This is a genomic window from Paraburkholderia sp. (assembly GCF_036488795.1).
Classification (GTDB): Bacteria; Pseudomonadota; Gammaproteobacteria; order Burkholderiales; family Burkholderiaceae; genus Paraburkholderia.
This window is the reverse complement of record NZ_DASXHA010000108.1, coordinates 1-115,343: the sequence shown is the minus strand read 5'-3', so window position 1 is coordinate 115,343 and position 115,343 is coordinate 1. Positions and strand designations below refer to the sequence as shown.

Annotated in this window: 86 protein-coding genes, 1 tRNA gene and 3 pseudogenes (1 of these 90 running past the window's edge); 56 read left to right on the top strand and 34 right to left on the bottom strand. The window is 63.5% G+C overall.

The genetic code is table 11. The features are described from left to right. The 13 genes from asd to VGH41_RS15990 all read left to right on the top strand — a co-directional run. On the top strand, positions 1–557 hold the final stretch of the coding sequence (gene asd / locus VGH41_RS16050) for an aspartate-semialdehyde dehydrogenase (RefSeq protein ID WP_331598460.1). It extends 565 nt beyond the left edge of the window; 557 of the gene's 1,122 nt are visible here — the last part of the coding sequence; its start codon lies off the left edge, out of view; the stop codon is at positions 555–557. Between the two features lie 192 nt (positions 558–749). Further along, the gene (locus VGH41_RS16045) at positions 750–3,323 is read left to right on the top strand and encodes a FimV/HubP family polar landmark protein (RefSeq protein ID WP_331598459.1); all 2,574 of its coding nucleotides are present in this window, start codon (positions 750–752) and stop codon (positions 3,321–3,323) included. Positions 3,324–3,331: 8 nt separating this feature from the next. Beyond that, complete coding sequence (truA, locus tag VGH41_RS16040; RefSeq protein ID WP_331598468.1) at positions 3,332–4,144, top strand: tRNA pseudouridine(38-40) synthase TruA; 813 nt, start codon at positions 3,332–3,334, stop codon at positions 4,142–4,144. Beyond that, the gene (locus tag VGH41_RS16035) at positions 4,141–4,863 is read left to right on the top strand and encodes a phosphoribosylanthranilate isomerase (protein ID WP_331598458.1); all 723 of its coding nucleotides are present in this window, start codon (positions 4,141–4,143) and stop codon (positions 4,861–4,863) included. The genes truA and VGH41_RS16035 overlap by 4 nt, the downstream gene beginning before the upstream one ends. Positions 4,864–4,919: 56 nt before the next feature. After that, a complete protein-coding gene (trpB, locus tag VGH41_RS16030) occupies positions 4,920–6,113 on the top strand; it encodes a tryptophan synthase subunit beta (protein WP_331598457.1) in 1,194 nt (397 codons plus the stop codon). A gap of 110 nt (positions 6,114–6,223) precedes the next feature. Next, the gene (locus VGH41_RS16025) at positions 6,224–7,078 is read left to right on the top strand and encodes a DNA-methyltransferase (protein WP_414696669.1); all 855 of its coding nucleotides are present in this window, start codon (positions 6,224–6,226) and stop codon (positions 7,076–7,078) included. Between the two features lie 73 nt (positions 7,079–7,151). Then, positions 7,152–7,967 carry a tryptophan synthase subunit alpha gene (gene trpA, locus VGH41_RS16020; protein ID WP_331598455.1) on the top strand — a complete coding sequence of 272 codons (816 nt, stop codon included), beginning with the start codon at positions 7,152–7,154 and terminating at the stop codon, positions 7,965–7,967. Between the two features lie 84 nt (positions 7,968–8,051). Then, positions 8,052–8,924 (top strand): acetyl-CoA carboxylase, carboxyltransferase subunit beta, encoded by an 873-nt coding sequence (accD, locus tag VGH41_RS16015; protein ID WP_331598453.1) that lies wholly within the window; start codon positions 8,052–8,054, stop codon positions 8,922–8,924. A 184-nt stretch (positions 8,925–9,108) separates the two neighbouring features. Further along, entirely contained in the window at positions 9,109–10,422 is a 1,314-nt protein-coding gene (gene folC, locus VGH41_RS16010) for a bifunctional tetrahydrofolate synthase/dihydrofolate synthase (RefSeq protein ID WP_331598452.1), read from the top strand. 29 nt (positions 10,423–10,451) lie between these two features. After that, entirely contained in the window at positions 10,452–11,390 is a 939-nt protein-coding gene (locus VGH41_RS16005) for an SPOR domain-containing protein (protein ID WP_331598451.1), read from the top strand. Between the two features lie 7 nt (positions 11,391–11,397). Continuing rightward, the gene (locus VGH41_RS16000; RefSeq protein WP_331598450.1) at positions 11,398–11,892 is read left to right on the top strand and encodes a CvpA family protein; all 495 of its coding nucleotides are present in this window, start codon (positions 11,398–11,400) and stop codon (positions 11,890–11,892) included. A 106-nt stretch (positions 11,893–11,998) separates the two neighbouring features. Continuing rightward, positions 11,999–13,546, top strand: a complete 1,548-nt coding sequence (gene purF, locus VGH41_RS15995; RefSeq protein ID WP_331598449.1) for an amidophosphoribosyltransferase — start codon at positions 11,999–12,001, stop codon at positions 13,544–13,546. A gap of 341 nt (positions 13,547–13,887) precedes the next feature. Next, on the top strand, positions 13,888–15,078 hold the full coding sequence (locus VGH41_RS15990; protein ID WP_331598448.1) for an O-succinylhomoserine sulfhydrylase: 1,191 nt from the start codon (positions 13,888–13,890) through the stop codon (positions 15,076–15,078). Between the two features lie 103 nt (positions 15,079–15,181). On the opposite strand, the gene VGH41_RS15985 is transcribed toward VGH41_RS15990, so the two are convergent. Together VGH41_RS15985 and VGH41_RS15980 are read right to left on the bottom strand one after the other, a co-directional pair. After that, the gene (locus tag VGH41_RS15985; RefSeq protein WP_331598447.1) at positions 15,182–15,973 is read right to left on the bottom strand and encodes an AraC family transcriptional regulator; all 792 of its coding nucleotides are present in this window, start codon (positions 15,971–15,973) and stop codon (positions 15,182–15,184) included. Between the two features lie 33 nt (positions 15,974–16,006). After that, entirely contained in the window at positions 16,007–16,348 is a 342-nt protein-coding gene (locus VGH41_RS15980) for an FKBP-type peptidyl-prolyl cis-trans isomerase (RefSeq protein WP_331598446.1), read from the bottom strand. A gap of 210 nt (positions 16,349–16,558) precedes the next feature. Between VGH41_RS15980 and VGH41_RS15975 the strand changes: the two genes are divergently transcribed. From VGH41_RS15975 to VGH41_RS15965, 3 genes are all read left to right on the top strand, one after another. After that, positions 16,559–17,353 carry a HAMP domain-containing sensor histidine kinase gene (locus VGH41_RS15975; RefSeq protein ID WP_331598445.1) on the top strand — a complete coding sequence of 265 codons (795 nt, stop codon included), beginning with the start codon at positions 16,559–16,561 and terminating at the stop codon, positions 17,351–17,353. Between the two features lie 97 nt (positions 17,354–17,450). Beyond that, a complete protein-coding gene (locus VGH41_RS15970; RefSeq protein ID WP_331598444.1) occupies positions 17,451–18,794 on the top strand; it encodes a hemolysin family protein in 1,344 nt (447 codons plus the stop codon). A 5-nt stretch (positions 18,795–18,799) separates the two neighbouring features. Next, positions 18,800–19,522, top strand: coding sequence for a sulfite exporter TauE/SafE family protein (locus VGH41_RS15965; RefSeq protein WP_331598467.1), 723 nt, complete (start codon positions 18,800–18,802; stop codon positions 19,520–19,522). A 34-nt stretch (positions 19,523–19,556) separates the two neighbouring features. On the opposite strand, the gene treY is transcribed toward VGH41_RS15965, so the two are convergent. From treY to VGH41_RS15925, 8 genes are all read right to left on the bottom strand, one after another. Beyond that, the gene (gene treY / locus VGH41_RS15960; protein ID WP_331598443.1) at positions 19,557–22,400 is read right to left on the bottom strand and encodes a malto-oligosyltrehalose synthase; all 2,844 of its coding nucleotides are present in this window, start codon (positions 22,398–22,400) and stop codon (positions 19,557–19,559) included. Continuing rightward, on the bottom strand, positions 22,397–24,586 hold the full coding sequence (gene malQ, locus VGH41_RS15955; protein WP_331598442.1) for a 4-alpha-glucanotransferase: 2,190 nt from the start codon (positions 24,584–24,586) through the stop codon (positions 22,397–22,399). Before malQ ends, treY begins: the two co-directional genes overlap by 4 nt. Beyond that, on the bottom strand, positions 24,583–26,493 hold the full coding sequence (treZ, locus tag VGH41_RS15950) for a malto-oligosyltrehalose trehalohydrolase (protein WP_331598441.1): 1,911 nt from the start codon (positions 26,491–26,493) through the stop codon (positions 24,583–24,585). Before treZ ends, malQ begins: the two co-directional genes overlap by 4 nt. Before the next feature lie 111 nt (positions 26,494–26,604). Next, a complete protein-coding gene (gene glgX, locus VGH41_RS15945) occupies positions 26,605–28,791 on the bottom strand; it encodes a glycogen debranching protein GlgX (protein ID WP_331598440.1) in 2,187 nt (728 codons plus the stop codon). Between the two features lie 189 nt (positions 28,792–28,980). Then, a complete protein-coding gene (gene glgB, locus VGH41_RS15940; RefSeq protein WP_331598439.1) occupies positions 28,981–31,194 on the bottom strand; it encodes a 1,4-alpha-glucan branching protein GlgB in 2,214 nt (737 codons plus the stop codon). Beyond that, on the bottom strand, positions 31,187–34,648 hold the full coding sequence (treS, locus tag VGH41_RS15935) for a maltose alpha-D-glucosyltransferase (RefSeq protein ID WP_331598438.1): 3,462 nt from the start codon (positions 34,646–34,648) through the stop codon (positions 31,187–31,189). The genes glgB and treS overlap by 8 nt, the downstream gene beginning before the upstream one ends. Further along, positions 34,648–38,091: a maltotransferase domain-containing protein gene (locus VGH41_RS15930; RefSeq protein ID WP_331598437.1), complete on the bottom strand. Its 3,444-nt coding sequence runs from the start codon at positions 38,089–38,091 to the stop codon at positions 34,648–34,650. Before VGH41_RS15930 ends, treS begins: the two co-directional genes overlap by 1 nt. A gap of 427 nt (positions 38,092–38,518) precedes the next feature. Then, complete coding sequence (locus VGH41_RS15925) at positions 38,519–39,181, bottom strand: DUF1345 domain-containing protein (protein ID WP_331598436.1); 663 nt, start codon at positions 39,179–39,181, stop codon at positions 38,519–38,521. Between the two features lie 306 nt (positions 39,182–39,487). On the opposite strand from VGH41_RS15925, the gene VGH41_RS15920 reads away from it, so the two are divergent. From VGH41_RS15920 to VGH41_RS15905, 4 genes are all read left to right on the top strand, one after another. Further along, a complete protein-coding gene (locus VGH41_RS15920; RefSeq protein ID WP_331598434.1) occupies positions 39,488–40,072 on the top strand; it encodes a sugar dehydrogenase complex small subunit in 585 nt (194 codons plus the stop codon). 123 nt (positions 40,073–40,195) lie between these two features. Then, complete coding sequence (locus tag VGH41_RS15915; protein WP_331598433.1) at positions 40,196–41,797, top strand: GMC family oxidoreductase; 1,602 nt, start codon at positions 40,196–40,198, stop codon at positions 41,795–41,797. 23 nt (positions 41,798–41,820) lie between these two features. Further along, positions 41,821–43,251: a c-type cytochrome gene (locus tag VGH41_RS15910; protein ID WP_414696666.1), complete on the top strand. Its 1,431-nt coding sequence runs from the start codon at positions 41,821–41,823 to the stop codon at positions 43,249–43,251. Positions 43,252–43,424: 173 nt separating this feature from the next. Beyond that, the gene (locus VGH41_RS15905; protein WP_331598432.1) at positions 43,425–44,162 is read left to right on the top strand and encodes a metallophosphoesterase; all 738 of its coding nucleotides are present in this window, start codon (positions 43,425–43,427) and stop codon (positions 44,160–44,162) included. Positions 44,163–44,176: 14 nt separating this feature from the next. On the opposite strand, the gene VGH41_RS15900 is transcribed toward VGH41_RS15905, so the two are convergent. Together VGH41_RS15900 and VGH41_RS15895 are read right to left on the bottom strand one after the other, a co-directional pair. Then, positions 44,177–44,878 carry an RES family NAD+ phosphorylase gene (locus VGH41_RS15900; RefSeq protein ID WP_331598431.1) on the bottom strand — a complete coding sequence of 234 codons (702 nt, stop codon included), beginning with the start codon at positions 44,876–44,878 and terminating at the stop codon, positions 44,177–44,179. Continuing rightward, a complete protein-coding gene (locus VGH41_RS15895) occupies positions 44,875–45,237 on the bottom strand; it encodes an MbcA/ParS/Xre antitoxin family protein (RefSeq protein WP_414696668.1) in 363 nt (120 codons plus the stop codon). Before VGH41_RS15895 ends, VGH41_RS15900 begins: the two co-directional genes overlap by 4 nt. A 139-nt stretch (positions 45,238–45,376) precedes the next feature. On the opposite strand from VGH41_RS15895, the gene VGH41_RS15890 reads away from it, so the two are divergent. After that, the gene (locus VGH41_RS15890; protein ID WP_331598428.1) at positions 45,377–45,916 is read left to right on the top strand and encodes a hypothetical protein; all 540 of its coding nucleotides are present in this window, start codon (positions 45,377–45,379) and stop codon (positions 45,914–45,916) included. Positions 45,917–45,992: 76 nt separating this feature from the next. Here VGH41_RS15890 and VGH41_RS15885 read toward each other — a convergent pair whose 3' ends face one another. After that, complete coding sequence (locus VGH41_RS15885; RefSeq protein WP_331598427.1) at positions 45,993–46,847, bottom strand: LysR family transcriptional regulator; 855 nt, start codon at positions 46,845–46,847, stop codon at positions 45,993–45,995. Between the two features lie 97 nt (positions 46,848–46,944). Between VGH41_RS15885 and VGH41_RS15880 the strand changes: the two genes are divergently transcribed. The 3 genes from VGH41_RS15880 (at position 46,945) to VGH41_RS15870 (ending at position 49,969) form a co-directional block, all read left to right on the top strand. Then, entirely contained in the window at positions 46,945–47,328 is a 384-nt protein-coding gene (locus tag VGH41_RS15880; RefSeq protein WP_331598426.1) for a tautomerase family protein, read from the top strand. 164 nt (positions 47,329–47,492) lie between these two features. Beyond that, on the top strand, positions 47,493–49,082 hold the full coding sequence (locus VGH41_RS15875; RefSeq protein WP_331598425.1) for a CHAD domain-containing protein: 1,590 nt from the start codon (positions 47,493–47,495) through the stop codon (positions 49,080–49,082). A gap of 50 nt (positions 49,083–49,132) precedes the next feature. Continuing rightward, positions 49,133–49,969 (top strand): TOBE domain-containing protein, encoded by an 837-nt coding sequence (locus VGH41_RS15870; RefSeq protein ID WP_331598424.1) that lies wholly within the window; start codon positions 49,133–49,135, stop codon positions 49,967–49,969. Between the two features lie 88 nt (positions 49,970–50,057). Here the strand turns inward: VGH41_RS15870 and VGH41_RS15865 are convergent, their stop codons facing one another. After that, the gene (locus VGH41_RS15865) at positions 50,058–50,777 is read right to left on the bottom strand and encodes a phosphatase PAP2 family protein (RefSeq protein ID WP_331598423.1); all 720 of its coding nucleotides are present in this window, start codon (positions 50,775–50,777) and stop codon (positions 50,058–50,060) included. A 391-nt stretch (positions 50,778–51,168) separates the two neighbouring features. Here VGH41_RS15865 and VGH41_RS15860 point away from each other — a divergent pair, with 391 nt between their 5' ends. Next, entirely contained in the window at positions 51,169–52,362 is a 1,194-nt protein-coding gene (locus VGH41_RS15860; protein ID WP_331598422.1) for a PHB depolymerase family esterase, read from the top strand. A 119-nt stretch (positions 52,363–52,481) separates the two neighbouring features. After that, a complete protein-coding gene (locus VGH41_RS15855; RefSeq protein WP_331598421.1) occupies positions 52,482–52,658 on the top strand; it encodes a DUF3563 family protein in 177 nt (58 codons plus the stop codon). Between the two features lie 90 nt (positions 52,659–52,748). Here the strand turns inward: VGH41_RS15855 and VGH41_RS15850 are convergent, their stop codons facing one another. From VGH41_RS15850 to VGH41_RS15825, 6 genes are all read right to left on the bottom strand, one after another. Then, positions 52,749–54,248, bottom strand: coding sequence for a deoxyribodipyrimidine photo-lyase (locus tag VGH41_RS15850; RefSeq protein ID WP_331598420.1), 1,500 nt, complete (start codon positions 54,246–54,248; stop codon positions 52,749–52,751). Positions 54,249–54,487: 239 nt separating this feature from the next. After that, positions 54,488–54,907 (bottom strand): organic hydroperoxide resistance protein, encoded by a 420-nt coding sequence (locus VGH41_RS15845; RefSeq protein WP_331598419.1) that lies wholly within the window; start codon positions 54,905–54,907, stop codon positions 54,488–54,490. Positions 54,908–55,056: 149 nt separating this feature from the next. Beyond that, positions 55,057–55,509, bottom strand: coding sequence for a MarR family transcriptional regulator (locus tag VGH41_RS15840; RefSeq protein WP_331598418.1), 453 nt, complete (start codon positions 55,507–55,509; stop codon positions 55,057–55,059). Between the two features lie 179 nt (positions 55,510–55,688). Continuing rightward, the gene (locus VGH41_RS15835) at positions 55,689–56,495 is read right to left on the bottom strand and encodes a BPSS1780 family membrane protein (RefSeq protein ID WP_331598417.1); all 807 of its coding nucleotides are present in this window, start codon (positions 56,493–56,495) and stop codon (positions 55,689–55,691) included. Then, on the bottom strand, positions 56,486–57,481 hold the full coding sequence (locus VGH41_RS15830) for a homoserine kinase (RefSeq protein ID WP_331598416.1): 996 nt from the start codon (positions 57,479–57,481) through the stop codon (positions 56,486–56,488). The genes VGH41_RS15835 and VGH41_RS15830 overlap by 10 nt, the downstream gene beginning before the upstream one ends. A gap of 155 nt (positions 57,482–57,636) precedes the next feature. Continuing rightward, on the bottom strand, positions 57,637–58,032 hold the full coding sequence (locus VGH41_RS15825) for a hypothetical protein (protein ID WP_331598415.1): 396 nt from the start codon (positions 58,030–58,032) through the stop codon (positions 57,637–57,639). A gap of 188 nt (positions 58,033–58,220) precedes the next feature. Here VGH41_RS15825 and VGH41_RS15820 point away from each other — a divergent pair, with 188 nt between their 5' ends. Further along, the gene (locus VGH41_RS15820) at positions 58,221–59,747 is read left to right on the top strand and encodes an AMP nucleosidase (protein WP_331598414.1); all 1,527 of its coding nucleotides are present in this window, start codon (positions 58,221–58,223) and stop codon (positions 59,745–59,747) included. Positions 59,748–59,757: 10 nt separating this feature from the next. On the opposite strand, the pseudogene VGH41_RS15815 reads toward VGH41_RS15820, so the two are convergent. The 3 genes and pseudogenes from VGH41_RS15815 to VGH41_RS15805 all read right to left on the bottom strand — a co-directional run bounded on the left by VGH41_RS15815 (position 59,758) and on the right by VGH41_RS15805 (position 61,772). Beyond that, positions 59,758–60,288, bottom strand: a pseudogene (locus VGH41_RS15815) (chromate transporter). Further along, positions 60,285–60,854: a chromate transporter gene (locus VGH41_RS15810; RefSeq protein ID WP_331598413.1), complete on the bottom strand. Its 570-nt coding sequence runs from the start codon at positions 60,852–60,854 to the stop codon at positions 60,285–60,287. The pseudogene VGH41_RS15815 and the gene VGH41_RS15810 overlap by 4 nt, the downstream one beginning before the upstream one ends. 174 nt (positions 60,855–61,028) lie before the next feature. Further along, positions 61,029–61,772, bottom strand: coding sequence for a TIGR00730 family Rossman fold protein (locus VGH41_RS15805; protein ID WP_331598412.1), 744 nt, complete (start codon positions 61,770–61,772; stop codon positions 61,029–61,031). A gap of 1 nt (position 61,773) precedes the next feature. Between VGH41_RS15805 and polA the strand changes: the two genes are divergently transcribed. The 3 genes from polA (at position 61,774) to VGH41_RS15790 (ending at position 67,114) form a co-directional block, all read left to right on the top strand. Beyond that, on the top strand, positions 61,774–64,527 hold the full coding sequence (polA, locus tag VGH41_RS15800) for a DNA polymerase I (protein WP_331598411.1): 2,754 nt from the start codon (positions 61,774–61,776) through the stop codon (positions 64,525–64,527). A gap of 164 nt (positions 64,528–64,691) precedes the next feature. Further along, on the top strand, positions 64,692–66,035 hold the full coding sequence (locus tag VGH41_RS15795; RefSeq protein WP_331598410.1) for an NAD(P)/FAD-dependent oxidoreductase: 1,344 nt from the start codon (positions 64,692–64,694) through the stop codon (positions 66,033–66,035). Positions 66,036–66,241: 206 nt separating this feature from the next. Then, positions 66,242–67,114: a dienelactone hydrolase family protein gene (locus VGH41_RS15790; protein ID WP_331598408.1), complete on the top strand. Its 873-nt coding sequence runs from the start codon at positions 66,242–66,244 to the stop codon at positions 67,112–67,114. Between the two features lie 72 nt (positions 67,115–67,186). Here the strand turns inward: VGH41_RS15790 and VGH41_RS15785 are convergent, their stop codons facing one another. Further along, the gene (locus tag VGH41_RS15785) at positions 67,187–68,056 is read right to left on the bottom strand and encodes a sulfurtransferase (protein WP_331598407.1); all 870 of its coding nucleotides are present in this window, start codon (positions 68,054–68,056) and stop codon (positions 67,187–67,189) included. 210 nt (positions 68,057–68,266) lie between these two features. After that, a complete protein-coding gene (locus VGH41_RS15780) occupies positions 68,267–69,373 on the bottom strand; it encodes an aromatic ring-hydroxylating dioxygenase subunit alpha (RefSeq protein ID WP_331598405.1) in 1,107 nt (368 codons plus the stop codon). Positions 69,374–69,660: 287 nt separating this feature from the next. Here VGH41_RS15780 and VGH41_RS15775 point away from each other — a divergent pair, with 287 nt between their 5' ends. The 4 genes from VGH41_RS15775 (at position 69,661) to folE2 (ending at position 73,849) form a co-directional block, all read left to right on the top strand. Continuing rightward, on the top strand, positions 69,661–69,969 hold the full coding sequence (locus tag VGH41_RS15775; RefSeq protein WP_331598404.1) for an exodeoxyribonuclease VII small subunit: 309 nt from the start codon (positions 69,661–69,663) through the stop codon (positions 69,967–69,969). Then, entirely contained in the window at positions 69,966–70,847 is an 882-nt protein-coding gene (locus VGH41_RS15770; RefSeq protein ID WP_331598403.1) for a farnesyl diphosphate synthase, read from the top strand. The genes VGH41_RS15775 and VGH41_RS15770 overlap by 4 nt, the downstream gene beginning before the upstream one ends. 85 nt (positions 70,848–70,932) lie before the next feature. After that, positions 70,933–72,840 carry a 1-deoxy-D-xylulose-5-phosphate synthase gene (gene dxs / locus VGH41_RS15765; protein WP_331598402.1) on the top strand — a complete coding sequence of 636 codons (1,908 nt, stop codon included), beginning with the start codon at positions 70,933–70,935 and terminating at the stop codon, positions 72,838–72,840. Between the two features lie 196 nt (positions 72,841–73,036). After that, positions 73,037–73,849 (top strand): GTP cyclohydrolase FolE2, encoded by an 813-nt coding sequence (gene folE2, locus VGH41_RS15760; RefSeq protein WP_331598401.1) that lies wholly within the window; start codon positions 73,037–73,039, stop codon positions 73,847–73,849. A 99-nt stretch (positions 73,850–73,948) separates the two neighbouring features. Here folE2 and tsaD read toward each other — a convergent pair whose 3' ends face one another. After that, entirely contained in the window at positions 73,949–74,977 is a 1,029-nt protein-coding gene (gene tsaD / locus VGH41_RS15755; RefSeq protein WP_331598400.1) for a tRNA (adenosine(37)-N6)-threonylcarbamoyltransferase complex transferase subunit TsaD, read from the bottom strand. A 156-nt stretch (positions 74,978–75,133) separates the two neighbouring features. Between tsaD and VGH41_RS15750 the strand changes: the two genes are divergently transcribed. The 14 genes and pseudogenes from VGH41_RS15750 (at position 75,134) to VGH41_RS15690 (ending at position 98,662) form a co-directional block, all read left to right on the top strand. Beyond that, on the top strand, positions 75,134–76,357 hold the full coding sequence (locus VGH41_RS15750; protein ID WP_414696665.1) for an NAD(P)/FAD-dependent oxidoreductase: 1,224 nt from the start codon (positions 75,134–75,136) through the stop codon (positions 76,355–76,357). Between the two features lie 68 nt (positions 76,358–76,425). Next, positions 76,426–76,638, top strand: a complete 213-nt coding sequence (gene rpsU, locus VGH41_RS15745; protein WP_074266548.1) for a 30S ribosomal protein S21 — start codon at positions 76,426–76,428, stop codon at positions 76,636–76,638. 222 nt (positions 76,639–76,860) lie between these two features. After that, a complete protein-coding gene (locus VGH41_RS15740; RefSeq protein WP_331598396.1) occupies positions 76,861–77,307 on the top strand; it encodes a GatB/YqeY domain-containing protein in 447 nt (148 codons plus the stop codon). 90 nt (positions 77,308–77,397) lie between these two features. Further along, the gene (gene dnaG / locus VGH41_RS15735; RefSeq protein WP_331598395.1) at positions 77,398–79,263 is read left to right on the top strand and encodes a DNA primase; all 1,866 of its coding nucleotides are present in this window, start codon (positions 77,398–77,400) and stop codon (positions 79,261–79,263) included. A gap of 83 nt (positions 79,264–79,346) precedes the next feature. After that, entirely contained in the window at positions 79,347–81,731 is a 2,385-nt protein-coding gene (gene rpoD / locus VGH41_RS15730; RefSeq protein WP_331598394.1) for an RNA polymerase sigma factor RpoD, read from the top strand. 157 nt (positions 81,732–81,888) lie between these two features. Then, positions 81,889–81,976, top strand: a tRNA-Ile gene (locus VGH41_RS15725). 403 nt (positions 81,977–82,379) lie between these two features. Beyond that, the gene (locus tag VGH41_RS26620; protein ID WP_414696667.1) at positions 82,380–82,583 is read left to right on the top strand and encodes a response regulator transcription factor; all 204 of its coding nucleotides are present in this window, start codon (positions 82,380–82,382) and stop codon (positions 82,581–82,583) included. Between the two features lie 303 nt (positions 82,584–82,886). Further along, complete coding sequence (locus tag VGH41_RS15720) at positions 82,887–84,005, top strand: DNA repair exonuclease (RefSeq protein ID WP_331598393.1); 1,119 nt, start codon at positions 82,887–82,889, stop codon at positions 84,003–84,005. Beyond that, positions 84,002–86,626, top strand: coding sequence for an AAA family ATPase (locus tag VGH41_RS15715; RefSeq protein WP_331598392.1), 2,625 nt, complete (start codon positions 84,002–84,004; stop codon positions 86,624–86,626). Before VGH41_RS15720 ends, VGH41_RS15715 begins: the two co-directional genes overlap by 4 nt. 173 nt (positions 86,627–86,799) lie before the next feature. After that, entirely contained in the window at positions 86,800–90,417 is a 3,618-nt protein-coding gene (gene recC / locus VGH41_RS15710; protein ID WP_331598391.1) for an exodeoxyribonuclease V subunit gamma, read from the top strand. Then, positions 90,414–94,301, top strand: a complete 3,888-nt coding sequence (gene recB / locus VGH41_RS15705; RefSeq protein WP_331598390.1) for an exodeoxyribonuclease V subunit beta — start codon at positions 90,414–90,416, stop codon at positions 94,299–94,301. Before recC ends, recB begins: the two co-directional genes overlap by 4 nt. After that, positions 94,298–96,469: an exodeoxyribonuclease V subunit alpha gene (gene recD / locus VGH41_RS15700; RefSeq protein ID WP_331598389.1), complete on the top strand. Its 2,172-nt coding sequence runs from the start codon at positions 94,298–94,300 to the stop codon at positions 96,467–96,469. Before recB ends, recD begins: the two co-directional genes overlap by 4 nt. 151 nt (positions 96,470–96,620) lie before the next feature. After that, positions 96,621–96,806: pseudogene (locus VGH41_RS15695) on the top strand (response regulator); the annotation flags it as partial. 176 nt (positions 96,807–96,982) lie between these two features. Beyond that, positions 96,983–98,662 (top strand): acyl-CoA synthetase, encoded by a 1,680-nt coding sequence (locus VGH41_RS15690; protein ID WP_331598388.1) that lies wholly within the window; start codon positions 96,983–96,985, stop codon positions 98,660–98,662. A gap of 21 nt (positions 98,663–98,683) precedes the next feature. Here VGH41_RS15690 and VGH41_RS15685 read toward each other — a convergent pair whose 3' ends face one another. From VGH41_RS15685 to VGH41_RS15675, 3 genes are all read right to left on the bottom strand, one after another. Then, positions 98,684–98,908 (bottom strand): hypothetical protein, encoded by a 225-nt coding sequence (locus VGH41_RS15685; RefSeq protein ID WP_331598387.1) that lies wholly within the window; start codon positions 98,906–98,908, stop codon positions 98,684–98,686. 236 nt (positions 98,909–99,144) lie between these two features. After that, positions 99,145–99,348: a cold-shock protein gene (locus VGH41_RS15680; protein ID WP_012428559.1), complete on the bottom strand. Its 204-nt coding sequence runs from the start codon at positions 99,346–99,348 to the stop codon at positions 99,145–99,147. A 331-nt stretch (positions 99,349–99,679) separates the two neighbouring features. After that, on the bottom strand, positions 99,680–100,318 hold the full coding sequence (locus tag VGH41_RS15675) for a LysE family translocator (RefSeq protein ID WP_331598385.1): 639 nt from the start codon (positions 100,316–100,318) through the stop codon (positions 99,680–99,682). A 374-nt stretch (positions 100,319–100,692) separates the two neighbouring features. Between VGH41_RS15675 and VGH41_RS15670 the strand changes: the two genes are divergently transcribed. The 3 genes and pseudogenes from VGH41_RS15670 to VGH41_RS15660 all read left to right on the top strand — a co-directional run bounded on the left by VGH41_RS15670 (position 100,693) and on the right by VGH41_RS15660 (position 103,739). Then, positions 100,693–100,953 (top strand): H-NS family nucleoid-associated regulatory protein, encoded by a 261-nt coding sequence (locus VGH41_RS15670; protein ID WP_331598384.1) that lies wholly within the window; start codon positions 100,693–100,695, stop codon positions 100,951–100,953. A 227-nt stretch (positions 100,954–101,180) separates the two neighbouring features. Beyond that, a pseudogene (locus tag VGH41_RS15665) lies at positions 101,181–102,666 on the top strand (sugar ABC transporter ATP-binding protein). Beyond that, positions 102,663–103,739 (top strand): ABC transporter permease, encoded by a 1,077-nt coding sequence (locus tag VGH41_RS15660; protein WP_331598383.1) that lies wholly within the window; start codon positions 102,663–102,665, stop codon positions 103,737–103,739. The pseudogene VGH41_RS15665 and the gene VGH41_RS15660 overlap by 4 nt, the downstream one beginning before the upstream one ends. Here VGH41_RS15660 and VGH41_RS15655 read toward each other — a convergent pair. The 4 genes from VGH41_RS15655 to VGH41_RS15640 are packed head-to-tail and all read right to left on the bottom strand — an operon-like array spanning position 103,730 to position 108,294. Further along, on the bottom strand, positions 103,730–104,689 hold the full coding sequence (locus VGH41_RS15655) for an ABC transporter permease (protein ID WP_331598465.1): 960 nt from the start codon (positions 104,687–104,689) through the stop codon (positions 103,730–103,732). The genes VGH41_RS15660 and VGH41_RS15655 overlap by 10 nt on opposite strands. Further along, positions 104,682–105,710, bottom strand: a complete 1,029-nt coding sequence (locus VGH41_RS15650; protein ID WP_331598382.1) for an ABC transporter permease — start codon at positions 105,708–105,710, stop codon at positions 104,682–104,684. The genes VGH41_RS15655 and VGH41_RS15650 overlap by 8 nt, the downstream gene beginning before the upstream one ends. After that, positions 105,707–107,260 (bottom strand): sugar ABC transporter ATP-binding protein, encoded by a 1,554-nt coding sequence (locus VGH41_RS15645; protein WP_331598381.1) that lies wholly within the window; start codon positions 107,258–107,260, stop codon positions 105,707–105,709. The genes VGH41_RS15650 and VGH41_RS15645 overlap by 4 nt, the downstream gene beginning before the upstream one ends. Continuing rightward, positions 107,257–108,294, bottom strand: coding sequence for a sugar ABC transporter substrate-binding protein (locus VGH41_RS15640; RefSeq protein WP_331598380.1), 1,038 nt, complete (start codon positions 108,292–108,294; stop codon positions 107,257–107,259). Before VGH41_RS15640 ends, VGH41_RS15645 begins: the two co-directional genes overlap by 4 nt. Positions 108,295–108,530: 236 nt before the next feature. Here VGH41_RS15640 and VGH41_RS15635 point away from each other — a divergent pair, with 236 nt between their 5' ends. The 5 genes from VGH41_RS15635 (at position 108,531) to VGH41_RS15615 (ending at position 114,223) form a co-directional block, all read left to right on the top strand. Next, the gene (locus VGH41_RS15635) at positions 108,531–109,769 is read left to right on the top strand and encodes an SfnB family sulfur acquisition oxidoreductase (RefSeq protein WP_331598379.1); all 1,239 of its coding nucleotides are present in this window, start codon (positions 108,531–108,533) and stop codon (positions 109,767–109,769) included. A gap of 4 nt (positions 109,770–109,773) precedes the next feature. Continuing rightward, entirely contained in the window at positions 109,774–110,994 is a 1,221-nt protein-coding gene (locus VGH41_RS15630) for an SfnB family sulfur acquisition oxidoreductase (RefSeq protein ID WP_331598378.1), read from the top strand. A 48-nt stretch (positions 110,995–111,042) separates the two neighbouring features. Next, positions 111,043–112,425 (top strand): LLM class flavin-dependent oxidoreductase, encoded by a 1,383-nt coding sequence (locus tag VGH41_RS15625; protein ID WP_331598377.1) that lies wholly within the window; start codon positions 111,043–111,045, stop codon positions 112,423–112,425. A gap of 49 nt (positions 112,426–112,474) precedes the next feature. Then, on the top strand, positions 112,475–113,551 hold the full coding sequence (locus VGH41_RS15620; RefSeq protein WP_331598376.1) for a substrate-binding domain-containing protein: 1,077 nt from the start codon (positions 112,475–112,477) through the stop codon (positions 113,549–113,551). 93 nt (positions 113,552–113,644) lie between these two features. Beyond that, a complete protein-coding gene (locus VGH41_RS15615) occupies positions 113,645–114,223 on the top strand; it encodes an NnrU family protein (protein ID WP_331598375.1) in 579 nt (192 codons plus the stop codon). Between the two features lie 218 nt (positions 114,224–114,441). Here VGH41_RS15615 and VGH41_RS15610 read toward each other — a convergent pair. Continuing rightward, positions 114,442–115,343 (bottom strand): RHS repeat-associated core domain-containing protein (locus VGH41_RS15610; RefSeq protein ID WP_331598374.1); only part of this gene is annotated, 902 nt, incomplete at its 5' end.

Genomic DNA, 115,343 nt, shown 5'->3' with positions numbered 1-115,343 from the left:
TGGCAGATCCGTCTTCGGCGATTCTGGACATCGACCGCCGCGTGTTGGCCGCAATGAACAGCGACCGCATGCCGACCGACAACTTCGGCGTGCCGCTCGCCGGCTCGCTGATTCCGTGGATCGACAAGGATCTCGGCAACGGCATGTCGAAGGAAGAGTGGAAGGGCGGCGCGGAAACCAACAAGATTCTCGGCAAGCCGGCCATGGGCACGCCGGGTTCGATCCCGGTGGACGGCTTGTGCGTGCGGATTGGCGCAATGCGCTGTCACTCGCAGGCGCTGACCATCAAGCTGAACAAGGACGTGCCGCTGGACGAAGTGAACAGCATCCTCGCCTCGGGCAACGACTGGGTGAAAGTCGTGCCGAACGAACGCGAAGCGTCGATCCGCGATCTGTCGCCGGCGGTGGTGACAGGTACGCTGACGGTGCCGGTCGGACGTCTGCGCAAGCTTGCGATGGGCGGCGAATATTTGTCCGCTTTCACGGTTGGCGACCAGTTGTTGTGGGGCGCTGCGGAACCATTGCGTCGGATGCTGCGCATTCTGCTCGACAAGTAAAGTAAACTACGCGCGTACCTGCTCTTTACGACGCGTAAAAACTCAAAAAGCGTCGCGTTTCTCGCGGCGCTTTTTTCATTGTGTGCTCCGAAAATCTTGTCTCAATCCAACCGCAAACAAGGGCTGCGCGCTGACGCACCTGGGGTCCCGATGACCGTTCGACTTTTTTCCCTTCATGGTATGACGCACCGTATGTTGAGCCAGCTCGCGGTAGCCGCGGCGGCGGCCTTCGTCCTGGCCGGCGCGCCCGCTGCGCAGGCCGCCACCGCTGCCGATGCGGCGAGCGCGCCAGCCGAGGCCCCGGCACCGCTCGCAGCTGGCAGCCAGTACACGATTCATCCGGGACAATCGCTCAATGATGTGGCGATCGCCGCCACCCAGTCGCACGACCGCGCGACCCTGGTGCGCGCTTCTCGCGCGCTGTTCGACGCGAACCCGAACGCGTTCATGCAGCACGACCCGAGCCGGTTGCGACTGGGTGCGGTGCTGACCATCCCGGCGCTCGATGCGACGGGCGCAGCGGCGGCGGCCTCGGATGCTTCGGTCGCTTCGGCTTCATCGGCGGCTTCTGCGGGTTCAGGCGCTTCGGCCTCCGCTGCAAGCGCCAATGGAAGCGGCACACAATCGGCTACGTCTCAAGGCGCTGCTGGCGTGGCGGCTTCCGCGAGCGCGCCGGCTCAGGCGAGCGCCGCGCTTGCCAGTCAGGCGAGCACGCCATCAGCAACGGCCACCTCACCGGCCACGCTCGCTTCGGGTGCACTCGGCGCGTCAGGTTCCGCTGCGGTCGGCGCATCGTCGGCCGCTGGCGCCGTTGCGTCGCCCGCCACGCAGGCAAGCGGCACGCACGAGTGGAGCGGCGCCATCCAGCCTTCCGCGAGCGCGTCTGCCGCAGGCGCGCTGTCCGGGGCTTCCGCCGCTGCGCCGGTGGCACAGGCGCCCACCCAGGTTTCGAGTTTGCAGCAGTTGCTCGCGCTCAAGAGCCGTGTGTTGATGGAGTTGCAGAAGCACGGCATCGGCGGTGGGGCACGGCCTTCGCCCGCGGGTAGCGCGCCGACCGCCACGGGTGCTCAGGCGCCGACAGGCGCGCCAGCCATTGCCGCGTCGGGCACGACAGCCAGGGGCGCGGCGGCCAACGCGCCGGTCGCGACGGCGGGCAATTTCGACCTGTCGCCGGTGAATCTAGGTTTCGCGGCAGCAATCGGGGCGGCGCTGGTCGCGTTGCTGGCTGCGTGGCGCCAGCGTCGGCGCAAGCGTGCGGCAAACGCGGCTGCCGCACAATCGCCGGTTCCTGTCACCCTTGATGTCTTTCCGCCAGTCGATTCCGACGAAGCCTACGACGTGACGATTGCGCACGATCGTGAATCGGCCGCCGAGGCCGAAGCGCGCGAGGCGACGGAGCGGGAAGCTGCGACACATGATGCGGCGCAGCGCGAGGAAGCCGCGCGCGAGGTCGCGGCACAAGAGGCCGCGACACGGGAAGAAACTGCCGCTCGCGAGACGGTGGAGCGGGAAGCAGCCCACGAGGAAGCACCCCACGAGGAAGCACCCCATGAGGAAGCAGCCCATGAGGAAGCAGCCCATGAGGAAGCAGCCCATGAGGAAGCAGCCCGCGTGGCCGGGGAAGCAGGGGCCCGCGAAACCGCTGCCGAGGAAGCAGCCGCGCGGGAAGCCGCAGCCCGCGATGCCGCGCTGCGAGGGGACGCAATACGGGCCGCTGAAGGTCCGCCAGACGTGCATGACGCGGAACTACCTCACCGCGACGCGCCCGAACACGCGGCGTCCGGGCCTGACACGACAGCCTCCGGAAGCACGCACGCTGCGGCGCCTCAGCCTCTGGACGCTGGCACGCCGGCCGCTCCCTTCGATCTGGCTACCGCACTAGCCACCGACACCTGGAAGTCGGGTCATGAGGAGTCAGCGCAGCCGCATCATCCGGATGCCGTTGCAGAAACGCCAGCGGCACATATCCCATTGGCGGAACCGGCGGAAAGCAGCGAGCTGCCGCAGCGGGAAAGCAACCTCGACGCGGCGCCGGCCGGGCAACCGGGCGAGCAGCCGGCCGAAACTCCGGCCGAGCCGGGCGAAGCGTCGTCGTTCGAATACACTCCGAACCTGCCCGTCATTCCGGTACCTGATCTGGAGGCGTCAGACGATTTCAATGGCTTCGACGAGCCCGTTCCGCACGCACAAGAGGCCTTGCACGATCTCGACCCGGTCGCCGGCGTCCCGTCGTACGTAGAGCCCTGGAACGAAACGCCTGCCGAACCGCCCGCGCCGGCCAAATTCCCGCACGACGCCGTCGCTGCGTTCAGCGGCCTCGATTTCGGCTTGCCGCCGCGCATGGAATCGCCAGCCGGGTTCACGCCGTCTTCGACGCAAGCCACGCAGCCGGTGGTCGAACCCGGCATCACCGCGCAGCAAGCGGTCCCTGTGCAACCGCCGGCCCCTGCCAACGTCGGTGAACAGATCGCAGCCGGTACGGCTGGCGCAGCAGCCGTCGCAGGCTTGGGCGCAGCGCGCTTCGGTGCACTGAATCTGGACTTCGACCTCGAACTGCCGCCGAATCCGGCCCAGCCGGTGCCATCGTTCACGCCACAAGACCTGGTGAGGATCGCCCGTAACAAGCTCGATCTGGCCTCCGAGTACATCGAACTCGGCGACCTGGCCGGCGCGCGGGCGCTGATTCAGGAAGTCATCGAAGCAAACGATGCCGGCACGCGCACCGAAGCGCGCGCGTTGCTGTCGACGCTGGCGCCGCTCTCGTGACGTCTGCCGTGAAGCGGATTGCGCTCGGCATCCAGTACGACGGTTCGGCCTTCTGCGGCTGGCAGTCGCAGCCGCATGGCAAGACGGTGCAGGACGAGCTGGAACGGGCGCTGCGCGAATTCGCGCAGACGCCGCTGCAGACGGTCGTAGCAGGCCGCACGGATACGGGCGTGCATGGTCTTGGCCAGGTGGTGCATTTCGACACCGAGCTCGACCGGACGGATTTCTCATGGGTGCGCGGCACCAACGCGTTTCTGCCCAAAACGGTCGCGGTGCAGTGGGCGAAGCCCATGCCGGACACCTTCCACGCCCGCTTTTCGGCGTTCGAGCGGACCTATTACTACGCGCTGTACGTCCATCCCGTCCGCTCACCGATGCTCACTTCCCGTGCCGGCTGGATTCACACCCCGCTCGATGTCGAGGCCATGCGCGCGGCCACCGCCTACCTGATAGGCGAACACGATTTTTCGGCGTTTCGCTCGTCGGAATGCCAGGCAAAGACGCCGGTCAAGCATCTGTATCAGATTGACGTGCGGCAGCAGGGCGACTTCATTCACTTCCGTTTTCGCGCCAACGCGTTCCTGCATCATATGGTGCGCAATCTGATGGGCTGTCTGGTCGCGATTGGCCGCGGACGTTATCCGGCTACATGGATGGCCGAGGTGCTCGCAAGCCGCGATCGCAATCAGGCCGCGCCGACTTTTATGCCTGACGGCCTGTATCTTGCGCAGGTGGGCTATCCTGAGGCATTCGCCGTGCCCGCCGCGCAGTCAGGCAGCGTGCCGTGGAGTACCGTTTGGACCGAATCAGCGCAATCATGAATTCAAGCCAGAACCAGCAGCCGGACGAAGCCGGCGTACAACCGGACGCAGCGACTGCTCGCGTGCCGCGTCGTACGCGCATCAAGCTGTGCGGGTTGTCGAAGCCGGAGAACGTGGCGCATGCCGTCGAGCTCGGCGCGGACGCGGTCGGACTCGTGTTCTATCCGCCCAGCCCACGCTCGGTGAGCGTCGCGCGGGCGCTGGAACTGGTGCGGGACATACCGCCGTTCGTATCGGTCGTGGGACTGTTCGTGAATGCTTCCGCGGACTGGATGAGCGAAGTGGTCAGCACCGTTCCCCTCACGATGCTGCAGTTTCACGGTGACGAGACGCCGGAGCATTGCGAATCGCTCGCCAATCTTGCGGGTTTGCCTTGGTTGCGCGCATTGCGTGTCGCAGCCGATACTCAGCCTGCCGATTTGGTAGAATCGGCGCTTAATTATTCAGCAGCTAGCGGCCTCCTGTTCGACACCCATGTCGAAGGCTATGGCGGCGGCGGGAAGGTTTTCGATTGGTCACTTATTCCAGCAGAGCTCGCGCGTCGGGCCGTTTTGAGTGGTGGGTTGAACGCGCAAAACGTCAGTGACGCGATCCATCGCGTGCGCCCGTACGCGGTCGATGTCTCGAGCGGCATCGAAGTAGCGGGCGCCAAGGGCGTCAAAGATCACGCCCGGATGGCGGCATTCGTACGCGCAGTACGCGCTGCGGACGCAGAGTGATTTAGCTGGCGCAGGCTTCGAGCGAAGCTGCCCGGCCCACTGAGAAGAGTGACACCATGTATAACTTGCCCGATGAACGAGGCCATTTCGGCCAATTTGGCGGCGTGTTCGTCGCTGAAACGCTGGTTCATGCACTCGACGAGTTGCGTGAAGCCTACGCGAAGTATCAAAAAGACCCGGAATTCGTCGCTGAATACGAGCGCGAGCTGAAGTATTTCGTCGGTCGTCCGTCCCCTATTTACCATGCCCAACGCTGGAGCGAACTGCTCGGCGGCGCCCAGGTGTTCCTCAAGCGCGAGGACCTGAACCACACCGGCGCGCACAAGGTGAACAACGTGATCGGCCAGGCCCTGCTGGCGAGGCGCATGGGCAAGCCGCGCGTGATCGCCGAAACCGGCGCGGGGCAACACGGCGTGGCAACCGCCACGATCGCCGCGCGCTTCGGCATGGAATGCGTGGTCTACATGGGCTCGGAGGACGTGCGCCGTCAGGCCGCCAACGTCTACCGGATGAAGCTGCTGGGCGCGACGGTCGTACCGGTCGAGTCAGGCTCCAAAACGCTGAAAGACGCGCTCAACGAAGCAATGCGCGACTGGGTCACCAACGTCGAAAACACGTTTTACATCATTGGCACGGTGGCCGGTCCGCACCCGTATCCGATGATGGTGCGTGATTTCCAGCGCGTGATCGGCGACGAGTGCAAGGTGCAGATGCCGGAACTGGTCGGCCGTCAGCCGGATGCGGTGATTGCGTGCGTGGGCGGTGGATCGAACGCGATGGGTATCTTTTATCCGTATATCGACGACAAAGCAGTGCAGTTGATCGGCGTTGAAGCAGCCGGCGACGGTATCGACACGGGCCGTCACGCGGCCTCGTTGATCGGCGGCAGTCCGGGCGTGCTGCATGGCAACCGCACATATCTGCTGCAGGACGAAAACGGCCAGATCATCGAGACGCATTCGGTGTCGGCGGGTCTCGACTATCCGGGTGTGGGTCCGGAGCACGCCTGGCTGAAAGAGAGCGGTCGCGCGCAATACGTCGGCATCACCGACGAGGAAGCGCTCAAGGCATTCCACGATTGCTGCCGGATCGAAGGCATCATCCCGGCACTCGAATCGAGCCATGCGCTGGCGTACGCGGCCAAACTCGCGCCCACGTTGCCGAAGGACAAGTACCTTCTGGTCAACCTGTCGGGACGCGGCGACAAGGACATGCACACGGTCGCCGAGCGATCGGGTATCACGTTCTGAGCGCCGCGACGATGCGCGACGAGTTCGATGAGCCGCAACCGGCAATAGACACCGATCAGCCCGAGGTCGCTGAAGCCCGCATGACAAAGGCCAGATTGGCCCAGGCCGAAATGGCCCAGGCCCAGATGGCCCAGGCGCCCGCGGCCGCTTTAGCAACGGTGCCTGCCGGTATCCAGCTGTTGAACCGCGATTTTCTGACCGATGCAGCGAACCTGCCTGACGGATCGATCGACCTGATACTGGCTGATCCCCCTTACGGGCTGGGCAAGGACTACGGCAACGACTCGGATATGCGTTCGGGCGACGATTTTCTCGCCTGGACGCGTGGCTGGCTCGAGCTGGCCATCCCGAAGCTGAAGCCCTCGGGCTCGCTGTACATCTTTTGCACGTGGCAGTACGCGCCGGAAATCTTCTGCTTTCTGAAAACGCATCTCACAATGGTCAACGAGATCATCTGGGACCGGCGCGTGCCGAGCATGGGGGGCACCACCCGCCGCTTTACGTCCGTGCACGACAACATCGGCTTTTTCGCGGTTTCGAAGGATTACTACTTCGATCTCGATCCCGTCCGCATCCCGTACGATGCCGTCACGAAGAAGGCGCGTTCGCGCAAGTTGTTCGAAGGCAGCAAGTGGCTGGAGCTTGGCTATAATCCGAAGGATGTCTGGTCGGTGTCCCGGCTGCATCGGCAACATGCCGAGCGGGTCGATCATCCGACCCAAAAACCTCTGGAAATCGTCGAGCGCATGGTGTTGGCGAGCTGTCCTCCGGGCGGTCGCGTGCTCGACCCGTTCATGGGCAGCGGCACCACGGCAGTTGCTTGCGCTCGTCAGCGGCGCGAATTCGTCGGCTATGAAATCAATGAAACTTACTGCGCGATAGCGCGCGAACGCGTCAGCGCGGCGACGCCGGTTACACCGGTCGAGCCGTTGGCGGCAGTCGCGCCGCTCGCCGCCGAAACCTGAACCAGTCGCAAGATGCGCTGAATGGCGGCGAACAGCGAATAACGCGCAGCTAACTATTTTCGAGAAAATTTCCATGTCCCGTATCAAGAATACATTTGCGGCTCTGGCCGCGCAGGGCAAGAAAGGGCTGATCCCGTTCATGACGGCGGGCGACCCGGATCCCAAGCGCACCGTCGAATTCATGCACGCGCTCGCCGCTGGCGGCGCGGACGTGATCGAACTGGGCGTACCGTTTTCAGACCCCATGGCTGACGGCCCGGTGATTCAGGCTTCGTCCGAGCGCGCTTTGACACACGGCATTTCGCTGCGTCACGTGCTGGCGGACGTGAAGCAATTCCGCGAACGCGACGACAAGACGCCGGTTGTATTGATGGGCTACGCCAATCCGATCGAACGGATGGGCGCCGAAGCCTTCGCCGCAGCCGCCCAGGACGCGGGCGTAGACGGCGTGCTGGTGGTCGACTATCCGCCCGAAGAGTGTGTTAATTTCGCGGAAAAGATGCGATCTGCCGGGATCGATCCGATTTTCCTGCTGGCACCCACATCGACCGACGAGCGTATCGCCGAAGTCGGCAAAATTGCCAGCGGTTACGTCTACTATGTGTCGCTGAAAGGGGTGACCGGAGCGGCAAATCTGGACGTTTCCAGCATCGCGAGTAAAATCCCGGCCATCAAGTCGCGCGTCCCCCTACCGGTGGGCGTCGGTTTCGGCATTCGTGACGCCCAATCGGCAGGGGCCGTCGCCGAAGTTTCCGATGCCGTCGTGATCGGCAGCCGGATCGTGCAATTGCTCGAAGAAGCCGCGCCTGATCAGGCCGCCGGGCAACTGACGGCGTTCGTCGCAGAGATTCGTGCTGCGCTGGATAGCATTGGCGCGACTGCCCGATAACACGTTACTTTTTGTCTGCTGTAGGCTTCGCGGCGGGGTTGATCCCCGCCGTTGTGCATACCGAAGACCCAGGAAGGAATCACCATGAGCTGGCTCGACAAGCTGCTGCCGCCCAAAATCAAGCAAACCGATCCGAAAAACCGCAAAGGTATTCCGGAAGGCCTGTGGATCAAGTGCCCGTCGTGCGAAGCGGTGCTGTACCGCAACGACGTGGAAGCGAATCTGCACGTTTGCCCGAAGTGCGACCATCACATGCGCATTGGCGCGCGTGAGCGGCTCGATGGCCTGCTCGATCCGGAAGGCCGCTACGAAATCGGCCAGGAAATCCTGCCAGTCGACGCGCTCAAGTTCAAGGACAGCCGCAAGTATCCGGATCGCCTGAAAGAGGCGATGGAAGAAACCGACGAAACCGACGCCATGGTCGTCATGGGCGGCGCGATCCACACGTTGCCGTGCGTGGTCGCCTGCTTCGAGTTCTCGTTCATGGGCGGCTCGATGGGCTCGGTGGTCGGTGAGCGCTTCGCGCGCGGCGCACAGAACGCGCTCGAGCAGAATGTGCCGTTCATCTGCTTCACCGCTTCGGGCGGCGCGCGCATGCAGGAAAGCCTGCTCTCGCTGATGCAGATGGCCAAAACCACGGCCATGCTGACCAAATTGTCCGACGCCAGGCTGCCGTTCATCTCGGTGCTGACCGACCCGACCATGGGCGGCGTGTCGGCAAGCTTCGCGTTTCTCGGCGACGTGGTGATCGCGGAACCGAAGGCGCTGATCGGCTTCGCCGGCCCGCGCGTGATCGAACAGACCGTGCGCGAAAAGCTGCCGGAAGGCTTCCAGCGTGCCGAATTCCTGCTGACGAAGGGCGCGATCGACATGATCGTCGACCGTCGCAAGCTGCGTGAAGAAATTGCCCGCCTGATGGCGCTGCTGTCGCGCCAGCCGGCAGATGCAGTGGCCTGAAGCGGGTTGAACCCACCGTCACTGATGCCTTGACGCCGCGTCTGCACGCGCGGCGAAACGAAAAAAACAGCGCGCCGCGAGAGGTCTCCAAGCGGCGCGTTGTTATTTCCGCGATAATCGCGTTCTCGCAGTTGTCCCACCGATCCGACCGCGCAACTCGCATTACTGCCATCCGACGTATTCGATGACCACCACTTTCCCCACTCTCGACGCGTGGCTCACGCACCTCGAATCCGCGCATCCGGTCGGCATCGACATGGGGCTGACGCGGATCGGCCAGGTGCGCGAGGCGCTGCAACTGTCGTTCGATTGCCCTGTGATCACGGTAGGCGGCACGAACGGCAAGGGTTCGACCTGCGCGATCCTCGAGTCGATCCTGCTGCGCGCGGGGTACAAGGTCGGCTGTCATACGTCCCCGCATCTCCTGACGTTCAACGAACGGGCGCGGGTGAACGGCGTGGTCGCGAGCGACGCGGATCTGTTGCCGCATTTCGAAGCCGTCGAGGCGGCGCGTCAGAGCCTGGCCAGTCCGGTCTCGCTGACGTATTTCGAATTCACGGCGCTGGCGATCATGCATCTGTTCGCATCGCGTGGGCTGGACGCGGTGATCTTCGAGGTGGGCCTCGGCGGCCGGCTCGACGCAATGAACATCCTCGATACCGATTGCGCGATTATCACGAGCATCGACATCGACCACACCGAATATCTTGGCGACACGCGCGAGAAGATCGCCTTCGAAAAGGCCGGCATCTTCCGTCCGGGCAAGCCGGCTATCTGCGCCGACCCGGTGCCGCCGCAGTCGCTGATCGATCATGCCGGGCAGATCGGCGCCGATCTGTGGCTCTTCGGCCGCGATTTCCGCTACGAGGGACAGGCCGGCAGCGAGCGTCAGCAGTGGAGCTATGTCGGCCGTACGCTGCGTCGCTCGGCGCTGGCCTACCCGGCGCTGCGCGGTGCCAATCAGCTGATCAACACCTCGGCGGCACTGGCCGGACTGGAAGCCTTGCGCGATCGTCTGCCGGTGTCGGCGCAGGACATACGTCTCGGTCTCGCGAACGTCGAATTGCCGGGCCGTTTCCAGGTGCTGCCGGGCAAGCCGTCGATCGTCCTCGATGTCGGCCACAATCCGCACGCTGCCGCTGTGTTGACGCAAAATCTCGGCAACATGGGTTACTTTCCGTACACTTACGCGGTTTTTGGTTCAATGCGCGATAAGGACATTGCCGGCGTGATCGAACACATGAAGGGCGAAATCGACCACTGGTGCGTAACCGATCTGGACAGCCCGCGCGCGGCGTCTGCGCAGCAACTGGAAGCGGCTCTGCGCGACGCCGGCGTGGCCGACGGCACCGACAGCAGCATCACGCGCTTTGCATCGCCGGCCGAGGCTTTTCAAGACGCGCTAAAACGCGCCACGGAGAATGATAGAATCGTGGTTTTCGGCAGTTTCTATACGGTAGCCGGCGTGATGGCGTACCGTAAATCGCAGCAACACTGAACGCGCGGCAGCCTCGAAATAAGCCATTCATGGGAATTTTCTCGTTCGGCAAGAAAGACGACGCGCCCACCCGGCGCGGCGCAAGTACCAGTTCCACCCGGGCCGCCCGTGGCGAGCGCGTGGAGCGGCGAACCCGCCGCACGGAACGGCCCGACGCCGACGCGATGCTGCTCGACCCCACGCTGCCCGAAAAGCAGCGCGCGCGCCGCCGCCTCGTCGGCGCCATTGCGATGGTGATTGCAGCGGTCGTGATCCTGCCCATGATCCTGGATTCGCATCCCAAGCCGGTCACGGACGATATCTCCATCGATATTCCCAACCGTCCCGCACCCAGACCAAGCGCGAACGACGAAGACACCCAGGCCGGCGTAGCGCCGGATAATCCTGCGCCGGACACGGCAGTTCCGGCCTCGGGCGTGGCGCCGGCCCCCACGGCGCCGGCCATGGCCAATGCGAACGGCAACAGCAGCAATAGCAGCAACAGCAGTAGCGGCAGCATCGCCACCAAGCCCGGCGCCGCATCGGCTCCGGTCGCGAAGTCCAGCAAAGCGCAAGCACCTGCAGTTGCCGCGAACACCGCGCCCGCGCCCGCTGCTACGAAAGCGGCGCCGTCAAAGTCGGTAAAAACAACTCCCGCACCCACGCAAAGCGTGGCCAACGCGGGCGCTGAGACGACCGACGCCGCCGCCGCGGAAGCCGACTCCGGCACGCCTGCATCGCCGCCGGGCAGCCGTTTTGCGGTGCAACTCGGCTCATTCCCGGACGACGCCAGCGCGAAAAGCTGGGCGGTCAAGTTGAAAGCGGCGGGCGTGCCCGCATATACCGAACGTCGGAAGCAGCCCGATGGCACGACCCGCACGCTCTTGCGCGCAGGTCCGTTTGCCGATCGCGCCGCCGCTACGGCCGCGATTGCAAAGGTTCGCGACGCCGGCCTGACGTCAGGCGCAAGCAACGGCGCGGCGCAGTAAGTCAGCGATGTTCACTGCCTTCGACTACGCTGTAATGGCGGTGATCGGTCTGTCAGCGCTGCGCGGCACGTGGCGCGGCTTCCTGTCCGAGGTTTTCGGGCTGGTCGGCTGGATCGTGGCGTTTTTTATTGCCTGCCGCTTCGTCGGCTATGTCGTGCCGTATATGCCGGCCCATTGGCCGGGCGGTGCGTTGACTCAGTGGCTGCTGGCCTTTGCCGTGCTGATGATCGCCGTGATGCTGATAGCCGGAGTGGCGAATGCGCTGCTGAGCCGGCTGGTGCAGGCAAGCGGCTTGAGCGGCGTGGACCGCTCGCTGGGTTTGATGTTCGGCCTCGCCCGCGGGGTCATTCTGGTGCTGATTCTGGTCGCCCTCGCAGGCCTGACCGAACTGCCCCAGCAGGAATTCTGGCGCAACGCCTTGCTGCGGCCCTATGCGGTCCAGGGCGTGCACGAACTGAAACCGCTGCTTCCTGAGACGCTCGCCGCATACGTCCGCGTGTGACGATCCGGCGTTGTAGTTCGACGAAGCATGCAGGACACCGGCGCGACCCGGATGCTTCCCCGGCACCGGCCGCCGTTACGAATTTCGTACCTTTGAAGGACATGCCATGTGCGGCATCGTAGGCGTAGTTTCCCAATCTCCGGTCAACCAGTTGATCTACGACAGCCTGCTGCTCCTGCAGCATCGCGGTCAGGACGCAGCCGGCATCGCGACGGCGAACGGCAGCAATTTCCACATGCATAAGGCCAACGGCATGGTGCGCGACGTATTCCGCACGCGCAACATGCGTAGCCTGCCCGGCACCACCGGCATTGGTCAGGTGCGTTACCCGACGGCCGGTTCGGCGTCGAGCGAAGAAGAAGCCCAACCGTTCTATGTGAACGCACCGTTCGGCATCATCCTCGCGCACAACGGCAATCTGACCAACTGGCAGCAACTGAAAGACGAGATGTTCCGCGTCGATCGCCGCCACATCAACACCAATTCCGATACTGAAGTGCTGCTCAACGTGCTCGCGCACGAATTGCAGCTTTCCAGCTCCGGCCTGCAACTCGATCCGAACGCCGTCTTCAAGGCGGTTTCGGGTGTGCATCGCCGCGTGCGGGGTTCCTATGCGATCGTCTCGCTGATCGCCGGGTACGGCCTGCTCGCTTTCCGCGACCCGTTCGGCATTCGTCCGCTGTGTCTTGGCAAGCAGGAAACGGCGCATGGCGTCGAGTGGATCGTGGCGTCGGAATCGGTGGCAATCGAAGGTATTGGCTTCGAATTCGTGCGCGACGTGGCGCCGGGTGAGGCGATTTTCATCGACATCGAAGGCAACCTGCACTCGCAGCAATGCGCGCCGAACGCCAGTCTCAACCCGTGCATTTTCGAACTGGTGTATCTCGCGCGTCCGGATTCGGTGCTGGACGGCGTGCCGGTCTACAACGTGCGTCTGCGCATGGGCGACTACCTCGCCGAGAAGATCAAGCGTGAATTGCCCGATGTCGCCATTGATGTGGTGATGCCGATTCCCGATTCGTCGCGTCCGGCTGCCATGCAGGTCGCCAAGAAGCTCGGCGTCGAGTACCGCGAAGGCTTCTTCAAGAACCGCTACGTGGGCCGCACCTTCATCATGCCGGGCCAGGCGGTGCGTAAAAAGTCGGTGCGCCAGAAACTCAACGCCATGGCGATCGAGTTCAAGGGCAAGAACGTGCTGATCGTCGACGATTCGATCGTGCGCGGCACCACGTCGCATGAAATCGTGCAGATGGCGCGCGACGCCGGCGCAAACAAGGTGATCTTCGCTTCCGCGGCGCCGCCGGTGAAATTTCCGAACGTCTACGGTATCGACATGCCGACGCGCGGCGAGCTCGTCGCGCACGGCCGCACGGACGATGAAGTCGCGCGCATGATCGGCGCGGATCACCTCGTGTATCAGGACGTCGATGCGCTGAAGCAGGCGGTTCGCGACACCAACCCGGCGCTGAAGGAATTCGAGGCGTCGTGCTTCGACGGTAACTACATCACCGGCGACATCACGACGGAATACCTCGACCGCATCGAAACCGCGCGTCTCGCGCCGTCCGCACAGTCGGACCGCGACGCCGCGAGCGAAGCAATGGAAGGTGGTGCAGCGCGTTCGCAACTGCACCTGCAGTTGTCCGTGGAGTAAGCACTAGACATGGCGCGCGGCGGCGAACCTGCACGCCGCGCGCCATGCGTGTTAGCATCATGGCTTGCGTCGATTTGATCTCAGCTTGCGGACGCGGGGCAACCCAAAACAGCTAAAGCGAACGGTGGAAAAAGCAGTCATCGTCCGCCGCCGCTCCAGCTTCCCCCGCACATGAAGCCCGCTTATGCCGACGCAAAGCGGGCTTTTTTGTTGCCGGCGCCACACCGTCACGCGTTGCACGGGGGGTGCCGCCGGCCTGGAAAAGTGACATCACGTGAGGCCCTCGTGACACAGCCTTCGCGGCACAGACGGCACACGTGCAAAACGGAACTAGAACCAACATGGACGACTCCCTGAACTTCGACACCCTCGCGGTCCGCTCGGGCACGCTGCGCAGCGACTTCAACGAGCATTCCGAAGCGCTGTTCCTCACGTCGAGCTTCGTATTCGCCAGCGCCGCGGACGCGGCCGAGCGCTTCAAGAATTCCGAAGAGAACTACACGTACTCGCGCTTCACGAATCCCACGGTCACGATGTTCCAGGACCGCCTGGCCGCGCTCGAAGGCGGTGAGGCGTGCATGGCGACGGCCTCGGGCATGGCGGCCATCATGTCGGTGGTGATGTCGCACCTGCAGGCAGGCGATCACCTCGTCAGCTCGCAGGCGCTGTTCGGTTCCACGCTCGGCATGTTCTCGCAGATCTTCAGCAAGTTCGGCATTACGACGACCTTCGTGGATGCAACCAGTCTGGATGCATGGAAAAACGCCGTGCGTCCCGAGACGAAGATGTTCTTCCTCGAAACACCGTCGAATCCGTTGACCGAAGTGGCCGACATTCAGGCCATCAGCAAGATCGCGAAGGCCGCAAACGCGCTGTTCGTGGTGGACAACTGCTTCTGCAGCCCGGCGCTGCAGCAGCCGCTCAAGCTCGGCGCGGATGTGGTCATGCACTCGGCCACCAAGTTCCTTGACGGTCAGGGCCGTGTGCTCGGCGGCGCGCTGGTGGGCTCGAAGCAGTTCATCATGGAAAAGGTGTTCCCGTTCGTGCGCAGTGCCGGGCCAACCTTGTCCGCCTTCAATGCCTGGGTCCTGCTCAAGGGCATGGAAACGCTCTCGCTGCGCGTCGAAAAGCAGTCGGCCAATGCCATGGAAATCGCGCGTTGGCTCGAAGCGCATCCGGCCGTGAGCCGCGTGTTCTATCCGGGGCTCGAATCGCATCCGCAGTTCGAGATTGCCAAACGTCAGCAGAAAATGGGTGGCGCGATTCTGTCGTTCGAGTTGAAGGGAGATACGCCTGAAGCGCAGCGTGCGAACGCGTGGCGCGTGATCGACAACACGAAGGTATGCTCCATCACCGGCAATCTCGGCGATACGCGCACGACCATCACACATCCGGCGACCACGACGCACGGTCGTTTGACGCCGGAAGCGCGCGCGGCGGCCGGCGTCACGGAGGGGCTGATCCGCCTCGCGGTTGGCCTCGAAAACGCGGGCGATATCCGCAACGATCTGGCGCGCGGGCTGGCGGGGTAAGGAAAACAGGCGGGAGTGGCCGGCAGCGGTTCATACCGGCTGCAAAACGCGCGGGCCTTTGGCTGAGGCAAATGTTGCAGCCGGCCCGCGTTCAATCATCGCATCAATGCCGCACGCTGCGCCATTGACCGGGCGCGAGTCCGAAACGCCGCGTGAACGCATGCGTGTAGGCGCTCTGATCGCCGAAGCCGACTTCGAGCGCGATGTCGGTCAGCGAGCGGCGCGGGTCGGCCAGCAGCGTGATGGAGATATCGAGCCGCAGACGCTGCAAATAGCGATTCGGCGTCTCGCCGAACGCCTCATTGAAGAGCTGGTGGAAACGCCGCATGCCGAAGCCGCAATGCGCGGCGAGATCGGCCACGCGCAGGGGTTCGGATAAATGCGCGCGCAGCCATCGGTCGATGCGCGCAAAGTCGAGACCAGCTCCGGGCACACCATCAAGCGTTGCGGAACGGGTCGTGGCGGCGTCCGAGAGCATGGCCGCGCACAAACGCGCAGCGGCATCCCAATGAAAACGCCGCGCGGCAAGTTGGTCGGCAGCCCGCATGCCGCCCGTCGCACGGGCCGCGATGGTGTGTACCAGCTGCGTGAGCGACGCATCCACCGTCACGGCACGGGCGCGCTCGAACAGGCGTTGCGGCACCGCGAGGGATGCCGCGGGCAAATCCAGTACCAGCTGACGATTCTCGCCGACGCCTGCATAGTCATGCCGGGCGCCGGCGGGAATCAGCCACGCCGAACCGGCGTCGATCTGCTGACCGACGCCGTCCACCGTCATCACCATCGCGCCGTCGAGGCCCAGCACGACCTGATGAAAGTCGTGCAGATCCGTCGCTTCGACCGCGCCATAACGGCGCAACGAAACGCTAGGGGCCGTGACGGCTGCGTGGCTCATGTCGGTAAAAACGTCCGCTGAATGGCTTTGCGCTTAAACGTCGAGCAGTTCGACTTCGAACACGAGCGTCGCATTCGGCGGAATCACGCCGCCTGCGCCGCGCACGCCGTAGCCGAGTTGCGGCGGAATGGTCAGCTTGCGCACGCCGCCAACCTTCATGCCCTGCACGCCTTCGTCCCAGCCCTTGATGACCATGCCGCCGCCCAGCACGAAAGCGAACGGGTCGTTACGGTCCTTGCTGGAGTCGAACTTCTGGCCATCGGTCAGCCAGCCGGTGTAATGCACGCTGACGGTCTGGCCAGCCTTCGCTTCCGCGCCGGTGCCTTCGGTCAGGTCTTCGTACTTGAGGCCGGAATCAGTAGTCACGGTCGGCATGTGTTACTCCTTAAGACAGACGTAAAAGACGACATTGTAGGCGCGTTGCTGGTGCCTCGCCCAGCTTGTCCCTACAAGCTTTCCTGACTCAGGAGACGGGCGCTGCGCGAATGCGTGCGTTGTGTCGGCGATGAGCCCTGGCGTGCGAGTGAGCGTGCCTATAATGAGGGCTCCGTTTATTCAGATGCACTGCCTGAGAGGGTTTCGATCGTGACAACGTCTTCCACTGGCGGCAACGACCAGCAGGCTGCTTCCAGCGTCCCCCGGTCCGAACGCACCGCGCATCGGTGCGCGGAGGCTGCGCTGTTCATGCGCGATCACGTGTTGTCGCTGGTATCGCACGACTTGCGCGGCCCGCTGAACGCGATCCATAGCTGGGCGTACGTGCTGGAGCGCAAGCTCGACGCCAACGACCCGGCGGCGCAGCGGGCCATCGGCGGCATCCGCAGTGGCGTGGACCAGCAGGTGAAGCTGCTGGAGACGATCGTCGATACGACCCGCGCCGGCACTCGCAACCTGGTGCTCGCGCGCGAGCCGTTCGCCTTGCAGGCGTTGCTGTCGGATTCAGCCGACGAGGTCCGCTCGGGCCTCGCGCGTTCGCGGGGCGTCTCGGTCGCCTTCGATTCGTCGCTTTCGACGGAGCAGTTCAGCGGCGACCGCGAGCGGCTCGCCGCCGCGCTGTGGTTGATGCTCACCTTCGCGGTGGAAGCGAGCGTGGACGGTGCGAAGGTCACGCTGACGTCGAAGGCCGACAGTAGCCAATGGCACGCCGCCGTCAGCTTCGATGCAACGCCTGCCGCGCTCGTCGACGCCGCCCTGCCGCATCTGCTCGAGCCGTTCGCTCGCACGCAGGCCGGTGCGCCGCGTGAAGCGGGCCGGATTGCATGGGTGCTGTCGCTGTGCAAGCGCGTGGCGGAAGCGCATGGCGGCACCTTCGAGCAGGGTGAAATGCAGGACGGCCAGCCGGCGCAGCTCGGTTTGCATATCCCGCTCGCCACGCCGTGAGCGCCTTCAACGCCAGACCACGCCAGATCGCGCAACAAACTTTCATTTAGCTTTCCGTCTCTATACTGACAACTTTTTGTTGCCGGAGCCCTTTCTCTTGATTCAGGTCGTCGCCCTTATTGGAGCGTTGTTGCTCGTTGCACTCAACGGGTTCTTTGTTGCGGCCGAATTCGGTCTGGTAAAACTGCGGCAGACGCGGGTACAGAGCCTCGCCGCCAGGCACGGTGTGCGTGGGCGTCTGCTGGCGAAAGTCCACGGCCAGCTGGATGTCTATCTGTCCGCCTGTCAGCTCGGCATCACGCTGGCTTCGCTGGGGCTTGGCTGGATCGGCGAACCGGCCTTCGCGGAGCTGCTGACGCCGGTGTTCCGCGTGCTGGGCGTGGAATCGGAGAAGCTGATTCACGGCGTCTCGCTGTTTTTCGCTTTCTCGTGCATTTCGTTTTTGCACATCGTGGTTGGCGAGCTGGCGCCGAAGTCGCTCGCCATCCGCGAAGCCGAGAAGATCTCGCTATGGACCGCCGCGCCGCTCTACGGCTTCTACTGGGCCATGTATCCGGCCATCTGGGTGCTCAACACCAGCGCAAATGCGGTGTTGCGTGTAGCCGGCCTTGCCGCGGAGCACGGCGGCGACACGCATTACTCGACGGAAGAACTGAAGCTGATCCTGCGCGGCCGCCGTCCCGGCGTGGCGGGCGGCATCGGCAGCGGCGAGGACGCCTACAGCCAGGATGAGTGGAACACCATCGCGCACTCGCTGGATTTCTCGCGCATGACCGTCTCGGATCTGATGCGCCCCGCGCATGAGATGGTGGGCCTGCGCCGGGACCTGCCGTTGCGCGACAACATGCAGGTGGTGGCGCGGCATCGCTTCAGCCGCTACCCGCTGTTCGAGGATGCATCGGGCGAACGCGTGGCCGGCATGATCCATCTGAAGGATCTGTTGCTGGCGCGTCAGGCGGGCAGCACGCTCGACGATCTGTCGAAGTACGTGCGGCCGGTTCAATACGTGAAGCCGCAGATGCCCGCGCTCGAACTGTTCCGCCGTTTTCGGAAGGGCGCGCCGCACATGGCGCTGGTCGGACACAAGAACTCGGCGCCGATCGGCTTCCTGACGCTCGACAATCTGCTGGGCGCGCTGGTGGGCCAGATTCACGACGAATTCCGCCAGGGCGACGCCGACTGGACCCGCATGGACGACGGCACGCTGATGGGCAAGGGTAGCTTGCCGGTGGTGTCGCTGGAGCGGGCGTTGGGTATCGATATCGACGAGGGGCGCGCGGAGTCGGTCGGCGGCCTCGTGATCCAGGCGCTCAACGATCTGCCGACGGAAGGTCAGCGCATCGACTTCGACCGCTTCGACATCGTCGTCAAAAAGATGAAGGGGCCGCGCATTCTGCTGGTGCGCGTCTATCCGAAGCTATTCGACGACGAGGGCGGTTGAGCGACATGGGATATCTGCTCGTGCTGTGCGTGGGTCTCCTGGCGGGCATGCTGAGCGGGGTGATCGGCACAGGCTCGTCCATGATGCTGATGCCCGTGCTCGTGATGTTGTTCGGGCCGCAACAGGCCGTGCCGATCATGGCGATTGCCGCGATCTTCGGCAATCTGGGCAAGATTCTCGCGTGGTGGCGTGAAGTCGACTGGCGCGCGTGCGCGGCCTATTGTTCGACGGCAGTGCCGGGCGCGGCGCTTGGCGTGCGTACGCTCCTCGCGCTGCCGCCGCACGCGGTCGAACTCGCATTAGGGGTTTTCTTTGTAGCGATGGTGCCCACCCGCCGTTGGCTTGCGCGCCGCGAAATCAGGTTCTCGCTGGTGCATCTCGCGCTGATCGGCGGCGTGGTGGGCTTTCTCACGGGCATCGTGGTGTCGACCGGGCCGATCACCGTGCCGGTGTTCATGTCCTATGGCCTCGTGAAAGGCGCGTTTCTCGCGACGGAGGCGGCTGGTTCGCTGGCGGTATACGGCACCAAGGTGGCCGTGTTCAAACACTTTGGCGCATTGCCGCTGCATGTCGTGTTCGATGGCTTGATTGTGGGCGCGTCGCTGATGGCCGGCTCGTTTTGCGCGCGTCATATCGTGGTGCGCATGAGTCCGGGCACGTTCAAACTGGTCGTCGACGGTCTGATGCTGTCCTCAGGACTTTCGCTGCTGTGGGCGGCCGGGCGCTAACCGCACGCTAACCACGCGCCGAGCCACCCCTCGCTCACACCCGCGGCACGCCGTCTTCCACCAGCACGGCCACCGGCAGCGACGCGAGAGCATCGCGCAGATACAGCACGCCGCTCTCGTCGACTTTGGGCGCGGCGGGACTCAGCCAGTCGAACAGCGAGCGCGAAGTCAGCTCAGCCGGCATCTCGATGGCCGTGTCGTCCCACTGAGCCGCATCGACGAGCGGCAGGTCGGTGCCCGGATCCAGCAAACCCGCTGCAAGATGCGTGACGATGATCACGGCCCACGCATTCGCATGCCTGCGCGCGAACGCCACCACGTGCGCGGCGTGTTTGCCCTGCACCGTCAACGGCAGATACGCGCCCTGGCTCAGCAGCTCCGGCAAATGCGCGCGCAGCGCCAGCACCCGCTGCACGAGCGCGAGCTTCACGCGGCCACTCCGCCATTCAGGCAAAAACTCGGACGGCGGTGTGTCGACGAGCCACGCCGCGCGCTGCGCAAAATCCACCGGACGACGGTTATCCGGATCAACCAGACTGAAATCCCATAGCTCGGTGCCCTGGTACAGATCCGGCACGCCGGGGGACGCCAGCCGCAGCACGGTCTGCTGCAAGCTGTTGATGGCACCCGCCTTGCCGAGGCGCGCGACCAGTGCCGACAACTCGCGCAGGAAGCCGTCGCGGCGCTGCGGCGCGAGGATGTCGAACAGGAAATCGCGGCAGGCATTCTCGTACGTTTCGTCGGGCGCGAACCATGACGTGCGCAGCTTCGCTTCGCGCAGCGCCTTCAACTGCCATTGCGCGACGCGTTCGGCAAGCGCCTTCACGCCCGCGTCGTCGTCGGGCGAAAGAGCGGGGGGCCAGCAACCCACCAGCGTCTGATACAGCATCGCTTCGGCGGCAGGGCCGGGCGCCCAGTCGTGTGCAACGCCATTTGCGCTGCCATCCAGCGCACGACGATGCGGTGTGTTCAAGGTCGACCACGCACGCAAGGTTGCGCTCCAGTCTTCCGCGATTTCGCTGAGCACGGCGAGCCGCGCGCGCACGTCTTCGCCACGCTTGTGATCATGCGTCGCGGTGCAAAGCATCGCATGCGGGAAGCGGCGCGCGCGTTCCGCGTTCGCCGCGTGAAACTGCTCGACCGACAACGCGAATTCACCGGGATCCGCGCCGACTTCATTGCGCGACAGCAGCCGGCCATAGCGATAACAGGCGGTATCTTCGACGGCTTTCGCCGCGACCGGCGCGGTGAGTTGTGAGAACAGCGTCTGCGCGGTGCGTCGTGACGAGCCCGCGTGATTGAACGGCGCGCCGTTCTGACCGGCTGGCGCGCCGGATGGGCGAGGCGAAGTGGCGTCGTCTGCGGCGCTCCCGCCCAGCCATGCGTTCGCCTGTTCGAGCACCGCATGATCCGCGCGCGGCAGCGCGTGTCTTGCACCGTCCAGCGCCCGATTGAAGTACACGTTGTCTGCTTCCGTGCGCAAGCCGTTTTGCGGATAGACGCGATACACCGGAAAATGCACGACCAGTTCGGTCAACACGCGCCGCAGCGCAGTGAAGGTGAAATCACGCGTGACGATGGAGTCGCGCGCAATCCGATGCAACGCACGCGCCGCCCGATCCAGTTCCGCGGACAGATTTTCCGCGAGAACCTTGCGCCGCGCGGCCATGGCTTCGTCGGCAAAGTTCGCGCTGCGTCCGCTCAGCTCGGCCCACGTCGCGGCGAGCGGTTCGGCGCCCGCCGGATCGTGCATCAGCGCGCCGACGTCGTTCATGAAGTCGTAGCCGGTGGTGCCGTTGACGGGCCAGTCATCGCGCAACGGCTCGCCGCGGCCGAGAATCTTTTCGACCACGAGATACGGCTCCCCCTCGCGCAATTCCGTGAGACGTTGCCGCAGGCGCTGGCAGTATTCGCGCGGCTCGGCGAGGCCATCCACGTGATCGATCCGCACGCCGTCGATCAGTCCTTCTGCATAGAGACGGAACGGCAACGCATGCACGGCTTCGAACACCTCCGGCCGCTCGACGCGCACGCCGGCCAGTGTGCTGATGTCGAAAAAGCGCCGCCAGTTCACTTCATCCGACGCCGTGCGCCACCAGGCCAGCCTGAAATGCTGGCGCTCGAGCAGGCGGTGGAGCTTGTCGCGAGTGACGGCGGCGCTGGGCGAGTAGGCTTCCAGCGCCGTCTCGATAGCCGACGTGCCGTTCTGCGCGGCGAACTCACGCAGCAACTCGCGTCCTTCGGCGGCGCGCGGCTGATCCGCGGGTTGGGTCGTCAGCCCGCTGAAGCGTTCGGCGAGTGCACTCAGGTCCGCGCGCCCGGCGCTTTGCAGGATCGCGGCGTAATCGATCGGGCACACGGGGCCGACATGCGGCCCATACGCAATATAGAAACGCCCGCTATCCGCCGCAAAGCGCAGGGCGATGCGGCCGGCGGCCAGTTCCTCGCCATACGCGGCGCCGAGGCATGGCATCAGCACCTTGCCGCGCAAGGCCGGGTCGGGCGAGTGCCAGTCAATGTCGAAATGCCGCGCGTAAGCGCTATGACGACCCCACTCGAGGATATCGAGCCACCACGCGTTGCTCGATCCACCCACGCCCATGTGATTCGGCACCACGTCGATGATCAGCCCCATGCCATGCTCGCGCAGCTTGTCGACGAGCCGTTTGAGGCCCGCTTCGCCGCCGCATTCGGCGCTTACCTGGCTGTAGTCGACCGTATCGTAGCCGTGCATCGAGCCGGGTTCGGCGGTACTCACCGGCGACGCATACAGATGGCTCACGCCGAGCGCAGCGAAGTACTCGACGTGCGCGAGCGCATCGTCGAATGTGAAGTCCTTGTGGAACTGGAGTCTGAGCGTAGAGCGCGGGACGGTCATGGCGTGTCGGGCCCCGTAGAAGCAGTCGTGGAAGCGGATGCGGCAACACTGCGCGCGCGATCGACGGCGAGCAGGCGGTCGTTGAAAGTGGGATCCGCGAACAGCTCGTCGACGGGCAGCGCGAGACGGCGCCGCCAGTTCGGATGCTCGTCGATCGAACCGGGCAGATTCGGCTGATCTTCCAGCCCGAGCAGATCTTCGAGCGGATACGTCACGAGCGGTGTGGGCGTGGCCGCGACGAAGGCCAGCGCTTCATCCACTGGCGCGCTTTCCGGCGGAGGCGCCGGCACATTCTTCGCGGCTACGCCGGCTTGCTGGAATGCGCTCCACAATGCGGCGCGATCTTCCGCGCGCTCGGCGTGCGCCAGTTTCACCGGGTCGCGGCCGTCGGCGCGCGGCATGGTCTGGCCGATCTGGTTGCGCCAGTCGATGTCCGCGCCGCGCCACCAGCCGGTGACGGTAGGCAGATCGTGGGTGGTGGTGGTCGCCACCGCGTTGCGATCCCACTTGCGCGGCGGCTTGAAACCTTTGCCGGCTTCGCTTCGTTCGAACCACAGTACGCGAATCCCTGCTATGCCGTGTTCGTCTAGCCGCTCGCGGAAACCCGGCGGCACGGTGCCGAGGTCTTCGCCAATCACGATCGCACGATGCCGCCACGATTCGAGCGCGATCAGCCGCAGCATGTCTTCGAGCGGATAGCGCAGATACGCGCCGTGGCGCGCGCTTTCGCCCTCTGGCACGAGCCACAGGCGGCGCAAGCCGAGAATGTGGTCGATCCGCACGCCGCCGGCGTGTGTGAACGCAGCGCGCAACATGTCGATGAAAGCTGAGAAGCCTTGAATGCGCATGGCGCGCGGCGAGAAGGTGGTGAGCCCCCACGCCTGGCCGGCCTGGTTGAACAGATCCGGCGGAGCCCCGACCGACACGCCTTGTAGCATATCGTCGCGATACGACCACGCGTGACTGCCGGCGCTGTCGCAACCCACCGCGAGGTCCGCGATCAAACCGACCGCCATGCCCGCGTCGCGCGCCGCATGCTGCGCGTGCGACAGCCCTTTGGCAGCGAGCCACTGCAGGAACAGATGGAACTCGACCTCGTGACGATGCGCGTTGGCAAACGTTTCGACTTCCGCACTGCGCGGATCGCGTAACGCTTCGGGCCAGTTGCGCCAGTGACCGTTGCCGTCGGGTTGTGCAAGCTGTGCGGCTTGCAGCGCTTCGAAGCGCGCGTGGTCTTCGAGCGCGCGGCCGCCTTTGACGCAGAATGCGTTGAATTCGAGCGCACGCGGCGAGTCCTGCGCGCGCTCATGAACGCAGAACGCCTCGAACAAGATGCGCAGCACCTTGAGCTTGAGCTGCACGGCTTGCGGCCAGTCAATCAGCAAAGGCCTTTCGAGTTGCGACCAGGTGTCGCCCGCTTTGGCCGCTTCGATGGCCGCGCGGGCGGCCTCCGCGCCGAACACGGCGGCCGGATCGATATGCGTGACGTTCAGCCACAGGCGCGACGAAGGGGAATACGGGCTGAAGCGCTGCGGCTCGGCGCTGAACATCGCATGGGTCGGACTGACGGCGAGCGCGTGCGCGCCGCGCTTCGCGCTTTCAATGGCGAGATGCGACAGCGCCGAATAGTCGCCAATGCCGCCATCGCCCGTACGGCGCAAACCGTATAGCTGGGCGGCGACACCCCACAGCGGCGGCGCAGGCGTTTCGCGCATGGCTTGCCACGCATCGGCTGCGGTATAGCAGCGAGCCGGCGCGATGGCGAGCGTAATGCGATGGTCGTTGATATGGAGCGTGTGGTAACCCGGCTCGTCGATCGGCGACAACAGCGCCTCTTCGCCTTTCGGCGCGGTGAAGCGGCCATCGATCTGCGAGCCGCCCTCAAGCTCGATACGGTAGTGGCTGGCCGACTTGAATGCCGCGGCCGGCAGTGCAATCGCGCGCTCGCTTTCGGCGGTCATCAGCGGCGGCAGCTTGCGGCCGGACAACTCGGCGTCGAGCGCGGCGGCGCTCTGGCGGATCTGCGCCGCGCTGCCGCACGGCAACCCCATGCGTTCGAGCAGCACTGCCAGCGTGCGCTCGGGCACGTGCTGCGTGACATGGTGCGCGTCTTCCCATTCGACTTCGAAGCCGGCGCGCGACGCGAGGCTGTCGATCGATTCGCCGGAGCGTTTGGCGGCGCTCATGCGTGCCCCTCCCGTTCGTCCACTATGCGGGCATCATGCGTGTTCGCGTACTCGCTGACGTCGCCGGTCAGCCACGCGATGAACGCGTGGCCTGGCAATTCGTGTGCACTGAGACGGTCACGCGCGCGGGCCGGCGTTTCGAAGATCACCCTGCCCGCCGGTGTGTCGGGAAGCGCGACCGGATGATCTGCGAGGTTCAGCGCGATCGACAAGGTCTCTCCATCATCGAGCCGCCAGCGCGCAATCACGGCGTTTGCATCGCCGCCTTGTGCGGAAGAAAGTACGGTGGCGTCGAGCGATTTCACATGCGCGAGGCGCGGTGTAATCAGTTTGGCGCGCACGGTAAGCGCGGATTTATAGAAGTGCATCCACTCGAGCCGATCTTCCACGGCAGGTTCTGCCGTCGGATCGGCTTGCGGCGACGACGCCGCGAACGTCCTGGGATCGTTCGGGTCGGGAATCTGCGCGCGGCGCGTTTCGTCGCTGAACGAAGCAAAGCGTGCGAATTCGCGGCGGCGTCCTTCTCGTACGGCATCGGCGAGATCGCCGCTGTAGTCGGTGAAAAACAGGAACGGTTGAGCGGAGCCGAATTCCTCATCCATGAACAGCAGCGGAATCTGTGGCGAGAGCAGCAACAGTCCCGTCGCGGCGCGCAATGCGTCGGCGGGACACAGCTTGCGCAGCCGCTCGCCAAACGCGCGGTTGCCGATCTGGTCGTGATTCTGCAAAAACATCACGAACGACGTGGGCCGCAAGTGGCCGCTCGGTTCGCCGCGCGGTTTGCCGTCGTGGATCGGCGACGGCTCGCCTTGATACGCAAAACCTTCCTTGAGCACACGCGCCAGCTTGCGGATCGGCTGGTCCGCGAACGCGTGATAGTAGCCTTCGGTTTCGCCGGTCAGCAGCACGTGCAACGTGTTGTGCGCGTCGTCGTTCCACTGCGCGTCGAAGTGCGTTTCCAGCAGGTTCGCGCTGTTGTGCTCGTTTTCGAGGACGAGATGCACATGTCGCCCGTGCTGTATCTTCGCGTGAATGTGGTCCGCGAGTTCGCGCAGCCATGCGTGATTGTCGATGGCATGGACGGCATCGAAACGCAGTCCGTCGAAGCGATATTCGTTGAGCCAGTACGTCGCGTTGTCGGTGAAAAAGTCGCTGACTTCCGTGCGCGCGAAATCAATTGCGGGACCCCACGGCGTGTGCGTGCCCGCTCGAAAGAACGGCTCGGCATACTGGTGCAGATAATTGCCGTCCGGACCGAAGTGGTTATAGACCACATCCAGAAACACATTGAGGCCGACACCGTGCGCCGCATCGATCAACGCCTTCAATTCTTCGGGACGCCCATACGTCGAATCCGGGGCGTACGGCAGCACGCCGTCGTAACCCCAGTTGCGTTTGCCCGGAAAATCGTTCAATGGCATCAGTTCGATCGCGGTCACGCCCAGTTCGACGAGCGCCGGCAAGCGCTTCAAGACACCCGCATAGCCGCCCAGCGCGCCGACGTGCAATTCGTACAACACGGTTTCTTCCCACGGCCGGCCGTGCCAATGCGTGTGCTGCCACGTATAGGCGCGCGGGTCGATCACTTCGCTCGGACCATGCACGTCCTGCGGCTGAAAGCGCGACGCCGGATCGGGCACCTGCAATGCGCCGTCGAGCCGGTAGCGGTAAAGCGTGCCGGCACCGCATTCGGCTTCGGTTTCGAACCAGCCGTTGCCGGTGGCTGTCATGCCGAGCGCAGCGGGCGTGCCCGGACCTTCGATCTCGACCTGCACTGCCTCGCACGACGGCGCCCAGAAGCGAAAGCGCGTGCGCGGCCGCGCGCTCGTCGCGCCGAGCAGCTGCGCGCCGAATGGCAAGCAATGCGCGTGATGACGCGCATGAGGATCAATCGGACTTTCGGACATGATTCGTCACCATTCAGTTTTGCTTCGCTACGCTGCGGCCCTGAAACAGCCGCGCTAGCAGCCATACCCCGGTGAAGCCCGTTACAGATGCGCTGGTTCGTCGGTGGGCGACTACGTGCCCGGGTCGGGCGGCAGGGCCGTCAGCAGACGGGGACCATGCTCCGCACCCGCTTTCCAGCCGGCTTGCCAATCGGCCTCGCCGACCGGCTGTGCCGCCAGCATGACGAGCGTATGACCGGCGACTTCCACCTCCGGCACCGAGAGCGGATGGGGCATCGCATCCGGGTCCGCAGTATCGAGCAGCACATGCCATTCCAGGTGCGGCGCGGGCGGGGTGAACCGCAAGGTGTCGTTCGACGCATTCAGCATCATCAACAATACTTCGGTTTTTCCGTCGAGTCCTGGGCCGGCGCGGCGCAAGGTCAGCGCGCGTCCCTCCGGGTCCTGCCAGGCTTCGATGGTGAGCGGATCGCCGCGCTCGTCGAACCAGCCGATGTCGTACAGCCCCGGCAAGATTTCGCGGTCGCCGAACAGAAACCGTGTCTCGCGCAACAGCGGATGCTGCCTGCGCAGAGCAACCACGCGGGCGACGAATTCGCTCATCTTGCGACCTTCCTCCGAAGCCGCGTATTCCCAGTCAATCCACGATGTTTCGTTGTCCTGGCAGTATGCGTTGTTATTGCCGGCCTGGGTACGCCAGAATTCGTCACCGGCGAGCATCATCGGCGTGCCGAGCGCGAGGAACAGCGTGGTGATCAGCGAGCGCCCGACGCGCGCGCGGGTCGTCAGTAAAGCCGGATCGTCAGTCGGACCTTCTACTCCCCAGTTCGAGCTGCAGTTTTCGTTGTGGCCGTCGTTGTTGTTCTCGCCGTTTGCTTCGTTGTGCTTGTGCTCGTAGGCAACCATGTCCGCGAGCGTGAAGCCGTCGTGCGAGGCGACGAAATTGACCGACGCCCACGGCTTGCGAAAGCGGCGATTGAACAGGTCCGCGGAGCCCGTCAGCCGCGCGGCCAGATCGGGGCGCAGGCCGGCATCGCCGCGCCAGAAGCGGCGCACGGTGTCGCGAAAGCGATCGTTCCACTCGCCAAAACCGGGTGGATGATTGCCCAGCTGATAACCGCCCGGGCCGATATCCCACGGCTCCGAAATCAGCTTGCGCTGCGACAGGATCGGATCTTGCCGGATCGCATCGAAGAAGCCGGAGCCCGCATCGAAGCCGTGTTGCTCGCGGCCCAGTGTCACGCCGAGATCGAAACGGAAGCCGTCGATATTGAACGCCGTCGACCAGTAGCGCAGCGAATCCATCACCATCTGCAGCACACGCGGATGCTGCAGATTCAGCGTATTGCCGCAGCCGGTGTCGTTGATATGGTGACGTTCGTCGCCCGGAATCAGACGATAGTAGCTGGCGTTGTCGAGACCGCGCCACGCCACGGTCGGGCCCATCTCATTGCCTTCGCAGGTATGGTTGTAGACCACGTCGAGAAACACTTCGATGCCCGCCGCGTGCAGCTGCCGCACGGCAATGCGCATTTCGTCGAGCCGGTGCGTACTCAGATACGACGGCTCCGGTGCAAAGAAGGCCGCGGTGTTGTAACCCCAGTAGTTGCGCAGACCGCGTTCCACCAGAAAGCGGTCGTTCAGGAACGCGTGCACCGGCAGCAATTCGACTGCGGTGACGCCGAGAGTTTGCAAATGCTCGATGAATTCCGGCGACGACAGCGCTGCAAACGTGCCGCGTTCGTGCATGCGCAAGTCGGGGCGCAGCATCGACGCGCCGCGCACATGCGCTTCGTAGACCACGGTTTCGCCCCACGGCAAGTTCGGACGCGTGTCGTGCGACCAGTCGAACGCTTCGTCGATCACCACGCACTTCGGCATGGCCGGCGCCGAATCGCGCCGGTCGATCGACAGATCGAGGCGGTTCGAATGCACGCGGTAGCTAAACAGGGCATCGGACCAGCGAAACTGGCCAACCAGCTTGCGCGCATAAGGGTCGAGCAACAGCTTGTGAGGATTGAAACGATGCCCATGCTGCGGCTGGTACGGACCGTGCGCGCGAAAGCCGTACGCGGTGCCCGGATGAGCATTGGGCAGATAGCCGTGCCAGATCTCGTCGGTGCATTCGGGCAACGTGTAGCGCCTGATTTCCTTGCGTCCGGTGGTGTCGAACAGGCACAACTCGATTTGCTGGGCGTTAGCGGAAAACACCGCGAAGTTCACGCCCAGTCCGTCCCATTTCGCGCCGAGCGGATAGGGCGAGCCCGGCAGCAGCCGATCGGGTAATGCGTGCGACATGGTTCCCGTCCTTGTTCTGATTGGTAGCGCAGCGCTCGCTCGTGCTCTCCGTTCGCTTCCGCGTTCGCCAGGATGTGGCGCGCTGTGGGTTCGCTCAGTCGTGCGGCCTGCACGAACCGGTGCGCCTGTCGGACCGCTCCGCGCCGGGCGAGTGGCGCACGCCGCGCGGCGCGGTACTGCAGTGGCTCGTCAGTCGGCTCGCAGCACGATCGTCGCCAGCGGCGGCAGGATCAGCGCTGCGGATTGCGGTTTGCCGTGGCTCGCGATCTCCTCGGTGTAAATCAGACCCGCGTTGCCGACGTTCGAGCCGCCGTACACGCTGGCATCCGTGTTGAGGACTTCGCTCCAGCGGCCGCCGCGCGGCATGCCGACGCGGTAGCCGAGGCGCGGCACCGGTGTGAAATTGCAGACGATCACCAGTTCGCGCCCCGCGCCGTCGACACGCCGGTACGCATACACGCTGTTATCCGCGTCGTCGCCGATCAGCCATTCAAAGCCGCCCGGTTCGCAGTCGAGCGTGTAGAGCGCCGGTTCGTCGCAGTACAGACGGTTGAGGTCGCGAACCAGCAGTTGCGCGCCGTGATGCAGAGGATCGTCGAGCAGATGCCAGTGCGGCGAGGCGTCGTGATTGAACTCCGCCATTTGCCCGAACTCACCGCCCATGAAGAGCAGCTTCTTGCCCGGATGGGTCCACATGAAGCCGAAATACGCGCGCAGGTTCGCAAAGCGTTGCCAGCGGTCGCCCGGCATCTTGCCGAGCAGTGAGCCCTTGCCGTGCACCACTTCGTCGTGCGAGAGCGGCAGCACGAAATTTTCCGAGTATGCGTAGACCATCCCGAAGGTCATGTTGTGGTGATGGTAGCGGCGATAAACCGGATCTTCCTCCATGTAATGCAGCGTGTCGTGCATCCAGCCCATGTTCCACTTGAACTCGAAGCCGAGGCCGCCTTCTTCCACCGGCGCCGTCACGCCCGGCCATGCAGTGGACTCTTCCGCAATTGTGATCGCGCCAGGCACGCCCGGGACATAGCCCACCTCGTGATTGAGCCGCTTCAGAAACGCGATGGATTCGAGATTCTCGCGCCCGCCGTAAATGTTCGGCACCCATTCGCCCGCGGCGCGGGAATAGTCGCGATACAGCATCGACGCCACCGCATCCACGCGCAATCCATCCACGTGATAGCGCTTCAGCCACGCCAGCGCCGACGCGACGAGGAACGCGCTCACCTCGTTGCGGCCGAGGTTGTAGATCATCGTGTTCCAGTCCTGGTGATAGCCTTCGCGCGGGTCGGCGTGCTCGTAGAGCGGCGTGCCGTCGAAGTCGATCAGGCCGTGCGCGTCGTTCGGGAAGTGCGCCGGCACCCAGTCGAGAAACACACCGAGTCCCGCTTCGTGTGCCCGGTTGACGAACTGCGCGAACTCCTCGGGCTTGCCAAAGCGCGCGGAGGGCGCGAACTGCGCCAGCGGCTGATAACCCCATGAACCGCCGAACGGATGCTCGGCAATCGGCATGAATTCGATGTGCGTGAAACCCATGCCTTGCGCGTAGGGGATCAGCCGCTCCGCGAGTTCGCTCCAGTTGAGGGCGCGTTGATCTTCTTCCGCGATCCGCAGCCACGATTCGGCATGCACCTCATAGACGGAGATCGGCGAGCGCGGTGTCTGGTTCGCGCCGCGTGACTGGATCCAGGCACTGTCGGTCCAGGGAAACTGCTCGATCTCATCGACGTGCGCAACGATCGACGCGGTGGCCGGCGGCTTCTCCGTCTGCATGGCGCACGGGTCGGCTTTCAGCGGCAGCGGGTGGCCGTCGCGTGCCAGCAGTTCATATTTGTAACGGGTGCCCGCGCCGACCCGCGGCACGAACAGTTCCCAGACGCCGGCCTGATGGCGCAGGCGCATCGGATGTCGCCGTCCGTCCCACGCATTGAAGTCGCCCACCACCGACGCGCGCCGCGCATTCGGCGCCCACACGGCAAAGCGCACGCCGGGTATGCCATCCACTTCGACCGGCCGCGAGCCGAGGCATTCCAGCACGGCATACGGGTCGCCGTGGGCGAGCCGTTGCAACGGCTCGTCGCCGAGCACCGGCCCGAACGAATAGGTGTCCTCGATCTCCTGCACCGGACCATGCCAATCGATGCGCAAACGGTACGGCACGGCTTCGCTGACGCGTCCGACGAAGAGTCCGCCCGGATGCACCTGCTGCAGTTCGCCGAGCGTCTTGCCATCGGCGCGCGCAACGACCGTGACGTGAGCCGCGTTCGGCAGCAGCGCGCGCACCACCGGCCCCGCGTCGGTGTGATGCATGCCCAGTTGCGAAAACGGATCGGGATGGCGCGCTTCGACAAGCGCGTCCAGATCGAGAGACTGGAGGCCGGCGGCCGGATCGTACTCACTCATAATCGCCCTCGGCCGGGTTAGGCGGTGCGGCGCTGGAGGAACCCGGCGCCGTTGCATCGTGATGGGGGGGCGTGCCTGTGTCGCCCAGCAGGCGCGCCGTGAGTGCGGCGAGGCCGCGCACCGGCAAGCTGAGCCACGTCGGACGATTGGCCGCTTCGTAGCGGATCTCGTACGCGGCCTTCTCGATCAGGAACAGATCGAGCAAGGCCTGTTCGGCAGCGGGGGAGACGAGCGGTTGCGGTGCATTGGCCACGGCAGCGCGATACTCCTGCAGAAAACTTTCCGTGGCGTAACCGCGGAAGCGGTCGAATAGCGCCCGCTTGCGGTCGGCAGTCTGTTGCGGCGCGCTCTCCGTGGTCGATTGCGCCGCCGCGCTTGCATACGACAGCGAGCGCAACAGACCCGCGACATCGCGCATCGGGCTGGATTTCTGGCGCCGCTCTTCGAGCGTGCGTGCCGGTTCGCCTTCGAAGTCGATCAGAAACGCGTCGCCCTGCGCGACCAGCACCTGACCCAGGTGGAAGTCGCCATGGATGCGTGTGCGTAGCGCGTCGGTATCGGACGACACCAGCTTCGCGACCGCTTCGGTCAGGGCGGCGCGGCGGTCGAGCAGACTCTGCGCGAGTTCTTTCGTGTCGTCGGTCAATTGATCGATGCGCTGCACGAGCAGATCGAGCGCGGTGTCGAGCAGAGCCAGCGTGCCGTCGGTCCAGGCCTGCACCTGTTCGGCGCTGGCCGGCTCCGGCGCGAAGGCCGGGTCGTCGGAAGGTGACGCCAGCGCAACGTGCAGTTCGCCGAGGCGTCGGCCGATGATGCCGGCCATCGTCCGGTAGCCTTCGATCGCTTCGGCTTCGGTGTCGCGATCGGGCGCGGCGTCCGTATCGACGGCGAGCGCAAGGTCGTCGATCTCGCGGCGCAGGTAATCGAGCGCCCAGTTCCACGCGTCGCCCTGGTTGTCGATATAGCCTTGCAAGATGCACAGCGTATGCGGCACGCCGGCCGGATCGACGCGCACCACTTCGCCGTACAGCGGCGCGGTGTTCGCATAGCCGATCCTCGTCAGATAGCGGCTGATTTCCGCTTCCGGATGAATGCCGGCCACGAGCCGGCGCACCAGCTTCAGCACCACTGCATCCGCGATGATCAGCGAACTGTTGCTTTGCTCGGCGGCGAGCCAACGGATTTCCGGCCGCTCGCCCAGATCGAGTTCGCTGAAACGGTCGGTCGGAATGAAGCGGATTTCGCTCTTCTGCACGGTCGGCACGACGGCGCGCTCACGCAGTTTGCGCAAGACGTTGTGCGCGAAGATCGGCAGCGCGAACGCGTCCGTCAGATGGCCGACGTTGCGGCCGCGCCGCACGCGCGCCAGCGCCAGTTGCATGAAGAGGGGTGTGGTGGTTTCGCCACCCCATGTGATGGCGATAGGCAGCACGTAGCGTTCGGTGTGATCGCCGACGTCGGCTTCGATTTCGGTGAAGGCGAAGCCGCCGTTCGGGATCGTCGTCAACGCGGCGAGCCGCACCGCGTTCAGCTTCAGATCCTTCGAGGCAAACCAGCGGCGCCGGCTGAGCCACGACGGCAACACCTCGGATTCGAGCAGCCGGACGTTTTCCGGCGTCGGGCCGGCCTGACCTTCGCGAATCACAATGGTGACGAATTCCGGCAACGGTTCCGATGACGCCTGGCTCCAGGTCGGACGCGCGCTGCCCGGGCACAACAGGAACCAGAGAAAACCATACGGTGGAAACGTCAGCAGATAGGTGAGCTGGCCAATCGCCGGAAACACGGAATCCGCGGTCATTTCAATCGGCACGGTGCCGTTGAATTCCGACAGATCCAGTTCGACCGCCTGCGGCGCGCGCGACAGGTTCGCCACGCACAGAATGGCCGGCTCGCCGGGCATCTCGCGCAGGTAAGCGAGAATCTTGCGATTGGCCGGCTTCAGGAAACGAATGGTGCCGCGCCCAAAGGTTTGTTTGGCGCGGCGCGTGGCGAGCATGCGGCGCGTCCAGTTCAGCAGCGAATGCGGATCGCGGCTTTGCGCTTCCACGTTGACCGCATCGAAGCCATACAGCGAACCCATCACCGGCGGCAGAACCAGTTGCTCGGGATCGGCGCGCGAAAAACCGCCGTTGCGGTCGGACGACCATTGCATCGGCGTGCGCACGCCGTCGCGGTCGCCCAGGTGAATGTTGTCGCCCATACCCAGCTCGTCGCCGTAGTAGATGACGGGTGTGCCTGGCATCGACAGCAGCAGCGAATTGATCAGTTCGATGCGCCTGCGGTCGCGCTCCATCAGCGGGGCAAGACGGCGCCGGATGCCGAGATTCAGCCGCGCGCGGCGATCGCTTGCATAGGTGTTCCACAGGTAATCGCGCTCCGAATCCGTGACCATTTCGAGCGTCAGTTCATCGTGATTGCGCAGGAAAATCGCCCACTGGTTGGTTTCGGCGAGATCCGGCGTTTGCCGCATGATGTCGGTGATCGGAAAGCGGTCTTCGCTGGCGATCGACATGTAGATGCGCGGCATCAGCGGGAAGTGGAACGCCATATGGCATTCGTCTTCGTCACCGAAATATTCCTTCACGTCCTCTGGCCACTGATTCGCTTCGGCGAGCAACATCCGGTTCGGATATTCGGCGTCGATCGTGGCGCGAATCTTCTTCAGAATGGCGTGCGTTTCCGGCAGGTTTTCGTTGTTGGTGCCTTCTCGTTCCACCAGATACGGCACGGCATCCAGACGCAGACCGTCAATGCCCATATCCAGCCAGAAGCGCATGACCTGCAGCACTTCTTTCAGCACGGCCGGATTGTCGAAATTCAGATCGGGCTGATGCGAATAGAAGCGGTGCCAGAAGTACGCGCCGGCGACCGGATCGTGAGTCCAGTTGGAGGGCTCGGAATCAATGAAGATGATGCGCGTCTCGGTGTACTTCTGATCCGTATCGGACCACACGTAGTAGTTGCGATGATTCGAGCCAGGTTTTGCGCGCCGCGCACGCTGAAACCACGGGTGCTGGTCCGACGTGTGGTTGATCACCAGTTCGCTGATCACACGAATACCGCGCGCGTGCGCTTCCTGAATGAAGTGCTTCACGTCGGTGAGCTGGCCGTAGTCCGGGTGGACGCTGCGGTAATCGGCAATGTCGTAGCCGTCGTCGCGGCGCGGCGAAGGATAGAACGGCAAGAGCCAGATCGCGTTCACGCCGAGTTCGGCGATGTAGTCGAGCTTTGCGATCAGCCCGGGAAAGTCGCCGACGCCGTCGTTGTTGCCGTCGAAGAACGACTTGATGTGCACCTGATAAATGATCGCGTCCTTGTACCAGAGCGGATCGTCGCTCAGCGTCGAGGCTTTGCCACGCCGCGACGGCTTCGCCTTCGCGGTGCGGCTGACGGTGCTGGCAGCGGTGGTGTGAGCTTGCGACGTGCTCTCTTGCGGGTCGTCACGTTTCATTACGCACCTTCGGTCGGGGTTGGGCTGCCAGCGTCTGCGTGGCTGCCGCTGTCGTCGTCTGCACTGGGAGGCTCGGGTGGCAAGCCGTCGGCTGGAGCGATGCGCCAGATCGCGAATGGCATGACGCCCGGATTGAGCCGCACGTGTTGCCAGCGTCCGTACCACTCGAAGCGCGCGCCGCTCATCTGGTCGACTACTTCGAGCGCGGCCTGATCGTGCAGCTTCCAGTGCGCGAACGTGCTCCACGAAAGCTCGACGTCCGCGCCCTGCTCGTTGAACGGATCGAGATTGATGGCGACGACGATCACGTTGTCGCGCGCCTCCGTGGCTTTCTCGAAGAACAGGATGTGATCATTGTGCGCCGGCAAAAACGTCAAGCCCAGATGTGTTTGCAGTGCCGGATTGGCGCGGCGAATCCGGTTCAGGGCGGTGATCTCGCCGACAATATTGCCTGGCCGGTGCCAGTCCCACGCACGCAACTGATACTTCTCGGAGTCGAGATATTCTTCGCTGTTCGGCAGCGCGGCGGCTTCGCACAACTCGAAACCGCTATACACGCCCCACAGGCCCGACAAGGTCGCGGCCAGCGCCGCGCGCATCACAAAGCCGGCACGTCCCGACGACTGCAAGTGCCGCGGATTGATGTCCGGCGTGTTGACGAAGAAATTCGGCCGGTAGTAATCGCGAATCGCGGTCTGCGTGAGGTCGGTCAGATACTCGGTGAAATCGCGCTTCGATTCGCGCCACGTGAAATACGTGTACGACTGCGAAAAGCCGATCTTGCCGAGCCGGTACATCATGCGTGGGCGTGTGAAGGCTTCGGCGAAAAAGATCACCTCCGGATGACGCGCGCGCACGTCGCCGATCATCCATTCCCAGAACGGCAGCGGTTTCGTATGCGGATTGTCGACTCGGAAAATCTTCACGCCGGCCTGCACCCAGAACAGGATCACGTCACGCAGCGCGAGCCACAGGTCGGGCTTGGCGTCGTGCGCATAGAAATCCGGGTTGACGATGTCCTGGTATTTCTTGGGCGGATTCTCGGCGTAGCGCAGCGTGCCGTCGGGACGCCACGCGAACCACGTGGGATGCTCCTTCAGCCAGGGGTGATCCGGCGAACACTGAATCGCGAAGTCGAGCGCAATCTCCAGACCATGCTCGTGGGCCGCGGCAAGCATCTGCCTGAAGTCGTCGAGCGTGCCCAGCTGCGGATGCACGGCGGTATGCCCGCCTTCCTGCGCGCCGATTGCATAGGGGCTGCCTACGTCGCCGGGCTGCGCATTCAGCGAATTGTTGCGGCCCTTGCGGTTGGCGAGACCGATCGGGTGGATCGGCGGAAAGTACAGCACGTCGAAACCCATGTCGCGGATGCGCGGCAGCTTCTTCGTCACGTCCGCGAAATTGCCGTGATGCGATTCGTCGTCGCTCATCGAACGCGGGAAGATCTCGTACCAGCTGGCAAACGAGGCGGCGGTGCGCTCGGCGTCGACCTTGTAGATGATGGGGTCGCGCGCGAGGAACGGACGGTGGCGGGCGGCGGCCATCGCTTTCGCGGTGGTCGGCGCGAGCAGCAACGCGAGGCGCGTCTCGTGATCCGCTTTCGTGAACACCTTGACGATATGTTCGAGCGGCTCGGTGATAGCGCCTTCCACCGTTTCAACTTCAGCCAGCACCAGCGCGAACAGATGGTTCGCTTCCTCGATCTCGAGTTCGACGGTCTGTCCGGCCTTCAGCTTCTTCTGCACGTGCTCGACCAGCGACGCAAAGTCGTCGCGCCACGCGATCACGGTGAATTCATGCCGCCCGACCCGTTCGAGCGGCACACGCGCATGCCACAGATCGAGACCGGCGGGCGGCGCGGGGAGCATCGGCGCCTCGTGCCAGGCGGTTTCGTCCGCGGCGCGCCAGATCACCGCGGCGGCAATCTTGTCGTGACCCTCGGCAAAAATCGCAGCGGCGATTTCAACCCGTTCGCCGACTCGCCGTTTGGCGGGGAAGCGGCCGTCATCGACCGACGGCGTCACGCTTTCGATCGCCACACGCGGCGCATTGAGCGCCTCCAGCACGGTCTTGCGGCCGCTGCGTTTGCTGCCGGCCTTGTCGATGGGCGGCGCGAGCCGGATGGGTTTATCCGCCACCGCGCCAAACAGACGGCACGCGCCCGCTTCCAGCGTGAACGGCGCAAGCGGCGCGGGTGTGCCCCGGGAAGCCGAATCGAGCGGCACGAAACGCGTGAAATTGCCCGGCACGCCGGCGAGAAAACGCACCGGATCGACCCGTACCGGCGTCCCGAGCTCCGGGTTGATGACAATCAGCGTGGCTTGCGTGCTATCGCGCAGATCGAGGTGGTCGCCACGCAGCAGCACGGCTGCAGGCGCAGCCGGCCCGCTGAGCGCGCGCAGTTCGCCGACGCTCTGCAGCCCTTCGCTTGCGCGCAGCACCGCGTTTGCATGCGTGATGGGCTCGGCCAGATCGAAGCGCGCGGTCTTGCACAGTTCGGCGAACTGGGCAGCCTCGCCGCGTGTGTACGACATGGGTTGTGCCACGCCGTATTCGAAGCCCATCGGCAGCATCCAGCCGGTGCCGGTGGCCGCGGCCGTCAGCAGCGCGCGCCGGTAAGCGCGTTCGAGAATGGTCGCGTCGTACACCTCGCTCAGATCGGCGGCAAGACGCGTCCCGTAGGGCGCTTCCGGAAACGCGATGGGCGCGCCAATGCGGGTCAGCGCCGCATGCTCTTCCGTGATCCAGCTGGCGCGGTAGTCCCACCAGCGCACTGACGAGAACACACTGTCAAAGCCGGCGCCTTCGAGCCTGATCTGATCGGCGCGCGCCAGCCCCGGCGTGGCCGCCAGGAAGCGCACGGCCGGATACTTTTCGCGCACGGCATCGCCTAGCTGACGCCAGAAGCCGGCCGGCACGCAATGCGGCGAGTCGAAGCGAAAGCCGCTCACGCCCGCTTCGGCGAGCAGTAGCAGTTCGCGCGTCCACCAGTCGAGCCACGCGGCGCGGCAGCCGTCGTTGCCGAAGTTCGCATAGGCCACGTTGTCTTCGCGATGCCCATGGCGCGGATCGAGCCGCGCTTCCGCCGATTCGAACGGGTGGAACCAGTCCGGATGATCGGCGAACAGGCCGCCGTCGGCGGCGACGCGGTCAATCACGATGTCGGCCAGCACGCTCACGCCATGCTGCCGCGCAGCCTCAGTCAGACTGCGCAATGCCGCTGGCGCGCTCTGCTGGGTCGCGAAGGCAGGATGCAAGCGCCGGTGATCGCTGACGATCTGCCCATGCCCAGCCCGCCCGGGCTGGAACAGCGCGCCGATCAGCACATGATCGAAGCCGAGCGCGGCGGCGTGCGCGAACTGCGCAGGCCAGGCGTCGAGCGGCCCGACGAGAAGTGAGTGGAGAAAATAGATCCGCGGCGCATACCTTTGTGGAGGTTCCATCGGTCGTTTCCAGATTCGTCCTGCCGCGATGTAGATGCATGGCTATGCGATTACACCGCTCATTGGGCTTCCAGAGCCGGATGCTGCGCGTCACGTGAATCGACGGGCGTACTGGTCAATGTAGTGCAAAGATCGACGGCCCGCCGGGCTGTAACGAACACTAGGCACGCGCACGCGCAGTCACGCGGTTCTGGACCAGTTAAATGCGCATGGAAGCAGCAAGCGTTGTGCCAGGCGAGGCAGGAAGGCTGGCAAGAGGGAGCAGGCGAGCAGGCGCAGGGGCGGGCCGGCCGCGCCCCGTCGTGGGGCATGGGTGGTCCGCCCGCGTGGACAGGTAAATCGGGTGCGCGTTGCCCGGCTTTTACACGTTTACGTGGAGAGCGCGAGAGGATTGCCGGCGTTGTCGCCGGCCCGCTTCAGGAGCCGATCAGGAGCCGAGCAGCCCTGCCGCGATATTGACGCACAGGCCGAGCACGGCCACGTTGAAATAGAACGACAGGATCGATTGCGCCAGCGCCGCGCGCCGCATGGTGCGCGACCTGAGCGCCACGTCCGAGGTTTGCGACGCGACCGCAATGGTGAACGAGAAGTACAGGAAGTCCCAGTAGTCCGGCTGCAGGTCTCGATCGGGAAACACCAGGGCGGTCTGGTTCGGATCCGAGCCGTAGTAGAGCCGTGCGTAGTGCAGCGTGAAGATGGTCGGAATCAGGAACCAGGCGCCGATCATCGTCAGGCCGGTCAACAGATAGTGTGCGAGCGAAGTCGCGCCGCCCAGGTTCTTCGCCGATGCCAGTTCGAGCACGATGGCGGCGATGCTCGCCACCGTCGCAATGCAGATCACGAACAACACGACGCCGGCGTTTTCATCCTCGCGTTGCGCGAACTCCCGGACCTGGTCCTGCTTCGCCGTGCACATATGCGCCCAGATCAGCGCGAGGTAGATCCAGATGGTGATGTCCCAGGCGCTCAGCACGCGCACCATCGGCCGCAAATGCCAGGGCAGCAGAAGCGCGACGACGATGCCGACCGCAAGGCCCGCCAGCATGCGCGGGCGGTTGCGTAGGACCTGCGGATAGAGATTGATTGGCATGGAAGGCAATGGAAAGGTGGCCGTGTATAGCACAGCACTGTTAAGCGGACTTGAGCGTCGCTGATTCTACCGTGCGCTTCGGGCACCATTTGTCGAACAGCCGCGCGGAAGTTATAGTCTTTCGCAGTGGCCTTGCGTGCGGCTTTCAGCGCGGTGCAACGGTAGATCATGGCCGTCAGGCACATCAGGAGACCGCTTAAGCGGCGTCGACCAGTTTTGGGGCGGACGACCGGAGCGAGCGCAATCGTTACACAGGTTGCGTCGCAGGGCACCGGTTGAAACTCACTCATCATCTGTGGAGCCCCCATGACAGATGCTTACGAGAACAACAAGAATGATGCGCGCCACGACGCGACGTATCCTGCTTCTTCTCACCGCCGGACGTGGCTGGTCGGTACATGTGCGGCTGCGGCTGCGGTCGCATTCACGAATGCCGTGCGTCCCGGCATGCGGTTCGACGTGTCGTCAGCGTGTGCTGCCGACGCTCCGGCGGGCGGCAATCTGGACGCCTTCCTCGTACTCTCGCAGCGTCTGACCGGCCGCACCAGTTTCGATCCCGTGCTCAGCAAGCGTGTCTATGACGCGCTCGCCCGCTCCGATTCCCAGTTCACACAGAATGTCGCCGCGCTCAACACGTGGCTGCAGGGCCATGGCGGCGTGCCGTCGGACACCGTCACACAAGCTTTGCAGTCCGGGCAGCCGCCGCTTGCGAAGGCGGTCAGCGCGATCATGCGCGGCTGGTATCTCGGTCTTGTCGGCGATGCGCCGCATGTCCAGGTCGTGGCCTATGAAAGCGCGCTGATGTTCGATCCCGTCAAGGACGTACTGACGATTCCGTCCTACTGCCGGGACGTGCCGTTTTACTGGACGCAAAAGCCCACCAACGCCTGAACGGCGCGCGCCGTGGTTCGGCCATGCCGTGCCTCGTGTAACGAATCACGCGGCATGCAGAGGCAGGCACCGGCAAGCAATGCAAGCAATGCAAGCAAAGATAAGCCAGCAGAAGAGGCAACAATGGCAAATTCCAGTTCCGCCGATATCGTCGTAGTCGGCTCGGGCGTGGCAGGCAGTCTGGTCGCGCATCAAATGGCGCTGGCAGGCGCGTCGGTGATCCTGCTGGAGGCCGGGCCGCGCATTCCGCGCTGGCAGATTGTCGAGAACTTCCGCAATTCGCCGGCCAAGTACGACTTCGGCGCACCTTATCCTTCGACACCCTACGCGCCGCATCCCGAGTACTCCCCCGCTAACGGCTACCTGATCCAGAAGGGCGACTATCCGTACAACTCGCAATACCTGCGGCTCGTCGGCGGCACGACCTGGCACTGGGCTGCGGCCGCATGGCGTCTGCTGCCAGCGGATTTTCAGTTGAACAAGCTGTATGGCGTGGGCCGCGACTGGCCGTATCCGTATGAAACGCTGGAGCCGTGGTACTTCGCTGCCGAGACCCAACTCGGCGTATCGGGCCCGGATCTGACGATCGATCTCGGCTCGCCGCGCTCGAAGCCTTATCCGATGAATCAGTTGCCGTTGTCGTACATGGATCAGCGCTTTAGCGACGTGCTCAACGCGCAAGGCTTCAAGGTCGTGCCCGAGCCGGTGGCGCGCAACAGCCGTCCGTACGATGCGCGGCCCACCTGCTGCGGCAACAACAACTGCATGCCGATCTGCCCGATTGCCGCAATGTACAACGGCGTCGTGCATGCAGAGAAGGCCGAGCAGGCCGGCGCGAAGCTGATTGCGCAAGCCGTGGTGTACCGCGTCGAAGCGGACAACAAGGGGCTGATTACCGCGGTGCATTACAAGGATCCGAATGGCAACAGCACACGCGTGAGCGGCAAGCTGTTCGTGCTGGCGGCGAACGGCATTGAGACGCCGAAGCTGATGCTGATGTCGACCTCCGACAAGTTTCCGCACGGCGTGGGCAATAGCTCCGATCAGGTGGGTCGCAATCTGATGGACCATCCGGGCACGGGCGTCACCTTCCTCGCCAATGAACCGCTCTGGCCAGGACGCGGGCCGATGGAAATGACCTCGATCGTCAACTTCCGTGACGGCGCATTCCGCTCGGATTACGCGGCCAAGAAGCTGCATCTGTCGAACGCGGTGCAGACGCTGTCCATCACCTCGGGTCTTCTCAAACACGGCCTCACTGGTGCCGAGCTGGACCGCCAGATTCGCAACCGCGCGGCGCGCACGGTGAACATCAACAGCTTTCACGAGCATCTGGCGGAGCCGCAGAATCGCATCGTGCCGTCGGCGGATCATCGCGATTCGCTCGGCATTCCGCAGCCGGAAATCTACTACTCGATCAACGACTACGTGAAGAAAAGCGCGGCGAATACACATGACCTCTATGCGCGGATTGCCGTGCTGTTCGGCGGCACCGAAGTCTGGTTCGACGATAGTTTCGCGCCGAACAATCACATTATGGGCACCACGATCATGGGGAACGACGCGGCGAATTCCGTCGTCGATGCGGATTGCCGCACGCACGATCATCCGAATCTGTTCATCGCGAGCAGCGGCGTGATGCCGACCGCCGCTTCGGTGAACTGCACGCTGACGATCGCAGCCTTGTCACTGAAGCTGGCCGACAAGCTGAAGCGCGAAATCTGACCGAGTCTCGACGGAGAGCCACCATGACGAATCAAACGTCTCGCGCGCGGCAGGCCGGATCGAGCGCGCAGATGCTGCGCAGCCGCTTTCTGCGGATCGGGACGCTCGCGGCCGCGTTTTCGCTGTTTGCACTGTACCTGGCATGGCACGCTGCCTACGATGAGCCGCTGGTGCGCCAGGAAGATGAATCGCCGATCGCCCAGGCGCGCGCCGACGACGCGGCGCAAGGCGCACAGGCCGTGCCGCTTGCCGCTGGCGCCGCCAGTTCGGATCTGGTGAAGCGCGGCGAATATCTCGCCCGCGCCGGCGATTGCATGGCGTGCCACACAGTCGACAAGAGCCGTCCGTTTGCAGGCGGCGTGCCGATCAACACACCGTTCGGCACGATCTATACGCCGAACCTCACGCCCGATCCGGATACCGGTATCGGCCAATGGAGCGACGCCGATTTTCAGCGCGCCATGCACGAGGGCATCGGCCGGGGCGGCGAGCGGCTTTATCCCGCGTTCCCGTATGCCGAGTACACCAGGGTCACGAGCACGGATGTACAGGCGATCCGCGCCTATCTGAACACATTGACGCCCATCCATTACACGCCGCCGCGCAACGAGATGAACTTCCCGTTTAACCAGCGCTGGCTGATGGTGTTCTGGAATCTGTTCAACTTCACCGAAGGACGCTTCGTTCCCGATCCGAAGCAGCGCCCGGAATGGAATCGCGGCGCGTATCTCGTCGAAGGTCTGGCGCATTGCGAGGAATGCCATACGCCGCGCAACATCCTGCAAGGCCTGAAGACCACGGACCGCTTCTCCGGCGCGACTCAGGCCGGCTGGCATGCCTTCAACATCACGCCGGACAGGAATAGCGGCGTGGGTAACTGGAGCGACGACGAACTGATGCGCTATCTGTCGACCGGCGTGGCGCCAGGCCGGGCCAATGCCGCAGGACCGATGGGTGAGGTCGTGGCGGACAGCACGCAATATCTGACGCCCGAAGATCTGCGCTCGATCGTCGTCTATCTGCGTTCGGTTGCGCCTGTGATCGGCGGCGAAACGCATCCGCGCGATCAGTGGGGCAAGCCCGCCTCCGACGTCACCGCATGGCGCGGCACCGCGATGACGGGCGTGAACGGTGCGCAACTGTTCGTCGCCAACTGCGCGAGCTGTCACACCTGGAGCGGACAGGGGGTGGGCGCGAGTGCACCGGGGGCGTATCCGTCGCTGATTCACAACACGACCGTGGGCGCGAGCGACGCGAGCAACCTGGCCATGGTGATTCTGCACGGCGTCCAACGTACGACGCAGCAGGCCGACGTGCTGATGCCCGCCTTTGCCGGCGAACTCAGCGACGATCAGGTGGCGGCCATCACCAACTACGTGACGAGGCAGTTCGGCAATCCGCAAGCAACGGTTTCCGTGGAGCAGGTGGCGAAGCTGCGGGCTCAGCAACAATGACCGTTCAAGACCGGTTGAGCCGGCCTGATGCGGCAGGCTTTTCCGGATTGCGCCGCACGCCTGACACTCCTCTGACAAAAGTTGAATGTCGAGCGCGCGTGCTTCCTGCATGTGCTTAAGAAAAGATAGAAACCGCGCATACGCGCTTTTGGTTGGCGTTCTATCATGCGTGCATGGCATCCACATCCGTCACCGCTGTTCACCATCATTCGGTCAACCGGGTCGGCCGCGATTTCGTCGTGGGCGACCTGCACGGCTGCGTCGACGCATTGCGCTATCTGCTGCGCGTAGTCCTGTTCAATCCAACCCGCGACCGGCTCTTTTCAGTGGGCGATCTGATCGATCGCGGCACGCAATCCGAAGAGGCGCTGGCGCTGCTCGACAAGCCGTGGTTCTACGCAGTCCTCGGCAATCACGAAGACACGTTATGCGCGGTCGCGGAAGGACGTTTGCGCCGGCAATGGTGGTATGGAATCGGCGGCACATGGGCCGCGCAATTGAGCGACGATAAACTGCATCACTATGCGCAGCGTCTGTCGCGCTTGCCGCTGGCGCGCGTGATCGGCAGCGGCAATGAGCGCTTCAATGTGTTGCATGGGGAATTCTTCGGCACCGATGCGGACCTCGACGCAGGCGAATTCACCGCCGACGAACGGCAGCAATTGCTATGGGGTCGCCAGCTCGCCATGGGCAACGGCGACCCGAGCCGGCAGCGCACGCTGTCGCTGACTTACTGCGGGCATACGCCGATGCGCGAAGTTCAGCAGATCGGCGCGCAGGTGTTCATCGACACCGGTGCATTTGGTCCAGGCGGCAAGCTCACGCTGGTCGAAGCGGGCCGCTCCCAGCGTTGGTCAGTGACCGTCGAGATGGCGCGCGCGGAAGGGGCGGCGGCACTCGCGCTGCCCTGATTACCGCCGGCTTGCTAGCCCACCTGATTCAACTCGAACACCACGTCGACGGCATGGCCGTTCCAGTTGTATTCCAGATACGCCGCGTGCCGGCAGTCGCGTAATAGCGTGGTTTTGAAGGCCGCAAGGCATTCGCCGCTCGCATCGCGCACTGACGGATAGGCGATGCCCGGCGCGCCCGCGGCACGCGCCGCGCGTCCCAGCGCTTGCCCCGCGAGATAGTCGCTGGGCGACAACACCGTGGGATCGAGCGTTGCGTCGTTGCGCAAGTCGACTACCTCGCCGCTCGCCAGCACGGTATAGAGGCGCATCTGTTGACGCATGGGTGCCTCGGCGGTGGCCGCGAGAAACTTGCCCGTGTGATAACGCGTTTCCGCTATGGCGGTGGCACGTGAGCGGGCGCAATAGAACACGCCATACGTGCCATCCGAAAAGCGGCTGCCAAGCGGATTCAGATGCGTGAATGCCGCCATGATCGGCCCGCAGCCGGGACCGAACAGCCGCTCTTCGCGCGGCACCAGATCGAGTTCGCCGACCTCCGTGCGCAGACGGTCATTGGTCATGGCTTCGAGCGCGTAAAGCGCCTCGAAGTCTTCGGGCGACGCGACGCGGTCAAACAGATTCACCGCGGGAAAGCGCGTTGGAATCACGCGATACGCGGGCGACCAGTCGAGCGGCGCAACGCGCCAGCGGTCCTGCCATTGCAATTCGGTCACGCCCAGCCGCCTCGCATTGCGTCGAGATACTGGCGCACCGCGACGAGGTCGCTGATGTTGCCGGCGAGCATGCGGTCGAGCGCGCGGCGGCCGCCGAATGGCGGCGCGCTGTTGGGGCGCCTGATCCAGCCATCTGCGGCGGCGGGTTGCGGCAACAGGATTTGCAGAGCCTTGTAAATGCCGAGCAGCAGCGAAAGCCGCTCGAGCGTGTCGCGGCCGAGGCGGGCGGTTTGCGGTTTGGCCTTCCAGTTGAAAAACGTCGAGCGGCTTGGCGAGCCGAGCAGGACGATCTGCTCGTCGGCGCTCAGGTCCCAGTCGCTCGCGATGCGGAAGAATGCGCGCAGACCCGCCGCCGACATCTCGGTCAGCGAGGGTTCCGCGACGGGCCGGCGCAGCGGCGACTCGTCAGGGGTGGCACGGGCGGCGTGGGACATGAATTAGGTCCTGATTTGTACTTGATCTCAATATTAGTCCAGATATGGATTATTGCAAGTGCCGATGGGTATAATCCTGCGCGAAACAGCAATCGATGATCAGGAGAAGCAGGCAATGTGGGTGCGAGCGGTAGCAATGGCGGTGGCAGTTTTTGGCTGGATGGCAGCGGCGCAGGCAGGTGAACGGTACACCGAAGTGTGGAATCCGCCCGAGGCGATGCACGCATCGAAGCGTGCAAAGGCGCAGGCGCCGGTGTCCCGGAAGGTCGCAGCGGCGAAGACGGGAAAGAGTAAGGGCACGGTTCAGAAGGTCGGGGCGAAGAAGGCTTCACCGCTGCATCTTGCCGGGAAAGCAAAATCCGCCAGATCAGCCCTGAAAGTGGCTGCGAAGCCGGCGCCCCGGCATGTCGAGGTGGCGCAGTCGCCGTCTCATTTCAAAGCCGGCGGAAATGGGAAGGCGTTGGCTCAGGCAAAAGTGGCGCATCCTAAGGCGCCCAAGTTGGCCGCGGCAAAACCAGCAGCATTGCAGGCGGCGCCGACGGTGGCGAGCGACACGTCGAAACCCCTCACCGATAGCGCAAACTTGCCGCCCATCCTGCACTGAACGGAGCGGCGCGTCCTGCTCAGCGAGTCCGTCTGTGTTTAGCGTTCAAGGCGTCATGTGTGTCTGAGGTCGAGTTTCATCCGCCACCCCCCAACCCACTCGCCATCAACCGCAACGTCTCGACCGAGCGTGGATCCCTCACACGCGTATGCAGCGTCACACGCGATTCCGGCAAGGCCGGCAAGCCGAGCCGCGTGCCCACGTCGATCAGTCCACGCGGTGCCACCCGCCGCGCGAGCGGCGAGACGGCCAGGCCGGCCGCTACCGCGGCGCCCACAGCCGCCACGCCGCCACCCACGAACACCTCCTGCCACGCCAGGCCCGCCTGATCGAGCGTGCGAATCGCGGCCGCGCGCACGTTGCACGGCGGCGCGAGCAGCGCCAGACGCAGCGGCTCGCCTTCGTGCGGCAACCAGTCCGGTGTGGCTAGCCAACCGAGTGGCTCGCTAAAGAGCACCGTTGCGTCGTCACGTGGTGCGTCATCCGGCTCATCGCGCACGAATACGGCGTCAAGCCGCCGCTCGTCGAATTGCGTCAGCAGCGCCGCTGACATGCCCAGATGCAATTCGACGACCAGCCCTGGATCGTACGCATTCAGCTTCGCGAGCAACTCCGGCAGGTCGCTGCCCGCGACGTGTTCGCTCAAGCCCAATGCAAGCCTGCGCCGCTCCACGGACAACGAGCCGAGCGCGCGTTCGTGCGCGTTCAGCAGATCGCGCGCAGCGCCGAGAAAGGCGTTGCCGTCCGCCGACAGCCGTACCACACGCGGCGTGCGCTCCAGCAACTGCTTGCCGAGGTGTGCCTCGAGGCGCTTGAGCTTCAGACTCACGGCTGATTGAGTGGTGTCGAGCGCGTCGGCGGCGCGCGTGAAACTGCGCAGATCGGCCACCAGTACGAAGGCGCGGACCGCATCGAGGTCGAGTACTTTCATTTCTATTGAAAATAGATGAAATCACTTTGAATATCTGTTAATTATGAATGATCCGGCCTAAGCTGTGTACTCGATCTACTCAAAAAGAGGTTTCACCATGCCGATCACCCGCATCGCAGTTCGCGCCGGCAAGCCGGCGGCTTACCGGAAAGCGCTCACGCAGGGCGTCCACCGCTCGTTGATGGAAGTGTTCAAAGTGCCGGAAGACGACATCTTCATGGTCGTCACCGAGCACGACGCGGACAATTTCTTCTACGGCAAGCACTACCTGGACATTCATCGCAGCGACGATCTCGTGATGATCCAGATCGTCGCCAACAACACGCGCACATCGGAACTGAAACAGGCGCTCTACAAGCGCATCGCCGAACACCTGGCCGAGAGTCCGGGCGTGCGGCCCGAGGACGTATTCGTGAACCTGATCGACGTGCCGAAAGAAAACTGGTCGTTTGGAAACGGGATCGCGCAGTACGCGACCTGACCCATACACCGGCGTGCGAGCGGCGCCACGCGCCGTTTAGATGCCGGGCATCCATGCTGATCAGGTCTTCCCACTCCGCTTTTTTTACCGGCCATGTACTATGAATGCAGGCTTCGCGAGTTCATCTTGCGCGCGGCCTGTTCCTCTCAGGTGATGAGGCATTCATGGTCCGTGTGCTTGAAGTTGTGCTGAGCGTTCCGCAGCCGACGGTGTGCGACCGCGCTGCGCATGGGCCGGGCGGCCATCAGCGGGTGGCAGAAGAGCGCATGGCCCGGGCGCCCGGCGAAGCGGTCGCCGGGTTGCCGCACGTCGTGCCCGCGCCGCGCGTCGCGAGACAGACGACAACCTGGTTCGATAGCAACGGCACGCTGGCACAAGCCGGTCTGCAGGTCCGGCTCAACGCGACCGCGGACGAACGGCGCATCGAAGTCTGGCGGCGAACCCAGTATTCACCGGGTGTCACCCTGCACGAAATGCTGTACGAGGCGACGCTGGAGGCGGACGCGCTTGTCAGTACGTCGCTCAATGGCGCGCCCGACGCGTTCAAGGAGACCCTCAGCCGCGCCGGTGACTTGCTGCCGGGCGTCACGCTGTCCCATGACCGCGAGTGCTGGCAACGCGTCACGCCGGAAGGCATCGCTGTCGGCATCACCTTCGACCGCTTCGCCATCGAGCAGGAAGACGAAGTATCAGCGCACCGCCAGCTACGCCTGACGACGCCATACCTGGAAGATGCGGTCAGCGCCGCGCTTGCCGCGCTGTTTGCGGTCGCAAACGAACTGGTTGCCGCGCTGGCGGCCTTTCCTGAGCTGCACGGCGCCTCGGATCGCGCACGGGAAGGCGACGCCGCAGCCGAACCTGTGCCCGCGCGCGCGGCACCCATCGACCTCAGCGGTGTTTCGACGCCGCACGGCGCCTTCATCGCGATCTGCAACAACCTCGCCGATCACTGGTTCGGCAACGACGCCGGCGTGCGCGACGCCCTCAGTCCGGAGTTCGTCCATCAGATGCGCGTGGCGCAGCGGCGCCTCAAAACGGCGATGCGGATCTTTCCTCACTGGCGGGACGATGCGTGGACCTCCCGGGTCGCGCCCGACCTCAAATGGCTAGGCTCCATGCTGGGTGAAGCGCGTGATCGGGACGTCTTCGTGGATTCGACACTGCCCACACTTGCGGCCGCGGACGCGCAAAGCGCCCGCTGGAACCCGACGCGCGAGGACGCCCATGCGCGGCGTCTCGAAGCACGCGGGCGCGCGCAGGTCGCACTCGGCTCAGCGCGCTATGCCCATCTTGCGCTTGCCTGGCTCGAATGGCTGAGCGCCTTGCCTTGCCGTGAACCGCCGGCCAAAGCCGCCGATACGTCGCTGCGCCGCTACGCCAACAAGCACATCCGCAAATACTACGAGCGCCTCGTCAGCGCGCCGAAGCTCACCACGCTCGACGACCATGCGCGTCACGAAGAGCGCATTCAGGCGAAATATTTGCGCTATGCCCTGGAGTTCTTCGACTCGATCGTCTCGCCGAAAACGCGCAATGAGAGCGCCAAAACCGTCTCGCGGATGCAGAGCGTTCTAGGCGACGGCAACGACGCGGCGGTCGCGCTGCGTGAGCTCGAGCAGATGGACGTCGAGCCGTATCAGCTCGGTTTCGCGCGCGGCTGGTGTGAGGCGTCGAAGCGCTATACCGCGCAGGAAGGCGAGCGCCTGTTACGCACGCTGCGTGCGCCGAAGATTACCGGTGGCGACGCGGATTGACGAAAGCCCCCGTCGCTATAATGAAACGCCTCTAATTTCCCCCTCCGACCATGCCAACCGATGATCGCGCAGTGCCTTCTCGCGAACCGCTCGAACTCGGCGGCTCAGTGTGGTTTCAGGCGGGCGAACACACGCTGGGCGGCGCCTCGCGGATTGCCCTGCTGGCGGCGATCGGCGCGACCGGCTCGATCACGGGCGCGGCGAAGGCGGTGGGTATGAGCTACAAGGCCGCGTGGGACGCCATCGACACCATGAACAACCTCGCGGGCGAGCCGCTCGTCGTCAGGGCGACCGGTGGCAAGGGTGGTGGCGGCACGTCGTTGACACCGCGCGCCGAACGCCTGATCGATACGTTTCGTGCAGTCGAACGCGAGCATCGTCATTTTCTTGAGCGGGCAGGCGCGGCTATCGAAGGCTTTGCGCACGACTGGGAGTTGATCGGGAGAATGGGCATGAAGACGAGCGCGCGCAATCAGTTGTACGGCAAGGTGGCGTCGATCAAACGTGGCGCGGTGAACGACGAAGTCTCATTGGCGTTGCCGGGTGGCCAGACCATTGTCTCCGTGCTCACGCATGAGAGCACGGAAACCCTCGGCCTCACGGAAGGCGCGGCGGCGGTTGCGCTGATCAAGGCGTCGTGGGTAATGCTGATCGTCGACGAGGGCGGCGCGCCGCTCAGGCTGTCCGCGCGCAATCAGTTGCGCGGAACCGTGCAGAGCATCAAGCGCGGTGCGGTCAATTCGGAGGTTGCGCTGACGCTCGATGGCGCAACGGTGGTCGTAGCAGTGATCACGAACGAAAGCGTCGACACGCTCGGTCTTGCGGAAGGTAAGCCTGCGATTGCAGCCTTCAAGGCGTCGAGCGTGATCCTCGGGGTGAACGCTTGACCTTGGGGCAGTCGCGCTTGCGCAGCGGACTAAGGTGACGTCCTGGTCGCGGCAAGCATCGGCGCGTCAGCGTGACGCACCAGACCGGTCAGACGTTTCGCTCGGTTCGCTCATTCGGCAAAACCGGCGCCGAAAGGGTGTTTTGTGTCTGCGAAAGCGGCGCGGCGTTGGCCCGGTTGTTATGACTCGCCTTCCAGCGGGCCCGGATAAACGGCCGTTCGTGGCCGGAGACCTTGAGCGCGATATGGGTGACCCAGCGCTGGGTCGGCAGATGGACACCGTGCAGCCCGACCGTCAGCATCATCAGGCTGACGGCGACCGGCACCGTGGAGAGCCGGCCGGGCGCCGCGTCCCATGACCAGCGCACGAACATCAGCGCCGTCACCGCGCCGACGATGCATCCCGTGATGGCTTCGGACGGCGAATGCGCGTCTATCACGACCCGTGAGAAAGACACGGTGATGCCCACGACCAGGCCGAGCGCCACGCCGCCCAGGCGAAAGGCCGGCCGCGCGGGCAACAACAGCAGAAACAGGGCAACTGGATAGACCGCCGTGGACAGCGCCGCGTGACCGCTCAGACCGGTGAAATCGAGTTCGCGTACGCCGACGCCCCAGCCGAGAAACGCCAGCTTCGTCAGCGTCACGACGCCAATCGCCGCACCGAGCAGCACCAGCCAGGCCGCGGCCATCCGCCACGTGTAGCCGAGCGCCAGCCACAACGCAATCGCAATGGCGAGCGGCAGCGTCAGCCCGGCGCCGCCGAAGCTGGTGATGGAATACCACAGGTGGGTGGGCAAGTCGTGCATAAAAAAAGCGCGCGCAGCGCCGCGTAAGCTCAGGACCGTGTTTCTATAACGCGCCAGCCAGACATCTGGCCGACAGGCATCGCGACAGGCGAGTCGCGTTCGATGTGCCTCACTGTCAGTATAGACGGGAGTGCCCGTCGGCATTTGCAGCGTGCCTGAATGGCCGCAATTTTGGCAGTGCGCGGCGAAGCAATGGCGCATCTGCCGATGTATCGAACGACCACGCAAAGACCATCCGGTTTGCCGATAATTCACCTCGCAACGATTGGCGCGGATGACGGCAGAGCGTTCAGCATCGCGTCGGGATTGATGTTATTGTGCAATGCACAACAACCGCCGTTCCGCAGTGATATGGGGCGGTAGCAGTCCCTTTTTGCGAGGTCATTATCCGATGGCAAAAAGTCTGACGAAACTCTGGTTAGGCGGCCTGAAGCGTCTGCTCTCGATTCAGGCACAACACGCGCGCGATTCCGTGAAGCGTCCCGCCGCGCGTCCGGCGCGGCCCACCGGCAAAGTAACCGCCAAGGTCAAACCCGCCAAGCCGGCCACCCGGCTTCGCTCGCCTGCCAAGCGTGAAGCGCCGCGGCCGGGGTCCCGGGAATCCCGGGTTCGTCCGCGCGCGGCCGCCTGGGCGAGCGGCTCGTGGACGCGCTCGTTCCACTCGGCGCCCGCCGCGCCGGGACGGCTCGTCAACCATCTCCAGTACGGTTTGTACGTGCCGCCCGGACCAGCCGCCGCGCCGCGGCCGCTCGTCGTGATGCTGCATGGCTGCAAGCAGTCCATCGACGAGTTCGCGGAGGGTACGCGCATGAATCTGCTCGCCGACCGCTATGGTTTTGCGGTGGTCTATCCGGAGCAGTCCAAGCACGTCCACGCGCACCGTTGCTGGCACTGGTACGACGCCAGCGAGACCGCCGGCGGCGCCGAGGCGCGCGCAGTCGTATCGCTGGTCGACGCGCTGGTGGCGGAGCACGGCTTCGACGGCGAACGGGTGTATGCGGCTGGACTGTCCGCGGGTGCGGGGCTCGCCACCTTGCTCGCCGTGCATCACCCGGAGCGCTTTGCCGCGGTCGCGATGCATTCGGGTCCGGCATTCGGCGAGGCCCGCTCGGGAATCGCCGCGATGGATGTGATGCGCCGGGGCACGCGGCACGATCCGGTGCTGCTGGTCGACGAAACCGTCGATGTCGCGGCTTACCCCGGCATGCCGGCTGTGATCATCCACGGCGACGCGGATCATGTCGTTGCACCCGCTAACGCGGAACAGCTGGCCACGCAGTTTCTGCGGCTAGATGGCCTGGTCGATGCCAGCGGCGAGCGCAAAGCCGGCGAACTACGTGAGGAACGCAAAGCCGGCGTCGTGACGCGCGACTATGTGCGCAGCGGCCGGCGCGTGGTGCGCCTGTGCCGGGTGCAGGCTCTGGGCCACGCCTGGAGCGGCGGCGACGACGCGGTGCCGTTCCACTCATCCAAAGGGCCGGATGCCAGCGCGCTAATCTGGGAGTTTTTCAAACACCAGCGACGCGCGCAAAAGGACGGGGCGGTTGAGCACGTCACGGCCAGAGCCACGTCCGGCGCGGCTTAGCGGCCGATGTCGCAGTAGAAGGACACCTCGGAAAAGATCGCTTGGCATGCCCTAGGGTTTTCCCTATAATACGGGTTATCCACTAGGCGAAAACCCTAGACACTTTTCTGAGGTTGACCATGTATCTCTTGAGCCGCTTGTTCCTGTTCCTGACGAAGTCCGCTGATGAAGTCGCTAAAGAGCGTAGCGACGCCTACCTGGCCGAAGCTACGGATCTGTACGATCTCGAATTCCGCATGCGCAAGCTCGACCGTGACGCAGCCGTTCGCCATCCGTCGTGGATGACCCAGCACTAAGCTGTCGGTTGTCAGCTGTTATTGACCGAACCGCCGGATTGCCGCGGTTCGTGTGGGTTGGTTTCAAATAATATCCGCGTTGCTTGCGGGTTATTTCCCAAACCGCGCCAAGGTGCGTTGTCGCGCCTGTGCATGATCGACAACCGGCTCCGGATAGTCCTTGCCGAGGGTCACGCCAAATTCGGCCAGCCGATCGGTGCCTGCCAGCCATGGCGCATGGATCCATTCCGGTGGCACGCCTGCCAGTTGCGGCAGGTAACGTTTGATGAAGCGCCCCTCTGGATCGAACCTCTCCGATTGCGTCACCGGATTGAAGATTCGGAAGTACGGCTGCGCGTCGCAGCCCGTCGAGGCTGCCCATTGCCAGCCACCGTTATTCGCCGAAAAATCGAAATCATTCAGCAACTCGGCAAAATAGCGTTCGCCCAGCCGCCAGTCAATTCCCAGATCCTTTACCAGAAAGCTCGCCGTCACCATGCGCAGACGGTTATGCATATAGCCAGTCTGGTTCAACTGCAGCATTGCAGCATCCACCAACGGGTAGCCGGTGCGGCCCTCGCACCACGCGGCAAACGCAGCATCCGCCTGCGGACCATGCTCCCAGCGCAAGTCGTCGTACTCAGCCTTGAAGGCCGCACCGCTAGCCAGCCTGGGATGGTGCGCCAGAATCATGAAGTAGAAATCCCGCCAGATGAGTTCCGATAGCCACGTGGCCGCACCCGCGCCGTCCGGCTGGAGTGACAGTTCGTGCGCGAGCCGGGCCAGCGTGCGGATCGAGACCGTGCCGAAACGCAGATGCATCGACAGATAGCTCGGTCCCTTGACGGCCGGGAAATCGCGGCGATCGCGGTAGCTGTCTATTCGGCTCATGAAGTCGTCCAGCAATTGCTGGGCGCCGCTCACTCCTGCGGGCAGCTTGAGCCCGGTGAGGTTGCTGGGCGCGAAACCGAGTTGCTGGAGCGTCGGCAGGCCGTGTGCGAGCTTCGCGGGCGGTGCCGCCAGGCTGGACACATACGACTCAACGGGATACGGCTTCAGATCGAAAGCGGTGAGCTGTTTCAGCCAGGCATTTTTGTACGGCGTGAACACGGTGAACGGTTTGCCTTGTCCCGTGCGAATTTCGTCCGTCTCAAAGATGACCTGATCCTTGAACGTGATGAACTCACGGTTCTGCGCCGCAAGTTGCTCTTGCACGGCCTGGTCGCGTTCGATTGCGGCCGGTTCGTAGTCGTGGTTCGTGAAGACCGCGTCGGCCTTCAGTTGCGCGGCCAGCTTCGGGATGGCTTCACGCGCGTCGTCGTGCAACACGATGAGCCCGCCGCCGTGTTGCTTCAACGTCTGATCCAGCTCCGCGAGCGCAGCGAGGATAAATTCGATGCGCCGGTCTTGCGCCATGTCATGCGGCCGGCGTGCATGCTGGATATCCAGAATGGGCTGCAGGATGGTCGTGTCGAATACGAACACACACCAGACCCGCTGGCAATGCTTGAGCGCGTAGTACAGCGCGGCCTGGTCAGTACTGCGCAGGTCGCGGCGAAACCAGATAAGGCCGGTCTCGTAGTGGGTGGTCAGGCGTCGGGGGCTCGTCATGTGAATCGGTCGGTGGGTTGTGCTTATCGCCTTGAGCGAGCCAGCACGGATTGTGCCGCTCGACGATACCATCGTCACATGGGATGTCCATCCGCCGGACGGCATAGGCAACACTGACCGGCGCGAAACAAACAAGGCGTCCGCGCCGTTTTCCAACGGAGTGCACGCCAATTGCGCGGGCCGCGCCGGGCTGGCCGCACGCGTCTCGATCTCACCAAACCGCGGCGTCTCTATTCCGTTCAGGCAACTTGCAAGCGCACGGCAACGTTGTTGCGCGTGGCGTTCGAGTACGGGCAGACCTGATGCGCTGCGTCGACCAGTTCTTGCGCCGCTTCTGTGGCGAGTCCCGGCAGGGCGACGCGCAGTTCGATATCCAGTGCAAAGCCGCCGTGGTCGTTCGGGCCGACGCCGACGTCCGCGGTGACCGTCGTTTCAGCGGGCAATGCCTGCTTGCGTTGACCGGCGACGAACTTCATCGCGCTCAGGAAACACGCGGAATAGCCTGCTGCGAACAGTTGCTCGGGGTTCGTGCCGACGCCGCCATTGCCGCCGAGTTCACGCGGCGCCGCCAGCTTCACGTCGAGGACCTGATCCGACGAAACTGCGCGGCCATCACGTCCACCGGTGCTGGTTGCCGTTGCTTTGTAGAGTACGTTCATTTTGTTGCTCCTTTGTCAGGGTTGGGATGTTTGCCGTGCTTCTGGGCGGTCGCCGTCGAACTGGCATGACGTAAAGATATCGCACTAATGATTAGTGTGCAAATGAATTTGCGTATAGATCTGATAGTGTGGATTTGCCGGTGCGCGATCTAGGTGTCGAGGTAGTCGTTCAGCGTGCCGCGCAGGCGGGTCAGATCGTCGCGCAGCCGGATCAGGAAGTCGGGCGTCTGCTGGGTGGCGCAGAGTATTTCCGCCGGCACTTCGCGTGCCGAACGTTTGAGTGCCGTGCCTGCCTTGGTGAGGCGGATAAAGACCAGCCGCTCATCTTCGACCCCGCGCACCCGCTCCACGTAGCCTTGCGCTTCGAGACGCTTGAGCAGCGGTGTGACCGTGGCCGAATCCAGATTCAGTCGCGCGGCGAGGTCCTTGACGGTCAAATCGTCGCGCTCCCACAGCACGAGCATCGCGAGGTACTGCGGATAGGTCAAGCCAAGATTCTCGAGCAGCGGCTTGTATGCCTTCGTCATCGCAAGGGACGTCGAATAAAGGGCGAAGCACAGTTGTTCGTCGAGGGTAAACGGGAGGGCAGGGCTTTGGGTCATGATGCGGCTCGCTCAATAGGCAGTGCGCAAATGGATCGCGCGCAAACTATTGTGCCGCAATCCAGCAGGAGTGGCGAGCGAGTGACCGGAAGTGGAAGCTTCGCGCGACGCTTTGCCGCGAGCTCGGACGGAGGGTCGCGTACCTACGGAGCGCGTCGCGCGCCCCGTAGGTACGGGAGTCAACTGGCCGACGTGGTAGGCAAATCCGGCGCATCCGGCGTTTGCACGCCGAAGCAGCCGCGATACGTCGCGTAGAACGAGCAGTACAGCATGGTCGTGACGATCATGGTGGCGGGCATCAACACGGCAATGGCGAAATCCGCTGCGCCGAGCGCCTGCATCAGCGCCGACAAGCCGAACGAGACGGTCACCGCCACCGCGAACCAGAGCGCGCCGAACACGATAAACGCGCCGCGATTGCGCCAGCAACTCACGAGGCTGAAGAACATTGCCTTGATGGGCGGCACGTCGTGCCACGCTGCAAGGACCGGCGAAAACCAGAACAGCATCGCGACCGGAATGTAAAACAGCAGCGCAGTGAGGACGGCCAGCATGATGTTGCTGTTGGCAATCGCCTCGGGTTCCAGGTTGGCGCCGCCCATCATCACTTTCAGCAGCAGGCCGCCGTCGGCCAGCGCCGAGCCCGCCAGCACGAGGGCCATGGCGACAATGTAGAGCAGGCCGAGCACAAGCAGCCGTTTTGCGACGACGCTGCCATAAGAACGGAAACCGTCGGCCAGAATAGTCGGAAATACCGGCTTTCCTGCAATGGTGTCGCGGCAGGCCGCCATGAAGCCGACTGCCACGCCCGGAATGAAGGCCAGCGGCAGCACGCCGCCCACCACTGGAATTTGCGCGACCAGCGTCATCACCAGCAGGTACGCGAAGAAGAGCGTCAGGAAGGCGAGCGGGTTCTTGCGAAACAGCCAGATGCCTTGCCGGAACCATACATAGCCGGTCTTCGCGGGAACTTCAATTAGTTGCATGAGGAATGGATGCCTGGAAGTGCTACGCCGGACAGGCGTTCGCGCAAGATGCGCTCGAAATGGCCCGGGTCGTGGGGTTTGAGCAGTTCGGCCGCTCGCGGCATATGAAAATCATACAGACGCGAGACCCAGAAGCGATAAGCGCCCGCGCGCAGCATATCGCCCCAATGCCGGTTTTCTTCGAGCGTGAAGGGGCGCACGGTTTGATAGGCGCGCAAGATTGCTTCCACGCGTGCGTCGTCGAGCTTGCCGGTGGCGAGATCGACGCACCAGTCGTTGACGGTGACCGCCACGTCGAACAGCCACTTGTCACAGCCGGCGAAATAAAAGTCGAAAAAGCCGCCGAGGCGCACCTCGTGGCCGCTATTGGGTTCGGCGTGGGCGAACAGCACGTTGTCGCGAAACAGATCGCAGTGGCATGGGCCTTCGGGTAACGCGGCGTAATCCGCGGAGGCAAAAAAAGCCTGCTGATGCGCGAGTTCGGAACTCAGCAACCTGCTTTGCGCTTCGCTGACAAGCGGCAGCACAGCCGGCACCGTTTCCTGCCACCACGGCAAGCTGCGCAGATTCGGTTGATGACGCGCGTAGTCGCGCCCGGCGAGGTGCATGCGCGCCAGCATCTGGCCGACTTCGATGCAATGTTCGACGCCCGGCGCCAGTTCCGCCTTGCCTTCGAGTTTCGTCACGATGGCCGCGGGCTTGCCGTGCAGCAGGCCGAACAGCGCGCCGTCTTCACGCGGCATGGGGTCGGGCACCGGCACACGGTGAGCGGCGAGGTGCTGCATCAGATCGAGGTAGAACGGCAGTTGCCCGGCCGTCAGCTTTTCGAAGATGGTGAGGACGTATTCGCCGCGCGTCGTCGTCAGAAAGAAGTTGCTGTTTTCAATACCGGACGGAATGCCGCGAAACTCGACGACGTCGCCGAGATCGTAATGCTGCATCCATTGTGCAAGTTGGGGTTCGGTAACAGCGGTGAAGACAGCCATGCGGGAAGCGTCGGATCAGGTGGTCGGGCTGGCGCAGTGCGGCCAGTGCGGCAAAGGTATGGGCAAGCAGGGCCAGCAGGTAGAAGGCCCGCGCGAAGCAGCGGGCGGCGCACAGCGCGAGCCGGGCGCACCGGCGCCCGGCCGCTGGATCAGGTTCAGTACGACAGGCTCACGGATGGCAAACGGTTGCTCGTATGGCCGTTGGTCGGGGCGGTGGGCGACGTGTCGAGCGGCGCGGTCATCTGATAGCGCGTGCCGAGATTCGAATGCACGTTGATTTCGACTGGCTTGCCTTTGTCGCGATATTCGGTGATTTCGGTGCCGTTCGGGCTTTTTTCGTAGAAGCTCGGCTCGCGCGGCTGGTTGATTTCGACCTTCGAGCTGACCTCGGCGGCGGGACGGTTGATCGCCTTCAGGTCCGGCAAACCGGCCCGTTCGTTGGCGGACATGGTCTGGTCGGCGGGCGGCGGTGCGTCCACTGGCTGGGCAGCCATCGCGGTGTTAGCGATGGCGAGCGCCAGCGCAACGGCGACGGGAAGGAGCGGCTTCATGGTGATTCTCCAATAAGGTGCCCAGATTCTAGCAAATCCAGCCTTGCCTACGGGGCGCGATAGCCTTATTTTGCGCCGGTTTCGCACGGCTTGCGCGCAAAGTTGTTGCAGTGCGTTTGGTCCGGCCCCACACATCAATCTAGCCGTGTTCCGTGGTAAGGTCGTCTCATCAAGCGAGGCGAATGACGATGAACAACAACACCAATCAGCGTGCGGTGCAGACTCCCGCCAATGACTTTCCGACCGAAGCATTCGACGACGCGACCGACGCCGTCACCCATCTGTCCGCCATCTATGAAGCGAACACGTCGTTTCTGCGCGACGCGTTTGCGCGTTACCGGCGTAACGAACCGTTCGATCGCCGCGTGCGCGCCTGTTACCCGTTTGTCAGGGTGTGCACCGAAGTCAACACGCACATCGATTCGCGCCGCTCGTACGGCTTCGTCGCGGGTCCAGGGGTGTTCGAGACGACCGTGACGCGGCCGGATCTGTTCGGCAACTACTATCGCGAGCAGCTTCGTCTGCTGGCGAAGAACCATCATGTGAAGATCGAGGTGGGGGTGTCGGACCAGCCCATTCCCATCCATTTCGCGTTCGCGGAAGGCATTCATCTGGAAGGCGACCTGGACCGCGAGCGCCTGTTCGGAATGCGCGACGTGTTCGACACGCCGGATCTGCGGCTGCTCGACGACCGGATCGTCAACGGCACCTACGAGCCGGGCCCCGGCGAACCGCATCCCCTGGCGCTGTTTACGGCCGCGCGGGTCGATTTCTCGCTGCACCGGCTCAAACACTACACGGCGACTTCTCCCACGCATTGCCAGAATTACGTGCTGTACACGAACTACCAGTTCTACATCGATGAGTTCGTCAAGCTGGGCCGCACCATGATGGCGCACACCGACGAGCCCGAACTGCGCGCGTATCGCAGCGAATACACGTCGTTTGTCGAGCCGGGCGACGTGATCACCTACAACGCCAATCTCGGCGAGCAGGACGACGAAGGCACGCCGCCGCCGCGCCTGCCGCAGATGCCCGCGTATCACCTGAAGCGCGCCGACGGCAGCGGTATCACGATGATCAACATCGGCGTCGGGCCGTCGAATGCGAAGACCATTACCGATCACATCGCCGTGCTGCGGCCGCATGCGTGGATCATGCTCGGCCACTGCGCCGGTCTGCGCAATACGCAGCGCCTCGGCGACTACGTGCTGGCGCACGGCTATGTACGCGAAGATCACGTGCTCGACGACGATCTGCCACTGTGGGTGCCGATTCCGGCGCTCGCCGAAGTGCAGGTTGCGCTGGAGCGTGCGGTGGCGCAGGTGACGCAGCTGGACGGCGCCGAGCTCAAGCGCGTGATGCGCACCGGTACGGTGGCGAGCGTCGATAACCGCAACTGGGAACTGCGCGATCATCGTGAGCCGGTGCAACGTCTGTCGCAAAGCCGCGCGATTGCGCTCGATATGGAAAGCGCGACGATTGCCGCGAACGGCTTCCGGTTCCGGGTGCCTTACGGCACCTTGCTTTGCGTGTCGGACAAGCCGCTGCACGGCGAATTGAAGCTGCCCGGCATGGCCGATCAGTTCTATCGCGCGCAGGTGGACCAGCATCTGCAGATCGGCGTCAAGGCAATGGAGCTGCTGCGCATGAACGGGCTGCATCGTTTGCATAGCCGCAAGCTGCGCAGCTTTGCCGAGGTGGCGTTTCAGTGAGCTTGTGCGGCTAGAACTGCCCGAAGCCGGTCAGCCCAATCAGGCTGCCGGCTGCGAGCAGCCACAGCGGATGAATCCGCGTCTTGATCGCGAGCACCGCGCAGACGGCCGTGGTGGCCCAGGCGATCATGGTCGTATCCGAGGCGTGCGCAATCAGCGCGGCGCTCGCGGCGACCAGACCCGCCGTCACCGGTACCAGACCGGCTTGCGCGTAGCGCCGCCACGGCCGGTCCTTGAAGCGCTCCCACGCTTGCAGCGCGAGGATCGTCACGATCGAGGACGGCCCGAACTTCGCCACCGACGTCACCAGCATCCCCGCCCATCCCGCCACGTGCCAACCCACCAGCGTGACGACCATCAGGTTCGGGCCGGGCGCGGCTTGCGCCAGCGCGAAGAGGGCGCTGAACTCGCTGGCCGGCATCCAATGATGCACTTCGACCACCTAGCGCTGCATCTCCGGCAGAATCGTATTGCCGCCACCGAAGGCGAGCAGCGACAGCTGGCTAAAGATGATGGCGAGGGAGATCAGGGTATCGTTCATCGCGCGGCCCTCGCGGCGAAGAAGATGCTAAGCGGCGTGAGCACCAGCATCGTAGGCAGCAGCGGGAAGCGCAGCAGGGCGATCGCCACAAAGCCAAGCGCGGCAATGCCCGCCGCGACCGGCTTGTGCCGCAGTGGCAGCAGGATCTTCACCGCCATCGAGATCAGCAGGCCGGCCGCGGCCGCAGCCAGTCCCGCAAACAGATGACGGATGTGCGGATCGTTTTGCGTGTGCTCATACAGCACACCCAGGCCGATGACGACCAGCGACGGCCCCGCGATCAGTCCCAGCAAACCGGCCAGCGCGCCCGGCAGCCCGCGAAAGCGCATGCCGATTGCCACCGACAGGTTGATCACATTACCGCCCGGCAGAAACTGGCAGAGTCCCAGCAGATCGGTGAAGTCCGAGGCGGAGAGCCAGCGGCGCTGTTCGACGATCGCCCGGCGCGCAAGCGGCAGCGCGCCGCCGAACGAGATCAGTCCAAGACCGAGAAAGCCGCTGAAAATGTCGACGACGCCCGGCGGTTCAGAAAGACCGGTCTCCGAGGAAGTGAGGTTTTGATTCATGTTGTGAGCCTGACTGTACATCCGGCGAGGTTAACGCCGATTCGCCTTCGCGCACAACGATTTCACGGGCGTTTTCCTGGTGATCCGCATTGACAGGCAGGGGCCGCACGCTTCGCCGGTTTCCGGCCGGCGAGCGTGACCAGGCCGGTTCAACTCACTTCACGTCGCATCGCATCACAGATAGAACATCCGGTCTTCGTCGGACTTCGCGGGATGCGGTTCTGTCTCTTCGCGGTCTTCGTAGAACTTCAGTACCGCTTCGAGGACCTGGTCCGGATCGTCGATCACCTGCATCAGGTTCATGTCATCCGGATTGATGAGGCCCATGGGCACCAGCGAATCCTTGAACCACGCAAGCAGACCCTGCCAGAACTCGCCGCCCACCAGAATGATGGGTACATGACGCGACTTCTTGGTTTGAATGAGCGTGAGCACTTCGGCAAGTTCATCTAGCGTGCCGAAACCGCCGGGCATCACGATGACCGCGTCCGAGTTCTTCACGAACGTGACCTTGCGCGTGAAGAAGTGGCGAAAGCGCAGTGAGATGTCCTGCCACTGGTTGCCCGATTGCTCGTGCGGCAGTTCGATGTTCAGACCCACTGACGGCGCCTTGCCCGCATGGGCGCCCTTGTTGGCCGCTTCCATGATGCCGGGGCCGCCGCCGGAGATCACTGCAAAGCCGGCATCGGAAAGCTTGCGTGCGATCTGCGTGGCCAGTTTGTAGTAAGGCGAATTCGGTTTCAGGCGTGCTGAACCATAGATGCTGACAGCCGGGCGAATCTCCGAGAGGTACTCGGTCGCCTCGATAAACTCTGCCATAATCGTGAACATCTGCCACGATGCGCGGGCCTTCTTGGCCGTTGCGCGCTCTTGATCTGCGAGCGATCGCAGACTCGGAATCACTTTTCTCTTGTTCATAATGCCTGAAGAACGAATCCTGGAAGCTGAGCTGGAAGGTAAGACCCTGCTACTGGTTGACGGTTCGAGTTATCTGTACCGGGCCTACCATGCGATGCCTGATCTGCGCGGACCTGACGGCGGACCTACGGGTGCGCTCTACGGAATCATCAACATGCTGCGGCGCATGCGCAAGGAAGTTACAGCAGAGTATAGCGCGTGCGTGTTCGACGCCAAGGGCAAAACGTTCCGCGACGACTGGTATCCCGACTACAAGGCGAACCGTCCTTCCATGCCGGAAGACCTCGCGCGTCAGATCGAACCCATCCATGTCGCGGTGCGCGCGCTGGGTTGGCCGCTGTTGATGATCGACGGCGTCGAGGCTGACGATGTGATCGGCACGCTCAGCGTCGGAGCCGAGAAGTACGGCATGAACGTGATCGTGTCGACCGGCGACAAGGATCTGGCGCAGCTCGTGACGGACCATGTCACCCTCATCAATACGATGACCAACGAGACGCTTGACCGCGCCGGCGTGCTGGCGAAATTCGGCGTGCCGCCGGAGCGCATCGTCGACTATCTGTCGTTGATCGGCGATACCGTCGACAACGTGCCCGGCGTCGAGAAGTGCGGCCCGAAAACGGCGCTCAAGTGGCTCACACAATACGAATCGCTTGATGGCATCGTCGCACATGCGGACGAGATCAAAGGTGCGGTAGGAGACAATCTGCGCCGTGCGCTGGATTTCCTGCCCATGGCGCGCAAGCTCGTCACCGTGGATACGCAGTGCGATCTGGCGGCCCAGGTCGTGTCGATCAAGGACAGTCTCGCCACGCGCTCCGAAGCACGCGACGAACTGCGCGATATTTTCGCGCGTCACGGCTTCAAGACATGGCTGCGTGAAGTCGAAGTGGCGGAAGTGGTGGAAGGCCCGGGCGCAGGTGAAGACGTTGCCCCGGTGATCGACGGCGAACGTCACTACGACACCGTGCAGACGTGGGAACAGTTCGACGCGTGGCTCGCGAAGATCAATGCCGCCGAACTGACCGCCTTCGATACCGAAACCACTTCGCTCGATCCGATGACGGCGCAACTGGTGGGCATTTCGCTGTCCGTCGAGCCGAACGCCGCTGCGTATATTCCGGTGGGGCATCGCGGCCCCGATCATCCGGTGCAGTTGCCGCGCGACGAAGTGCTCGCCAGACTCAAACCCTGGCTCGAAAGCGCCGACCACAAGAAGGTCGGTCAGCACGTCAAGTACGACGAACAGGTGCTCGCCAATTACGGCATCGAAATGAAGGGCATCGAGCACGACACGCTGCTGCAGTCGTACGTGGTCGAGTCGCATCGCACGCATGATATGGACAGCCTCGCGCTGCGCCATCTCGGCATCAAGACCATCAAGTACGAAGAGGTCGCGGGTAAGGGCGCGGGGCAGATCGGCTTCGACGAAGTCGCGCTCGAACAGGCCGCCGAGTACGCAGCGGAAGACGCGGACATCACGCTGCGTCTGCATCAGGCGTTGTATCCGCAAGTCGCTGCGGAAGAAGGCCTGAAGCGCGTCTATAGGGAAATCGAAGTTCCCACTTCGCGTGTGTTGCGCAAGATGGAACGCAACGGCGTGCTGATCGACGCTGAAAAGCTGCGCCGGCAAAGCAATGAAATCGCGGCACGGCTGATCGAGCTGGAAACCGAGGCGTATGTGTTGGCGGAGGGCGAATTCAACCTCGGCTCGCCGAAGCAGATCGGGCAAATATTCTTCGAGAAGCTGCAGTTGCCGGTGGTCAAGAAGACGCCAAGCGGCGCGCCGTCTACGGATGAAGAAGTGCTGCAGAAGCTGGCGGAAGACTATCCGCTGCCGAAGTTGCTGCTCGAACATCGCGGCTTGTCGAAACTGAAGTCCACGTACACCGACAAGCTGCCGCGTATGGTCAACGCGCAGACCGGCCGCGTGCACACCAACTACGCGCAGGCGGTGGCGGTGACGGGTCGGCTTGCCTCGAACGATCCGAACTTGCAGAACATTCCGGTGCGCACGGCTGAAGGGCGCCGCATTCGCGAGGCGTTCATTGCGCCGCCGGGTCACAAGCTTGTATCTGCCGACTATTCGCAGATCGAACTGCGCATCATGGCCCACATCTCCGGAGATGCCTCCTTGCTGCGCGCCTTCGCGCAAGGCGAGGACATTCACCGCGCGACCGCGGCGGAAATTTTCAGCGTGACGCCGCTGGAAGTGTCGAGCGATCAGCGGCGCGTGGCGAAGGTGATCAACTTCGGCCTGATCTACGGGATGAGCGCCTTTGGTCTGGCGGCAAATCTCGGTATCACGCGCGATGCGGCGAAGCTGTATATCGACCGGTACTTCGCGCGTTATCCCGGCGTCGCCAACTATATGGACGAGACCCGCGCCAGCGCCAAGGCGAAGGGTTACGTCGAAACCGCATTCGGGCGCCGTCTGTGGCTGCCGGAGATCAACGGCGGCAATGGACCGCGCCGCCAGGCAGCCGAGCGCGCTGCCATTAACGCGCCGATGCAAGGCACGGCAGCCGACCTGATCAAGATGTCGATGATCGCGGTGCAGGACTGGCTCGAGGCACAGAAAATCGGCACACGCATGATCATGCAGGTGCACGACGAACTGATCCTCGAAGTGCCGGACGAAGAGCTGTCCGAAGTGCGCAAGCGTTTACCCGAACTGATGTGCGGCGTCGCCGCGCTGAAAGTGCCGCTGGTCGCCGAAGTCGGAGCGGGGGCCAACTGGGAAGAGGCACATTGACGCAGACGTGATCCTTGGCCGATATCGTCGTACGCATGTCACACATGCCTACGGATCACTTGTTGTAACCCGCATTGCTCACGGACAATCTCTGACAGACGGACCGACGCAACTGACGTAGGCCGTCTTGACGCACAAGCAGTCGTCAAACACGGAGAGCTACGATGCATCGTTTTATCATCGTTGGTGGTGGTGCGGGTGGATTGGAGCTGGCAACGCGTCTCGGCGATCGCTATGCGCCGCACAAGAACAAGGGCGGCGTGCAGGCGCAGGTCACACTGGTCGACCGTTATCCAACCCATATCTGGAAGCCGCTGCTGCATGAGGTAGCCGCGGGCAGCATGGATCCCTTCACGCAGGAGCTCGCTTACGCGGCTCAGGCGCGCTGGCATGGTTTCGAGTTCCAGCAGGGTGAGCTGGCCGGACTCGACCGGGCCGCGAAGCGCATTACCCTCGCGCCGGTCGCCGACGACGACGGCGCGGAACTCTTGCCGCAGCGTGAGCTGGAATACGACACGCTGGTGATTGCCATCGGCAGCACCACGCATTTCTTTGGCGTCAAAGGCGCACCGGAAAACTCCCTTGCACTGGACACGGTCGGCCAGGCCGAGCGCTTTCGCAAGCGTCTGATCGCGGCTTGCATGCGCGCGGAGCATCAGGCGCACGAACCCGTCGAGACCACGCCGGGTGCTCCTAAAGAGCCGCGAATTCAGGTGGCGATTGTCGGCGGCGGCGCGACGGGCGTTGAGCTTTCCGCTGAACTGCGCAATACCGCGCAGGTGTTGTCGGCTTACGGCCTGCATAAGCTCGATCCGCGCCACGACGTGGGCATTGTGCTGATCGAGGCGGGTCCGCGCATCTTGCCGGCGTTGCAGGAGCGGGTCTCGACGGCGACGTCCGAACTGCTGACGAAGCTGGGTGTGACGCTAATGACTGGCGAGACGGTGGCTGAAGTGGCGCCGGGTGTGGTTCGCACCGCCAGCGGCAAAACCATCCGCGCGGACCTGACGGTCTGGGCCGCGGGCATCAAGGCGCCGGCTATTCTGAGCCAGCTCGACGGTCTGACGGTCAACCGTCTTGGCCAGCTGATCGTGCGTCCTACCTTGCAAACCGAAACCGACGACAACGTTTTTGCCCTCGGCGACTGCGCCGCATGCCCGTGGCCGGGTAACGAGCGCAATGTGCCGCCGCGCGCGCAGGCGGCGCATCAACAGGCGAGCTTCCTGCTGAAGGCTTTGAGCGCGCGGCTGGAAAACCGGCCGCTGCCGGAGTTCACCTACCGCGACTTCGGATCGCTCGTGTCCCTCGGCCATTTCAGCGCGGTCGGCAATCTGATGGGCGGCGTGATCGGCGGCAGCATGCTGATCGAAGGGCTGTTTGCGCGCTTCATGTACATGTCGCTCTATCGCCTGCATATTGCCGCACTGCACGGCTATGCGCGGATGGTGCTCGATACGTTCGCGCACTGGCTGCATCGTACGACGCTGCCGCGGGTCAAGCTGCACTGAGCTTCAGGTTGTGCCTGGGCGTGAGCCGGCTGGATGCGCGGCTCACGCGCCACTGCAACCGGGCAACGCGCGCGGCTGCGCGATGGCTATGCGGCGCGGTGAACCGGCCTTCTGCAAGAGGACACGCTTGAAGCGTATCCTGTGGCCTTTCCCATGGCCGTACTTTGCCATTGTCGCCGTTCACTGCCGCCTACAAGGAGCGCCGCATGCTGAAGCCTGAAATCGACAGCCTCGTCCCCCACGTTCCTTTCAATCGACGCACCTTCATCAAGGCCGCGCTCGGCTCCGGCTTTGCCGCCGCCGTGCTGCCGGTATCCGCACAAACCATCCACACGGATAGCGATGGACTCGAAGCCGGCGAGGTGGCCGTGCATTCAGGCGACACGCTCGTGCCGGCCTACCGCGCGCAACCGAAAGGCAAGACGCATCTGCCGGTGATCATCGTGGTACACGAGATTTTCGGGGTGCATGAGCATATCGCCGACGTCTGCCGACGCTTCGCCAAACAGGGTTATCTCGCGATCGCGCCGGATCTGTACGTACGTCAGGGCGATGCGTCGGCCTATCCGTCGATGCAGCAACTCAATGACCAACTGGTCAGCAAGGTGCCCGACGAGCAGGTTCTCGGCGATCTCGACGCCACAGTTGCCTGGGCCGGCGCCAATGGCGGCGATCTGAGCCGGCTGGGCGTGAATGGTTTCTGCTGGGGCGGACGCATTACATGGCTTTACGCAGAACACAACCCGCACGTGAAGGCGGCGGTGGCCTGGTATGGACGCGTCACCGGCGATCGCACGGCCATGAACCCGGCCAACCCGATCGACCTCGTGAGCGACCTGCACGCGCCGGTGCTGGGACTGTACGGCCGCCAGGATACGAGCATTCCGCAAGACACGCTCGAACAGATGAAGCAGGCCATTGCGCAGGGACCGGAGGCGGGACGCGGCTCACAGTTTGTCGTCTATGACGACGCCGGGCACGCGTTTTTTGCCGACTACCGGCCGAGCTACAAGAAGGCGGATGCGGAGGATGGCTGGCGCCGTGCGCTTGTCTGGTTCAAGCAGCACGGGGTGGCATAGCGGCGTGGGGCGCGGCCGCCGCGAGGCAGGCGTGACATACGGGCGGCGCGCCGCGAGTGACGACATTGCCCCTTACGGCTGCGCTCCTGTGGCGACCGGGCGCTTGCTGTCCGAACTCCATTCGCTCCACGATCCCGCGTAAAGCGCCGCGCCGTGCAGGCCGGCGACTTCCATTGCGAGGGCGTTGACGCAGGCCGTCACGCCTGAGCCGCACTGCAGCACCACGTGATCCGGCGCCACGCCCGGCAACAGCGTCTGAAACTCCTCACGCAGCGAGTGCGCAGGCTTGAAGCGGCCGTCGGCGGTCAGATTGTCCTTGTAGAAGCGGTTCAGCGCGCCCGGGATGTGGCCGCCCACGGGGTCCATGGTTTCGTTCTCGCCGCGATAGCGATCCGCGGCGCGTGCGTCGATCACCACCCGCTCGTGCGTTTTCAGATTGCGCTCTACGGCCTGAACATCGAACGTCACGGCAAGCGGCGCGCCCGCCTTGAAGTCGCCCGCGGTGGGCGGCGTCACGTCTTGCGTCAACGGTCGGCCTGTCGCTTCCCAGGCCTGCAACCCGCCGTCGAGCAGGGCCACGGCGTCGTGACCTAGCCAACGCAGCAACCACCAGGCGCGCGCGGCGTACATACCGCCTTGCGCGTCATAAGCGACGACCTGCTGACCTTGCCTGAGGCCGCGCGCGGCGAGCGTGGCGACCAGCTTCGCGCGGTCCGGCAGCGGATGGCGGCCATTCGTGCCCGTCTTCGGGCCCGACAGATCGTGATCCAGATTGAAGTACAGCGCGCCCGGCAGATGGCCGGCCGCATAGGCGGTTTCGCCGGCTTCGGGATCGGCCAGGTCGAAACGGCAATCCATGACGAACACGCTGCCCGGTGCGGCAGCGAGCCGTTCCGCGAGATTCGTGGCGGAGATCAGCGTGGTGTAGTGAGTGTGCGGCATGACGGCCCCATGCAAGATGGTTGCGAAACGTGCGGCGTTGACCTGGTTCGAGGCCGCGGTGGCAGGCAACAGGCTGCACCGCGTTCGAATGGCCCATCCGGGTGATATTGTTAGTCTAAACAAAAAAGACGGGCCGAAGCCCGTCTTTCCGTTGTTTGACCCCACTTCGCCAGGTCTGGCCGCCCTTGTGGCATGCTGCATGCACGTTGATCAGATCGTGCCAAGCTGGCGCCGCAGGAACTCGTGGAAGTGCTGCATGCCGTCTTCCATCGGGCTCTGATACGGGCCGACCTGTGACTCGCCACGCTCCATCAGTGCGCGGCGGCCGGCGTCCATGCGCTCGGCGATCTCGTCGTCTTCGCGAGCCGTTTCCATGTAAGCGGCCCGCTCGGCTTCGACGAACTCACGCTCGAACAGCGCGATTTCTTCTGGGTAATAGAACTCGACGACATTGGTGGTTTTCTGCGGACCGCGCGGAATCAGCCATGACACGACCAGCACGTGCGGATACCACTCGATCATGATGCCCGGGTAGTACACCATCCAGATCGCGCCGAACTCGGGCGCCTTGCCGTCGCGGAAACGCAGCACTTCGTCGTGCCACTTCCGATACGTGGGGCTGCCCGGCTGTTCCAGATCTTTATGGACACCCACCGTCTGCACGCTGTACCAGTCGCCGAACTCCCAGGTCAGATCGTCGCAATTGACGAAACTGCCGAGGCCCGGATGGAACGGCGCGACGTGGTAATCCTCCAGATAGACCTCAATGAAGGTCTTCCAGTTGTAGTTGCACTCATGGACCTCGACGTGATCGAACATGAAGTTCGAAAAGTCGAAATGCTGCTTGGTGCCCAGTTGCGCCAGATCTTTCGCGACGTTGCGGCCCTGCGCTTCGAACAGCAGCCCTTGCCAGTTCTGCAGCCGCGTGGCGCCGAGATTCAGGCAGGGATTGTCTGCGAAATGAGGTGCACCGAGAAGCTGGCCGTTCAGATCGTACGTCCAGCGGTGCAGGGGACAAACGATGTTCTCCGCCTGGCCGCGGCCGTTGAGCATGATGGCTTGCCGATGGCGGCACACGTTCGACAGCAGTTCGATTTGTGACTGCTGGTTACGGACGAGCACACGCCCTTCGCTCTCGCTGGGCAAAGCAAAATAATTCCCCACTTCCGGCACCATGAGTTCGTGCCCGACGTAGCGAGGACCTTTCTTGAAAAGGGTGTCGATTTCGCGCGTTAGAAGCGCTTCGTCAAAGTAAGCCGTGACTGGCAGCTGGCTGTGAACAGACCGCAACTGCAATGCATTGCTCAGATTGGACATTCCCACTCCCGATGAAGACGTGAAAGCAGTGAACAACCCAACCATCGAAGATTCGATTTAGGGAGCCCGCGATTATACCTGTTTCCCCCTCCTTGGGGCGACTAAGTCCCTGATTTGGGTCAAAATTGTCAAGCAAGTTCGTTGTTTTTGCGCGCACACAAAGGATTTTTTTCTGTCAGGCTCTGGGTGACATGTAAGGGAAGCGTGTAGGGCGGGGGGCTGGGATCGAATCGGTTTGGTCTCTTTTGCCGTAGAATGTCCGACTTGTTTTAATTCTGCGACCATTCATGGCGAAGACCGCATCGAAAGACACCGCTGCCACCCCCGCCGAAGGCGCCGACAGCACACCACTGCCCGAGAACTACGAAGCGGCGCTGGCGGAGCTGGAAGGGCTGGTTGGGCGGATGGAAGGCGGTAGTCTGAGCCTCGAGGAATCGTTGTCCGCGTATCGACGCGGCGCGGCCCTCGTGACGTTTTGCCAGCAACAGCTGGAAAAGGTCGAGCAGCAGGTGCGGGTCCTCGACGGCGAGACCCTCAAGCCGCTGCCCATGAGTGGCACGAACACAACCGCTACGGATAGCGGGGACGACCTATGACTTTCGAACAATGGATGCACTCGGTACTCGAGCGCGTCGAAACGGCACTGGAACACTATCTGCCGGCACCTTCCGTCGAACCGGCGCAGCTTCATGAAGCCATGCGCTATGCCGTGCTCGGCGGCGGCAAACGGGTGCGCCCGCTGCTGTGCCATGCCGCCGGGGAATTGACGGGCGCGCGCGTCGAAGGCCTGGATGCGGCAGCGGTGGCGCTGGAAATGATCCACGTCTACTCGCTGGTGCATGACGACATGCCATGTATGGACGACGACGCGCTGCGGCGCGGCAAGCCCACGGTACACGTTAAGTATGATGAACCGACCGCGCTGCTGGTCGGCGACGCGCTGCAATCGCAAGCTTTCATTGCGCTGACATCTGATGTATTGCCGCCGCAGCAGCAGGCCGCGCTCGTGCGCGAACTGGCTTTGGCGAGCGGCTCGATCGGCATGGCCGGCGGCCAGGCTATCGATCTGGCGAGCGTCGGCCATACGCTCACGCGCGCCCAGCTGGAAACGATGCATCGGATGAAAACCGGTGCGTTGCTGCGCGCCGCGGTGCGCATGGGCGCGCTGGCGGGCGAAGCGCCGGACGCGGACGCGATGCGCGCGCTTGACGCTTATTCGGCCGCCGTGGGTCTCGCGTTTCAGGTCGTCGACGACATTCTCGACGTCACGACCGATTCCGCGACGCTCGGCAAGACGGCAGGTAAAGACGCGAAGGACGGCAAGCCGACCTACGTGTCGATTATTGGGCTCGACGCGTCGCGTGCGCTCGCAGCGCAACTGCGCGCCGACGCCCACGCTGCAATCGCGCCGTTTGGCGCGCGCGCGCAGCGCCTTGCCGAACTGGCTGACCTGGTGGTAAACCGGATCAGCTGAACGCGAAAGCCCGCCGCCGCGTCTCCTACGCAATGGAGATGTGCATGAAGTGCGGGCGCGTAAGTTTTCCTACAATGGAACGACGATGTACGACTTGCTGAAAACCATCGACGACCCGGCCGACCTGCGCCGCCTCGATCGCCGCCAATTGCAACCGCTCGCAGACGAGTTGCGCGCCTATGTGCTCGACAGCGTCTCGAAGACGGGTGGGCATTTGTCGTCCAACCTTGGCACGGTCGAGCTGACGATTGCGCTGCACTACGTGTTCGACACGCCGCGCGACCGGATCGTCTGGGACGTCGGCCATCAGACCTATCCCCACAAGATCCTGACCGGGCGCCGCGACCAGATGCACACGCTGCGTCAGTACGGCGGCATTTCCGGCTTCCCGAAGCGCGACGAGTCGCAATACGACACATTCGGCACGGCGCACTCCAGCACGTCGATTTCCGCTGCGCTCGGCATGGCGGTCGCCAGCAAGCTGCAAGGCGAGAACCGCATGGGCATCGCCGTGATCGGCGACGGCGCGATGACGGCCGGCATGGCGTTCGAAGCAATGAACAACGCGGGCGTCGAAGACGACGTGCCGCTGCTCGTGATCCTGAACGACAACGACATGTCGATTTCGCCGCCGGTGGGCGCGTTGAATCGCCATCTGGCGCGTCTGATGTCGGGCCGCTTCTACGCGGCGGCGCGCGCGGGCGTCGAACGCGTGTTGCGGGTCGCACCGCCCATGCTCGACCTCGCCCGCAAGCTCGAAGAGCACGCGAAGGGCATGATCGTGCCGGCCACGCTGTTCGAAGAATTCGGCTTCAACTACATTGGGCCGATCGACGGCCACGACCTCGATTCGCTGATCCCGACGCTGCAGAACATCAAGGAACTGCGCGGTCCGCAATTCCTGCACGTGGTGACGAAAAAAGGCCAGGGCTACAAGCTGGCTGAGGCTGATCCGGTGCTGTACCACGGTCCGGGCAAGTTCAATCCGGCTGAAGGCATCAAGCCGGCCACCACGCCGTCGAAGAAGACCTACACGCAGGTGTTCGGAGAGTGGCTGTGCGACGCGGCGGAACTCGACGCGCGTGTCGTCGGCATTACGCCGGCCATGCGGGAAGGTTCGGGCATGGTGGAGTTCGAGAAGCGCTTCCCGGACCGTTACTTCGACGTCGGGATCGCCGAGCAGCACGCGGTGACGTTTGCCGGCGGTCTCGCGGCCGACGGCATGAAGCCGGTCGTGGCGATCTACTCGACCTTCCTGCAGCGCGCATATGACCAGCTGATCCACGACGTGGCCTTACAGAACCTGCCGGTGGTGTTTGCCATCGACCGCGCGGGTCTGGTTGGCGCCGACGGCGCGACGCACGCGGGCGCCTACGATCTGGCGTTCCTGCGTTGCATCCCGAACATGACGGTGATGGCCGCGTCTGACGAAAACGAATGCCGGCAGATGCTGTATACGGCATTGCAGCAGCCGAACCCGACGGCCGTGCGCTATCCGCGCGGCGCCGGTACAGGTGTCGCAACGGTCAAGCAAATGGCCGCACTGCCGCTCGGCAAGGGCGAAGTGCGTCGCGAGACCGGGCAGCCCGCCGGCCAGCGGATCGCGATTCTCGCGTTCGGCACGATGGTCGCGCCGTCGCTCGCGGCGGCCGAGCAACTGGATGCAACGGTGGCGAACATGCGCTTCGTGAAGCCGCTGGACGCCGATCTGGTCCGTCAGCTGGCCGAGACGCACGACTATCTCGTCACGGTGGAAGAGGGCTGCATCATGGGTGGCGCCGGTTCGGCCTGCGTCGAAGCCCTGCTCGCGAGTGGGGTTATGCGACCCGTATTACAATTGGGCCTCCCCGACCGTTTCATTGATCATGGGGATCCGGCCAAGCTGCTCGCGGAGTGCGGTCTGGACAGCGCGGGCATTGCCAGGTCGATCCGCGAACGCTTCCTGGATCACGCCACGGGCGCGGCAGGCAAGTCGGTCAAGCGCGTCGCTTAAGTCGCTTAAGCGGCTTCGTGAACGAGCCGGGCGCCTGAGGTTCTCAGGCGCTTGCGCGGCTCTATCATGGCTATAGCAATCTCCAACTTGAATCGATGGGCCCGCGGGCCCATCATGCAACGCCGGCATTTGCCGGCGTTCGCCGTTGCGTGCCCCCTTGCGTGTGCGCGTCAGTGCGGCTAGTGAGGACAAGAACATGAATCAGATGAATCCCGCCTTTGTGATGCCCGACGTGCAGAGCACGGTCGATACGCGTCAGATCCCCATTCAACGGGTCGGCGTGAAGGCTGTGCGCCATCCGTTGACGGTGCGCACGCAAGGCGGCGAAGTGCAGCCTACCGTCGGTATGTGGAACCTGGATGTCCATCTGCCGGCGGACCAGAAGGGCACGCACATGTCGCGTTTCGTCGCGCTGCTCGAAGAGCACAAGGCGCCGCTCGAGTCGGCCACCTTCCGTACCATGCTGGCGGCCATGCTCGAAAAGCTCGAGGCCAACGCGGGCCGCATCGAAGTTTCGTTCCCGTACTTCGTGAACAAGACCGCGCCGGTGTCGGGCGTGCAAAGTCTGCTGGACTACGAAGTGACGCTGACGGGCGACACGCGCAATGGCGTAACACGCATATTTCTGAAAGTGCTCGTGCCCGTGACCAGCCTGTGCCCGTGCTCGAAGAAGATCTCGCAATACGGCGCGCACAATCAGCGTTCGCACGTGACCATCAACGCCGAGTTGACGGAAGACGTGCCGGTGGAAGACCTGATTCGTATCGCCGAGGAAGAGGCGTCGTGCGAACTGTGGGGGCTGTTAAAGCGCCCGGACGAGAAGTTCGTCACTGAGCGCGCCTATGAGAATCCCAAGTTCGTGGAAGACCTGGTGCGCGACGTGGCGCAGCGTCTGAATGCGGATGCGCGGATCATTGCGTACGTGCTCGAAGCCGAGAACTTCGAGTCGATCCACAATCACAGCGCGTATGCCGTGATCGAGCAGGACAAGCGGACTGCAGCGCGTTAAGCGAAGGCGAGTTCGGTGTAACAATGAAGAAACGGCCGCTTGAGCGGCCGTTTTCTTTGGCGGCGGCACTTGCGCCGCTTCGTCATAAGATCAGATCGTTCAGCGCGCGAGCGAGGTCAGGTCCCAGCGCGGCTTGACCGTGAACGCATAGTCCTTGCCCGATTGCTCCGGCCAGCGTGTGAGGCGCAGCGCGCCGGCGAGCGCGATCATTGCGCCGTTGTCGGTGCACAGCGACAGGTCCGGATAGTGCACGTCGAAACCACGCTTCTTTGCGGCGGCTGAAAGGGCCTCGCGCAACTGGCGATTGGCGCCCACGCCACCTGCTACGACAAGGCGCTTGAGCCTGGTTTTCTTGAGTGCAGCGAGCGATTTGGCGGCCAGCACGTCGACGGCTGCATCCACGAAACCGCGCGCGAGGTCGGCTTTGGCCTGTTCGCAGATGTTCGCGCCGCCAAGCTTCTTTACGTGGGTCAGCACCGCTGTTTTCAACCCGCTGAAGCTGAAGTCGAGGTCGCCCGAATGCAGCATGGGCCGAGGCAGAACAACCGCGCCGGGCGTGCCGAATTCCGCTAGCCGCGAGACTTCCGGGCCACCCGGGTAACCGAGGCCGAGCAGTTTAGCGGTCTTGTCGAAGGCCTCGCCGGCCGCATCGTCCAGCGTCTCGCCGAGCGTTTCGTAGATGCCCACGTCCGTGACCCGCATCAGTTGAGTGTGGCCGCCCGAAACCAGCAGCGCGACGAACGGAAACGGCGGCGGTTGGTCGACCAGCAGCGGCGACAGCAAATGCCCTTCAAGATGATGGATGCCGATAGTCGGCTTGTCCCACGCCATAGCAAGTGCGTTGGCGATGCTCGCGCCAACCAGCAGCGCGCCAGCGAGCCCCGGGCCTTGCGTGTAGGCGATGGCGTCGATTTCCGTGCGCGCGGTGCCGGCCCGCTCCAGCACCTCTTCGAGCAGCGGCAACGCCCGCCGGATGTGGTCGCGCGACGCGAGTTCCGGCACCACGCCACCGTATTCCCGATGCATCGCGATCTGCGAATGCAATGCGTGCGCAAGCAGGCCGCGCTGCGTGTCGTAGAGCGCGAGACCGGTTTCGTCGCAGGAGCTTTCGATGCCGAGAACGAGCATGATTCGAGGACTGGCGGGCGCGGCCAACATGTCGCTGTACGGCAATCCCGCGGGTTTCCGCAGGTTCGCGCACGCACGTTTAGGCGCCCGAAAAGTGTGAAGGCAAGCTTCAAAGTATAGCAGTGCGGGGAAGGGGCCGCAGGTACAATGCGCGCCATGGAATCCTTCGATATCGCGGTCATCGGCGCAGGCGCAGCCGGCATGATGTGCGCGGCGGTCGCCGGGCAACTCGGCCGGCGCGTCGTGCTGATCGATCATGCGCCGCGTCTGGCGGAGAAAATCCGCATCTCCGGCGGTGGCCGCTGCAACTTCACGAACCTGTACGCGGGACCGGCGAATTACCTGTCGGCCAATCCGCATTTCTGCCGCTCGGCGCTCGCGCGCTACACGCCGCGCGATTTCATGGCGCTGCTCAAGCAATATCGCGTCACGTGGCACGAGAAGCACAAGGGCCAACTGTTCTGCGATCAGTCGAGCGACGCGGTCATCGACGTGCTCAAAAGCGAATGCGACGCTGGTGGCATTGCGTGGCGCCGGCCGCTCGCGGTCGAGCAGGTGCGGCATGACGCCGCCCAAGGTTTTACGCTGGACACGCAGGGCGGCCCGATCCATGCGCGCGCGTTGGTGGTCGCAACCGGCGGTCTGTCGATCCCGAAGATCGGCGCGACCGAGTTTGCCTATCGTCTGGCCAAGCAGTTCGGTCACAAGCTGATCGACACCCGGCCGGCGCTGGTGCCGCTAACGTTTGCGGCCGCCGATTGGGAGCCGTTCGCGGCGTTATCCGGTGTTTCGCTGGAGGTTCGGATCGCTACCGGTAACAGGAAGGCCGGCGCGGAGTTCGTCGAGGACCTGTTGCTCACGCATCGAGGCTTGTCGGGCCCCGGCGTGCTGCAAATCTCGAGCTACTGGCAGCCGGGCGAGCCGATTCACATCAATCTGCTGTCCGAACAGGATGCCACGACGGCGCTGCTCGAAGCGAAAACCAGCACCAGACGGCAGATTGCGAACCTCTTGTCGGAATGGGTGCCGACCCGGCTCGCGCACGTCTGGCTCGAGGCGCATCAGATCCCGGCCGATGCGCGGCTCGCCGATTTGCCGGACAAGACGCTACGCCGCATCGGCGAGGCGTTGTCTCGCTGGACGCTCACGCCGAACGGCACGGAAGGTTACCGTAAGGCCGAAGTGACGCGCGGCGGGATCGACACCCGCGAACTGTCGTCGGCCACGATGATGAGCGCGCGTGTGCCCGGTCTGTACTTCATCGGCGAGGCGGTCGACGTCACCGGTTGGCTGGGCGGCTACAATTTCCAGTGGGCGTGGGCATCGGGGGTGGCGGCCGGCCAGGCGGCCGCGGAGTATGTCAGGCCCGAGGGGGCTTGACGCGCGCGTGTCTTTGTGAGAAAGGTCTGCTATACTCCCCAACCTTTACGAAGTTCCGTTATTGCAAAATGACGATCATCCGCGTAAAAGAAAACGAGCCTTTTGAAGTCGCCATGCGCCGCTTCAAACGCACGATCGAGAAGAACGGTCTGCTGACTGAACTCCGGGCGCGCGAGTTTTACGAGAAGCCCACGGCTGAACGGAAGCGCAAGAAGGCATCGGCGGTGAAGCGCCACTTCAAACGCCTGCGCAGCCAGATGCTACCCAAGAAATTTTACTGATTCTGACGTCGCTGCGCTTCCCGGAGCGGCGGCACGCAACTGGTGGCGGCATCGAACGCCGTCTCTTGCGGAAAACCTGGCCGTCAAGGCCAACCCGGCCAGGCCGCCTCTACTCCGCGAATTCGCGCCAACCCGCTTGAGGATGCTGTCCCAAGCGGGTTTTCGTGTTGATGCACCGTGCATGGCCGGACCTATTTACATTCCAACGCATTCAGGTGAGTAATGAGTCTCAAGGATCGGATCAACGACGACATGAAGTCCGCCATGCGGGCGCGCGAAACCGAGCGTCTCGGCACCATCCGCCTGCTGCTCGCCGCCATCAAGCAGCGTGAAGTCGACGAGCGCGTGACGCTCGACGACACGGCCATCACTGGCGTCATCGACAAGATGATCAAGCAACGCAAAGACTCGATCAGCCAGTTCGAAGCCGCGGGCCGTACCGACCTGGTCGAGAAGGAAAGCGCCGAACTCACCATCCTGTCGGCCTATATGCCGGAGCAGCTGTCGGACGCCGATATTGCCGCTGAAGTCCAGGCGGCGGTTGCGCAAACCGGCGCTACCGGGCCGCAGGACATGGGCAAGGTGATGGGCGTTCTCAAGCCGAAGCTCGCGGGCCGCGCCGACATGACCGCCGTGTCCGGGCTGGTCAAGGCTGCACTCGCGAAGTAACTCCGTTTCCCAGGACTGCGCCGGTGAGTCGTTCGACCTCGTGTTCAACTCGCCGCGCAGCCTTCAGGCTTTCAAGGTAGCGCCCCCACTGTGATTCCGCATTCGTTCCTGCAGGATCTGCTTAACCGCGTCGATATCGTCGACGTGGTCGGCAAGTATGTGCAACTGAAAAAGGGCGGCGCGAACTTCATGGGGCTCTGTCCGTTTCACAACGAGAAGAGCCCTTCGTTTACGGTTAGTCCGACTAAGCAGTTTTACCATTGCTTCGGCTGCGGCGCGCATGGCACATCCATTGGTTTCCTGATGGAGCATGCCGGCCTGACCTTTCCGGAAGCCGTCAACGACCTCGCCCAGTCGGTGGGCCTGACCGTGCCACAAGAGCCGTCGCCGCAAGGCGGGGGCGGAGGCGGTGGTTATGCGCCGGGGGCATCGAAGGCGGTGACCACCGCGCTCTCCGATGTGATGCAAACCGCATGCGACTTTTATCGCAAGCAGTTGCGCGGCGCCCCCAACGCGATCCAGTACCTGAAAAAGCGTGGCTTGACGGGCGAAATCGCCGCCCGTTTTGGCCTGGGTTATTCGCCCGACGGCTGGCAGAACCTGGAGGCTGCATTCCCCAACTATCGGGACGATTCGCTGGTGGAATCCGGCCTCGTGATCGTCAGCGAAAAGTCGGACGCACAGGGGCAGAACCGCCGTTACGACCGCTTCCGCGAGCGGATCATGTTCCCGATCCGCAATGTCAAAGGTCAGGTGATCGGTTTCGGCGGCCGAGTGCTGGACGGCGGCGAGCCCAAGTATTTGAATTCGCCGGAAACGCCTCTATTTAACAAAGGCAGCGAGTTGTACGGGCTGTTCGAGGCCCGCCTGGCCATTCGTGAACAGCATTATGTGCTGGTAGTCGAAGGGTATATGGACGTGGTGGCGCTGGCCCAGCTAGGGTTTCAGAACGCGGTTGCCACGCTGGGCACAGCCTGTACGCCAGTCCATGTGCAAAAATTGCTACGCCAGACGGATACGGTAATTTTTAGCTTCGACGGCGATTCGGCCGGCCGGCGGGCGGCGCGCCGGGCGCTTGACGCCTGTTTGCCGCATGCCGCGGACAACCGCACCATCCGGTTCCTGTTTCTGCCGTCCGAGCATGACCCGGACAGCTACGTGCGGGAATTCGGCACGGAAGCATTTGCCGAACAGGTCGAGCGGGCCATGCCGTTGTCACAGTTCATGCTGAATGAAGTGCTGACCGGCAAGGAGCTGGACCAGCCGGAAGGCCGGGCGCGCGCGCTGTTCGACGCCAAGCCGCTGCTGCAGGCGTTGCCTGCCAATGCGCTGCGTGCACAGATCATGCATATGTTCGCCGACCGGCTCGACGTGCCGTTCGACGAGGTCGCCGCGTTGTGCGAGGTGGATTCCCGGATCGCCGCGGCGGCCAGACAGGCGCCGGCCCGCAAGGACCGGCGCAGCGTAACCGGGATCGAGGAAAAGACGCTGCGCAATCTGGTGATGTACCCGCGGACGGTGGCGGTGATCGACGAGGAGGCCGAGCAGGCCCTCCTGAGCGTCAGCCGTCACGGCGAACTCTTTGAAGAAGTGACGACCCACGCCCGTGCGCTGGGCGACGCGGCGGAGTTCCAGCTGCTCTCCGACCTCTTGCGAAATGGTGCAAATGCCCCGACTTTCGAGGAAATCTTTCGCAAAATTCTGGACTATGATGAAAACGTCCGGGATTTGTTGCTGAAGGATCCCGCGAATCCGGCCGTAATAGAGGAACGGCGCGAGCAGGAACGAATTGTCGGCGAGGAGCTGAAGGCTGCTATTGTGAAGATGCGATACGACGCTTATTGCGAGCGCCTGGATCAGCTTTCGCGGCAGTCAAGGCATACCGCCGAAGAGTTCGCGGAGCTGACAGATCTGAATCAGAAACGGGCTGACATGAAGCGCCAGCTCGGTCTGTAGCAGGGGAGGGGCTGAAACCGAGGTGCTATAATAAAAGGTTTTCAGCGGTTTGTTTTCCAGGCAAAAGGCGAAAGGCGATTGCAATGGCAAAGACTACAGGCGGAAAGAAAGTGGCAGGCACGGGCTCCGAGGAGCCGACCAGCAAGGTTACCGAGGCCAGGTTCGCTTCTTCCGCAGTAAAAGGGTCTGCCGCAAGCGCCACACCTTCTGCAGGGAGGAAATCCTCGACTTCTTCCGCTGCGAAAGCAGCGTCGGTAAGCGCGGTGAAAGCCGTCAAGCCGGTCACGAAGCGGCCGAGTACCAGAAGCGCAAGGGAAGCGGTTGCCGCCCAGGACGATGCGGTAGCGCGCGAGACTCCAGTATCCACGGTTCTACCGGCTGTTGTCCAGCAGCCGCGAGTCGAGACTACAGCCGGTACGGCGAACTCCATGACGAAAAAGCTGAACGAAGTATCCGTCGATGACGACGCAACCCCGAGCGAGGAAACTACTGCAGCTCCGGGCAAAGGCGAAAAGGCCAAGGCACGCGACCGCCGCGCGAAGGAAAAAGCGCTGCTGAAAGACGCCTTCGCGTCCACTCAACCTGGCACCGCTGAGGAACTGGAAGAGCGGCGTTCCAAGCTGCGAGCGCTGATCAAGCTCGGCAAGGAGCGCGGCTTCCTCACGTATGCCGAAATCAACGACCACCTCCCGGACAACTTTGCCGAAACTGAGGCGATCGAAGGCATCATCAGCACGTTCAACGACATGGGCGTGGCTGTCTACGAGCAGGCTCCCGACGCGGAAACGCTGCTGCTGAACGACAACGCGCCGGCGGCTTCGTCTGACGACGAAGTGGAAGAGGAAGCGGAAGTTGCGCTGTCCACGGTCGACTCCGAATTCGGCCGCACCACCGACCCGGTCCGCATGTACATGCGCGAAATGGGAACGGTCGAGCTGCTGACGCGCGAAGGCGAAATCGAAATTGCGAAGCGCATCGAAGATGGCCTGAAGCACATGGTGATGGCCATCTCCGCGTGCCCGACGACGATCGCCGACATTCTCGCCATGGCTGAGCGTGTCGCGAACGAAGAGATTCGTATCGACGAACTGGTCGACGGCCTGATCGACGCGAACGCGGAAGATGCCGACGGTTTCTCCGCGCAGGAAGCGGAAGCGATCGAAAGCGAAGAAGAGGAAGTCGAAGAGGACGAAACAGAGGACGAGGAAGAAGACGACGGCACCGCGCAAGCCACCGCCAATGCGGCGCAGATGGAAGCGCTCAAGCGTGCGTCGCTCGAGAAGTTCGCCCTCATCAGCGAATGGTTCGACAAGATGCGTCGCGCGTTCGAGAAGGAAGGCTACAAGTCGAAGGCGTACCTGAAGGCTCAGGAAACCATCCAGAACGAGCTGATGACCATCCGCTTCACGGCGCGTACGGTCGAGCGTCTGTGCGACACGCTGCGTGCCCAGGTCGATGAAGTGCGTCAGGTCGAGCGTCAGATTCTGCATACGGTGGTCGATAAGTGCGGTATGCCGCGTGCCGAGTTCATCGCGCGTTTCCCGGGCAGCGAAACGGATCTCGAATGGGCCGACAAGATCGTCGGCGAAGGCCACGGTTACAGCGCGATCCTCACGCGTAACATTCCGGCCATTCGCGAACAGCAGCAGCGTTTGCTGGACCTGCAAGCCCGCGTCGTGTTGCCGCTCAAGGACCTGAAGGAAACCAACCGCCAGATGGCGGCGGGGGAACTGAAGGCACGTCAGGCGAAGCGCGAAATGACCGAGGCGAACTTGCGTCTCGTGATCTCGATTGCGAAGAAGTACACGAACCGCGGCCTGCAGTTCCTCGACCTGATTCAGGAAGGCAATATCGGCCTGATGAAGGCGGTGGACAAGTTCGAATACCGTCGTGGCTACAAGTTCTCCACGTACGCTACATGGTGGATCCGTCAGGCCATCACGCGTTCGATTGCCGACCAGGCGCGGACCATCCGGATTCCGGTTCACATGATCGAAACGATCAACAAGATGAACCGTATTTCGCGGCAGATTTTGCAGGAAACCGGTCTCGAACCGGATCCGGCAACGCTGGCGGAAAAGATGGAAATGCCGGAAGACAAGATCCGCAAGATCATGAAGATCGCGAAAGAGCCGATTTCCATGGAAACGCCGATCGGTGACGACGACGATTCGCATCTGGGCGACTTCATCGAAGATACGAACACGGTGGCGCCGGCGGATGCAGCGTTGCATGCCAGCATGCGCGATGTGGTGAAGGACGTGCTCGACTCGCTGACGCCGCGCGAAGCAAAGGTGCTGCGTATGCGTTTCGGTATCGAAATGAGCACCGATCACACGCTGGAAGAAGTCGGCAAGCAGTTCGACGTCACGCGTGAGCGGATCCGTCAGATCGAGGCAAAGGCGCTGCGCAAGCTGCGTCACCCGAGCCGTTCGGACAAGCTGAAGTCGTTCCTCGAAGGCAACTGATCGAGGAACATCCGGCTGTCGATGCGGACCCAGGGGCTTCCCGCTCGTCTCGCTTACGCGAAGCGATCACGGAAGCCCCTTTTTCGTGTAGTATGTCGGCCAATCAATGACTAGGCCCGGCCTTCAGACCGGGTCTTTTTCTTGGTTTCGATTCTCAGGGCCGGACGCCGTGCTGGTTGCAGGCAGCGGACTCATAATCCGCCTCCGAAAGGACATCGTGGGTTCGACTCCCACCCGGCCCACCAACGGAACCTTATTGGCTTCCAGAGCATTCAGTAGCGACTTGCAGACCCGCGTAGAGCGGGTCTTTTGCTTTGTGCCGTTGTAGAAACGTGCGGCCCGATCCAATAACAACCGGCTGGTTACCGGGTCAATGAGCGCGGCGCCCGCCGTCGCCGCAATTTCACCCTTCTGTGCCCGATAAGTAATACGTGTCCTTCAATGATGGAGGCGGGTACTTTTACTGCCGCATATCATCAGGTATATGGTCCGCTACTGGACGGGGATACTCAACGCGAGCATAGAGGCGGGAGTGGACGATGGCCGAGAGCGACTCAACCGGGACTGTTGGCATTCCAGAACGTCATGTCGACTGGAAGCATGCGGGCCTCCATGTGCCGTGCCTCAGCATCTATCCGGTGATCATCCATTTCTCCATGCCCGTCGCGTCGAACGGCGCGGCGAGAGTTACAGATTGCGTCCGACCTGAATATCAGCGAATGGACCGTTTCCACGCATCTGCGGCGGATCTACTCCAAGCTCGGCATTCGCACCCGGGCGGCGCTCGCCTACCGCTGCGCGTTCCTGCTGACTGGCAGTGAAGACGGCGACACACCCGAACGGCGACCATGACCTGAGCTGCTGAGGGTCGCGGATCGGGCGCGTCATGCTCGTGACGCATATGCCAGCCGAGAGCCAGCCGAGACGGCGACCCAGGCGTTTGAATCATCCATTGGCGACAGTCCCGTACCACACACCCTGTGCGGCTCACGCAACGCGCTAAACGGCGTTGCGCCAGATCGGACGAGCGCCACGTCATCGACGAGGCCTTCGGCAAACGAGGCCGGCCCGGTAGCCGGCGCGTTGCCGGGTCACGCTCGCGGTTGTCCTGAACGCACGGTAACATCCCCCATTCATCAGCAAAACGGAGAGCCCATGCCCAGATTCCTGCACACCGCGGACTGGCAGATCGGCACGCAATTCGGTCAGTTCGACGCCGAAGAAGCCGCGCATCTGGCCGAAGCGCGTTTCGAAACGGTGCGCCGGATTGCCGGCGAAGCCACCACGCGCCGCGTCGACGCGGTGCTGGTCGCCGGCGACGTATTCGATCAGCAGACCGTCTCCGACACGGTCATTCGCCGCCTGTTCGGCGCGCTCGCAGGGTTCGCCGGCCCATGGATCATGTTGCCCGGCAACCACGACGCGGCGCTCGTCGAGAGCGTCTGGACCCGCGCGCAACGTCTGAACTGCATCCCGCCGAACGTGCGCGTCGTGCTGACGCCAGGCGTTGTGCTGCTGGAAGAGGTCCAATGCGCGCTGTTGTGCGCGCCGCTCACGCAGCGCATCACGTATGACGACACCACGGCAAGTTTCGATCAGACGGACACGCCGCCCGGTTATTTTCGCGTCGGCCTCGCGCACGGCAGCGTGAGCGGCATCTTGCAGGAAGGCATCGACTCAACGAACCCCATTGCGGCGACCCGTGCCGAAACGGCTCGCCTCGACTATCTGGCGCTGGGCGACTGGCACGGCCACTTCGCGGTGAACGACCGCACGTGGTACGCGGGCACGCACGAACAGGACCGCTTTCGCGCGAACGATCCCGGTTTCCTGCTCGACGTCACGCTTGCCGGGCGGGGCGCGACACCGTCTGTCGAGGCGGTGCCGGTGGGCAAGTACCGCTGGTTGCGCTGGGAGGAGCAGATCGTGGTGCCGAGCGACGTGGACGCGCTCAAAGCCCGTCTGCAAGCGCTCGGCCCCGCCGATGTGCTGAAGCTCAGCGTGCGCGGCTCGACCGATCTGGCATCCGCGCAAGCAGTCCGCCTCGCCGTCGACGAAACCCGCGCGCGGGTGCGCGCCTTGCGGGTCGAGATGACAGAATTGCAGGTGCAGCCCACTGCGGATGACCTCGCCGCCCTCGGCGCGCAAAGCGGCTATCTGGGCAAGGTGGTGGCGCGCCTGCGCGATCTGCAGGCCGACCCGCAGCAGGCGACGCTCGCAGCCGAAGCGCTGTTGCTGCTCGCCCAGTTCCAGCGCGAAGCGAGGCCCGCATGAAGCTACAAAGCATTGCGATCCAGGAATTCAAGCAGTTCAGCGGGCGCCTGTTCATTGACGACCTGCAACCAGGGCTCAACCTCTTCACCGGCCCGAACGAGGCCGGCAAGAGCACGATCGCGGAGGCCGTGCGCACGGTGTTTCTCGAACGCTACAAGGCCTCGCATCTGAAAGATCTGTTGCCGTGGGGCAAGGCGAGCGGCCAGCCTTCGGTCGAAGTCAGCTTCAGTCTCGACGGTGTCGCGTGCGTGCTCGCCAAGCAATTCGTCGCGCGTCAGCGGTGCGATCTGCGCATCGGGCAGCAGTCCTTCAGCGAAGACGAAGCCGAAGACCGGCTCGCCGCACTGCTCGGCTTCTCGCGCGCCACGCGCGGCGCCATGAAGGCCGAGCAGGCCGGCGTGCCGGGTCTGCTATGGGTGCAGCAAGGCGAAACGCACGATGTGCGCGACGCCAGCGGCCACGCGGCGCTGTATCTGCGTGACGCGCTCTCGCAACTGTCGGGCAGCACCGGTTCCACCGGCGAAGACGGCCTGATTTCGGCCGTGCAGCACGAGTTGCGGCAACTTCTGACCGCCCGCACGCAGCGCTCCACGGGCCCACTCGCGCAAGCCGAGGCGGCGCTCGCCGAGCTCATCGCCGAACGCGAAAGCCTGGGTGCACAGCAGCGCCAGTTCGAAGAAAACCTCACGCGTCTGGCGACCCAGCAGGAAGCGTTTGAGGACGCCCAACGCAAGCGTGCGTGGGAAGGTCACGAGCAGAAGGCACTGCAGGCGCAAGCGCGGGCCGACGCGGCCGCTGAACTGGAACGCACCGTGCAGAACCTTGGGCAGACGCTGCAGTTGCGTGAAGCGGAACTGACGCTGTCGTTGCAGCACGAACAGAACGCGGTCGACCTCGAGGCCGCACTGGCGGACGAGCGGCAGCAGCTCGCCCGCGCGAAAGCGGCGCTCGCCGGCGCCGAAACCGAGCACGCCCAGGCCGGCGCTGGCGTAGCGCGCTGCCAGCAGATCAACGATGCCGCGAGCCGCGCGCAGGAACTTGCCAACCTCGCCGTGATGGCGCAGGAACTGCACAACCAGGTAGCGCTGCATCGCGCCGATATCGCGCGCCTCGAAGCGTCGATCGCAGCCGCTGAGGCCGCGCATGCGGCCGTGCTCGAAGCCGCGCGCGCCTCGGCCTCGCTCGAGATCGACGCGAAGCAGTTGCAGCATCTGCAATCGCTCGAATCGCGCGCGAGCGTGCTGCGCGCCCGTAAAGAAGCGGCGATGACGCGCATCGATTATCGGCTGAGCGGCACGCTGCTCGTCGGCGCTCAAACGCTGACGGGCGAGGGCGTGCTGCGGCTCGACGACGAGCAGACCATCGAATTGCCGGGTCTCGGCGAGTTGCGCATCGTGCCGGGCGTCTCCGACCTGGCCGCGCTGCGCACCGAACTCGCCGGGCTCGAGGCGCAGCACGCGGAGCTGCTGCAGTCGCTCGGCGTAGCGTCGCTGGGCGACGCGCAGACGCGCCACGAGCAGTGGAAATCGCAAGTCGCGCAGTTGCAGAGCCAGCAGAAGATTCTCGCGGTGCATGCGCCGCACGGCATCGAGCCGTTGCGCGCCGCGCTGGCGAGCGCCGTGGCGAAGCGTCAAACCGCGGACGAGCGCCTCGCAGCGCTGCCGGATGTGTCGAACGCGCCGGCTGTCGACGACGCGCGCCGCGCCGCGGACGAGGCGCGTCAGGCGCTGGAGTCCGCCATGCGCGTGCTGGCCCAGGTCAGCGAGCGGCGCTCGAATGCGCTGGCCGCGAGTGGCTCATTGGCCGAGCAGGTGCAGCGCAAGGAAGCACAGTTGCAAGACGACGCGTTCCGCCAGCGCCGCGCGCAATGGCAGGCAAAGATCGTCGAACAGCGCGCCCACGTCGTGGCCTTGACGGCGCAGCGCGACGAGCGCACTCGCGAACTTGGCGCGGTGCGCAGTGACGATCCTGCGGCTGAGGCGAAACGCTATCGCACCTCGGCAGACCTGGCACGCGCCGAGCAGCACGAGCGTCAACTGCGGATTGCCGGGCTGCGCAGTCAGCTCGAGACGGTCGGCGCATCGGGGCTCGGTGAACGCCTCGCCACGGTGACTGCGTCGCTTGAACAGATGGAGCGGCGCAAGGACGAGCTGACCTCGCGGGCGAACGCGCTTAGCCTGCTCGACAAGGTGCTGGTCGAAGAACGCGACGCGGCGGTCGCACAATTGCGTGCGCCGCTGACGGAGCGTCTGGGGCACTACCTGAAGCGCATTTTTCCGCAATCGGCGTTTGAACTGGGCGACGATCTGAGTCCCGTGGCTTTGCAGCGCGAAGGCCGGATCGACACGCTCGAAGCGCTCAGTTTCGGCACGCGCGAACAGATGGGCATTCTCGCGCGCCTCGCTTACGCCGACCTGTTGAAGGCGTCAGGGCGCCCCACTTTGCTGATGCTCGACGACGCGGCGGTGCACACGGACGGCATGCGGCGTGACGCGCTCAAACGCGCGCTGCTCGACGCGGCCACGCGCCATCAGATTCTCCTGTTCACCTGTCATCCGGAGCTGTGGGACGACCTGGGCGTGAAACAGCGTGCCATTGACGATCTACGGGCCGCCGCATGAGTGCGCTGCCGCTGGATACGCCGCACAGTGTCCCGGCGCTGCGTTAGAGATAGACCGGATGGCCGATGGCGCGGCTCTCGCGCGATGCCGTAACATGTGGCAGTTGATGAATGACGCAGAGCCGCTGACGGTTCGTTCAGGCCATTCTCGTACGCTCATTGAGGGAGCCTCGTTTGACAGTAGATTCGATCCCCGCGGGCCTGATGCTGGTTCACGGCAACCAGCCGGAACGCTTGCGCGACCTGGTGGTGCAATGGATCAGGCAGCATCCGCTGGCGCCGCTCGAAAAGGAGGTCATTCTCGTCCAGAGCAACGGCATTGCGCAGTGGCTAAAACTCGCGCTCGCCGCCGATCCTGACGAAGGCGGCTGCGGCATCTCCGCCGCGCTCGACATGTCGCTGCCGGCAAGCTTTCTCTGGCAGGTCTATCGCGCCGTGCTCGGCGACGCGGCGGTGCCGGCCATCTCGCCGTTCGACAAGTCGCGCCTCGTGTGGCGCCTCACGCGGCTGTTACCCGAGTTGCTGGAATTGCCCGGTTACGCGCCGCTCAAGCGCTTCATGGCGCAGGACGGCGATCAGCGCAAGCGCTTCCAGCTCGCGCAGCGCGTGGCGGACCTGTTCGACCAGTATCAGGTGTACCGCGCGGACTGGCTGGCGGCATGGGCTGCGGGAGAAGACGTGCAGATCGACGCGCGCAACCACCGCACGCCGCTGCCGGATGAATACCGCTGGCAGGCGGCGCTGTGGCGCGCGCTGCTGGAAGACGTGGGCGCGCACGGGCCGGCTGGCGTCGATATGGCGAAGGCCGGGCGTGCCGCCGTGCATGAAGCCTTCATGCGCGAGGCCGCCGCCCGCCCGGAGCACGACCGGCCAGAGAACTTGCCGCGCCGTGTGATCATCTTCGGCGTGTCGAGTTTGCCGCGCCAGGCGGTGGAAGTGCTCGCCGCGCTCTCGCGCTGGACCCAGGTGCTGATGTGCGTCCACAACCCGTGCGCGCACTATTGGGCCGACATCGTCGCCGATCAGGATTTGCTGCGCGCGCAGCGCTCGCGTCAGCAGCGTCGTCAAGGTATGCCGGCTACGATGGACGAGGCGCAGTTGCATCTGCATGCGCAGCCGCTATTGGCGGCGTGGGGCAAGCAGGGCCGCGACTTTATCGGCTTGCTCGACGAATACGACAGCGCCGAGGCGCGCGAACGCTATACGCCGCAGTTCACGGGCATCGGCCAACGGATCGACCTGTTTGAAAGCGACGACGCGTCGACCCTGTTGCAGCAGCTCCAGGACGATATCCGCGATCTGCGGCCGCTCAAGGAAACGCGCGAATACTGGCCGGAAGTGGACCCCGAATTCGATACGTCGATTCGTTTTCACATCGCCCATAGCGCGCAACGCGAAGTCGAGATCTTGCATGACCAGCTGCTCGCCGCGTTTGCGGAGGATCCCACGCTGCGTCCGCGCGACGTGATCGTGATGGTGCCGGACATCGAGGTGTACACGCCGCACATCCAGGCGGTCTTCGGCTTGCTGGATCAGGACGACCCGCGGCACATTCCGTTTAGCGTCGCCGATCGCGGCCAGCGCGATTTCGATCCGCTGATCGGTGCGCTGGAGACGCTGCTCGCGCTGCCGCAGTCGCGGCTAACCGTGAGCGACGTGCTCGATCTGCTCGAAGTGCCCGCCTTGCGCGCGCGCTTCGAAATCAGCACGGACGATCTGCCGAAACTGCGTAGCTGGATCAGCGGCGCGAACATTCGCTGGGGCTTGCACGCGGAGCAGCGCGCGAGCCTCGGTCTGCCGCAGGCTGACGACGAAACCGCGCCGAATAGCTGGGCTTTCGGGCTGCGCCGGATGTTGCTCGGCTACGCGGCCGGCGACAAATCCGGCGCGTGGCGCGAGATCGAACCGTATGCGGAAATCGGCGGTCTGGATGCAGCACTGCTGGGGCCGCTGACGCGCCTCATCGACGCACTGGATGGCACATGGCAGACATTACGCAAACCGGCCACCGTCGAAGCATGGTGCACACGCTTGCGGGCAATGAAAGCCACCTTTTTTGCCGCCGACGACAGCGAAGACGCCTACACGCTCGAGCGCCTCGACGCCGCACTCGAAGCATGGCGCGACGCATGCGACGAAGCCGCGCTGACGGGCGAGCTGCCGCTTTCGATCGTGGGCGACTACTGGCTCTCGCAGTTCGAAGGCGGTGGCCTGTCGCAGCGCTTCTTTGCAGGCGCCGTGACGTTCGCCACGCTAATGCCGATGCGCGCGATTCCGTTTCGCCGCGTCTGCCTGCTCGGTATGAACGACGGGGACTATCCGCGCAACCGTATGCCGCTCGACTTCGACCTGATGCGCCGAAATTACCGGCCTGGCGACCGGTCGCGTCGCGAGGACGACCGCTATCTGTTTCTGGAGGCGCTGTTGTCGGCGCGCGAGCATCTGCATGTGTCGTGGGTCGGACGCAGCGTCAACGACAACACGCCGCGTCCGCCGTCGGTGCTGGTCGGCCAGTTGCGCGACCATCTGAAAGACGGCTGGCGGCTCGAAGGCGCGCCCGCTGACAAGCCGGAGACGTTGCTCGATGCGTTGACGGTGGATCATCGGCTGCAGCCATTCAGCGCGGCGTATTTTCCTGCACGGCCGGAGGCGTCGAAGCTCTTCACCTACGCCCGCGAGTGGCATCAGCCCGCGTCTTCGCCGAAGCAAAACCAGCGTGCCGCCGACGCCGAACTGCCGACGCTCGAACGCGACGAGCCGCTGTCGGTGCGCGAACTCGCGGACTTCCTTCGGGATCCGGTCAAGACCTTCTTCCGTCAGCGCTTGCGGGTCGCCTTCGAAACGGAAGATGTCGCCAGCGAAAATCACGAGCCATTCGAAGTCGATCAGCTCGAAGCATGGCAACTGCAAAACGAACTGATTCGCGCGCAAGCCGCGGCGTTGGAACGCGGCGAAGCGGATCTGCTGCCGGCGGCGGTCGAGCGCCTTGAACGCATGCATCGCAGCGGCGATCTGGCGGCGGGTGGCTTTGGCGAGGTAATCGGCGCGGAGTTGATGGAGCCGATGGCCGATCTGTTCGACCGCTATCGCGCGCAGCTCGCGCGCTGGCCGAAACTGCTCGACGAACAATTCGAATTGCGTGTCGAAGCCGTGGGCGCTGCCAATGCGCTGACAGTCGAAGACTGGCTTGGCGATTTACGTGCCGGTCCTGACGGTACACACGGTCGGGTCTTTCTGGACCCCGGCACGCTGATCAAGGACCACAAATACCGTGGCGATCGGCTCATCGGACCCTGGGTTGGCCATCTGGCCGCGCAGTTTGCCGTGGGCGCGGTGACGACCGTGATCGTCAGCAAGGTGGGCAGCGTGGAGTTCGCGCCGCTCGCACAGAGCGAAGCGCGCGCGCATCTGCTTACATTGGTGCGCAGGTGGGACGAAGGCACGCGTCGGCCATTGCCGCTCGCCGTAAAAGCCGCTTTTGCATGGCTCAGAAAGCGGCCGGGTTCATTCGACTTCGCAGCGCCGCGCGACTACAGCGGAGCAGAGTTTGCAGAAGCACGCGAGGCCGCGCGCCTGATTTACGAAGGTGCGGCACGTCAGCCCGGCGAGCGCGAGACCAACCCGTATTTGCGTCGCGCGTATCCGGATTTCAGCGCGCTCGCCGCAAGCGGCGAATTCGAAACGCTTGCGGTCGAACTGCTGTTGCCGTTACATCAGGCCATTCCTGCGTCTTCGTCGTCGAAGTCGAAAAGCAACGCCGCCAACGTCATCAACGCCGGAGACGCCCAATGAACGCGCCCCTCACACCCGCGCTCGAGGCGCCCAGGGAACTGCGTCCGCTGGCGTTTCCGCTGCACGGCAGCAGCCTGATCGAAGCCAGCGCGGGCACCGGCAAGACGTTCACGATTGCGATGCTCTACGTGCGGCTCGTGCTAGGGCACCGCGGCGAGGATGACACCGGTAATGACGCTCACGCGGTGCGGCCGTTGACGCCGCCGGAAATCCTCGTCGTCACGTTTACGGATGCCGCAACCAAGGAACTGCGCGAGCGTATCCGGGCACGGCTGATCGAAGCGGCCCAATATTTCCGCAAAGACCCGATCGAGGTCGAACCGTTGGCGGACGACGAAGAAGATCTGTTGCACGAGCTTCGCGAGGCCTATACCGAAGACCAGTGGCCAGCCTGCGCGCGCCGTCTGCAACTCGCCGCCGAATGGATGGACGAGGCCGCGGTCTCGACGATCCACGGCTGGTGTAACCGGATGCTGAGCGAGCACGCGTTCGACAGCGACAGCCTGTTTTCGCAGACGCTTGAAACGGACCAGAGCGAGTTGCGCGCGGAAGTCATGCGCGACTACTGGCGTACCTTTCTTGCGCCGCTGGACGCGCGGTCGGCCGCGGAAGTTCGCCAATGGTTCGCGAGTCCGGCCGCGTTGCAGGCGGATATTCGCGGCCTGATCGGGCACGCGGAGCTGCTGCCGGATGCCCCCGCGCCGCGCGAGGCTTTGACGGCATCGCGTGAGGAACAGCACAAGCATCTGGTGGCGCTGAAAGCGAACTGGCCGGCGTGGTGCGACGAGATTCAGACGTTGTTCGACGACGCGCGAGCGAAGAAGCAATTCAAGGCCACCAGCCTGAACGCGCCGAACTGCAAGAAGTGGATCGACAAGCTGCGCGACTGGGCAAATGATCCTGAGTTGCTCAGACCGGATTTCGACGACAAGGCCACCGTGTGGACGCGCTTCACGCCGGCCGGACTTGCGGAGATCTGGTTGCCTGGCGAACCGCCGGCGCATCCGGCGTTCCTTGCAATGGAAACGCTGCGCGAATGTCTGGCGGCGCGGCCGACGGCGCGACATGACCTGCTATGTCACGCGGCGCGCTGGGTCGCGCAGCGTTTCGCGGAGGAAGAGGCGCGCCGTTCGCAGATGGGCTTCGACGATCTGCTGACGCGCCTGAACGACGCCTTGCACAAGCCGAATGGCGAGCGGCTCGCGCAGATTATCCGGCAGCAGTATCCGGTCGCTTTGATCGACGAGTTTCAGGACACGGACCCGGTGCAATACCGGATTTTCGATGCCGTTTATCGGATTGCCGTGAACGATCCGCAGACGGCAATCATCCTGATCGGTGACCCGAAGCAGGCCATCTACGCGTTCCGCGGCGCGGACATCTACACCTACCTCGAAGCACGCCGCGCGTGCGCGGGCCGGCTCTTCACGCTGAAGAAAAACTTCCGCTCGACGGCTCAGATGGTCGCAGCCGTCAATCGTTGTTTCGACGCAGCGGAAGAGCGGCCGGCAGGCGAAGGCGCGTTCCTGTTCCGCAACCCCGACGGCGGCGACAATCCGTTGCCGTTTATCGCCGCGGACGCGAATGGCCGCAAAGACACACTGCAAGCCAGCGGCGGCAGTCTGCCCGCGCTGAATGCCTGGTGGCTGCCGCCCGTGGAAGAGGGCAAGGCGCTCAGCAAGGAGGCATATCTGCGCGGCATGGCCGCCAGCTGCGCGACCGAGATGGTGCGTCTGTTGAATCTTGGACAGGCAGGCGAGGCGGGCTTCGTTGGCGCGCGCGGCATGAAGCCGCTCAATCCCGCGGATATGGCCGTGCTCGTCAACAACGGCACGGAAGCGCGCGCAATCCGCCTGGCGTTGGCCGAACGCGGCGTGCGCAGCGTCTATCTGTCGGATCGTGACTCGGTGTTCCAGACGGAGCAGGCAACCGAATTGCGTCATTGGCTCGCCGCATGCGCCGACCCGGACGACGGACGCCTCGTGCGCAGCGCGCTGGCAACGGTGGCGCTGGGTCTGGATTGGGCTGCGCTCGACGAGTTCAACCGCGACGAAATCAAGTGGGAAGCGTGTGTGCTGCAGTTTCGCGGCTATCGCGATTGCTGGCGCAAAAGAGGCGTGCTGCCGATGCTGCGTCGTCTGCTCAACGACTTCCACGTACCGCAACGCCTGCTCGGTCAAACGGCGGGCGCCGCAGTGAACGGCGAGCGCGTGCTGACAAACCTGCTGCATCTGGCCGAATTGTTGCAGCAGGCGAGCGCGCAGCTCGACGGTGAACACGCGCTGATCCGCTACCTGGACGAGCAGTGTCAGGACGAGGGCGCAGGCGCGGGCGGCGACGCACGGCAATTGCGCCTCGAAAGCGATGCGGGGCTCGTCCAGGTGGTGACCGTGCACAAGTCGAAAGGGCTGGAGTATCCGCTGGTGTTCCTGCCGTTCGCCTGCACCTTCCGGCCGGTCAAGGCCGGCGACATGCCGCTCAAATGGCACGATGACGAGGGCCAGCTGCACGTCACGCTCAGTGACCCGGACGTGCTGCCGCGCGCGGACCGCGAGCGGCTCGGCGAAGACTTGCGCAAGCTGTATGTGGCGCTGACGCGGGCGCGCTACGCAACGTGGGTGGGCATTGCGCCAATCCAGAACATCGAGTTGAGCGCGTTGGGCTATCTGCTCAAGGGCGGCCGGCCGATCGAAGCGGCCGAACTCGGCGACTTGCTGGAGCAGCTGAGGGGCACGTGCGCGGAAATCCGCGTGGCCCAGGCGCCTGCGGCAACCGATGCGCCGTTCGTGCCGCTTGGCCAGCAGCAGATGCGTGGCGAGGCGCGCCATTTGTCGCGGCGAGTGCGCGAACATTGGTGGATCGCCAGCTATTCGAGCCTGAAGAAGATCAACGAGACGATCGGCAGCGGCACAGGTCTCGTGATCGAGGCGCCGGTGGCGGACGCGGGCGCGGGCGATTCGCGGCTTGCACCTGATACGCGTAGCGAAGACGTGTTCCACGAATTGCTGGAAGCCGAAGTGCTCGACGAGGATGAAGATCTGCTGCCGTTGACGCCGTCCACTGTGGCGGGCGCGGCTGCCATGGCATTACCGGCCGATCAGACCATGCACGGCTTTCAGCGCGGCGCGGACGCCGGCAGCTTTTTACACGACCTGATGGAATGGGCGGCCAACGAGGGCTTTGCAAAAGTCGCCGCGGACGAGCAACTGGTGCGCGATACGGTGGCGCGCCGCTGCAACCTGCGTGGCTGGGCGCGCTGGATCGAACCACTCGCGGACTGGCTGCTTTATCTGTTGCGCACGCCGCTCGCGCTGCCTGCGGTAGAAGGCGAGGCCGTTACGCCGGTCGTGTTGGCGAAGCTGACTTCCTACATGGCGGAAATGGAGTTCTGGCTGGCCGCGCACACGGTGGACACGCAAGCGCTCGATCAATGGGTGTCGAGTATGACGCTCGACGGCGCGGCGCGCCCCGCGCTCGAGCCCACGCAATTGAACGGCATGCTCAAGGGCTTTATCGATCTGGTATTCGAACATGACGGCCGCTATTACGTGGCGGATTACAAGTCGAACTGGCTCGGCCCGGATGACGCGTCATACACCCCGGCAAAGATGCGCGCGCAGATCCTGCATTCTCGCTATGAGTTGCAGTACGTGCTTTATCTGTTTGCGCTGCATCGTCTGTTGAAAGTGCGGTTGCCGGATTACGACTACGACCGCCATGTGGGCGGCGCAGTCTATCTGTTCTTGCGTGGCGGGCGGGCGCCGGGCCAGGGCTTGCACATCGAGCGGCCGCCGCGGAAACTGATCGAACAACTGGATGCGCTGTTTGCACAGCGTGCCGCGAACGACGAAGCCATGGAGTATGCGTTGAAGGATGTTGAATGACGACCCGCACCTCTGACTCCGTCGCCGCCCTGGGCACGTCCGGCGACACCGCGCGCATGCTTGGCGTACTCGACCAGTGGGTCGAACGCGGCTGGCTGCGCGCGCTGGATGCCGGCTTCGCGCGCTTCCTGTGGCTAGAAGAGCCGCACGCGCCGCCGCTACTGTTGCTCGCCGCTGCACTCGCGAGTCATCAGCTGGGTCGCGGACATGCTTGCCTGGACTTGCAGGCGACTCTCGACGATCCGGCTTTCGCGTTGTCGCTACCACCAGACGGACCGCAGGCGCTAGCCGCGCCGGAGCCGCCGCAGGCGCCGGCCGAGGTGCTGACGGGCGTGACTCTTGCACGCTGGCTGGCGGCGCTTGATCAGCCCGCACTGGTCGGCACGGCCGCAGGCAATTCGCCGCTTGTGCTGGTCGGTACGCGGCTCTATTTGCGCCGCTACTGGCAATATGAGCAGGACGTGCGTGCCGGCATCGAGCGCCGCCTTGCGGCTTCGGCGCAGATGGAGGCGTCATTGCAGGCCGAGTCCGCGCGCAGTGCACTCGACGTGCTGTTTCCGCCGCGCCCGGCGAATTCATCTGGCGCCGACTGGCAGAAGCTCGCTTGCGCGCTGGCGGCGCGCAGCGCGTTCAGCATCATCACCGGCGGTCCGGGTACCGGTAAGACCACCACCGTAGTGCGACTGCTGGCCTTGTTGCAAACCATCGCGCTGGGGAACGCAGCGAGTGTGGCTACTTCCGCGAACGGGCTGCGTTCCGCGCGGCCATTGCGAATCCGTCTGGCGGCGCCGACCGGGAAAGCGGCGGCGCGTCTGAACGAATCGATCGCGGGAGCGGTGGCGAACTTGCCGGTTGACAGGTTGCCGCACGGCGCTGCGGTACGCGATGCGATTCCGACTGTCGTGACCACGCTCCATCGCGTGCTGGGCACGCGCCCGGACAGCCGCCGTTTCCGTCACGATGCGAGCAATCCGTTGCCGGTGGATGTGCTGGTGATCGATGAAGCGTCGATGGTCGATCTGGAAATGATGGCCGCCGTGCTCGACGCCCTGCCGGCTTCGGCGCGACTGATTCTGCTCGGCGACAAGGACCAGCTGGCGTCGGTCGAAGCGGGCGCCGTGCTCGGCGAATTGTGCGAACGCGCAGGCGAGGGCCATTACACGCCCGCCACCCGCGACTGGCTGCAGGCAGCCACTGGCGAGCGGATCGGCGCGGCCATGCTCGACGAGCAGGGCACGGCGCTCGATCAGTCGGTGGCAATGCTGCGGCAGAGTCATCGGTTCTCGGCGGAAAGCGGCATCGGTCAACTGGCCGCGCTCGTCAATGCGGGCAACGCGGTGGGTGTCGCGGAGGTGTGGAAACACGGGCACGCAGACCTTGCCCTGCTGGTTTCGTCAGCGACTGAGGAAGCATCGTTCAAGGCGCTCGTCATCGACGGCGAAGGCGGTGCTGCGGCGTCCGCCCAGCTGTTTGGGGCAAACGGCGAGCCGGCGCGTCCGCGTCATGGCTACCGGCATTACCTCGAAACCATGCGCAATAGTCGGCCGGATCGCTACGCCGCGGCGGAGGACTTTGACGTGTGGGCCAGGCAAGTGCTGAAAGCTCACGGCGAGTTCCAGTTGCTGTGCGCGTTACGTCGCGGGCCGTGGGGCGTCGAAGGCCTCAACAAGCGGATTGTGCGTTTGCTGCAGGAAGCGGATTTGGTTGCCGTGCGCGGCGAATGGTATCCGGGACGGCCGGTGCTGGTCACGCGTAACGACTATGAGCTCGGTTTGATGAACGGCGACATTGGCATCACGCTGGAGCTGCCGGGCGCCACGGCAGACAGCTCGCTGCTGCGGGTCGCATTTCCGGCAGGCGATGGCGCGGACGGCATCAAGTGGGTATTGCCGAGCCGGTTGCAGGCGGTCGAAACCGTGTTCGCGCTGACGGTGCACAAGTCGCAAGGCTCGGAGTTCACGCACGCGGCGCTCGCGTTACCGGACACCTTCAGCCCGATCTTGACGCGTGAGCTGGTGTACACCGGCATCACACGAGCGCGGGCGTTTTTGACGCTGGTGGTGCCGCAGGGGAAACTCGTGCTCGAGCAGGCGGTGCGTGCGAGAGTGTTGCGGGCGAGTGGCCTGCTGGCGGGGTTTGGGAACGCGGAGCCCGTCAATCCGGCTTGAGGCTACAATTGGTTCGCGTCAATAGCGTTGGCAATAGCGTTGGCAATAGCGTTGTCAATAGCCGGTCAACAGCGCGGTCGACGCGAGGCTAGCCGCTCGCGCTTAAGAGCCCTCTTTCAAACACGGTCTGCGGACATCAATAGAGGCGAGTATGAGAATCGCAGTGCTCGATGACGATCCCGCTCAAACCCGTTTCGTCGAGGAGACGCTATCAGCGACGGGACACATTTGCTACAGGGTCTCCGCAGGCCGCGAACTCGTCAAGCAACTGCATCGCCAGACCTTCGACCTGTTGATCCTCGACTGGCTCGTGCCGGATCTATCGGGCGATATCGTCTGGAGCAGCTTGGCGACACGGTAACGGATGCGCGCGACTAGCGGGTTCGTCCGCCAGAAGGCTTTCATTCGAACGGCGGGCGGTGCACGATGGCGTAAGGCAGCCGGTCCGGCAGCTGCCTGATCATAAGAGACTTAAAACCAGCAGGAACTGAGTGCTTCCGAGGAGACGATCTCATGGCGCATATGTTCGAGGAAGGTCTCGGCCGTCGTGAAGCGAACTACGTACCGCTCACGCCAATCGACTTCATTGTGCGTGCGGCCGAAGTTTATGGCGACCGGCCGGCAATCGTCCACGGCGACACGCGCCGTAGCTGGCGCGAAACGTATGAGCGCAGCTTGCGCCTTGCCAGCGCGCTGCAGCGGGTGGGCATCTCGCGCGGCGATACCGTAGCGGTGCTGCTGCCCAACATTCCTCCGATGATAGAAGCCCACTTCGGCATACCGATGGCGGGCGCCGTGCTCAACACGCTGAACACGCGGCTCGACGCAGCGTCGATTCTGTACATGTTGCGGCATGGCGAGGCGAAGGCGCTCATCGTCGATACCGAGTTTGGCGAGCTCGCGCAGCGTGCTTCGCTTGAGTTTCCTGAGCTGCGCATTGTCAGCGTGAACGACGTAATGCCGGCCGACCCGCTCAAGTTTCCCCGTGCCACTGACTACGAAGCCTTCCTGCAAAGCGGCGACCCGCAGTTCGTCTGGCAGCCGCCCGCCGATGAGTGGGACGCGATTGCGTTGAACTATACGTCCGGCACCACGGGCCATCCGAAGGGCGTCGTCTACCATCATCGCGGTGCATACCTGAACGCCGTGAGCAACATCCTCGAATGGGATATGCCCAAACACGCGGTGTATCTGTGGACACTGCCGCTGTTTCACTGCAACGGCTGGTGTTTTCCGTGGACGGTCGCCGCGCGTGCGGGCGTCAATGTCTGCTTGCGCAAGTTCGACGCCAAAGCCGTTTTCGATCTGATTCGCAGCGAAGGCGTGACCCACTACTGCGGCGCGCCGATCGTGCAAAACGCTTTGGCAAATGCGCCGGCGCAGTGGCGCGAAGGAATCGACCACCGCGTGGCGACGATGGTGGCGGGCGCGGCACCTGCGCCTGCCGTCATTGCCAGGATGAAGGAGATCGGCTTCGATCTGACCCATGTGTACGGGCTGACCGAAGTGTATGGACCGGCTTCGGTATGCGCCAGACAGGATTGTTGGGAGAGTGTGAACGACGAGGAACTGGCAAGACTCAACGCGCGGCAGGGCGTGCGCTATCACCTGCAAGCGGCCGCGACGGTACTGAACCCGGACACGCTCGAAGCCGTGCCCAACGACGGCGAAACAATGGGCGAAGTCATGTTTCGCGGCAACATCTGCATGAAGGGGTATTTGAAGAACGAGCGCGCCACTGAAGAAGCCTTCAGAGGCGGCTGGTTTCACACTGGCGATCTGGGCGTGCTGATGCCGGACGGCTACATGCGTATCCGTGACCGCAGTAAGGACATCATCATTTCCGGCGGCGAAAATATTTCCAGTATCGAGGTGGAAGACACGTTGTATCGCCATCCTGCAGTGGCCGTTGCGGCCGTGGTGGCGATGCCGGATCCGAAGTGGGGCGAGGTGCCGTGCGCGTTCGTCGAACTCAAGGAAGGAGCGTCCGCCACAGCCGAGGCGATCATCGCGCACTGCCGTCGTTTTCTGGCCGGATTCAAGCTGCCGAAAGCAGTTTGCTTCGGGGAACTACCGAAAACGTCCACCGGGAAAATCCAGAAGTTCGAGCTGCGCGCCCGCGTAAAGTCAGGTAGCGCGATTGATGTGGTCGGCGCAGACGCAGATGCAGACGCACACAAGAGTCCGCGCTAGCCGACCACCTGAGCAACGGCCTCAGCCGCGCGTGTCGACCCAGTTACGCGCCCAGCGGCACGAGTGTTGCAATGCCTGCTCTTCATTGCTGAAGTAGTCGAGCGAATAGAATTGATAACGCGTTTCGGCGCGTGCATTGTCGTCGCGCTCAAGCAGCAGATTGGATGAGAATGAACCATCAGGCAAACGATGTGCTGATGGTTTGACGGCATAGCCGTTGTAATGCTGAATGTGTGTGTTTTGCATTTTATATTTCTAAATATTCGCACGCGTGCGGCGATCGGGACAAAGGAGTCCATGCCGGATTCAACGCGTAGCGGGAATGGCGCCAAGGCCAGAATGAAGCAGGGGAATGAGGGGGCAAGCGATGCGTTTGGCGCAACGAAACTGCCGATGCGGTTACGCCAACTGTGGGAGACGAAGCTCCGCGAGGATGTCGCTGCAGCCCGGTACCCGTTGCCGGATACCGGACCCGTCAAACTTTACAGCGGCTTGATGTTAGCCGCTTGCAGACCCTTCGGGCCTTGCTTCGTTTCGAAGCTCACTTTCTGGTTTTCAGCGAGCGTCTTGAAGCCGTCGCCGCTGATTTCGGAGAAGTGAGCGAACAGGTCGTCACCGCCCTTGTCCGGGGTGATGAAGCCGAAGCCCTTGCTGTCGTTGAACCACTTAACGGTACCGGTATCCATGAAGAATCCTTGAGGAAAAAATTGTGAATAGTCGCTCTGAAATGAGCACGCGAAGCGTCAAGGAGGGAGAGGACAACGAATACCGCTGAGGGAGCGAGCAATTGATGAACAGCAATCGAACTTCTTGAACTTCGAGGAACACAATATCTGGATGAGGCTGCTGGCGTCAAGGACTTTCTTGTAAAGCTTCGGGCGGTTCGCACTTCGTGCAGCGGGAATCGGTCAGGCCCCCTTAGGCGAGCGGCACGCTGTAATTGCGGTGTCTGCCATGCCTGACATGGCATTCAGAGCAACGCAGCGGAGCCGCTCAGGTCAGCATCATTGAACAGTCTTAAAGGCCGACACGGTGCGCAGTGAAAATCAGCCTGAGGCCCAACGCGGTGATGGCGCTCGCCGCCACCCGGTCCACCCAGGTCTTCGCCTTCAGATACAGTTCGCGCGGACGCCGGCTGGAAAAACACAAGGCCACCACGGTGTACCAGCCGGCTTCAATCGTGAAGATGGCCGGCGGTAGTGCGAAATAGCACCACAGCGGCGGATGTTGCGGAAGCAGGGCCGCAAATATGCTGCCGTAGTAAATGGCGGTTTTCGGATTACTGAGTTGCGTGCTTAAACCAATCCAGAACGATTTGCGCGGATTGCCGTTGAGGCCGGTTTGGGTCGCGTCGAAAGCGAGCGGGGAGGCCGCACCACGCCAGATCTTCGTGGCCAGATAGATCAGATACAGGCCACCTGCGACCTTCAGGCTCACGTATAGCCAGGTCACCGCGGCGAGCAGCGTATAGAGGCCGAGCAGTGCAATGCCGCTGAAGAACACGCCGCCAATCCCCATGCCGAGAGCAGTGGCGAGGCCGTCGCGGCGCGACAGGCCGATCGCGTTGCGGGCGACAATGACGAAACTCGGGCCCGGGCTCATTGCTCCGATCATCAGTGCAATGAGAATGGCGGTGATCGCGGCGGAAGCGGACATGGTTGCTTTTCCTCTGGCGTTTGGCGAAACAAACTCTGGATCGACAAAATAGCATGATGCTGGCCGCGCATCGAGCCTGCATTAACGCGTTGCCATATGCGACGGAAAATGGGTGCTAAAATCAGCTTATAGACGCTGAAGCGGCCTTTGTGGGTAAAGGGCCAGACGGGCGACGATTCGAGCCGCTTGCCGAACGGATTTCCTGAACAATAGATTTGTCGGGCATCATTTCCGGGGGCGCACGCACGTGCGAAAAGGCAACGTGGGTTCGAATGGCGCTCGGCCACTCGAATGCTGTATAGGCTTCGCGTTTAATTAGCGAAGCCTTTTATTTTTTCTAAACGCACGCTATTCAGCGGCGACATCGGTACGTTATGAAAGAGCAAGAACAACGGCTGCTCGACCTCGACGGGAATGCGCGCGAGCGCCTGGTCCTGTGGATACGTCGCCGCATGGAAGAGTACGGCATTACGCTGGAAGCCCTGGCCGAGTCTATGGAGGCAGACGCCGCCGCGACCAAGGCGGTGATGTATCGTGACGCATACGGGAATACATGGGACGGCCAGGGCGATAAGCCCGATTGGCTCGCGCGTGCCATTTACGCCGGCCAGAATATCGAGCATTTCCGTTGCTAGTTCATTGCTGAGTCACGGCTCAGCTCCGGCTTATCCAGCTTATCCGGCCGTTGGCGGCACGCTGGCGGCGTGCGCATGCACCACCCCTCGTAGTTTCGCTGTGTGCCTCGGTGAATTCTGCGCTCGCCACACTATCTATATGAGCAACGCTTCGTTGGCACGCTGAGATGCGCTAGCTAGCATGGTCGGTCATTCGCTACGAGCGCAGCCACGCTGCGTGCTCTTCGATGACCGCTCCTATTTTGACCGTCGCCGGCGTTTCCAGGCGTTTTGGCCCCACGCTCGCGCTCGATTGCATCGATTTTTCGATTCGCGCGGGCGAAGTCGTCGCGCTGATGGGCGCGAACGGCGCGGGCAAATCCACTCTGGTAAAAATCCTGAGCGGCGTGTATCGCGCCGACGGCGGCAGCCTGACGTTGCGCGGACAACCGTTCCAGCCCGCGTCACCGCATCACGCGAAACTGCTAGGCATTGCGACCGTCCATCAATCCATTGCGGATGCGGTCGTGCCGGCGCTTTCGATTGCCGACAACCTCCTGCTTGACCGCCTGTGCGATCCTGCGTCCCCGTGGCGCGCGCCGCCCGCGGCACGGGTTCGTGACGCCGCGCCGCTGGCTGCGAGGGTTGGACTGGAGGTTGATCTGAGCGCACCCTTGTCGTCGCTTTCGCTCGCTGCGCAGCAACTCGTGACGCTGGCCCGCGCGTTGGCCACGCGTCCCGCGCTGCTGATTCTCGACGAACCCACCGCCAGTCTTTCCGCGCCGGAGGCCGAGCGCCTCTTTGGCCTGCTCGAGCTTACGCGACGAAGGCGTCGCGATTCTGCTGGTGTCGCATCGGCTGGGCGATCTGCGCCGCATCGCGCAACGCGTGACGATTGTGCGCGACGGCCGAATCGTTGCTGACTGGGGCGCGCCGATTGATTTCGACGCCGCGGTCGAAACGATGATCGGACGCAAGCTGCGTAGCGAACGCTCGGCGATCGAAGGCATGGTGGCCTCGCATCACCCGTGTTTTAGCGTGCGCGATCTGCAACTGACGCCCGCCGGCGCTCCTTTCGATCTGGACGTGCAGCGCGGCGAGATCGTCGCGATTGCGGGCCCGGTCGGCGGTGGCAAATCGCGTTTTGCACGGGTCATTTTCGGTGCCACGCACGCTACCGCCGGCACGATGACGCTCGACGGTCAGCCGTGGCGCCCACGCTCACCTGCCGACGCAATCCGTGCAGGCGTTTTTCTTGCGGGCGAAGATCGTTGGCGCACGTCGCTATTCCCCGAGAGTGTGCCGTTCGCGTCGATTGCCGGCACGCTCAGCTTTCCGTTTCTCTCGCACTGGTTCAAGCGCGGCGTTGTGCGGCGTGCCCGCGAACAGCGCGCCACGGCTGATGCAATCGAACGTTTCGGCATCCGCTGCACCGGTCCTGATGATCGGCTCACGCGGCTATCCGGCGGCAATCAGCAGAAGGTCGTGCTCGCGCGCTGGCACGCGCAACCCGCGCGCCTGCTGTTGCTCGACGAACCTTTCCAGGGCGTCGATGCCGGCGCGCGCGCCGATATCGTCGATACGCTGCGGCGGCACGCCCGCGAACGCGCCACGCTCGTTTTCGTCAGCGATCTCGAAGAGGCCCTCGAGATTGCGGATCGCGTCGTGCGCTTCGATCGCGCGACGCTCGACCAGACCTCCCACTCCGATCTCAATCACTACGCTCACCCATGAAAACCAGCCCTTCGATTGCCTCTGAGCGTGCCCAGGAAAGCGCGCGTGCCGAGCTTGAACCCGTAGCTCGACGCGGCGCATTGCAGAGCCTGCGAGGCCATCTGGAACGAACCGGCATGCTGCTGGTACTCGCGCTACTGGTGGTGGTGTTTGCCGTCAACCAGCCAGCATTTCTGAATATCGACAACCTGTTCAGCATCTTGCAGGCGGTGTCGATTGTCGCGTTGCTCGGTATCGGGGTAACGGTGACGCTCGCGGCCGGCGGTTTTGATCTGTCGGTGGGTAGCGTGGCGGCGTCGGCGCAGATGGCGGCGAGCTATGTGCTGATCGTGTGGCACGGCAATGCCCTGGAAGCAGTCGCGGCGTGTCTCGTACTCGGTGTGGCAGCGGGTCTCTTCAACGGCCTGCTGATTACCCGTTTGCGCGTGCCGGATCAGCTTGCCACGCTCGGCACGCTGTTTCTGCTGGCCGGGCTACAACTGATTCCGACCGGCGGCCGCTCGCTCGCCACGGGCACGATTCTGCCCGACGGCACTGAAACGACGGGCGTGTTTCCCGATGCCTTCCTCGCACTCGGACGTATGCGTCTATTCGATGTCGTGCCACTGCCGGTAATCGTGCTGGTCGTGCTGACCGTGGTGGCGTGTGTCGTGATGGAGACCACCCGCTGGGGGCGCGTCATCTATGCGATTGGCGGCAACGAGACCGCTGCGCGTCTGGCGGGGGCGCCTACCGCGCGCTATCGGATCGCGGCTTATGTCGCCTCGGGCGCGATCGCTTCGTTGGGTGGCGTGCTGATTGCGGCACGCGTAGGCCGTGGCGATGTGAGCGCCGGTCATTCGATGCTGCTCGACGCCGTCGCTGCCGCACTGGTCGGCTATGCGGTCTGGGGCGCCAAGCGGCCGAACGTGTTCGGCACGGTCGTCGGCGCGGTGTTTGTCGGCGTGTTGCTAAACGGCCTGACCATGCTAAACGCACCGTACTACATGCAGGATTTCATCAAGGGCGTGCTGCTGGTGGGTGCATTGGCATTTACGTTTAGCGTGGGACGCAACACGGAATCTCACGCGTAACGCGTGCGCCGCTGCGCGAAGCTCACGGCAAGCACGGCGAAGATCAATGCGCCCGTCGCGACCTGTTGCCAGTAGAAATTCCAGCCGATCAGCAACAGTCCGTTCGCGACCAGGCTCAGCAGCAAAACGCCGAGCAAGGTGCCGACGACGCCTGGACGGCGCGTCGGCGACAGCGTGGTGCCGATGAACGTCGCGCCGATAGCGTTGAGCAGGTAACCATTGCCGGCCTGCGGAACGTAGGCTTTGACTGTTGATGAAAGCAGCAGACCGACGACGCCGTAAATCAGCGCGCTGCCGATAAACGTCACTGCGGTGAGCGTCGCCACCGGCAAGCCCGAGTAGCGCGCGACGCCAGGTTGCGCGCCGAGCGCGGTGAGCTGTCTGCCAAAGGCGGAACGTGACAGCGTCACCTGCACGGCGACGGCCAGCGCGGCGACGATCCACAAAGGCACGGGCAAGCCCGCCAGCGTGCCGTGCGCGAGTGCGCTAAACAGCGGCGGCAACGTGACGTTCAGCAGGTAGACGGGTTGACCGCCATCGGTCGCGAGCTGCTGAACGGTCTGGCCGATAAACAGCGTGCCGAGCGTCGCAAGAAACGGCGCGATGCCGAGCCACCCGATCAGTACGCCGTTGAACGCGCCAACCGCGCATGCGGCGGCGAGACCACCCAGTGCCGCCGGCCATACGCCAATGCCATGCGCGTTCAACAGGACGAACACGAGGCTGGCGACGTCGATCGACGTACCGAGCGACAGATCGATTGCGCCTAAAGACAACGCCAGGGTCATCCCCAGCGACGCGATCGCCAGCAACGCGAAGTTGTTCAGCAGCACGTCGGCAAGATTGCCGGCTCGCGCGAATCCGGGCGCGAACACTGCGAAGAAGGCAATGACAGCGAGCAACGCGCCGACCAGCGCGAAGCGCTGCAAGCGGCCGAGGGTTTCAATCATGAGCATGACCCCCCGCATGACGGCGGCGCACAAGCGCGGTGGTGGCGACGACGAAGAGGATCAACGCGCCTTCGACGCCGTTGACCCAATAGCTCGACACGTTGTCGAGCTGAAAGCCGTTGCTGATGACGCCAATAAACAGCACCGCGAGCAGCGTGCCTGGAATGGTCGGCACGAGACGGCGTGAAAACACCACGCCAAGCAAGGCCGCGGCAACGGTGGCAAGCAGATTTTCTCCCGCGCCGGGTGAACTGCCGCTAAGCAGTGCAGTGGATGCCAGCGCCGCGAAGGCTGCCGCAATGCCGCTCAATACATAGCTCGCGGCGATATAACGCGGCGCGCGGATACCCGCGGCTTGCGCGGCTTCACGATGTGCGCCGACGGCACGCAAGCGCAATCCAAAGGGTGTGTAGTGAATCAGCGCCGTGAACAACGCAGCGACGATCACCAGCGCATACGCAAGATGCGGTATACCGAATGCGTCGTTGTCGAGCAGGAAGCTCAGCAGCGCACCGCTCGCTGCCACTGACGTATTCTGCGTCAGCACGAGTTCGAAGCCGGCGCACAGGTTCATGGTTGTCAGCGTGGCGAGCAGCGGGAAGATGCGCAGCACGATCACGGCAAACGCGTTGAGCGCGCCAACCGCCGCGCCTGCGGCAAGTGTCAATGCAAACGCATTGATGGGCGCCAGGCCCTCGCGGAGCGTCACGGCATAAACGGCCGCGCAGAGTCCGAGATTGGCCGCTACTGACAGGTCGAGCCCTCCTCTGATGGGATCCGCGCCGCCGCCGATCAGCACGACGGTCAAGCCAAAGCCAAGGATCCCGACCACCGCGGATTGCTGCACGACGTTGGCGAGGTTCGCGACGCTGAAAAACAGCGGCGAGCTTAGCGCAAAGCCGATGAACACCACGGCAAACGCTAACGCCGCGCCGCTTCTAAGCCACCATTGCGTGCCGAAGAAACGCTCCGGCAATTCGATTTTGCCGCTACGTGGTGCGGCATCGAGGACTTTACTCATGCAGCGGCCTCCTGTTGCGATGCTGCGCCGCGCGCGCCGGTTGCCCACGCGAGCACGTCCTGGCTATCGGCTTCGCGTGAAACGAGTTCACGCACGATCCGCCCACGCGCCATCACGAGCACGCGGTCGGTGATGCCGAGCAATTCGATCAGATCGCTGGAGAAGAGCAGCACGGCGGCACCGTCGCGGGCGAGCCGGTCGAGCAGACGATAGATCTCCGTCTTCGCGCCGATATCCACACCGACAGTCGGCTCATCGAGCAGATACACCGAAGACGCGCGGCTCAACCACTTCGCAAGCGCCACCTTTTGCTGATTGCCGCCGGACAGGTGTCGTACCGGTGTTTCCGTACCGGGTGTGCGTACCGCGAGTTCTTCGATCAGAGCTTGCACCGCATGGGTTTCGCTGCGTCGTTTCAAAAGCCCGAAGCGGCTGAAGCGCGCGAGGCTCGCAAGTGTGGTGTTTTCGCGTACGGATAGCGCAGGCGCGACGCCATGCGCGCGCCGGTCTTCTGGTACGAAGGCAACGCGACGGCGGACTGCGTCTTGCGGACGTCGCAAGCGCCCTTTCTTGCCGTCGATTTCGATCTCGCCCACCACGGCACGCTCAAGGCCAAACAGACTGCGAATCACCTGCTTGCCGCCGGAGCCGAGCAAACCGGTGATGCCGATAATCTCGCCGCGCCGCGCATTGAACGAGACATCTTCGAAGCGGCCTTGCGCGCTCAGATTGCGCACGCGCAACACGGTCTCGCCGGGGAGACGCGCCGACGCAGGCATGCGTGTTTGCGGCTGCGCGCCGATCATCGCGGTGACGAGCGATTCCGTTGAGGTGGTGCGAGCGTCGACGTGCGTCACATCCGCGCCGTCGCGCAGCACGGTGACGCGATCGCAGATCGCCGCGATCTCGTCGAGGTAGTGCGACACGTAGAGGATCGTCAAGCCGCGCTGCCGCAGACGATCAATGGTTTGCAGCAAACGGTCTACTTCGCGGCTGACCAGTGCGGCAGTCGGTTCGTCGAAGACGAGAATGCGCGGCTCGCGGATCAGCTCGCGCGTGATCTGCACGATTTGCTGTTCGGCGACGCTGAGGTCGCCAATCAGTTTGTTCGGCGGCAAATCGATGCCGAAGTGAGTCTGCAAGGCAGCACGCGCATCGCGCTGCATGCGTCGCACATCCAGTAAGCGAAACGGTCCCGCCGCGCGTGGCCCGAGGCTGCGTTCGGCGCCTAGCCAAAGCGCCTCCGCGACAGTGAACGTAGGCGGCAGCATCCGTTCCTGATGGATGAAGCCGATGCCCCACGCATGTTGATGAGCGGACACGTCGAGAGGTTGCGCGATACCGTCGACCGCGATCGTGCCCGAGTCGGCCGCATGAATACCCGCAAGAATCTTGATGAGCGTCGATTTGCCGGCGCCGTTCTGGCCGATCAAGCCGTGCACGCTGCCGCGCGCCACCTTGAGCGACGCGCCGCGCAGCGCGGCCACACCATCGAAATGCTTGACGAGTTCATGCAGTTCAAGCGCGGGAGCGTCGACTTCTTGGTTCATTTTGCGCTGAGCTGACCGAGGGTTTGCTGGATCGCACCGGCGTTGTCCTTGGTCACCAGAATCGACGGCACGTAAGTGTAGGGCGCCAGTGTATGGTCGCCCGCGAGGTAGCGCGCGACGTTATCCACGGCGGTCTTGCCGATCAGCGCCGGCTGCTGCGCGACCACCGCGGCGGCGCTCGACTTCTGATCTTTCACGAGCGTCACGACGTCCGGACTACCATCCACGGCATAGGTCTTGATCTCGTCACGATGCGCGGCATCCACCGCCTGAGTGGCGCCCACCTGCGGCACGTCCCATGCCGACCAGATTGCAGCAATTTGCCCCTTCGGATATTTCGCCAGCAACTGGCTCACCTCCGCATACGCGCTTTGCACCGTGTTTGGAATCACGTCACGCAGTTCGGGCTGGATGATGTGCACTTTCGGGTAATACTTGAGCACAGCCTTCAGCTGGTCGTAGCGGATCGCGCAGACCGGCACACCGTAAAAGCCGTTGAAGACGAGGATGTTGCCCTCGCCATGGATATCGTTGACGAGCTTCAACGCAAGCTGTTCGCCAATAAAGAAGTTATCGGACGTCGTGTCGTTGATGCTGGAAGGCGACGCCGTGTCGATGGTGAATAGCGGAATGTTGGCCTGGCGGATTTTCTGCAACCACGGCTCCAGCACCGTTGCAGTGCCCAATTGCTCGACGATGGCGTCGGGCTTCTGCGCGATCAGCGTCTGGATCTGCGCGATCTGGCGGTTGTCGTTGCGGCCGGCGTCGAGTGCGATCGGCGTGCCGCCGAGGCGTTTCACTTCATCCACGGCGCCTTGATAGGCCTTCAGATCCCAATAGTGGTCAGTACCCGCCGCAGTGATGCCGATGCGCTTTCCTTTCAACGAAGGCACCGGCGCGGCATTATCACTGGCAGCGGGTGTTGCGGCTGCCGGTGTTTCGCCTTGCGCGTGCGCCAAAGAGAAGAAGCCGCCGGCAACGCTGAATGCGGTCGCGGCCAGCAGCGAGACGAGAGTGGGTTGCATGCGTGTCATGGTGTCCGATTTGAAGAGACAGGAAGGTCCATCCTGAGACGACTCTAATCAACAAACCGTCATGCATGAAACCATCAAATCGGACTATCTTTATCAGTCGAACGACGAAGTGCTTATGCTTGAGCTTCGCAGAGTTGTTTTGCCATCCGAAGGAATATCCATTTCTAAAACGTTCAGTTTGCGTGCGGGGAACCCGCTGATAGATTGTGTGGACAGTCACTCAAGCGGAGATTCGTATGGCCGAAGTAGATGAGGCGAGTGCATCGCGTATCAGCGAAGCGGATCAACCTGCCGCGCGCGTGATTGCGAACGACGCCGAAGCGATTGCGGTGGCGCACGAACTGGCGTCGCGTCTGGCGCAGGAAGCGGCGCAGCGCGACCGCGAGCGCCGCTTGCCGCACGAAGAAATCGAATGGTTTTCGCAAGCGGGCTTGTGGGCGATCACCGTGCCGAAGGCCTATGGCGGTGCGGGCGTATCGTTTGTGACGTTAGCCGAAGTCATCAGGATCGTCGCAGCAGCGGATCCGTCGCTCGGACAGTTGCCGCAAAATCACTTCGGTCTGGTGGACGTGATTTCACTGACCGGCACTGAAGAACAAAAGCGTTATTTCTTTGCCCAGGTATTGAGCGGCAAGCGCTTTGGCAACGGTTTTTCGGAAAAAGGCACCAGGCATGTGCTGGATCTGAAAACACGTGTGCAGCGTGACGGCGACGACTATGTCGTCAACGGTACGAAGTTCTATTCTACGGGCGCGCTGTTTGCACACTTCGTGCCGGTGCTGGGACTGGACGACGAACGTAAAGGGTGGCTCGCCTATATTCCTAAGGGCACGCCGGGTCTGAACGTGATCGACGACTGGTCGGGTTTCGGGCAACGCACGACAGCGAGCGGAACGGTCGTCCTCGAGGGCGTGCGGGTGCCTGCTTCACATGTGTTTCCCGCGCATCGAGTGTCGGATTTCCCCACGCTGAACGGCCCCATTTCGCAGATCATTCAAGCGGCGATCGATGCAGGCATCGCCGAAGCGGCGGTGAACGACACCTTGACGTTCGTGCGCACACGCTCGCGACCGTGGATCGACAGCGGCGTCGAACGCGCCGGCGACGATCCGTTGACGGTACGCGAAATCGGGCATTTGCATATTCAGTTGCACGCGGCGCAGGCGCTGCTCGAACGCGCCGCGCGCACGCTCGATGTGATCGCCGCCAAGGGAGAAACCACCGAGGACGACGTAGCGCTCGCTTCGGTCGCGGTCGGCGAAGCCAAAGTCTTGACCACCGAGATTGCGCTTCTCGCCAGCGAAAAGCTGTTTGAACTCGCCGGTACCCAGTCGACATTGAGCGAGCATAACCTCGACCGTCATTGGCGCAATGCGCGCACGCATACATTGCACGATCCGGTGCGGTGGAAATATCACCTGGTCGGCAACTACTATCTGAACGGCGTCAAACCAGCCCGTCATCCGTGGAATTGACGCCATGAATGCTTTGACAGAGTCCGTGGCGCAGCGCGCTTTGCAGGCAACCCGTATCGAGACTGACCAGCAGGCGTTAGAGGTTGCGCGAGAATTGGCGAGCAGTTTCGCCACGGAAGCGTCGCAGCGCGATCGTGAGCGTCGCTTGCCGTTTGCGGAGGTCGAAGCCTATTCGGCGAGCGGCCTGTGGGGCATCGCCGTGCCGCGTGAATTCGGCGGGGCACAGGTATCGTTTGCGACACTTGCCGAGGTGACCGCGATCATTTCCGAAGCCGATCCCGCGCTTGGCCAGATTCCGCAAAATCACTTTTATATGCTCGACGTGCTGCGTGTGAACGGCACGCGCGAACAGCAGGCGTTTTACTTCGAGCGGGCCCTGGCAGGCGAGCGGTTTGGCAATGCGCTATCGGAGCGTGGCACGAAAACGGTGGCCGACTACCGCACGACATTGACGCCCGACGGCGATGGCTTCCGCATCAACGGTACCAAGTTCTACTCGACGGGGGCATTGTTTGCGCAATGGATTCCGATCGTCGCAAAGGCCACCGACAACACGCTCCATGTGGCATTTGCGAGCGCGCAGACCCGAGGCTTGACCGTGGTGGATGACTGGTCGGGCTTCGGGCAGCGGACCACCGGCAGCGGCACGACTACGCTTGATGACGTCTACGTGGAAGCTACGGCGGTCGTCCCGTACAGCGCCGCGTTCGATGCGAAGCCCACGACAGTGGGTCCGGTTGGCCAGCTCATTCATGCAGCGGTCGATCTCGGCATTGCGCGTGCCGCATTTGCCGATGCCCGGTGCTTCGTCCGCGAGCGGTCGCGTCCCTGGATCGACAGCGACGTCGAACGCGCGAGCGACGATCCATTGACGCTCGAATTGTTCGGCAAACTGGCGCTGCAACTGAACGCAGCGGACGCGCTAGTCGAACGCGCCGGCCGCACGGTGGATCTTGCCGTTAGCGAGTCGAATGACAAGACGGTTGCGGCTGCATCGATTGCGGTAGCGCAAGCGCGTGCCGCGACCACGGAAATCGCGCTGCAGGCTTCGACGCGCCTGATCGAACTGGCCGGCACGCAGGCGACGCTCGCGGAACACAACCTTGACCGGCACTGGCGCAATGCGCGCACCCATACGCTGCATGACCCGGTGCGCTGGAAATACATTGCCGTTGGCAACTACTTCCTGAACGACGTGTTGCCGCCGCGTCACGGTGCGCTTTAGAGCACACACTGGCGAGCCATCTTGCTTCAACCTTAACTGGATCCGATTATGGCCAGACAGATCCGCCTCAATGCATTCGACATGAACTGCGTTGGGCACCAGTCGCCGGGCTTGTGGGCGCATCCGCGCGACACGTCCTGGCGTTACAAGCACCTCGATTACTGGACCGACCTCGCGAAGTTGCTGGAACGCGGCAAGTTCGACGGCCTGTTCATTGCGGATGTACTCGGTATTTACGATGTTTTCAGAGGCAACGGTGAGGCCGCGATCCGTCAGGCGGCGCAGGTGCCGGTCAACGATCCGATCTTGCTGGTGTCGGCGATGGCGAACGTCACCCAGCATCTGGGCTTCGGCGTGACGTGTTCGTTGTCGTACGAGCATCCCTATCCGTTTGCGCGGCGCATGTCGACGCTCGATCATCTGACTAATGGGCGGGTGGGATGGAACATCGTCACGTCGTATCTGGACAGCGCGGCGCGCAACCTGGGGCTGCCTGGCCAGGCGAATCACGACGAACGTTATGCGCTTGCCGAAGAATATCTGGAGGTTTGCTACAAGCTGTGGGAGTCGTCCTGGGAAGACGATGCCGTGGTGCGCGATGCCGGACGACAGGTCTTCACCGAGCCGTCGAAAGTGCATCCGATCGAGCATCACGGAAAGTATTTCGAGGTGCCTGGCATCCATCTTTGCGAACCTTCGCCGCAACGCACACCGGTGTTGTATCAGGCTGGGGCTTCAAAGCGCGGCAAGGATTTCGCTGCGCAGCATGCCGAATGCATCTTCATTGCGGCACCCTCGCGCACGATTCTCAAACAGTTCGTCGCGGATATTCGCGCTCGCGTGAAGTCGTTCGGCCGCGACCCGCATGACGTGTTGATCTTCAATCTGCATACGGTAATCACCGGCGAGACCTCCGCTGAAGCACACGCCAGGCATGCGGACTACCGGCGTTATGCGAGCGACGAAGGCGCGCTTGCGTTGATGTCGGGTTGGACAGGTATCGATCTGTCGAAATACGACCTGGACGAGCCGCTGCTTCATGTTGAAAGCAATGCGGTGCAATCGGCCGTGGAGGCGCTATCGAGCGCTGATCCGACACGCGTGTGGACCGTTCGTGAGATTGCGAAGTGGGGCGGCATAGGCGGACTTGGGCCTTTGTCGGTTGGCGACCCGCAGGAGATTGCGGACGAGTTGCAATCATGGGTCGAGGAAACGGACGTCGACGGCTTCAACCTGGCTTATGCGCTGACGCATGAAACGTTTAGTGACTTCGTGGATCTCGTCGTGCCGGAATTGCAGCGCCGAGGCGTGTACAAGACCGAATATGCAAAGGGTTCGCTGCGCGAAAAGCTGCATGGCGGCAGCGCACGTCTTGCGGAACCCCATCCGGGTGCGCGCTATCGCAACCGTCATACGGCGCACGCCGAGTAGCGATTCATTTGATTCATCACCACGCCAACCAATCTGCAGGAGACCCTGGATGAAATCGATTTTTCGTCATACATCACACGTTCGACGCATGGCCGTCGCGTTCACGCTGCTATGCGCGGCTGTTTTGCCGGGCGTGGGCCAGACGACGTACGCTGCGCCGCTCAAAGGAGCACCTGCGCCATTCGATAAAGGCGACGTGAAGATCGCGCTGGTCAATTACCTGTCCGAAGGCGATTTCTTCCAGGCATATGAAGCCGGCGCGCAGAAGCAGGCGAAGGCGCTCGGCATTGACCTGCGTATTTACGAAGGACGGCAGGACGCTGCCGAACAACGCGAGCAGATCCAGCAGGCGATCAGCCTGGGCGTGGCGGCGATTATCGTCAATCATGGCTTGCCGGAATCGCTCAAGGACGTGGTGCAACGCGCGCTCGATAAAGGCATCAAGGTGGTGGCGTTCGACGTGGACCTGAACAATCCAAAGGTGCCGCAGATCGAGCAAAGCGATCATGATCTTGCGACGCTGCTGCTCAGTCAGGTCGTGAAGGACAATGGCGATACATTCTCCGCCGGGTATGTGTACGTAGCGGGCTTTGCACCGCTCGACCGGCGCGACGCCGTGTGGCGCGAGTTCAAGAGTGCGCATCCGCAAGTGCAGGAGAAGGCGCGCTTTGGCACGGTGGACAATCCGATTGCGCAATCTGTCGCGAACCAGGCTGCGGCGGCTTACCGCGCGCATCCGGATATTCGTGTCGTGTTTGCGCCTTACGACGAATTTGCGCGCGGCGCGAAACTCGCGGCTGACGAGGCGAAGCTCGGTTCGAAGATCCGCATTTATAGCGCGGACATTTCGACGGCGGACATCGAGGCGATCCGCGCGCCGGACAGCGCTTGGGTTGCGACGGCGGCGACGAATCCGGCGGTGGTTGGCGCGGTCTCGGTGCGGGCGGCGGCGTTGTCGGTAGCGGGCGAGGATCCGGGCCACCGGATCGTGGTAAAGCCGACGCTGATTACGCATGACGATCTCGTGAAGAACGACATCAAGACGGTGGCGGAACTGGGTGCGAAATTCCCGGCATTCCGTTCGAGCGACGCGGCGAGTGCAGCGTGGATTCCGGCTGCGGATTGAGCGTTTAAGGCGGGTTGATCTGACGATTGGCAGGACTGGTGACATGAGCGACAATCGCGGCGATCGGTCGACATCTATCGCGAGGAGCCTGCCATGTCGGTACTGGTACTGGGTTTGGTGATTTTTCTGGGTCTACATTCGATACGCATCTTTGCCGAACCGTGGCGAACGAAGCAGATAGCGCGGATGGGGGAGAAGCGCTGGAAGAATCTGTATTCGGTGGCGTCGGTGGTGGGACTGGTGTTGATTGTGTGGGGGTATGGGATCGCGCGGCGCGAGCCGGTGGTGTTGTGGGCACGGCCGGTTTGGGCACCGCATCTGGCGGCGCTGTTGACGTTGATCGCGTTTATTCTGTTTCCTGCTGCGCACATTCCCGGCAATCACTTCAAGGCGTGGGTCAGGCATCCTATGGTGGTGGGAGTCGGGTTGTGGGCGTTCGCGCATCTGGTTGCCAATGGCACTTCGAATGCGATTGTGTTGTTTGGGGCGTTTCTGGTTTGGGCGGTTTTTGACTATTTGGCTGCGCTGCGCAGGGACGCCGCTCTGGGGATTGTTTACCCCGCGGGCGCGGTTTCGAAAGACTTGATGGCTGTTGTGAGCGGTGGGGTGGTTTGGGTTGTGTTTGCTTTCTGGTTGCATGGGTGGTTGATTGGGGTTCGGCCGCTTGGTTAAGGTTTTTTTGTTTGTCCGGTTGGCGGGGGTTTGGGTTCGGGTTGTTGGAGTGTTGGTCTTTTCTTGTTTTGTTGGCGGGCTGTTGGTGTGCTCTTTGGAAGATCGACAAGACGTTCGCTGATCTTCGCAAACATGCGTTGGCGCTCGCGGCTGGGGAGGCGCGAGCGGCAATGCGTGTCCTTCGCCGCTATTTTCGATTGGCGATGTCCCAGGTCAACCTAAATGCTCGCTCGTCGCGGCAAGCGAGCGGACCTGACAGAGTATTCGCATACGTGCGAGAGCCAGTTGTGCGGCCTCTCGAAGATGCCGTCATCTCGCCTCACCCGAAGGTACCGGAACTGGTCTGGCGGTATGACCATTTGCAGCCATTTGGCGTCTCGTGGGGAATCGAGACCCGGACCGCCGTTGTCGTAGTTAGTGGCCTTCAAAGCCGCTAGATCGCCGGGATTCATGATGTTCCACTTGCAGTTCCGTAGCGGCCGGACGGTATAGATCTTGAGGATTGAGCGCCGGTTCGCATTGTCGATCAAGGGATTCCTCGCCTCGCCGATGAGTCTGCTGACCGCGCGAGTGGCCCACGACTGACGTGCGCTGGGGAAGTTGGCGGCGATCTCCGCGCCCCACTGTGGCAGCGTGCCGTTCATCCTCGCGATGTAGAAACCGCGTCCGATCTGACCTGCACGAGGAAGGAACTGCTCGTTGATCCCCACATCGAGAATGTTCAAGGCCGATGCCTCACTGGTCCCGTGATAACCGATAAAGTCCATGTCAGCAGCTTCGACTTCGCCTGCCGCATCCGCAACATCGCTCGCGGTGCTTCCCATGGATGCTGCTTCCTCTCCCACCTCGGCAGCCACTTCGGCCGCGTCTGCGCGCCGTAGATTCCGCCCGATGGCGAGTCCAAGTCCTATCAGCAAGTCCAGGAATGGTCCTTGCCCCGACGCATCCGACTGGTTCACCGGGTCGCCTGCGCAGTACCCGTAACCGTGCGGTCCACCGCTGCCAAACGGACTAAGGCTATCCCACGCACTGAAGCGCCGGATGATTGGATTAAAACTACGATAACCATTACCCAACAGATAATTTCCAGTCAGCGCCGAGCGGCGTTGACCGATATAAC

Excerpts from the sequence above, each read along its gene's own strand:
- VGH41_RS15805 (WP_331598412.1), bottom strand. The coding sequence starts at position 61,772 with ATGAACAAGAGAAAAGTGATTCCGAGTCTGCGATCGCTCGCAGATCAA.
- VGH41_RS15640 (WP_331598380.1), bottom strand. The coding sequence starts at position 108,294 with ATGACACGCATGCAACCCACTCTCGTCTCGCTGCTGGCCGCGACCGCA.
- VGH41_RS15770 (WP_331598403.1), top strand. The coding sequence starts at position 69,966 with ATGACTTTCGAACAATGGATGCACTCGGTACTCGAGCGCGTCGAAACG.
- VGH41_RS15915 (WP_331598433.1), top strand. The coding sequence starts at position 40,196 with ATGGCAAATTCCAGTTCCGCCGATATCGTCGTAGTCGGCTCGGGCGTG.
- VGH41_RS15850 (WP_331598420.1), bottom strand. The coding sequence starts at position 54,248 with ATGACGAGCCCCCGACGCCTGACCACCCACTACGAGACCGGCCTTATC.
- VGH41_RS15870 (WP_331598424.1), top strand. The coding sequence starts at position 49,133 with ATGCCAACCGATGATCGCGCAGTGCCTTCTCGCGAACCGCTCGAACTC.
- VGH41_RS15910 (WP_414696666.1), top strand. The coding sequence starts at position 41,821 with ATGACGAATCAAACGTCTCGCGCGCGGCAGGCCGGATCGAGCGCGCAG.
- folC (WP_331598452.1), top strand. The coding sequence starts at position 9,109 with ATGACCACCACTTTCCCCACTCTCGACGCGTGGCTCACGCACCTCGAA.
- VGH41_RS15675 (WP_331598385.1), bottom strand. The coding sequence starts at position 100,318 with ATGTCCGCTTCCGCCGCGATCACCGCCATTCTCATTGCACTGATGATC.
- VGH41_RS15720 (WP_331598393.1), top strand. The coding sequence starts at position 82,887 with ATGCCCAGATTCCTGCACACCGCGGACTGGCAGATCGGCACGCAATTC.
- VGH41_RS16025 (WP_414696669.1), top strand. The coding sequence starts at position 6,224 with ATGGCCCAGGCCCAGATGGCCCAGGCGCCCGCGGCCGCTTTAGCAACG.
- VGH41_RS15830 (WP_331598416.1), bottom strand. The coding sequence starts at position 57,481 with ATGGCTGTCTTCACCGCTGTTACCGAACCCCAACTTGCACAATGGATG.
- VGH41_RS15860 (WP_331598422.1), top strand. The coding sequence starts at position 51,169 with ATGGCAAAAAGTCTGACGAAACTCTGGTTAGGCGGCCTGAAGCGTCTG.
- tsaD (WP_331598400.1), bottom strand. The coding sequence starts at position 74,977 with ATGCTCGTTCTCGGCATCGAAAGCTCCTGCGACGAAACCGGTCTCGCG.
- treY (WP_331598443.1), bottom strand. The coding sequence starts at position 22,400 with ATGACCGTCCCGCGCTCTACGCTCAGACTCCAGTTCCACAAGGACTTC.
- VGH41_RS16005 (WP_331598451.1), top strand. The coding sequence starts at position 10,452 with ATGGGAATTTTCTCGTTCGGCAAGAAAGACGACGCGCCCACCCGGCGC.
- VGH41_RS15780 (WP_331598405.1), bottom strand. The coding sequence starts at position 69,373 with ATGTCCAATCTGAGCAATGCATTGCAGTTGCGGTCTGTTCACAGCCAG.
- rpoD (WP_331598394.1), top strand. The coding sequence starts at position 79,347 with ATGGCAAAGACTACAGGCGGAAAGAAAGTGGCAGGCACGGGCTCCGAG.
- VGH41_RS15750 (WP_414696665.1), top strand. The coding sequence starts at position 75,134 with ATGGAATCCTTCGATATCGCGGTCATCGGCGCAGGCGCAGCCGGCATG.
- dxs (WP_331598402.1), top strand. The coding sequence starts at position 70,933 with ATGTACGACTTGCTGAAAACCATCGACGACCCGGCCGACCTGCGCCGC.
- VGH41_RS15630 (WP_331598378.1), top strand. The coding sequence starts at position 109,774 with ATGAATGCTTTGACAGAGTCCGTGGCGCAGCGCGCTTTGCAGGCAACC.
- VGH41_RS15985 (WP_331598447.1), bottom strand. The coding sequence starts at position 15,973 with ATGAGCCACGCAGCCGTCACGGCCCCTAGCGTTTCGTTGCGCCGTTAT.
- VGH41_RS15895 (WP_414696668.1), bottom strand. The coding sequence starts at position 45,237 with ATGTCGGCGGCGGGTCTGCGCGCATTCTTCCGCATCGCGAGCGACTGG.
- VGH41_RS15645 (WP_331598381.1), bottom strand. The coding sequence starts at position 107,260 with ATGAACCAAGAAGTCGACGCTCCCGCGCTTGAACTGCATGAACTCGTC.
- accD (WP_331598453.1), top strand. The coding sequence starts at position 8,052 with ATGAGCTGGCTCGACAAGCTGCTGCCGCCCAAAATCAAGCAAACCGAT.
- VGH41_RS15865 (WP_331598423.1), bottom strand. The coding sequence starts at position 50,777 with ATGCACGACTTGCCCACCCACCTGTGGTATTCCATCACCAGCTTCGGC.
- folE2 (WP_331598401.1), top strand. The coding sequence starts at position 73,037 with ATGAATCAGATGAATCCCGCCTTTGTGATGCCCGACGTGCAGAGCACG.
- glgX (WP_331598440.1), bottom strand. The coding sequence starts at position 28,791 with ATGTCGCACGCATTACCCGATCGGCTGCTGCCGGGCTCGCCCTATCCG.
- VGH41_RS15920 (WP_331598434.1), top strand. The coding sequence starts at position 39,488 with ATGACAGATGCTTACGAGAACAACAAGAATGATGCGCGCCACGACGCG.
- VGH41_RS15680 (WP_012428559.1), bottom strand. The coding sequence starts at position 99,348 with ATGGATACCGGTACCGTTAAGTGGTTCAACGACAGCAAGGGCTTCGGC.
- VGH41_RS15775 (WP_331598404.1), top strand. The coding sequence starts at position 69,661 with ATGGCGAAGACCGCATCGAAAGACACCGCTGCCACCCCCGCCGAAGGC.
- VGH41_RS15715 (WP_331598392.1), top strand. The coding sequence starts at position 84,002 with ATGAAGCTACAAAGCATTGCGATCCAGGAATTCAAGCAGTTCAGCGGG.
- VGH41_RS16000 (WP_331598450.1), top strand. The coding sequence starts at position 11,398 with ATGTTCACTGCCTTCGACTACGCTGTAATGGCGGTGATCGGTCTGTCA.
- VGH41_RS15615 (WP_331598375.1), top strand. The coding sequence starts at position 113,645 with ATGTCGGTACTGGTACTGGGTTTGGTGATTTTTCTGGGTCTACATTCG.
- VGH41_RS15620 (WP_331598376.1), top strand. The coding sequence starts at position 112,475 with ATGAAATCGATTTTTCGTCATACATCACACGTTCGACGCATGGCCGTC.
- recB (WP_331598390.1), top strand. The coding sequence starts at position 90,414 with ATGAACGCGCCCCTCACACCCGCGCTCGAGGCGCCCAGGGAACTGCGT.
- VGH41_RS15890 (WP_331598428.1), top strand. The coding sequence starts at position 45,377 with ATGGGTATAATCCTGCGCGAAACAGCAATCGATGATCAGGAGAAGCAG.
- rpsU (WP_074266548.1), top strand. The coding sequence starts at position 76,426 with ATGACGATCATCCGCGTAAAAGAAAACGAGCCTTTTGAAGTCGCCATG.
- VGH41_RS15930 (WP_331598437.1), bottom strand. The coding sequence starts at position 38,091 with ATGGAACCTCCACAAAGGTATGCGCCGCGGATCTATTTTCTCCACTCA.
- recD (WP_331598389.1), top strand. The coding sequence starts at position 94,298 with ATGACGACCCGCACCTCTGACTCCGTCGCCGCCCTGGGCACGTCCGGC.
- VGH41_RS15980 (WP_331598446.1), bottom strand. The coding sequence starts at position 16,348 with ATGCCGACCGTGACTACTGATTCCGGCCTCAAGTACGAAGACCTGACC.
- VGH41_RS15925 (WP_331598436.1), bottom strand. The coding sequence starts at position 39,181 with ATGCCAATCAATCTCTATCCGCAGGTCCTACGCAACCGCCCGCGCATG.
- VGH41_RS15885 (WP_331598427.1), bottom strand. The coding sequence starts at position 46,847 with ATGAAAGTACTCGACCTCGATGCGGTCCGCGCCTTCGTACTGGTGGCC.
- VGH41_RS15840 (WP_331598418.1), bottom strand. The coding sequence starts at position 55,509 with ATGACCCAAAGCCCTGCCCTCCCGTTTACCCTCGACGAACAACTGTGC.
- trpA (WP_331598455.1), top strand. The coding sequence starts at position 7,152 with ATGTCCCGTATCAAGAATACATTTGCGGCTCTGGCCGCGCAGGGCAAG.
- VGH41_RS15685 (WP_331598387.1), bottom strand. The coding sequence starts at position 98,908 with ATGCAAAACACACACATTCAGCATTACAACGGCTATGCCGTCAAACCA.
- purF (WP_331598449.1), top strand. The coding sequence starts at position 11,999 with ATGTGCGGCATCGTAGGCGTAGTTTCCCAATCTCCGGTCAACCAGTTG.
- VGH41_RS15795 (WP_331598410.1), top strand. The coding sequence starts at position 64,692 with ATGCATCGTTTTATCATCGTTGGTGGTGGTGCGGGTGGATTGGAGCTG.
- VGH41_RS15855 (WP_331598421.1), top strand. The coding sequence starts at position 52,482 with ATGTATCTCTTGAGCCGCTTGTTCCTGTTCCTGACGAAGTCCGCTGAT.
- VGH41_RS15825 (WP_331598415.1), bottom strand. The coding sequence starts at position 58,032 with ATGAAGCCGCTCCTTCCCGTCGCCGTTGCGCTGGCGCTCGCCATCGCT.
- malQ (WP_331598442.1), bottom strand. The coding sequence starts at position 24,586 with ATGAGCGCCGCCAAACGCTCCGGCGAATCGATCGACAGCCTCGCGTCG.
- VGH41_RS15785 (WP_331598407.1), bottom strand. The coding sequence starts at position 68,056 with ATGCCGCACACTCACTACACCACGCTGATCTCCGCCACGAATCTCGCG.
- glgB (WP_331598439.1), bottom strand. The coding sequence starts at position 31,194 with ATGAGTGAGTACGATCCGGCCGCCGGCCTCCAGTCTCTCGATCTGGAC.
- VGH41_RS15810 (WP_331598413.1), bottom strand. The coding sequence starts at position 60,854 with ATGAATCAAAACCTCACTTCCTCGGAGACCGGTCTTTCTGAACCGCCG.
- VGH41_RS15820 (WP_331598414.1), top strand. The coding sequence starts at position 58,221 with ATGAACAACAACACCAATCAGCGTGCGGTGCAGACTCCCGCCAATGAC.
- VGH41_RS15740 (WP_331598396.1), top strand. The coding sequence starts at position 76,861 with ATGAGTCTCAAGGATCGGATCAACGACGACATGAAGTCCGCCATGCGG.
- VGH41_RS15875 (WP_331598425.1), top strand. The coding sequence starts at position 47,493 with ATGGTCCGTGTGCTTGAAGTTGTGCTGAGCGTTCCGCAGCCGACGGTG.
- VGH41_RS15790 (WP_331598408.1), top strand. The coding sequence starts at position 66,242 with ATGCTGAAGCCTGAAATCGACAGCCTCGTCCCCCACGTTCCTTTCAAT.
- VGH41_RS15635 (WP_331598379.1), top strand. The coding sequence starts at position 108,531 with ATGGCCGAAGTAGATGAGGCGAGTGCATCGCGTATCAGCGAAGCGGAT.
- VGH41_RS16045 (WP_331598459.1), top strand. The coding sequence starts at position 750 with ATGTTGAGCCAGCTCGCGGTAGCCGCGGCGGCGGCCTTCGTCCTGGCC.
- VGH41_RS15625 (WP_331598377.1), top strand. The coding sequence starts at position 111,043 with ATGGCCAGACAGATCCGCCTCAATGCATTCGACATGAACTGCGTTGGG.
- VGH41_RS15670 (WP_331598384.1), top strand. The coding sequence starts at position 100,693 with ATGAAAGAGCAAGAACAACGGCTGCTCGACCTCGACGGGAATGCGCGC.
- VGH41_RS15835 (WP_331598417.1), bottom strand. The coding sequence starts at position 56,495 with ATGCAACTAATTGAAGTTCCCGCGAAGACCGGCTATGTATGGTTCCGG.
- treZ (WP_331598441.1), bottom strand. The coding sequence starts at position 26,493 with ATGTCCGAAAGTCCGATTGATCCTCATGCGCGTCATCACGCGCATTGC.
- treS (WP_331598438.1), bottom strand. The coding sequence starts at position 34,648 with ATGAAACGTGACGACCCGCAAGAGAGCACGTCGCAAGCTCACACCACC.
- VGH41_RS16035 (WP_331598458.1), top strand. The coding sequence starts at position 4,141 with ATGAATTCAAGCCAGAACCAGCAGCCGGACGAAGCCGGCGTACAACCG.
- VGH41_RS15660 (WP_331598383.1), top strand. The coding sequence starts at position 102,663 with ATGAAAACCAGCCCTTCGATTGCCTCTGAGCGTGCCCAGGAAAGCGCG.
- VGH41_RS15690 (WP_331598388.1), top strand. The coding sequence starts at position 96,983 with ATGGCGCATATGTTCGAGGAAGGTCTCGGCCGTCGTGAAGCGAACTAC.
- VGH41_RS15990 (WP_331598448.1), top strand. The coding sequence starts at position 13,888 with ATGGACGACTCCCTGAACTTCGACACCCTCGCGGTCCGCTCGGGCACG.
- VGH41_RS15905 (WP_331598432.1), top strand. The coding sequence starts at position 43,425 with ATGGCATCCACATCCGTCACCGCTGTTCACCATCATTCGGTCAACCGG.
- polA (WP_331598411.1), top strand. The coding sequence starts at position 61,774 with ATGCCTGAAGAACGAATCCTGGAAGCTGAGCTGGAAGGTAAGACCCTG.
- VGH41_RS15650 (WP_331598382.1), bottom strand. The coding sequence starts at position 105,710 with ATGAGTAAAGTCCTCGATGCCGCACCACGTAGCGGCAAAATCGAATTG.
- VGH41_RS15965 (WP_331598467.1), top strand. The coding sequence starts at position 18,800 with ATGGGATATCTGCTCGTGCTGTGCGTGGGTCTCCTGGCGGGCATGCTG.
- VGH41_RS15845 (WP_331598419.1), bottom strand. The coding sequence starts at position 54,907 with ATGAACGTACTCTACAAAGCAACGGCAACCAGCACCGGTGGACGTGAT.
- trpB (WP_331598457.1), top strand. The coding sequence starts at position 4,920 with ATGTATAACTTGCCCGATGAACGAGGCCATTTCGGCCAATTTGGCGGC.
- VGH41_RS15655 (WP_331598465.1), bottom strand. The coding sequence starts at position 104,689 with ATGATTGAAACCCTCGGCCGCTTGCAGCGCTTCGCGCTGGTCGGCGCG.
- VGH41_RS15880 (WP_331598426.1), top strand. The coding sequence starts at position 46,945 with ATGCCGATCACCCGCATCGCAGTTCGCGCCGGCAAGCCGGCGGCTTAC.